Raw genomic sequence first — 113,200 nt, forward strand, 5'->3', positions numbered from 1 at the left:
GCAAACGGGGATCGTAAATTCAGGACGAAGGCAAAGGCTCTCGCCCGTCTCGCTCTGGGTCAGGAAAATGCGACGCCGCAGGTCTTCGCCTGCCATGTCGAGAAAGGGTTCGGCCGGCTGGATCACCGGCGTATCGACGCGCAGGGTCTCCATCCGCTCGAAATCGGCAAGCAGGTCGCCAGCAAAGGCGGGGAGGTTGATCAGAGGCATCGCGTTCAGTTCGCCTTCGTTCGGTCCTCAGCCTGTGCCGCCAGCATCTCCCGCACCTTCTCTACCAGATCGCTCTCCGGCACGGAAATCTGGGCAACACGCGCCTCGCGCCAGGTAACATTGTCCTGGATTTCGCCCGAGAGACGCTTGCCTTCGATCAGGTCCTTGACCTGCACGACCCCCGAAGCGCGTTCATCGCCGCCCTGGATGATCGCCAGCGGGGAACCGCGGCGGTCGGCATATTTCAACTGATCGCCGAAATTCTTCTTGTTGCCCTGGTACATCTCGGCCCGGATGCCGGCGTGGCGCAGCTCCTGGACGAAGCGCTGGTAGCGGCCCATGCTCTCGATGTCACGATCCATGACGCAGACGACCACGGGCGCGATCACGTCCTCGGTCCCAAGCTTGCCAAGGTTTTTCAGCGCCGTCATCAGTCGCGATACACCGATCGAGAAGCCGGTTGCCGGCACCGGCTGCCCCATGAAGCGCGAGACGAGGCCATCATAGCGGCCGCCGCCGCCAACGGAGCCGAAGACGACCTTCTCGCCCTTCTCGTTCGTCACCGCAAACTGCAACTCGGCCTCGAAGACGGGGCCGGTATAGTATTCGAGGCCACGCACGACCGAGGGGTCGATCTTGATGCGGTCCGCTTCATAGCCTGCGCTGAGCACGAGGCTGCGGATCGTATTGAGTTCGTCGACGCCCTCTCCGCCCTTGGCGGTTCCGGCAACGAGTTCGGCGAGCTCGGCGGCGCTCTTCGCATAGTCAGTGATGCCAACGAAAAACAGGATCTTGCGGATCTGCTCGTCATTCAGGCCCGCACCCTTGGTGAAATCGCCGCTCTCATCCTTGCGGCCTTCGCCGAGCAGCAGTCGCACACCTTCGGGGCCGAACTTGTCGAGCTTGTCGATTGCACGCAAAACCGTCAGACGCGCATTCGCATGCTCGTCACCACCAAGACCGATCGCCTCGAGCACACCGTCGAGAACCTTGCGGTTGTTGACACGGATCACATAGTCGCCGCGCTGAATGCCGAGCGCTTCCATGGTGTCGGCCATCATCATGCACATCTCGGCATCGGCCTGGACGCCCGCCGCACCGACCGTGTCGGCGTCGAACTGCATGAACTGGCGGAAGCGTCCCGGTCCCGGCTTCTCGTTGCGGAAGACGTAGCCCGCCCGATAGGTCCGATAGGGAAGCTGGATCTCGTTGAAGTTCTCCGCCACGTGGCGCGCCAGCGGCGCCGTCAGGTCGTAGCGCAGGCTCATCCACTGGTCGTCGTCGTCCGTCAGCGAGAAGACGCCTTCGTTCGGCCGATCGCTGTCGGGAAGGAATTTTCCCAGTGCATCTGTATATTCGAACATCGGCGTTTCCACCGGATCGAAACCGTAGCGCTCGTAGACCTCCTGGATCTTGGCAATCATTTCGTCGACGGCGCGGATATCCGCCGCCGAACGATCGACAAAGCCGCGCGGCAGGCGCGCCTTGAGCTTCTGCGGTTTCTTCTGCTTTTCGTTCATGAAGAGTATTCCGGACTGTCAAATTCGGTCGGTGCATTCCCTACCGGATCACGTCAAGGGCGGCAAGGGCAGCGGGTACAAAGCGCGCGCATACCGGCCCACTGAGAGCCCCTTCGACGCGTGTCCCCGCTCTACGGCGTTCTGTCGCATGGTACGGCCTCCCCAATAACACATCCGTGATTGTACTTGTCGCTATGTTCTCCTATAGGTTAAGCGCTGGTCGGTCGGGTTGTCCGGCACTGCGACGCAAGGGTTTCAGTGGAGATTTTGGCGGCATGCTGAAATTTGTGAATCCCGGTGACGGGGCCGTCAAGCCCGCCCATCTGCAGGCACATGAAGGCTGGACGCGCGATCTGGAGCGCGGGGATTATCTCGTCGAGCCGTGGCGCTGCCACCTTGCCAGCGGCACATTCCTTCTGGGACCGCGAACGCTCGCGCTTCTCGGCGCGTCGCGAAATCCGTGCGGCATCGTCGACCTGTTGCGCGTCCACGACGGAGACGACAGATCGATAATTCTGAACATACTGGAGCAGGCGACCGGGGCAGCCTCCTCCTTCTGCTTCGCCACGCTCGTGCGTGGTCCATCTGGCCAGTCGGCGCCGCTCTGTTGCGTCGGAAATTCGACGCTTGCCAGCGAAGTTGGAGACGGCGCGCTGGAGGGCGTATTTGCTTTTCCTCGGCGCGCGGATGCGTTGGGGGTGTGACGGCGCCCGCCAACACCTCTTCCACTTGCTGCAACTTAACCTATCTTACAGGCATGCTGCGCCGCCTCGCCCTCGTTCTGCTGTTCCTGTCCGCGCCCTTGGTCGGCGCCCTGTCGGCCGCGACACAGGCCCGGGATGTCGCTACCGCGGGCATGGGGCACCATCATCTGGCGGCCGTTGCCGCGGATCATCACGCTTCCGGCCATCACGCTTCGGGCCATGACGTGCGTTGCGCGGCGGGGGAGCGCTGCAACCTTCCAACAAAGCTGCTGCATCCCGTGCTTTGCGCGGCGTGTCTGGCAATCAGCCCCGCACAGTCCAAAGTGACGCCGCCGGAAACCCCGTCCAGTCGCTTTTCCTTGCGCCACTACGCGGCGCCCGACGACGTAAACGCGAGACCGCCGGTCCCGCCGCCCAAGCCCTTCCTTTCAGCCTAGATCACAATGATTTTAGGTCGAATCGACCTAAAATCCATAAACGTGATCGATTCTAATGAGTTAGAGCGGAATGCGGGCGGAAAACCGTCCACACTTTTCCTCATCCCGCTCTAGAACGCCGCGGTTGTTCGACCCCCCCGAGGACGTCTGAAACATCTCTCCGCTTTTCGGCGCCTCCGCCGGGAAACGGACAAACCCGCAAATCGCGGACGAGCATCCGCGAATAACGGATAAGATTTCGAAAGGAAAACATCATGCCCCTGAAAACCATCACCGCCGCCTTGATGTTGACGGCACTTGCCGCCGCTCCTTCGTTCGCACAGGAGAGCGGCCACGTGCATGGCTCAATGGAAGCCCCAAACACGACGGGCGACACGTCACCGTCCAGCAAGGCCTTCGCCATAGCAAACGCCAAGATGCACAAAGACATGGACATTGCCTTCACCGGCAAAACCGACCTCGACTTCGTGCGCGGCATGATTGCCCACCACCAGGGAGCGATCGACATGGCAAAGATCGAATTGGAACACGGCAAGGATGAAGAAATCCGCAAGCTGGCGGAAAACATCATCAAAGCCCAGGAAGCCGAGATCAAGGTGATGAAGGAATGGCTCGCCAAGAACGGCGGCTAAACGAAGAAAGGGGTTTCCCGCCGGCACACTCTGCTCTTGAACAAGGCAAGTACCTGACGGGAGAGGTTGCCGGCGCCTCGGTTTACGCGGACTGGCGCGCCGGCCTTTTGAATTGTTGCCGCATATCCTCGATGTTCGCGCGGCAAAAGCAGCCTTCGATATGGTCGTTGACGAGGCCTATCGCCTGCATGAAGGCATAGATCGTCGTCGGTCCGACAAAGGTCCAGCCGCGTTTCTTCAAATCCTTCGAAATGCGCGTCGACGTGGCGGTCGTCGGATTGGCGATCAAGGCCTCGTAGCTCACGATCTTCGGACGCTCGCTCTGGTCCGGCTCATGGGACCAGAAATAGGAGGCAAGCGATCCGAATTCCGCGCGCAGTTCCTTGGCGCGCCGCGCGTTGTTGATGGTCGAGACGATCTTGCCGCGGTGGCGCACGATGCCGGTGTCGGCGAGGCAACGCTCGATATCGTCCGCGCCGAATTCGGCAACCCGGTCGAAATCGAAGCCGGCGAATGCCGCGCGAAACGCTTCGCGCTTCCGCAGGATCGTCAACCACGATAGCCCGGACTGAAAACCCTCCAGGCAGATCTTCTCGAACAGCCGGTGGTCGTCCGTAACAGGCCGGCCCCACTCCTCGTCGTGATAGCGCCGATAGTCCTCGAGATTGCCGTGCCAGGCGCAACGATCAAGTCCATCATCTCCGGTAATCAAGCCTTTCGCGGCCATTGTCTCTTTCTCGCTTCAGTTGCTCTTTTGTTCTGTTTACCACTCTGAAACCACTTTCATAAAGTGGCCGATAACCCTACCCGGAGCTTTATCTACGCGCCGGCCTTTTAATGAATGGCCGTTTACCTTTCGGTGGCAACGCGGTGCCACGATCCGGCCATTGCCAGGCATCTCGGCAGGTGAAAGCGCCGCTTTCCCGGCCGCGAAGCCGTTGTTGAAGATTTTTGGCGTAATGTAGCGAGTCCGCCTCATGATGGAGAAATCCCTTTTTCTTGCCGTATCCCTCCTCTGTGTCGTTGCCGGTGAGGCCGGAGCGCGCGACCGGTATCACAACCGGCCGCCGGTCATCGTCAGCCCGGACCTGACGGCCCCTTGGTTGACGCAGCTTGGGGTGATGCAGCCCGGTGGCCAGGCGCGTCCGGTCGCTTACCGTCCGCAGATGCCGGCGGCCACCCGAAAACAGTTCGAACAACGCCAGGTAAGCCGCAAGTCCGGTCCGGCATTGGTACAGCCGGTTGCGGCAGTACGTCCGCAAAAGTCGGTAAAGACGAAGTTCGATCCGCAGTTCCTGCCGCAAACCGTGGCCTATGGAGGTCCGGAAAAGCCCGGCACGATCGTGATCGACACCAACAACCGCTTTCTCTATCTCGTCACCGGCAAGGGCGAAGCCCGTCGATATGGTGTCGGGGTCGGCAAGCCGGGCTTCGAGTGGGCCGGCGCCCACCGGATTACGCGGAAGGCAGAATGGCCGAGCTGGACCCCGCCACAGGAAATGATCGCGCGGGAAGCCGCGAAGGGACACTATCTGCCGGCCCGCATGGAGGGCGGCCCCGCAAACCCGCTCGGCGCCCGGGCGATGTATCTCGGCTCGACGCTCTACCGCATCCACGGCACCAACGCGCCCTGGACGATCGGCTATGGCGTTTCGTCCGGCTGCATCCGCATGCGCAACGAGGATGTCGTCGATCTCTATGAACGCGTGAACGTCGGCACCAAGGTTATCGTGATATAAAATCGCATATTATCTCAATAGCCCGCGCACAAGTTGCGTTTGCACTGGGGAACAGTGGTGCAAACGCAACAGCTGTTCCCGGAGATACAAGTTACGCCGATGCCGATGTTCTATCGGATATGGCGTGGGCGAAATCTTGCGGGTAATTTGAGAACCTGCACGCGATTAGGGTTGAGAGGGAATCGTTAATGAGAATTCATGCCAGCAAGGTGGTGGCGTTCGCTGCCGCGGCGACGGTGCTGTTTGCCGTGACGAATGCATCGGCGTTCACGCCGGCGAACGCACCGGAGGCCGCCGCCAAGCGTTCCGACGTTCTGTTGGTCGCCCATCAAAAGCGTCCGCCACAAAAATATTGGCGCACCAAGGTCCGTTTCCGGACGAATGAGGCTCCCGGCACCATTATTGTCGATACCAACAACAAATATCTCTATTACATCGACGGCCCGAACCGTGCGACGCGCTACGGCATTGGCGTCGGCCGCGAAGGCTTCGGCTGGTCCGGCGTCGTCAAGGTCGGCCGCAAGGCCGAGTGGCCAGCCTGGACGCCCCCGGCGGAAATGCGCGTGCGCGAACGGGCGAAGGGCCGCGTCCTGCCGATCACCCAGGAAGGCGGTATCGACAATCCGCTCGGTGCCCGCGCGCTTTATCTCTACCAGGGTGGCCGCGACACCATCTTCCGCATCCATGGAACGAACCAGCCCTGGACGATCGGCCAGAACATGTCGTCGGGATGCATCCGGATGATGAACGAGGACGTCGAGCACCTTTACGATCGCGCCGACGTCGGCACGAAAGTGATCGTCATAGGCCCAGGCAACAAGCACGGCGATGTTACCTACGACGATCGCGGCGTGGACATTTTCCGTCAGATCTTTGGCGGCTGATCGGATCGGCGGGGCAGTTTGTCCCTCACCCCAGCCCCCTCCCCGCTTGCGGGAAGAGGGGGTTTTAAGGGGGCGCCGCCAGTCGCCTTCGCCCCGCTTGCGGGGAGAAGGTGGCCGGCAGGCCGGATAAGGAGCACGCTTCGCCCATTACAGCCCGGCCGGCCTAGGTCCGCCATAGGCCCAGTCCAGCAGCTCAACGGTGTGCACGATCGGAATCGCCGTCCCGGTCGCGATCTGCGTGATGCAACCGATGTTGCCGGTCGCAATCACGTCCGGTTTCGTCGCCTCGATGTTGCGGACTTTGCGCGCCTTGAGCTTCGCCGATATCTCCGGCTGCAGGATGTTGTAGGTGCCGGCCGAGCCGCAGCAGAGATGGCCTTCCGCCGGCTCGCGAACCGTGAATCCCGCTCGCTTCAACAGCTCCTTCGGCACCGTCGTAATCCTCTGGCCATGCTGCATCGAGCAGGCGGAATGATAGGCAACGGCCATTTTCTGCGGCTCCCGCTGCGGCAGCTCGAGCCCGGCCAGATATTCGGTGATGTCTTTTGCCAATGCGGACACTTTCGCGGCCTTTTCCGCATATCCCGGATCCAGCCGCAGCATATGGCCGTAATCCTTGATCGTCGTGCCGCAGCCCGAGGCGGTCACGACGATCGCATCGAGACCGTCTTCTTCGGCGACCTTCAGCCAGATATCGACGTTACGGCGCGCAGCCTCGAGCGCCCGCTCCTCGCGTCCCATGTGGTGCACCAGTGAACCGCAGCAGCCCTCGCCAGCGGCGACGACAACCTCGATCCCCTGCCCGGTCAGCAGCCGGATCGCCGCTTCGTTGATCTCCGGCTTCAAGACCGGCTGCGCGCAGCCGGTCAGGATCGCGACCCGGCCGCGACGCTCGCCCTTCGTCGCGTAAGTGGCGGGTCTTGTCCCTGCGGACGCCGGCGGCACCGCCTTCGGAGCAAGGTCGAGCATGATGCCAAAAGTCTTCAGCCAAGGGACCCGCTTCGCCAGCCCCGCCAGCGGGCGGGCAACGCCGGCCGCGCGGAGCGCGAAACGGAATCGTCCGGGATAAGGCAGCACCGCGGCGAGAGCGGCGCGCGCCAAGCGATCCTTGAACGGCCTTTTGTAGGTCTTCTCGATGTGGATGCGGGCATGGTCGACCAGATGCATATAGTCGACGCCGGACGGACAAGTCGTGAGACACGAAAGACAGGAAAGACAGCGGTCGATATGGGTAACGGTCTCGCGGTCTGCCGCCCGGCCGTTTTCAAGCATATCCTTGATCAGGTAGATCCGCCCGCGGGGACTGTCGAGTTCGTCGCCGAGGACGACATAGGTCGGGCAGGTGGCCGTGCAGAAACCACAGTGCACGCATTTGCGCAGGATCTTCTCGGATTCGGCGACATGCGGATCAGCGAGCTGCGCGGGTGTGAAATTGGTCTGCAACCGAATACTCCAACTGGCAGGCCCTGCGGGCCCACTGCATGTTTCGTTAAATCCTAGCCGATTTAAGGACAAAACATGCAGCAATTCAAAGTGCTACAGCGTCCTTTGCGCGCCTGATAGGACGCGCGGCGCTGTAGACCGCGACGATTCGGATCGGCCGATCCGTAGCCGTCGAACCATTCCTATAATTTAGGGCGGAATGCGGGAAGATCTCAGCGCCTGCTGCATTTCGCCTCCCCAAAGCTAGACGAGCCAGCTCTCGGGATTGGTGATCGCCTCCTCCCGCGCCGCTTTCTGCAGGCCGATCACGCATCTGACGACGATCCACACCGCCGTGGCGACAAAGCCTAGAACGCCAATGACCAAAACCGTGAGCAGGGCCGAGACGATGCAGAAAAGCAAGGCGATCCAGAAGGTACGGATGGCCCAGATATAATGGGTCCTCGCCCATGGCTCCGCCTTGTCGCGGTTGAGATAGGCGAGCACGATCCCGATGAGCGCCGTGATGCCGATGACAAATGCGATCAGGTAAAGCACGTAGATGATCTGAATATTGACCTTGCCCGGTTCCAGCCAGCGATCGGTCTGGCCGGAAAGCGGTGCCTGTGGACCGGTATCGCTCATCGAATTCCCCCTTGGCATCTCTCGAACGGATCGCGGTGGCGCCTACGGCGCCGCGATGCGCCCCGGATTGAAAATCCGCGCTGGATCGAACCGAGCGCGGATGCGCTCCGTCAGCTGAGCGACGGCCGGTGCCTGCGGTTCGAAAGCCGGAATGCGGGCCCGCACGTCGTCGCCAGCCCTCACGAGGCTTGCGTGGCCCCCACCGAGCGCGCCGACATAGCGACGCACGAGTTCCGCCTCGGCATCCGCCTCCATCCGCAGCCAGACGAGCCCGCCCTGCCAATCATAAAAGGCATCGACGCCCGTTTGAAGGCGCAGCGCAGCGACGAGCTGGTGCCCGGCGGACGGCGCGACCGACACCCGCCACAATGGCCGCCTCGTACCGTCGGCGTAGGGTTTCACGTCGCGAATTTCCCCCCACAAGAGACGCGTCGCGTCAGCGTCGAGCCGTGAGACCGGCCCGAAGCGCGAAAGGGCCGCGCTGAGTCTCTCGGCACGCATGTCGACGGAATCCGCCAAGCCTTCGAGCCTCAGCACGGTTGCCGCGCCGTCGGGAAGTGCGCCATCCAGGAAGCGCCCGCGCACGCTCTCGGGCAGATGTGCCGCGCCGGAAGCCTCCACCGGCTGTGCCATCGTCTCGGCCATGGCCGCAGCAGCTTCGGCGTCGTTGAGGGCCGAAACCACCACCGTCGCGGCCGCCGGCGGAATGGGCAGCACCTTGAACGTGACTTCCGTCAGGATCCCGAGTGTGCCGTAGGAGCCCGCCATGAGCTTGACGAGGTCGAGCCCGGTGACGTTCTTCATGACCCGGCCGCCGGCCTTGATCAGGTCACCGGCGCCATTGACGAAGCGCACGCCGAGCAGGCTGTCGCGCGCCGCACCGGCGACGTAGCGCCGCGGACCGGAAACATTGGCGGCGAATACTCCGCCGATCGTCGGTTCGCCGGACGTGGCGAAGATCGGCCTATGATCCATCGGCTCGAATGAAAGCATCTGACCCTTGGCTCGCAGCGCGGCTTCGACCTCGGCAAGCGGCGTTCCGGCGAGCGCACTCATGGTCATTTCCGCCGGATTGTAGCTGACGATGCCGGAGAGGCGACGCGTCGAGAGCGTCCGATCGGTCCGCACCGGATTGCCGAGTCCCGCACGCGTGCCACCGCCGATGATTGCCAAGGTGACGCGTTCTGCTGCTGCGGAGCGCACGACGGAGGCGATGCCCTCCGCGCTGGCCGGTTCGAAGTGGACGATCATGCTGTCGGACGCCCTTCGAGCGGAAAAACCTTCGACGGGTTGAGGATCCACTCGGGATCGAAGGCCGAGCGCGCGGCCATCTGCTGGGCGAGATCGGCCCGGCTGTACTGGTGCAGCATCAGATCACGCTTCTCAATGCCGACGCCATGCTCGCCCGTCAGGCAGCCGCCGGCATCGACGCAAAGCTTGAGGATGTCGTTGCCCGCCGCCTCGGCTCGCGCCGCATCCTCCGGATCGTTTATGTTGTAGAGGATCAGCGGATGCATGTTGCCGTCACCGGCGTGGAAGACGTTTGCCACGCGCAGGCCATAACCGGCGACGATCTCGCCGGTCTTGCGCAACACATGTGAAAGCTGGCTTAGCGGCACGGTGCCATCCATGCAGATATAGTCCGCAATGCGGCCCGTCGCGCCGAAAGCCGATTTCCGACCCTTCCAGATCAGCGCCGCCTCCAATGCGGATTGGCATTCCCGGATCGTGGTGACGCCGTGGCGGCGAGCGACCTCGATGATGCGTTGAAGCATGGCGTCCATCTCCGCCTCGGACCCCTCGACCTCGACGATCAGCAGAGCCTCGACATCGAGCGGGTAACCGGCATGCGCGAAGGCTTCGCAGATCTCGATCGCCGGCTTGTCCATGAATTCGATGGCAACGGGAATGATGCCCGCTCCGATGACGTCGGCAACGCAGGCGCCGGCCGCCTCGGACGAGGCGAATCCGAAGAGCACCGGCCGCGCACCTTCCGGCTTGGCGATCAAGCGCACCGTTGCTTCCGTGACGATGCCGAGCTGGCCTTCCGAACCGCAGACGAGTCCGAGCAGGTCGTATCCGGCCGCGTCCAGCGCCTTGCCTCCGAGTTCGATCACGGTGCCGTCGAAAAGCACCATCTTCACGCCCATGAGGTTGTTGGTGGTGACCCCGTATTTCAGGCAATGGGCGCCGCCGGAGTTCATGCCGATATTGCCGCCGATGGTGCAGGCGAGCTGCGAACTGGGGTCGGGCGCATAGAAGAAGCCGTCCGCCGAGACCGCCTCGGAGATGTTAAGGTTGGTGACGCCCGCCTGAACCGTGGCCGTCCTGTTGAAGAGGTCGATGTCGAGAATGCGCGACATTTTCGAAAGACCGATGACGACGGCATCCTCCTGCGGGATGGCGCCGCCCGAGAGCGACGTGCCGGCGCCGCGCGGCACGACCGGAACGCCGTAGCGGCTGCAATATTTGAGCACGGCAGAAACCTGTTCCGTCGTCTCCGGCAGGGCGACGGCAAGCGGCAACCGCCGATAGGCCAGGAACGCATCGGTCTCGAAGGGCTTCAGCTCGCGCTCCTCGCTGATCAGGCAGCCCTTGGGCAGGAGATCCTTGAGATCGGCAACAATTTCCTGCCGGCGATCCAGAACGGCTTGTTTCGGTTTCAGAAACCCGATCGTCTCCGGCATAGGATCCTCCCAAGCAATACAGCCCACCGAGTGGTATTTTTTCTTTACCACTAGTGCGCCACGCGTTCAAATGAACGCGTAAAGAACGCCGTAGAACTTTGTATCTAGAGCATCTTATTCGCTTTGTGAAAGCGGAATGCACTAGGATCGACACCCGGCAGATGCTAGGGATCTTTTCGTTTTCGGCAATAATGGTCAAGATTGATGACAAATATCGGCGATCTCGAGATCTTTGCGCGGGTCGTCTCATCCGGCAGCATGTCGGCGGCAGGACGCCTGCTCAGTCTATCTCCGGCGGTGATCTCGAAGCGCGTCAAGCGGCTGGAGGACAGGCTCGGCACGCGGCTTCTCCAGCGGACCACGCGGCAAATTTCGCTGACGGAGGCCGGACAAGGTTTTTACGACCGCGTCCTCGGCATTCTCGCCGGTATCGAGGACGCGGAAGCCTACGCCTCCGGGCGCTCGTCGCAGGCGCAGGGAACACTCCGGATCAGCGCGCCGACGTCCTTCGGGCGCATGCATATCGCACCGCATCTGACGGGCTTCATGAAGGATCATCCGGACCTCAAACTCCACATCGTTCTCAGCGACGATTTCGCCGATATCGTCGCTGAGGGTTTCGATCTTGCCGTCAGGATCGGCGAACTCACGGATTCGAGCCTCGTCGCGCGCAAGCTCGCGCCTGTCCGTCGCCTCCTCTGCGCCGCACCGAGCTATGTCGCCCGCCACGGTCTCCCGCGTGAAATCGACGATCTCGCGAATCATGTCTGCCTGCCGGCCCACAATAACGACAACTGGAAGCTGGAAGGGCCCGGCGGCAGCCTCACCTATCGCCCGGAGGGGCCGCTCGTCACCAACTCATCGGAGATCATCCGCGAGGCGGTGATCGCCGGGGCCGGAATCGCGCTGCGCTCCACCTGGGACATCGGCAAGGAACTGCGCTCCGGACAGTTGGTCCAGGTGCTGCCGCAATGGGAAGGTTCCCGCAACCTGGCGCTCTCGGCCGTTTATCCAAGCCGGCAATTCCTGCCCGCCAAGGTCCGTCTCTTTATCGAGTACCTCGCCGCGCTTTACGGGCCGGTGCCCTATTGGGAGCAATAGCCGCGCGGCGTTATTTCTGCGCGCTTTCCTCGTGGTGGCGACGGATGCGGCGGACGACGAGCCAGACGCCGAGGACAGCAAATGGGACGGCAAGGCCGGTCAGAAGGTTGGGATCGACCGGCAGTTCGTGGCTCACGGCCTTGGCGAGATAGCCGAACAGCCCGACCACATAGTAGGAAATGGCGGCAACCGACAGGCCTTCTACGGTCTGCTGGAGGCGCAACTGCAGCTTGGCCCGGCGATCCATCGAGTTCAGCAGGGCGCTGTTCTGTTTTTCGAGTTCGACATCGATCCAGCTTCTGAGAAGCGCCGTGGCACGCGCCAGCTTGCGAGACAGGTTTGCCTGACGCTCCTCGACCGATTGACAGGTCCGCATCGCCGGCGCCAACCGACGTTCGAGAAAGGTGCCGATCGTTTCGTAGCCGGGCACGGCCGTCTCGGCCAGTGTGCGAATGCGCTCCTGCACGATGCCGTAATAGGCGCGGCTGGCACCGAAACGATAGAGGCTGAGGGCGGCACCGGCCTCGACGTCGGCCGCAAGCCGGGTGATTTCGGAGAGCATCTCGTCGGCCTCTTCGCGGACGTTTTCCTTCATCCGCTGGGTGATTCCGGTCAGGCCGTCCTCCGTCCTGCGGATTTCCGGCGACAGCGATTGCGCCAGCGGCAGGCCGAGCATGGCGAGCGTGCGATAGGTCTCGATATCGAGCAGGCGCTGCACCAGCGCGCCCGTACCCGCTTCCGTCAGGCCGCGGTCGATGACGAGAATCTGCGTCAGCCCGTCGCCGTTCTGGCGAAAATCGGTCACGAGTACCGCCTGCCCGTTCTTGGTTTCGCTGTAACAGAGGCTGGTCGGGTCGAAGGCCTTGATCGCCTCGCGCGTCTCCGGCGTGTCCGGCCGGATTTCGAGCCGAATACCGGAAATCAGGGTTCCCGGCGGCGAAAACCCGTCACCGAACGGGTGAATGGGCACCTCGCCGCCGAAATGGTCCGGCGCCGGAGCGTCCCAGAAATAGGTGGAGAATTCCGTGTGCCGTTCCCAGCGCAGCGTGCCCTGCCCCCAAGGCATGGCATGGTGATTGGCATCACGACCGGGCGGCGCGATGCCGCGTGAGCGCGACAGCTCGGACAAGACTGCGTGATCCACGATCGAGCCGCCTTCAGTCATGAAGGCAAGCTGAAAAATGACGCGAGGCGTCGTCACCAGCGCATAGGGGCGCGAGTGAACCTCACCGAGAACCTGCGCACGCAGCGGCGCGGACGGAAATGCAAAACTGCCCTTTGCCATGAAGCGCTTCATCCCCCTCACGCGTTCATCACCACTTTCTTATCAACCAGTCGAGCAAATTGAACAGGACGCATTGACGCAGTTTGACTTTTGTCAGTCGCTACCCGTGACGAAGTGGACAATCAATTTGACCACTTTCCCGAGCCTGCTAGATTGCGGCCGGACATGGAGGAGAAAAGCGGGAAGCGTCTCCCTCCATCGGGAGACATTGCCGTGACCGAAGACCAGCTCGACCTCTATGCACGCATCAGCCACAGCCGGACGGCGGACGAGGTCGTGCAGCAGATCGAGCTTCTGATCCTCGAAGGCGTGTTGCGCGACGGCGACCGGTTGCCGGGTGAGCGGGAGCTGTCGAAGCGTTTCGACGTGTCGAGGCCGATCCTGCGCGAAGCCCTCAAGGAGCTGGAGGCACGCGGACTCGTGGAAAGCCGGCATGGCGGCGGCACGTTCGTCGCCGACGTGGTCGGCCAGATCTTCTCCAAGCCGCTGATCGAGCTTATCGGGCGCCACCACAAGGCGACACAGGACTACCTGGAGTACCGGCGGGAGCTCGAGGGCCTGACTGCGGAGCTTGCAGCAAGCCGCGCCACCGATTTCGACCGCGACATTCTCACGCGCGTCATCGAGCGGATGCGGGCCGCACACCGCAACGGCGATTTCGACGAGGAGCTCTCAGCCGACATCGAGCTGCACAACGCGATCGGCGAAAGCGCGCACAACATCATCCTCCTGCATACGCTGCGCGCCTGCTACCGGCTCCTGACCCAGGGGATATTCTTTCACCGCACGTCGGTGTTCGGCGCTCCGGGCGCGCGCGACCGGCTTCTCGCACAGCATGAGGCGATCTACGATGCCATCATGGCTCGTGACCCGGAGGCCGCCAAGGCGGCGGCGCAAAGCCATATCGACTTCGTCGCCGCCGCGGCATACGAAGCGGAGCGCACCGGCGAATGGGCGCGCATCGCGCGGCTGCGTCTTCAGCAGCGGGATCGTGCCGGGTCCTAATATCGGGCTCGGCCGCCCCCGTGATCTCGATGAAATCCGCCGGATGCGACCCAGGCCGAGCCTCGCTTTTTGGCGAAATTAAAGCGCGTACATATATTTGGCATTGGACGGGGCGATACTGTCGGAACCGCAACGCGGTCTCGCCAGTTTATCGCTGGTCTGAGGTCATTTACAGACAAGATAGGCGCGCCATACTTGTGCAGTGATTGATGTCTATCGATTCGCAGGAGCATCGACCCATTGAACTTCCTGAACCGGTTAGCTGCTGATGTGCATCTGATGCTGCGTCGCCCGGCGCGCATGCAGTATGCTGCGCTCTGCTACCGGATCCGCAAGAAGACGGGTGCGCTGGAGATCCTCCTGATCACCAGCCGCGATACCGGCCGCTGGGTCATTCCCAAGGGCTGGCCGATGCAGGGCAAGCGGGCCCATGAGGTCGCCGAACGCGAGGCCTATGAGGAGGCAGGTGTGAAGGGCAAGGCGCAGAAAGCCGCGATCGGCGCCTATGTCTATCAGAAGCGCATGAACCATGGCCTGAAGGTCTCCTGCAAGGTCCAGGTACACGCGCTCGAAGTCGATGACTTCTGCAAGAACTTCCCTGAAAAGGGTACCCGGCGCCTTGAATGGGTCGACTGCAAGGAGGCGGCGAGCCGCGTTGCCGAACCCTCGCTGAAAAGCCTTATCCTGGCGTTCGGAGAACGGATGGCGGCGGCACCCGCATCCCTGCCCAAGAGCGCGAACGGCTAAACCGCAAAACGTCGGCGGACAACATCAGCCGTGCTTGGAAAGCCGGCATCGATCTAGCTGTCATTCTCCTTTCAATTCCGCTTGAACGCGCTCGCCCGTACCGTTACTGGCGATTATGACAATGGAGATCGATCCGTGGCAAAGCCGCGCCTGGAAAAGCTGACCCTGGACAAGGACCTCGACAAGCTCAGCCTTGCCGAAGAGGCCTCTCATCACGTCATGCGCAGGCTGGCGGCCCCTGGCCTGGCGCTGCTCTTCCTGATTCTCAGCATGGCGTTTGCGGCAATCTACGTTGTCGGCTCGTCGGGTGCTGCAATCGTCGTCGCCGCAGCGGCGATTGCCGGCTACATGGCGATGAACATCGGCGCCAACGACGTGACGAACAACGTCGGCGCCGCCGTCGGCGCAAAGGCGATGACGATGGCGACGGCCCTGGCGATCGCTGCCGTCTTCGAAATCGCCGGCGCGTTGACCGCAGGCCGGAAGGTCACGCTTACAATCGAGGCCGGCATCGTCGACGGAGGGCTCGTCGATCCTCAGACGCTCGTATGGGTGATGATGGCCGCGCTGATCTCGTCCGCAGCCTGGATCAACATCGCCACCTTTTCCCGCGCACCCGTATCCACCACCCATTCGATCATCGGCGGCATCGTCGGCGCCGGCATGACCGCCGCCGGTCTTTCCAGCGTCAAATGGTGGGCGCTCGCCGGCATTACGGCAAGCTGGTCGATATCACCGCTGCTTGGCGGCGCCATCGCAGCGATCTTCCTGGCCGTTCTCAAGGAATTCATCATCTATCGCGAGGACAAGATCGAGGCCGCGCGGCGCTGGATGCCGATCGTCCTGGCTGTGACGGCGGGCGCCTTCACCGCCTATGTGGCGGTTTTTGCGCTCGTTCATGTGGCCATCATTTCCCCTTCGACCGGTCTCCTGGTCGGCCTGTTCATGGGCATCGTCTGTTATGTGGCGAGCAAGCCGTGGATCCACCGCCAGTCGGAGGGGCTCGACAACCGCAACCAGTCGCTGCGCAAGCTGTTCCGCATGCCGCTGATATTCTCAGCGGCGCTGCTTTCCTTTGCCCACGGTGCAAATGACGTTTCCAATGCGATTGGTCCACTGTCGGCGATCGTTTCCGCAGTCAATGGCGCCGTATCGACGGAAAGCGCGAGGGCACCGTTCTGGGTGCTGCTGATCGGCGCGCTCGGCATCTCCATCGGCCTGCTGCTTTACGGGCCGCTCCTGATCCGGGTCGTCGGTGAAGAGATCACGCGCCTCAATCCCATGCGCGCCTTCTGCGTTGCACTTGCGACGGCAGTCACCGTGCTGCTTGCCTCCGCGCTTGGTCTGCCGATCAGTTCCACGCACACGGCGGTCGGTGCGGTCTTCGGCGTCGGCTTCTTCCGCGAATGGTACACGCGCCACTCCAGGCGCCGGCTGGAATATGTGCGCCGAAAGACCGGGCAGGAAGATTTCATGAGCAAGGCGGAAGCCAATTTTGCCGAGGTGCGTCGACGCCGGCTGGTGCGCCGCTCCCATTTCCTGACGATCGTTGCGGCCTGGGTCATCACCGTGCCGGCGTCTGCCCTGCTCTCGGCGTTCGTCTATCTCATCCTTTCCGGCCTTTTCCTCTGAAGGTGACCGAATTGCGTGCCAATTTCCGTATGCAGCGCCTGTTTTTGGAAAGCCCGCTTCATGCTGGGTCGACACACGAGGCCAGCAAGGAGCACTACAATTATCTCGTCAACGTGCTGCGCCTCGACGAGGGTGCGTCGCTGCTGGTCTTCAACGGCCGCGACGGCGAGTGGCGGGCGGAACTCTCGCTTCCGTCCAGGAAACGCCTCCTTCTCACCGCGGTCGAACGGACGCGTCCGCAACCTGCACCGTCAGACCTCGTCTACCTCTTCGCGCCGCTCAAGGTGGGCCGCCTCGATTATCTCGTCCAGAAGGCCGTCGAAATGGGGGCCGGACGACTGCAACCGGTAATTACACAGCATGTTCAGGGCAAGATCGGCAGCCTCGACCGGGTGCGCGCGAATGTGATCGAAGCGGCCGAACAATGCGGCGTGCTCGGCATTCCTCCCGTAGACACCCCGAGAAAACTCGAAGACCTTCTTCAGAGCTGGCCGCGGGACCGCCGTATCATCTTCTGCGACGAGGGCAACGAAAGCCAGAATCCGCTGCCGATCCTGCAAGCAATTGCCGAGCGCAAGCTCGCCCTGCTGATCGGCCCCGAAGGCGGCTTTTCGGAAGCCGAGCGAACGCTGCTGCGCGGCCTGGACTTTGTGACCGCGATCCCGCTCGGACCCCGGATCCTGCGCGCGGATACGGCGGCGGTCGCGGCGATGGCGGTCATCCAGGCGGCAATTGGCGACTGGCGATGATCCGTCGCGCTCGCAAGCGCCCTTGAATGTCCCGCGCCGTATCTGACGCTCAAAGATCGCTGTAGCGCGTTGAATTGCTGCACGATTCGCCCTTAAGTCGGCACTGATTTAGGGAATCCTGGAGCCCGGAGTTTTTTTGAGGAGATCTTGAAAGAAATTCACTTGCACCGCACGTAATTACGGTTCAAGCACCCATCATCGCTCCTGCTGCCCGGCGGGCGCCGCTCAAACAAAGAAGACGCATATGGCCCGAGATACCACCGACCAGACGCCGGTTACCTCTGTCGCTGACCTGACCGCCTATCTGGAGTCGGGATCGAAGCCGAAGGAGAAGTTTCGTATCGGGACGGAGCATGAGAAATTCGCCTTCTTTAAGGCGGACAACAGTCCCGTGCCCTATTTCGGCGAAGCCAGCATTCAGGCGCTTCTGAACGGGATGGCCGAGAAAAGCGGCTGGGAACCGATTCTCGACGAGGGCAATATCATCGGGCTCGCCGAGCATTCCGGCAATGGCGCGATTTCACTGGAGCCGGGCGGACAGTTCGAGCTCTCCGGCGCGCCGCTCGAAAACCTGCATCAGACCTGCAAGGAGTCCAACCAGCACCTGGCCGTTCTTCGGGAAATTGCCGAACCGCTCGGCATTCGTTTCCTCGGCATCGGCGGCAGTCCGAAATGGACATTTTCCGAGACACCGCGCATGCCGAAGTCGCGATACGGCATCATGACGCGCTACATGCCGAAGGTTGGCACCCAAGGCCTCGACATGATGTATCGCACCTGCACCATCCAGGTGAATCTCGACTTTTCCTCCGAGGAGGATATGCGGCGCAAGATGCAGGTGTCGATGAAATTGCAGCCGCTCGCCACCGCTCTCTTCGCAAGCTCTCCCTTTACCGATGGCAAGCCCAATGGACTGCTTTCCTGGCGGGGCGACATCTGGCGCGATACCGATAATCAGCGCGCCGGTCTGCTGCCGGCTGCGTTCAAGCCGGAATTCGGCTTTGCCGATTATGTCGAATGGGCGCTCGATGTGCCGATGTATTTCGTCGTGCGCGATGGGCATTACCATGACTGTACGCATGTCACATTCCGGCAATTCATGGCCGGTGCGCTCAAGGGCGAGATCGCCGAATGGCAGCCCAACATGGGCGACTGGGCCAATCACCTGTCGACGCTCTTTCCCGATGTCCGGCTGAAGCGTTTCCTCGAGATGCGCGGCGCCGATGGCGGCCCCTGGCGCCGGATCTGCGCACTGCCGGCCTTCTGGGTCGGCCTGCTCTACGATGACGAGGCGCTCGCGGCAGCCGAGGCGCTGACCCGCGACTGGAGCTACGAGGCCGTGCAGGCGCTGCGCGATGCGGTGCCCGCCCAGGCACTTTCCGCAAAGCTCGGCACGACGTCGCTCTTTGACATCGCGCGCGAAGTTCTGACTATTTCACGCGCAGGCCTGAAGCGGCGCGATCGACTGAACGGCGATGGCGTGGACGAAAGCCAGTTCCTGGCACCGCTCGACGAAGTGCTGGCGAAGAAGGCGACGCTCGCCGAGGACCTGCTGGCGCTCTACAACGGCCGCTGGAACGGTTCTGTCGAGCCGGTCTTCGCCGAATACCAGTATTAAGCGGCGAGACATTCGCTCGCTTAAAAAGGCGGTTTGCAGTCCCCCAATTCCCGTTATAGTGCAGCGAGATGCGTCGTTCGTCCGGGAAGGAAATGGGGATGGCACCGCTTTTTGATATGTTCGCGCAGGCGCAGAACGGCAAGGCCATCGAGTTGATGGCAAAGCAATTCGGCCTCGCCCAGGAACAGATGACGAAGGCGACGGCGGCGCTTTTGCCCGCCTTCTCAACGGCCTTCAAACGCAACACCGCCAATCCCTATGATTTCGGTGCGTTGCTGGGAGCGCTTTCGACCGGCAACTACGCAAAGTATTTCGAGGACATGAGCCAGGCCTTCACGCCGCAGGGCATGGCCGATGGCAACGGTATCCTCGGTCAGCTCTTCGGCTCCAAGGAGATGTCGCGCGCAATCGCCGCACAGGCCGCGCAGATGACGGGCATTGGCCAGGAGATCTACAAGCAAATGCTGCCGGTCATGGCGAGCACGCTGATGGGGGGTCTCTTCAAACAAACGACCGGCCCGTCCGGAGATGCCTTCGCCAACAATCCCATGATGGCGATGATGCAGCAATGGATGGAGGCGACGGGGCTCGCCAAAAGGCCCGAACCCGCCCCGACCACCTTCGACAATCCCTTCGTTCAGGCGATGCAGGGATTCTTCGGCATGACAAAGACGGAAGAGACGCCGAAGACGCCGGATATCTTCGCCGACAATCCCTTCTTCAAGGCGTTTCAGGACATGATGCAGCGAGGTGCGAGCACACCCGAAAAGGCGCCCGCAGCGAACCGGGCCTTCAAGCAATTTACCGAAATGATGAACACGATGTTCGACAGCGGGCTCGAGATGCAGAAGGAATACCAGAAGAACATCGACGCCCTGTTCGACAGCTACAAGAAAAGTTCGGGCGACAAGGCCTAACCATCGCTTTCAAACGGATTCATCCGACGACAGCACCTTGCAGAAACTGCACATAAAAAAGCCCGGTGCATGTCTTGGTCATGCACCGGGCAAGCGGCAGGGTCTATTGGCTCATACCCTGCGGGGAACGTTTCAGTGCGGGTCGGCGCACCGTGAACCGGATTTCGACGGCATGATCCGCGAAGGCGGCAACCGATCGCGGATCATGCCGTATGGCGCATCCAAGGCGGCGGGATGCGCCAAGGGCTTAGTCGTGGCGAATCCCCCGGTAGAAGAGGTTCGCCCGGTTTCTGGACGCGCGCGTCAGATAGCTGCCCGGATTGTCGAAGAACGAGGAGGTCAAAGCCTCGTGCAGGTCTTCGCGTTTCAATCCCATGTCGAGCAATTGCCGATCATCAAGATCTTGCAGGCGCGCGATCTGGCAGCGGTTGCGGAACAGGCGCCAGACAGCCGTCAGCACGCCGGTCACGCCTGCGGTACGGGATGCAACCGTCTGCTTTCCCGCAACGAGGTCGATATCGAAGGCCTGTTGGGTCGTGCGCATGGCGTTACTCCTTTTTCAGGCACGAAGAAGCCCACACCCTGCGGGGAGGTCATACGCAGGGGCAGGCAGTAATTTTTCGAGGTCAGCGACGAATTTCGCGGACAGGACTTGATGTGAATTGCAGGCTATTAGTCGCAAATGCTTATTGATCAGTCCAACGAATGTTTTTAATGATATTCATCAAACAATCTTATGGGTATTACGGCCATGTCAGCACCGCTCGATATTGACCAGTTGCAAACATTCGTTGCCATCGCAGACACGGGCAGCTTCACCAAGGCCGCCGATCGTGTATTCAAGACCCAGTCCGCTGTCTCGATGCAGATGCGGCGTCTGGAAGAGCGCATCGGCAAGCCGCTTTTCATGAAAGACGGGCGCGGCAACCGGCTGACGGTCGAAGGCGACAGGCTTCTGAATTTCGCCCGCCGGATGATCCGCCTCAACAATGAGGCGATTGCATCCTTCGACGACAACCGCCTTGAGGGCACGCTCAGGATCGGCACGCCGGACGATTACGCCGATCGCTACATGCCGGAAATCATCGTCCGTTTCGCCAAGACCCACCCGAACGTCGAGCTCTACATCGTCTGCGAACCCTCGGTCGACCTTGCCGAGAAGATGGCAAAGGGCGACCTGGACATCGCGCTCGTCACGCACAATCCAAGGGCGCGGGCCTCCGACGTTGTGCGGACGGAGCCGCTTTGCTGGGTGAGCTCGATCAACCATCCGCTGCCGGAAAACGCGCCGATTCCGCTTGCCGTCGGCCGGCGGGATTGTCAGTGGCGGCAGGCCGCCTGCGCGGCGCTCGATGCGACGGGCAAGGAATATCAGATCCTGTTCACAAGCTGGTCGTCGACCGTCGTTGCCGCCGCCGTGCTCGCCGGCATGGCGGTTTCAGTGCTGCCGGAATCGGCGCTGAGACCTGGCATGAAGGTGCTGACGCTGGCCGACGGCTTCCCGGCGCTGGCGCCGGTGCAGATCGGCATCATGAAGCGCCCCGGCCTTTCGCCGTCGCTCTCGAACGCGATCACCAACCATATCACGGCCTGCCTCGACAACATCACGCCGATCACGGTCAACGACGACCTCGACGGAGACTTGAAGGGGTATCCGCGTTACCCGCGGCTGAGGCAGAGCCACATGCTGCCGGGCTGGTAAAACACGGGTCAATTCATCGAAGAGAAGGCCACGCTTCCAGACGGAGGCGTGGCCTTCTCGATTGATGCGGTTGTCAGGCGAGCTTCGCCTTCAGGAACTCGACCGTCCGACCCCAGGCGAGATCGGCGGCCGCCTTGTCGTAGCGGGCGGCAGACGTGTCATTGTTGAAGGCGTGGTTGACGCCGTCGTAGACGTAGATCGTGAAGTCCTTGCCGTTGGCGGTCAGCGCCTTGCGATAGTCTTCGATGCCGGCATTGATACGCTCGTCGAGGCCGGCATAGTGCAGCAACATTGCGGCCTTGATCTTCGGAACGTCCTCGGCCTTCGGTTGAGCACCGTAATAGGCGACCCCTGCCTTGAGGTCCGGAGAGTTAACGGCGAGGCGATTGACGAGCCCGCCGCCCCAGCAAAATCCGATGGCACCGACGTTGCCAGTGCTTTCTTCGTGACCCTTCAGGAAGGTGACGGTCGCAACCGCGTTGTCAGCGGTCGCGCCGGCATCAAGCGCACCGATCATCTCGCGGGCCTTGTCCTCGTCGCTCGGCGTTCCGCCGTCGGGAGAAAGGAAATCGGGCGCAAGGGCGACAAAACCCTCCAGCGCCATACGGCGCGCGACGTCGCGAATATGCGGATTGAGACCGCGGTTTTCATGGATGACAATCACCGCAGGCAGCTTGCCGGAGGCATTGGCAGGCCTGACGAGATATCCTTTCATGTCGCCGTCGGCGCCCGGATAGGTGATGTCCTCGCCCTTGATGCGCGAATCGGTATCGGCAATCATCTCCGCCTTGGCGCTGTTTGCGGCCAGCATCGGGGCGATTGCCGCAGCGGCCGCGGCGGAACCGGCCAGCGTCGTCAGCGTCTCCATGAAACGGCGGCGATCCAGGGTCAGATGCGTATACTCGTCATAGGCATCGATCATCGCTTGGGTGATGACGGGTTCGTTCATGGCGCCCTCCTTCGGCTGTCCTCTCCGTAGGCGGTACCGGAAGGAAAGCCGCCCGGAGACAAGATAGGTCAACCGGCGCGCGCATGCGTACAAAACTGCGTTACCGGCAGAACTGGATCGGGCGGCGCGGAGCGAAGAACCGCCCCGCCCCGTTTCACTGCCTAGTCTAGCCGTTGAGATCGATGACGCAGGCGAGGCCGTCAGACGGCGCCTGGATAGTTCGGGCTCTCGCGGGTGATCGTCACGTCGTGCGCGTGGCTCTCGCGCAGGCCGGCACCAGAGATGCGCACGAAGGTCGCGCGTTCCTGATACTCCTTGATCGTCGCGCCGCCGACATAGCCCATGGAGGCCTTGAGGCCACCGGCGAGCTGATGCAGCACGCCCGCGACCGGCCCCTTGTAGGGGACCTGACCCTCGATGCCTTCCGGAACGAGTTTCAGCGTGTCGCGCACTTCCGCCTGGAAGTAGCGATCAGCCGAGCCGCGCGCCATGGCGCCGACGGACCCCATGCCGCGATAGGCCTTGAAGGAACGGCCTTGATAAAGGAACACTTCACCCGGGCTCTCGTCGGTACCGGCCAGCAGCGAGCCGATCATGACAGCGGAGGCGCCGGCCGCGATGGCCTTCGCCATGTCACCGGAAAATTTGATGCCGCCGTCGGCGATCACCGGGATCCCTGACGCCTGGGCCGCCTCGACAGCCGCCATGATCGCCGCAAGCTGCGGCACGCCGACGCCGGCGACGATACGTGTCGTGCAGATCGAGCCGGGACCGATGCCGACCTTGACGGCATCGGCGCCAGCATCGATCAGCGCCTTGGTGCCATCGGCAGTAGCCACGTTGCCCGCCATGATGCGAACGGAGTTCGTCAGTTTCTTGATCCGCCCGACCGCATCAAGCACGCGCTGCGAATGGCCGTGCGCGGTGTCGACGACGATCAGGTCGACGCCGGCGTCGATCAGCCGCTCGGCGCGCTCGAAACCGTCGTCACCGACGCTGACGGCGGCGGCGGCGCGAAGCCGGCCCTGCGCGTCCTTCGACGCGTTGGGATTGAGCTGCGACTTCTCGATGTCCTTGACCGTAATCAGGCCGACGCAGCGGCCGTCCGGGTCCACCACCAGGAGCTTCTCGATCCGGTGCTTATGGAGGAGACGCTTGGCTTCCTGCTGGTCGACGTTTTCCTTGACCGTGATCAGGTTTTCCCGGGTCATCAGTTCGTAGATCTTTTGAGCCGGGTCGGAGGCAAAGCGTACGTCGCGATTGGTGAGGATGCCGACAAGGCGTCCCTGCTTCTGCCCGCCGGCGCCACCGTTTTCAACGACCGGGATACCGGAAATGCCATGCACCTTCATCAGGCTCAGCGCATCGGCGAGCGTCGCATCCGGACCGATCGTGACCGGGTTGACGACCATGCCGCTCTCGAACTTCTTGACCTGGCGAACCTCTTCGGCCTGTTCGGCCGGGGTCAGGTTGCGGTGAATGACGCCGATGCCGCCGGCCTGAGCCATGGCGATCGCCAGGCGGCCTTCGGTGACGGTATCCATTGCGGAAGACAAAATGGGAAGGTTGAGATCGATATCCTGCGCGATGCGGGTCGAGATGTTGGTCTGGCCCGGCATGACCTCGGAATGTCCCGGCTGAAGCAGAACGTCGTCGAAGGTCAAAGCCTCCAGACCGGTTGCCGTTTCGATGATACGCGCCATGGCCAGTTCCTCTTCAATAAACGAAAATCCCCGGGGACGGTCAGCGATTTGTCCACCGGGTGACTTCAAAGCTTGTCTTGGAAGTTGGCGAGGGCTCGTAACACGGATATGTCGGAATGGGAATAGTCAGGGCCCGGAAATCTCCCGGACCCAGGAAATTGTTGTTGCACAGCAACATTTCTCTGCGCTCAAATATCGAACTGGTAGGTCGCCGGCACGAAGCGGTAGCCGAGATCGCTGCGTTCGACGAAACCGACCGCCGGGAACGGCATGTGATAACCGATGAACGGCAGGCGATCCGTGGCGATCATGTCGAAGACCTTGCGGCGCGTGGCGATCGCAGCCACCTTGTCCATGTCGAAGCGAACCTCCCAATCTGGCCGTTGCAGCGACAGGACATAATGATTGGCCGTGTCGGCCGTCAGCATCAGCGCCTTGTTGCCGGAATCAAGCCGGAACACCATGTGTCCCGGAGAATGGCCGAAGGCCGCGAGCGCCGTGATCCCCGGCACAACTTCGGCGCCATCGGCGATGAAAGTGGTCTTTTCGGCAAGTGGAACGACCTTTTCGAGCACGGCCTTGTGGCCGTTTTCGGCCGGCGTGCCGACTCTCGCCTCGTCCTTCCAGAAGTCGTACTCGACCTGGCCGGCAACATAGCGCGCATTCGAAAAGGTCGGCTTTCCGGCGGTCATGAGACCGCCGATATGGTCGCCATGCATGTGGGTGATCACCACCACCGAGACCTGATCGGGCGTGTAGCCGGCGGCTTGCAGCCCATCGACAAGCTTGCCGGTTCCCATTTCCCGGCCGGCCTCGCCAAAGCCGGTATCGAAAAGTACGACATCGTTTCCGGTGTCGACCAGGGCCGGTGAGAAGCCGTTGACGAAGCCGCCGGCGGGCAGGAAGTTATCCGTCAGCAGCTTCGAAACCGCATCGGCCGGCTGATTGAGCCCGTAGATCTCGTGCGGGTTTCCCATCATGCGCGTGCCGTCGCTGATCACCGTGATCTTGGCTGCGCCGAGTTTGAGCGTTTTGAAAGTCGTGCCGTTCGTCATTCCATGTGGTTCCGTCGCGTCTTGAGCGCTGGCGAAGTCCGTCAACAAAGCCGGAGCCGCCAAGGCGCCCGCTGCTCCCGTTCCGAACAGAGTTCGGCGCGTCAGCGAAAATGCCATTTCCGTCCCTCCTCCACTGCAAGCAAGCCGGCGTCACCGCAAGCGATGAGAGGCAGGAGTTAGGGCTCCGAAGGGAAAGGACAGGCGGGATCACAGGCTTTTGATCTGCAATCGCTGGTTTGGTTTGCGCTTCGACGACTTTCGTGTTTTTAGACGCCCAAAAGTTTGCGGTAGCACTTAGCCGACTCGTGATTCCTGAAATCGAGTCCGCTTTTACGCGAACTATGCTATAGGCCATCACCGTCGCGCCGCCCGCGCCACTCACGCCCAGGGCATTTCAGCATGAATCGTATCGTCCCGTTGATCCTTGCCATAGCTCTCTTCATGGAGCAGATGGATTCCACGGTTATTTCGACTTCACTGCCAGCAATCGCCCACGACATCGGTGTCGGGCCGATCACCCTGAAACTGGCGCTGACGTCCTATATGGTGGCGCTCGCGATCTTCATACCGCTGAGCGGCTGGATGGCCGACCGCTTCGGCGCAAAGCGCATTTTTCGCGCGGCGATCCTCGTCTTCATCGTCGGCTCGGTGCTCTGCGCCATCTCGAACAGCCTCATTGCCTTCGTCCTCTCGCGCTTCCTGCAGGGTATGGGCGGCGCAATGATGACGCCGGTCGCGCGCCTCGTTCTCGTCCGCGGCGCGCCGCGCAGCGAGCTCGTCTCGGCCATGGCGTTGCTGACCATTCCGGCGCTCGTCGGACCGCTCGCCGGCCCGCCGCTCGGCGGCTTCATCACCACCTATTTCTCCTGGCACTGGATCTTCCTGATCAACGTGCCGGTCGGCATTGCCGGTTACGTGCTTTCCGGCATCTACCTGCCCGAGATGGAGCGGCGAAACCCGCCGCCGGTCGACATTCTCGGCTTCCTGCTTGGCGGCATCGCCGCCTCGGGCATCGTCTTCGGCCTGTCGGTCATCAGCCTGCCAGCGCTGCCGACGTCGGTCGGCATTGCATCCGTTTCAGCCGGCATCGCCGCGACGTTCCTCTATATCGTCCATGCCCGGCGGCATCCGGCACCGGTGCTCGATCTGAAGCTATTCAGAAATAGCGCCTTCCGCGCGGCCACGATCGGCGGCACGATCTTCCGCATCTCGGTCGGCGCGATCCCCTTCCTGATGCCGCTGATGCTGCAGATCGGGTTCGGCCTCAATCCGTTCGAGTCCGGCCTCATCACCTTCGTCGGCGCGATTGGGGCGATCACCACGAAATTCCTCGCGCGCCGCGTTCTCGCCTTTGCCGGCTTTCGCACTACGCTGATCGCAGCGGCCGTCGTCGGCGGGGTGATGACCTTCGCCAATAGCTTCTTCACGCCAGCGACCCCCTACCTGTTGATGATCTCCATCCTGCTGATTGCAGGCTTCGCCCGGTCTTTCTTCTTCACCAGCATCAACGCTCTTTCCTTCGCCGAGATCGACGATGCGGACGCCAGCAAGGCGACCTCGATGAGCGCCGTGCTGCAGCAGATCAGCCTCGCGCTTGGGGTTGCCGTCGCCGGCGCTATCCTCGAAATCCAAACGTCGATCAGCGGCGGCCCGCTGAATCTGGAAGACTTCCACATCGCCTTCATGATCATTGCCGGCGCCAACCTGCTGGCAGCGATCCCCTTCCTGACGATGGCGAAGAATGCCGGCGCTTCCGTTTCCGGTCACCGCCTGCAGATGCGCGAAGTCGAAACGACGGCTGGCAAGTAAGGAGGGCCCTGCAGCGCCGCGCGTCTTATCAGACGCGCAAAGGACGCTGTAGTACTTTGAATTGCTGCATGTTTTTATCCTTAGATCGGATACGATTTAAGGAAACATGCAGTAGAGCCCGTTTATTCCGGCCGCTCGCAGACGGCCGACAGCTTGTTGCCGTCCGGATCGCGGACGTAAGCCGCATAGAAATTCGGATGGAACGGCCTTAGGCCGGGTGCGCCCTCGTCCGTGCCGCCATTGGCGAGAGCGGCAGCGTAGAAGGCGTCGACGGCAGCACGGTTTTCGGCCTCGAGCGCGACCATCGAACCGTTACCGATCGTCGCCGCCTTGCGGTTGAAGGGCGTAACCACCCAGAGGCGGCAGCGGACATCGCTTTCGGCGCCGTAGCCGATCTCGACTTCGTCCTGCTTGCGGCGCTTCAGCCCAAGCGTCGCGAGCGTCCTGTCATAAAAGATGCCTGCGCGATCGAGGTCGTTCGTGCCGAGCGTCACGTAAAGCAGCATGTTCTACTCCGTTGCGGCGTCTTCCGCCGGCGCTCCTGGCTCTGTCGCCCGCCGTCCCTTGAAGCCCTTGGCGAGCAGGAACATCTCGACCGATTCGGCGCGAGACGAGGCCGGCTTGACATGGATCACCTGGCGGAAATTCTGCTTCAGCATGTTGAGGAGCTCACGTTCCGTGCCGCCCTGGAACGTCTTTGCCAGGAAATGGCCGCCCTCGGCGAGCACATCGACGGCAAAGTGAGCCGCGACCTCGCAAAGATGCATCGTGCGCAGATGGTCGGTCTGGCGATGGCCGGTCGTCGGCGCCGCCATGTCGGAGATCACGAGATCGGGCGTTCCACCGATCGCTTCCTTCAGCCTGTCGGGCGCCTCAGGATCGAGAAAATCCATCTGCAGGAAGCGGACGCCGGGGATCGGGTCCATCTCAAGAAAGTCGATTGCGGCCACACGCGGGTCGGCATCGGTCGAATTCGTCACCTTGGCGGCGATCTGCGACCAGCTTCCGGGCGCGGCGCCAAGGTCGATGATGCGCCGGGCACCGGCAAGGATCTTGTGCTTTTCGTCGATTTCGAGAAGTTTGAAGGCCGCGCGGGCGCGATAGCCCTCAAGCTGAGCCCGCTGGACGTAGGGATCGTTGATGTGGCGCTCCAGCCAGCGGCGCGAAGAAGCCTTGAGCTTGCCCTTCTTCACCTTCTGGCCGAGCTTACGGCCGCTGCGGTTGCCGCCGATCGGCGATTTCGTCATATCTTGTTCCCCTCGTGGGCCTTGTTCCCCTCGTGGGTCCTGTTCCCTTCGTGGGCCTTGTTTCCTTCCAGGTTCGCCGATCCGCCATTGAAGCTGCGCTGGTGCCGGCGCGGGCGCGCACGGCGCCAGGCGCCGTCGTCAGCCATCATATCGGTCAACAGGCCCTCGCGCAGGCCGCGGTCGGCCACGCGCATGCGCGTCGACGGCCAGCGACGGCGGATCGCCTCGAGGATCGCGCAGCCGGCGAGCACCAGATCGGCGCGGTCCGGACCGATGCAGGGATTTGCGGCGCGAGCCGCGAAATCCCAGGAAAGCAGGCGAGATTGCATCGCCGAAACTTCGTCGTCGGACAGCCACAACCCATCGACCTTGCGCCGGTCGTAACGCGGCAGATCGAGATGGACGCCGGCAAGCGTCGTCACCGTTCCCGAGGTTCCGATCAGGTGAAAGCCGTCGCCGCCATTCGCAAGGGCTTCGACCGGAGGGCTGTCGAAGCGGGCAAGCATGCCCTCGACCTCGCGCACCATCGCCTCGAAGCTCTGTGGCGTCACGTGCTCGCCGCCATGGCGTTCCGAAAGGGTGACGACCCCGACGGGGAGCGACGTCCAATGGGTGATGTGGTTGGCAAGCCGGCTCGACCGGTTGTCGCCGATGCGGATGATGGCGATCTCGGACGAGCCGCCGCCTATATCGAAGAGGACGACGGATCTCGTCTCGCGATCGACCAGCGACGAGCAGCCGGAAACCGCCAGCCGCGCCTCGGTCTCGCGATCGATGATCTCGAGCTCCAGCCCGGTTTCCTCCGCCACGCGCTTCAGAAAGGTTTCGCCGTTGGCGGCCGAACGCGCCGCCTCCGTCGCGATCAGCCGGCGGCGGCGGATCGAACGGGCATTGAGTTTCGCGGCACAAATCTTGAGTGCCTCGACGGACCGCTCCATCGCGTCGTCGGACAGGCGCCCGCTCGCGCCGAGCCCCTCGCCGAGCCGAACGATGCGCGAGAACGCGTCGACCACGCGAAACTGGCCTGGCCGGGTCGGCTGCGCAACCAAGAGGCGGCAATTGTTGGTGCCGAGGTCGAGCGCCGCATAAAGCGGTGCCGGTGCCTCGCTCGCCGCAACAAAGGGTGCGCGCAGATTTTGCGGCCGAGGTGCCTGTGCCGGCTGCGCAGCCGCGGCGGCTTCGGCCCCGCGTGGATCGCCCGGCCGGTCGGCAGCATGCGATTTGCCGTTCGACGCAAGCGGCCGTCCCTGAAGCCCGCGCCGATGGCGCGCCTTCTTGCTGCGTTTGTGGCCCTTCTTGTCGGTGATCGCCGCTTCGAAAAGCTCGACGTTTCCGCCGGAAACGGCGGCTACGACCTGGCCCTGCGGTTTGGCTACTTTCGTGCGCCGGCGCCGTTTGCGCTTGCGCGCTGGCTCCGCCACATCTACTCCTGCGGGACGCCCTGCTTCTCCGGCCTGGCCGAATTGGCTGGCAACTGCAGACGGCGAGCCGGACGGTCTGCGCCGCCTCCGCTTGCCCTTTCCGCCGCGCGGCACGACCTTGCGCGCCTCGCCACGACCTGCTGCCGACGCCCCGGATTCAGACGGCTTTTCGCCGTGATCGGGGTCTCTCACTTGTCTCAACCATGGCGCCGCGCGAAGCCTGACGGCCGCTCAAGGCGCTCTCTCGATTTTGCGTTGGCGCGACTGTACCAGCGCCGCCCCTTTTCGCCAAACTTTTTTTGACGTCGCGGCTGCTGCATGGCTCGTTCAATCGAAATCGCCTTAAGGATAAAAACATGCAGCGATTTCAAGTGCTACGGCGTCCTTTGCGCGACTGATGAGAAGCACGGCGCTGTGGGCCGGCGAGCCGAGCCACTACCAGGCTTACCGGCGGACAGCTCACCGCCGGTTCCCTTTTTCGCCTCCTGCCCGTCGTCGGCGCGTCGAAAAGAGTGGCTGGCCACAGGCCAGTCGCATTTTTTTGCCAAAAGGTATTTGCATCGGCCGTTCTTTTGTTTATAAGCCCGCCACACCGACGCGGCGGCCACGCTTCGCCAGCGAGCCTTGGGGAATAGGTTAACGGTAGACCAGCGGACTCTGACTCCGTTAGTCCTGGTTCGAATCCAGGTTCCCCAGCCAATCTCCAAGATCACCGTTTGACGACAATCTGCAACTCACAACGCAGTTTGCGGCATTGCGTGACAGCCCCGCTACTCCGCCGACCTGAACTGCAGCGTGAACACGTTCCCGGCGATCTCGTCGGCGAGTGCCTTTGAAAACTCCAGCGGCATGCAGCCCTGCAGCGCCTCGGTCGCTGCTGCCACGAAGGCTTTGCGTTGCGTTTCATCTCCGGTGACGCGGATCGCGGTCGGTTGCGGGGGGCCCATCAGCGTTCCGTTGCCCTTGAAGCCGAACTTCAAGGTGACGAAGGAATCCTTGATGCCGGATGGCGGGGTCCAGCATTTGCCAAGCGCGTTGCCCACATCCTCGACGGTCTGCAGCGGCTCCGCCCAGGACGGACCCCTCGCGGTGACGAGGAATAAGCTCGCCAGAATCCACACGGCAGCGACTTTCATTGCGATCCCAACCCCACTTCGAACGAACCGATCATTCGGCACGCGCAAGATTGCGCGTAACCGGGCGCTCACGCAAGCCGCCCGGCATCTTCGCAAACAGCGAATGTTTTCCGTGCCTCCAGCAATCTGCGTTTCGACAGATTGCTGATCAGCGCCGTTGTGTGGAATGCCATGGCGGGCATTCGATTGATATGCAGCAGCCACTTCCCAGCTCCCGATGCATGCAGCGTTTTCGCGGCATTCAAACGAGCCTTTCGCAGTTACACCACGTATCGGTAAAGCACCTTTGCGAGGCAAATTGTAGCTCTGGCCGCCGGTATCGGAACTTAGCAAGATCTGGAACGTTTTAATATTTTACCGTGGCTCTGACCGGCCGAGGCGAAGTCGCGATTATACTTGCGATGGTACGGAGTCACTCCTTAGGTCTCTGCAGATTTAGGGAGCACATGCCTGCAACTGCTTTGCTTGGCGCCGGCAATGAATGACGTCCAGAAAGGATGTGAATGCGATGAATCAGCATGAAGAACTGAAGGACAAGCCACTCATCGATCCCGTGACCGGCCAGCCGACGCCCCGGGAACCCGAGATGCGCGGCAAAACGTCAGGCCGCAGCAGTTGGCCCTTGCTGATCATTCTGCTCGCGGGGCTGGTGCTGGCGCTGATCGCCTGGCTGCCCGCAGAATTGACCAGGGACACGGAAGAGGCGACGCCGCCACCGGCAACGGGCCAGGCAACGCCTCCGGCCGGACAAACGACGCCGCCAACGGCACCACAGCCGCAGACCACGCCGGCGCAACCGGCACAACCGGCACAATAAGATCTGGCTAAGGATTATCATAAACGAGGAGGACCGGTTCTCCTCGTCGCGGGGACCGGGTTAGGAGAGGGGCAAATATTGACTGCAGCGCCGTGCGTCTAATCAGACGCGCAAGGGACACTGGAGCACTGAATCGCTGCTCATGGAACAGATCCTCGCCGATATGCTTGCTCCGACGCAGGTTCCCTATCCGGTGATATTTGCGCGGCTCTGCGGCGCCATCCTGTTTGGTGCGCTGATCGGCGTCGAGCGGGAAAGGCGGCAGAGGCCAGCCGGCCTGAGGACGCACATTCTGGTCAGCCTCGCCTCCGCGATCTTCGCCGTGATCGCAGTTGAAAGCGTGCATATGGCGAGCCTCTCGGGACCTGAAGTGCGGATCGACCCGATACGCGTCGTCGAAGCCGTCACCGCGGGCGTGGCCTTTCTCGCGGCCGGCTTGATCGTGTTTTCCAAGGGCGAGGTCAAAGGGCTGACCACGGGGGCCGGGATGTGGCTCGCGGGCGCGGCAGGCCTAGCCGTCGGCTTCGGATTCTGGCCTATCGCCGCATTTGCTTCCTGCGCCAGCCTCGCCGTGCTTTTCATCCTCTGGCGGTTGGAGGTCGCTCTCCACTGGAAGTCGCCGGAGCCGTCCGAAGGCGGACAGCGCGTTTCGAAGCAGAACTAGATCACGATGACTCCAGGTCTAATCGACCTCAACGTGACCCAGAACGCGGGCGGAAAACCGCACACACCTCATGCTGCTCCAGCTCTTCCCCCGAAAAGCCGTTGCGCGCTACTCATGGCGTTTGGCCTACAGCGCCGGGAAAGGCATATGGAACTTCCGGCTCGGGACGGCCGGCAACGGGTGCTGGGCCTGCGCGCGGATTCCTCCGCACGGCCGGCCCTCTCTGTCGGTGTGCCTGCAGCATGGCGACCGCCCGGCGGGCATCTTCGGGCGTTTGGAATACCTGGCCGTCCAGCGGCCACACACTGTATTTGACAGCGACAAAACGCAATTGTCCGTTGTCAGGCATCAGTGCGCCGACCGCCTCGCCAGCGAATTCTATCGTCTGCTTACTCATAGGTGTGAAACTCCCTCCCGGCGGCTCGTGGAGCGACGGGTAAATTTTCGCTGGGCAGGCGCCAACGAACCGAACCCTCGCCTTCAGCCACCGATGAAACACCTGAGCGGCCGTTTGGTTCCACATCGCGAGAATAAATCGGCAGGACGATGCCGCCATCGGCGAGGAAAATTATCGTCGGCGGCAGGGAGGCGCGCTTCCCCTGGAATTGCCTCATGCATGTCGCCCAAAAGTGTGCAGCGGTTTGGGACAACGACATGCAAAAAGGCAAGGACCTGAAGCGCGTCGCATGAGTGCGATTGAACGCGCCCCGCTTTAGGCGAGGAAGCGCTCAGGCCGATAGGGAGCGATGTCGATTACGGTCTTTTCGCCGGTCATCGCCTCGGCCAGCGCCCGGCCGGTGACCGGGCCGAGGGTCATGCCGTGATGCGCATGGCCGAAGGCGAACCAGAGGCCCTCGTGCCGCGGTGCCTTGCCGATGATCGGCATCATATCGGGCGTGCAGGGCCGCGCCCCCATCCAGGGCTCCTCGTCGCGCCGTTCAGCCAGCGGGAAGAACTCGCGCGCGACCCTTTCGGCCCGGGTCAACTGTACCGGCGTTTTCGGCGCATCGCGCAGTGCGAATTCTGCGCCTGTCGTCAAGCGGATCCCACGCAGCATCGGCGCCAGGAAATAGCCCTTTTCGGCGTCGAGCACCCAGTTGTTGAGCATTGCCCCTTCCTGGGCGCCATAATGCATATGGTAGCCGCGCTTGACCGCGAGCGGAAAATGATAGCCGAGCTTGCGCGTCACCGTATCCGCCCAGGGGCCGAGCGCCACCACCACCTCGCGGGTTTCGAGCGGACCTTCCGGTGTCGCGACCCGCCAGCCGGCGCCCTCCAGAATGTGCTCCAATGTCGCGGCATCGCCCGAGACGAGCCGGCCGCCCAGCGATTGGAAATAGGTAAGATAGGCCTTGTTGAGGCTGTGCGGATCGCGGATCGACCAGGGGTCGGTCCAGCGCAGCCCGCCGGCGAGTTCGACGCGGATGGATGGTTCGATGGTCTTGAGTTCGCTCGTCGAAAGCTTCTGGTGGTTGACGCCAAAACCGGCGGAGAGTTTTTCCGCATCCTTGTAGGCGGAGTCGCGCTCCTTTTCCGTGCGAAACACCTTCATCCAGCCGTCCTTGCGGATGAGGTCCCCGGCACCGGAGGCCTCGATCAGGTCCTGGTGCTCGGCGATCGAGTTTTCGATCAGCGGCGCATAGAGATGCGCGATCCTCTGGTGCTGGGTGAAGCCGGAGTGCCACCAATAGCGCGCCAAAAACGGCACCAGCCCCGGCAGCGCGCGAAAGTGATAGCTGGCGTCGATGGTGTTGTTCAGCGCGTAGCGGAAGAGCGCGCCGAAATCATGCGGAAAGCCGTAGGGAAAGACGCCTTCGCGCTGGATAAGGCCGGCGTTGCCGTAGGAGGTCTCTTCCCCGGGACCGCGCCGATCGAGAAGCACCACCGACTTCCCGCGCCGCGCCAGGTGGATGGCGGCGGAAATGCCGACAATGCCGGCGCCCAGAACCACTACGTCAGTCTTCATGTGCCACTGCCCCTACTCGCTCACAAATCCGCCGCAGGTGCCGGAGGCTCGCTGCAGCAGTTGCGCCTTTACTTTTTCAACTTGCTCATGATCTGCTCCAGCGAACCGAGGAGCACGGCGGAAACGACAAAAGCCAGATGCATGATCGTCGCCCACATCAGCTTCTCGCTGGTGAACTGCTGGGCATTAAGGAAGATCTGCAGAAGATGGATCGACGAGATCGCCACGATGGAGGAGGCGACCTTGATCTTCAGGCTGCCGGAATCAAGCTTGCCCAGGAATGAGACCTCGCCTTCCCCCTCGTCGAAGCGGCTGACGAAATTTTCGTATCCGGAAATCATCACCATGACGATCAGGCTTGCGACGAGCGCGGCGTCGATCAGCCCGAGCATTGCCAAGATCATCTGGGCATCGTCGTAAACGAAGACCAAGCCCGCAACCTTCAGGAACTTGTAGATGAAGGAAATGCCGTAGAGAGCAAGCGCCGCAACCAGCCCGAGATAAAAGAGAACCAATAGCCAACGGCTCGACAGGATGATGCGCTCGACGATGAGTTCCAGGGACTTCATGAGTTTGTTCTGTTCCTGACCAGTGGCGGGTACCCGCATGAATAGCCAAGCGCATTGGCCAGAGCAAGGGAACTGAACACGGCTTACAACGGAAAGGGGCGAAGCATCGCGCTTCGCCCCTTTTTCGTTCATGAGCCCACGGACTTGTCGCGTCAGGTCCTGCGCATGAGTCCGGCAATAAGAGAAATCACCAAGAATACGAGGAACAGGAAGAACAAGACCTGGGCAATGCCCGCCGAAGCTCCGGCAATACCACCAAAGCCGAGAATGCCGGCGATGATGGCAACGATCAGAAAGACGAGTGCATAGTAGAGCATGGATATCTCCAATGTCTGCGTTGGTGAAATTGTAACGCGCGGCTCGTCGCCTTTGTTCCGGGCTCCATATTGCTCACGCCGAGACCGCGAAAGACCTGTGAGGCGAAAGAAAACCTTTCGTTAACCAAGAAACGGCAAACGCACCAGGATCGGCACGAGGGGACAAAATTCGCCAGGAACCTTCGATAGGGCTTGGCGTTGTTCCGGTAACGAACGCTCTTGGGAACGCGATGAAGATTCCGTCTCGACATATATGGAAATCGGTAACGGAGGTCGCCCGGCACAACGCAGCCGTGCGCAGCCATAATCTGCATATTGGCAGGACGATCCGCGATCTTCACATCCACACGGAAGAGAAGCGCAACCAACGTCTCCAGGCTCTTCTCGAGGCTCTGGAAAAAGCCGAACGCGATATCCACTGATGACGGGCGACGCCCGTCGTCACCAGACGCACGTGCGTCGCGTTAGACGCGTTTCGCCAGCCCGGTAGAGCATTCTGCAGTCAGGTGGAATCACCTGACGCCGCACAAATGCGGCAAAAACAAACAGATAGAGCAGCGGCGCGAACGCACGTAAACGCATCCCGCTCTAATGGCGTGATGCCCATTCGTCGATCTGGCGCTCCGCCTCGTCCTTGGCAATTCCGTAGCGCGCCTGAATGCGCCCGGCGAGCTCCTTCCGATTGCCGTTGATGATGTCGAGATCATCCTTGGTAAGCTTTCCCCACTGCACCTGGGCCTTGCCCTTGAATTCTTTCCACCGGCCTTCGATGATGTCCCAGTTCATGAATGCGCTCCTTTCAATTCTTGATGCGGAAAGTCACTCATCGCCAGCCGAAGGACGGGCACGGCCTGCAACCGCATAAGGTTCTTCATCGGGCGTCACGCTCACTTCAAGCTTGCCCGCTGGTGTGATCGCCCATTCGATCACCGCACTTTCGACGATGAGCGCAGGATCAACCTCGGCGCACTTGCCGTATGCCGACTTGAAAACCTTGCCCACTTCCCCCATCGCGGGAGGAAGCAAGGCCTGGCATTCCTCCATGGTTTCGAAGGCAACGACCGGCGACGGCACCTCCCGGCACGCTGTCGTATTCTGCATGCAACCGACAAGAACCATGATGGCGGCAACATGTTCCATTTTCCGCGCTCCTTCGACACGCAGAACAAACGGCGGAGGCCCCTAGGCGGTTCCATGGCTGGGCCATCGCCTTCCGCCGACCGGCATCAATCTTGAGCGCAGAGCAACCATCACGCGCGTTGGCGGTGCATAGGCGGAACAAAAAGGCGGCAATCAGCGTTTGCGCAACAACTAACGAGCGTCGTGGCAGTGGCGATATTTTAGGAGATACGAATGAGAGGGCCGACAGTGATTGGTGTGACCAGCCCCAAGACGGCCGAAACGCCCGGTGATCGCCGGCATCCCGAGAGGTTGGGACGAGAGCCCTTCTCATGACATCTTAAAGGCTGTGTCCGGTCGCACGACACGGCTTGCTTCATCCCGCAGTTCAGCAACCAAACCTCGGATAGGAACGCATCATGAAGAAGATACTTCTCGTCGCCAGCCTGATCCTTCCCCTTGCAGCCTGCACGGCAACGGAAAGGGGCGCCGGCATCGGTGCCGCATCTGGCGCGATCATCGGCGGGGCAGCCACTGGAAATGTTCGCGGAGCAGCCGTTGGCGCCGGCATCGGTGGTGTGGCCGGCGCCCTTATCGGTCGTGCGAACGAGCCCGGCTATTGTTACTATCGCGACCAATACGGCCGCCGCTACACTGCGCGTTGCTGATCGGGATAGCCAGCGCGAAACCCGGCCGGCTGCCGCATGATCCGTTAAATCGGAATCGATTCAAGGTAAGATCATGCAGCAATTCGGAGTGCTACAGCGACCTTGCGCGTCCGATTGGACGCGCAGCGCTGGAGTCATGCCGCCGAGTTGGCACGCAATTGGCACGCACGCTCCCTGCAAGCTCGCGCCTATCTGACGTTCCCGTGCGAAGCCCTCAATCGAACGGCGGGATCAGCGCCGTGACTGCGCGCTCTCGGCCGCGTCAAGCCGCTCAAGCAAATCAATAAACTGCCGCGGAATTGGTTCGTTTTCCAAGGCTTGGTAAAGCGCCTTCAATTTCGATGCGATCTGTGCGCTCGGATCGTTCATCGAGGCAGCGCCCGGCGCCTTGCGCCGTCCGGAAGGCCCGTTCATTTTCCGCTTCCGCGCGCCGAAGGCCGTATCCCCCTGTTCCGGCCATTCCTGTCCCATATGCCCGTCATCTGTCTACTCTAGGCTTTCCATTATCCGAAAGACGTGCTCAAAACATTGACGTATCCTGCTGCACGCCCATTGTCCGCAAGACCGGGACCATACCGGCACAATAGTTTAGGAAACCCTAAATGTCACTTTCGACCAGGATTGCGCCACATCTTCCCTATCTGCGACGCTATGCCCGCGCCGTCACGGGCTCGCAAGCCGCAGGAGACGCCTATGTTGCCGCCGTGCTCGAGGCGCTGATCGAGGACGTCAGCCTGTTTCCGACCGCCTCCGACGACCGAATCGCTCTCTACAAGCTGTTCTGCAGCCTGTTCGACAGGCTCGAAATCGATCGCACGCAATTGACATCACCCTTCGCCTGGGAGCGCCAGGCCGCAGCCAATCTGTCGCTGATCGCACCGGCACCGCGCCAGGCATTCCTGCTGATCGCGGTCGAAGGCTTTTCCACGAGCGAGGCGGCCGAAATCATGAACCTTGACCCGGGCGCCTTGACCACTCTGCTCGCCGGGGCGTCACAGGACATTTCCCGTCAGGTGGCGACCGAGGTCATGATTATCGAAGACGAACCGCTGATCGCCATGGATATCGAGGACATGGTGACAAGCCTCGGACATCGCGTCACCGGGATTGCTCGAACGTATCGCGAGGCGCTCGAACTCTATCGGACGACTTCGCCGAAAATGGTTCTTGCCGATATCCAGCTCGCCGACGGCAGTTCGGGTATCGACGCCGTCAACGATATCCTGGCGGAAACCACCGTGCCGGTGATCTTCATTACGGCCTTCCCCGAGCGGCTCCTGACAGGCAAGAAGCCTGAGCCGGCTTTTCTGGTAACGAAGCCCTTCAATCCGGAAATGGTGAAGGCGCTGATCAGCCAAGCCCTGTTCTTCGACGAGCAGGCGCGCACCGGGCGCCCCTAAGCCACTGCATGCTTGCTTAAATCGCAGCCGATTCAAGGGTAAAGGCATGCGGCAATTCAAAGTGCCACAGCGAGCTTTGCGCGTCTGAAAGACGCGCGGTGCCGTAGCGGCCCGCGCCGCCAGCTACCCGGTATCGGATCCGACCTCACTCCGGCAACTGCCGCTCGGCAGGCGGTTCGCGCACCTGCTCGAAAACGGTCATGGCGATAAGTGACAGGGGTAGCGCCAGAAGCGCGCCAACGGCGCCCCACATCCAGGTCCAGAAAATGATCGCGATGAAAATCAGGAATGGATTGACCGCGAAGCGGTGCCCCACGACCGCTGGGACGACGAGATTTTCCATGAGCAGATGCACGACGAAGAAGGCAACAGCGGGCGCAATCCCGAGCAGCAGCGCGTCGTGCGTCATCAATCCGCCGACGAGAAGCGACAGCGTCATGAAAGTCACACCCAGATAGGGGATGAAACTCGAGACGAAGGCAAACAACCCCCACAGCGGCGCCATGGTCAACCCGCCGACAAACGCGATCACCATCGTCATCACGCCGAGCACCAGATAGATGAGGCTCGCAGTCGAAAAATACTGGGCGAGGGCATCCTCGGTTGCGTTCATGATCCGGATCGCGTTCAAGCGACGATCCCTGCTGGCAAAGGCAAGGATAATGCTGTTGCGCAGTTGTAGGCGGCCGAGAAGGAAAAGCACAAGGGCTGCCAGAAAGATCAGTGTCTGGATGAGTGCCGGCGTCAAGCCTGCTGCAACGGTTCCAAGCATGGGGCCGGCGTTCTTTACGAGCGCGTCGGCAAGTGCATTCGGGTCGGCATTGCGTATCAGTGCCATTCTCAACCAGGTGAACCGCTCGATGAACGGCAATATCCGATCCACGACGCCCTCGGCCAGCCGGGGTGCCTCACGCGCGATGTCGGTGATGGGGCCGAGAAGTGCATTCACCAGCGAAGACAGCCCGAGCACGAAGACAAGCGCCAGCAAAAGGCCGCCGAAGATCGGCGGCAGGCCGAATCTCTCCAATTCGTCGGCCGCCCTGCCAAGCACGATGCCAACGATAATCGCCAGCGTGATCGGCATGAGGATTGCTTCCATGGAATAGACGGCCGCCGAGCAGGCGATGACGAAGAGGCCCACCGTGCTTAGCGCGACCAAAGCCTCAATCCCGTTGCGCTTTCGCACGACGACCGTCGGCGATTCGGCCAGGGCGATATTCTTGCCCACGCTGCGTTCCGGTTTGCGGTCAGTCGTAATTTGCATCGCATCCTTCTTTTCAGACTGCAATCCGGAACATTCCGCCCCCGCTCCCGCACCCGACACATTCGCATTTCACAAAGGCGTCGCTCAGCGTTGTCCGGGTGGGAATAGATGGAGCGTCAGGGAGAGCAGGCCCAACCCCAGAACGATTATCAGCAGCATGCGCGCCACTTCATCCGTTGTCTGCGGGAGGAGGCCGAAACCGATTACGATCCCTGCGAGCGCCAGCACGAAAAAGCGGGGCAGCCAGTAGAGCATTGGTCATTTCCTTCCGTTAGGAATGACCGATAAACGCCCGAGCGAGTGCTTGGTTCCTACTACAGGTTCCCTTAAATCGTCGCCGATTCAGGGATAAAACATGTAAAAATTCAAAGTGCTACAGTGTCCTTTGCGCCCGATAGGACGCGCGCCCCCGTAAGGCGGTAAGTCCGCCCGGCCGAAGCGAAACGCCGCCGTGCACAAGGCACGACGGCGCGCATTCATTCAGCCGAAAAAGGAAGGACTTACGCGGCAGCAGTGACAATGACTTCGACGAGGTATTCCGGTGTTGCGAGCTTGGCTTCGCCTGTCGCACGGGCGGGCGTATGGCCCTGCGGCACCCAGGCGTCCCAAACGGAATTCATCTTGGCGAAGTCGGCCATGTCCGCGAGCCAGATCGTTGCCGACAGGATGCGCGTCTTGTCCGTGCCTGCGAGGGCGAGAAGACGATCGACTTCGGCGAGCGCCTGCTTCGTCTGGGTGACGACGTCGTCACCGGCGTTGCCGACCTGGCCGGCCAGGTAAACCGTGTTGTTATAGACCACGGCCTGGCTCATACGCGGGCCGGTTTCAAAGCGCTTGATTTCCATTGTCATCATCCTGAAGTTTGGGCCGGCGCTCTTCCGGCCGGCCGATAGCGTCCGCCCGCCGCCTGAAGGCGAGTCGGTGGCGGCGCAGAAGCTCTACACCAAAGGCAGATCGAGGCCAAGGAGCCGCCCTTGTCCCCCACATCGAATATCCCTGATCGAACGGCAGATTCCGTCCTGACCCGAGCAGGCTTCAAGCCGCTTTCTTTGCAAGACGCGCCTTGATGCTGGCAATGTCTGCGCGCGGTGTGGCGGCAAACAGGGTCTTGGTATAGCTGTGCTTGGGATCCGCGAAGACCTCGTCGCGGCCGCCGTATTCCACCGCTTCGCCGTAATACATCACCATCACGTCGTCGGCGATGTAGCGCACCACCGAGAGATCATGGCTGATGAAGACATAGGTTAAGTGGAACTCGTCCTGCAGGTCCGCGAGCAGGTTGAGCACCTGCGCCTGAACCGACAGATCGAGCGCGGAGACCGGCTCATCCAACACGAGCAGGCTGGGATTGAGCATCAAGGCGCGCGCAATGGCGATGCGCTGGCGCTGGCCGCCCGAGAACATGTGCGGATAGCGATTATAGTGTTTCTCGTCGAGACCCACTTTTTTCAGCATCGTCATGGCACGGTCACGGCGCTCGTCGGCCGGCGCCTTGGTGTTGATGACGAGCGGCTCCGCCAGGATGTCGCCGATCTTCTGGCGAGGATTGAGCGAGCCATAAGGATTCTGGAAAACGATCTGCACCTTGCGGCGCATTTCCGATGTCAGGCCGTCTCTCGCGATGTCGACCTTCTTTCCGTCGATCAGCAACTCGCCCGATGTCGCGGGATCGATCAGCGTGATGATGCGGCCAAGCGTTGACTTTCCGCAGCCGCTTTCGCCAACGATCGCCAGCGTCTTTCCCTCGTCCACGGTGAAGCTTACGCCTTTAAGCGCATGGACAGTGCGCGCCTTACGCAGCAGGTTGCCGGGAATGTGATAGTCGCGCACCAGGTTGCGGGCTTCGAGAACATGGGTCATCGAGTGGCTCCCTCCAGCATCTGCTGGTCGTTGAAGAGTTCGGAGATCGTCGGCAGGCGGTCGCCCGTCGCGTTCTCCGGCAGGGCAGCAAGAAGCGCGCGCGTGTAGTTGCTCTTCGGCGACTCGAACAGCGACAGCACATCTGCCTCCTCGATCTTGCGACCCTTGTATTGAACGACGACACGATCCGCCGTTTCCGCCACCACGCCCATGTTGTGGGTGATCATGATGAGGCCCATGCGGTATTCCTGCTGCAGTCTCATCAGAAGATCGAGGATCTGCTTCTGGATCGTCACGTCGAGAGCGGTCGTCGGCTCATCCGCGATGAGGAGCTTCGGGTTGCAGGCAAGTGCAATCGCGATCATGACGCGCTGGCACTGTCCGCCCGACATCTGATGCGGAAAATGGCCGAGGCGCTCGGCCGGTTCAGGAATACCGACGGCCTCGAAAAGTTCGATCGCGCGCTTGCGTCGCGCCTTGCGGTCGAGCCCCATATGGATGCGCAGCACTTCCTCGATCTGGAAGCCGACCGTGAAGCACGGATTGAGGCTGGCGATCGGCTCCTGGAAGATCATGGCGATGTCCTTGCCGACAATCTTGCGACGGTCAGCCGCGGACATCTTCAGAAGGTCCCGTCCATTGAAGGCAAGCTTGTTCGCCGTCACCTTCGCGGTCCAAGGCAAAAGCCCCATCGCGGCAAGCATCGACACCGACTTGCCTGAGCCCGATTCCCCGACGATCGCCAGGACCTCGCCCTCATGCACCTTGAGCGAAACGCCGTCGACGGCCCGAAAAGGCCCGGAGGACGTCTGGAATTCAACGACGAGATTTTCAATTTCGAGAAGCGCCATGTCAGGACCTCTTCAGCTTGGGGTCGAGAGCATCACGCAGGCCATCGCCCATGAGATTGATTGCGAGAACGGTCGCGAGAATCGCAAGGCCGGGAAGCGTCACGACCCACCAGGCACGCAGAATGAATTCGCGCGCTTCAGCAAGCATCGTTCCCCATTCCGGCGTTGGCGGCTGCGCACCCATGCCGAGAAAGCCGAGCGCCGCCGCATCGAGGATCGCACTCGAAAAGGAGAGCGTCGCCTGAACGATAAGGGGCGCCATGCAGTTCGGCAGGATGGTCTTGAACATCAGCCTCAGGTGGCCCGCGCCAGCGACCTTGGCCGCCACGACATAGTCCCGGGTCTTCTCCGTCATCACCGCTGCCCTGGTCAGCCGCACGAAATGCGGCTGGAACACCAGCGCGATCGCGATCATCGCATTGGTAAGACCGGGACCGAGCACGGCGACCAGAACCAGCGCCAACAGCAGCGACGGAAACGCCAGGATAATGTCCATGATCCGCATGATGACAGTATCGACCCATCCCCGGAAATAGCCGGCAATGACGCCGATGAGGATGCCGCCGATCAGCGACAATGTGGTCACGATGACGCCGACGAACAGCGAAAACCGCGTACCGTAGATCAGGCGGGAGAGCATGTCGCGGCCGACGGCATCGGTTCCGAGAAGGAATGCCGCGCGACCGCCCTCCTCCCAGAACGGCGGAAGCAGGACGGCTTCGCGGTACTGAATGGTCGGGTCATGCGGCGCAATAAGCGGAGCGCATACGGCAAGCAGTACCAGGAACAGGAAGAAGACCAAACCGATGACGGCGCCACGGTTCTCCGAAAAATAGTACCAGAATTCGGCGAGCCTCGCCCGGCGGGACGGATCGGTCGATATGGGGCTTGTTGCGGTAACTTCGGTCATATCGCCCTCCTCAATGCCGGATACGGGGGTTGATCAATCCGTAGAGCAAGTCTACGGCGAGGTTCACCAGCATGATGACGCCGGCGATGATGAGGAGTCCGCCCTGAATAACGGCGTAGTCCCGGCGGAAAACCGAATCGACCATCCATTTGCCGATGCCCGGCCAGGAGAAGATTGTCTCTGTCAGAATGGCGCCCGCCAGCATGACACCGATCTGGAGACCGATGGTGGTCACGACCGGAATCATCGCGTTGCGCAAGGCGTGGATACCGACAACGCGGAACGTCGGAAGCCCCTTTGCACGGGCCGTGCGCACATAATCCTCCGACAGCACCTCGAGCATCGCCGAGCGGGTCTGCCGCGCGATGACGGCAAGCGGAATGGTGCCGAGCACGATCGTCGGCAGAATGAGATGACTGAACGCGGACTGGAACGCCCCCTCCTGCCCCGACAACAGCGAATCGACCAGCATGAAGCCGGTGACGGACGGAAAGAAGAACATCAGCGAGATACGTCCGGACACCGGCGTCCACTGCAACATGCCGGAGACGACGATGATCAAAAGCAGGCCCCACCAGAAAATCGGCATCGAGAAGCCGACGAGCGCTGTGCCCATGATGATCTGGTCGAAGATGGAGCCGCGCTTGATTGCCGCAACGACACCCGCGGGGATGCCGACAACGACGGCGAAGATGATCGCGCAAAGCGAGAGTTCGACCGTCGCCGGGAAGAGCTCCAGGAATTGATCGATCACGGGCCTCTTGGTGACGATCGACAGCCCGAAATCACCGTGAAGAACGCCCCAGAGATAATCGAGGTACTGCACGACAATCGGGCGATCGAAGCCCAACTGGTGTGAAATTTCCGCGTGGCGCTCCGGCGACATCACCCGTTCGCCGGAAAGCAGCGCGACAGGGTCACCAGGAAGCAGGCGGATGAAGGAAAAGGCGATGATCGAAACCCCGATGAAAGTCGGGATCAGCACCGCCAAGCGCCCCAGAAGAAATCGAAACATAGTCAAACCTCATGCCGTCGGCGCCGCGAATTGGTGAGCGGCAGCACTGGCAAAAAGGAAGAGGGGCGCTCGCCCAACGGCAAACGCCCCCTTCGGGTCAGTCGGTAAGATTACTCTACAATGTCAACGCCGTCGAAAGCAAAGTCGCCGAGCGGGCTCTGCACGAAGCCTTCGACGTTCTTGCGCATCGGGACGATGGAGAGCGAGTGGTCGAGCGTTGCCCACGGCGCTTCCCTCTTGAAGACGGCCTGAGCCTGCTGGTAGAGCTTTGTGCGCTCCGCAACGTCAGTCGCCTCCTTGGCCTTGGTCACCAGATCGTCGAACTCCTTGTTGCACCACTGGGCGCGGTTGTTGCCGCCGACAGCATCGCAACCAAGCAGCGTGTCGAGGAAGTTGTCCGGATCACCGTTGTCACCCGTCCATCCGAGGATCACGGCACCGTCGCGATCCTTCGCCTTCGACTTTTCGAGATACTCGGCCCACTCATAGGAGACGATCTCGACCTTGACGCCGATCTTGGCGAAGTCGGCCTGCATCAGTTCGGCAGTGCGACGTGCGTTCAGCATGTACGGCCGCGCAACCGGCATCGCCCAGATCTTCATCGAGAGATCCTTGACGCCGGCATCCTCGAGCATCTTCTTGGCGACTTCCGGCTCGTAGGTATCGTCCGCGATGGTGTCGTCATAGGACCACATCGTCGGCGGAATCGGGTTCGACGCCGTGGTAGCCTGGCCCTGGAAGACGGCATCGACGATTGCCTGCTTGTTGATCGCCTTGTTCAGCGCCTTGCGAACTTCGAGCTTGTCGAAGGGGGGCTGCGTCGTATTGTAGGCCAGATAGGCAACATTGAGACCGGCCTGCTCCATCACCTTGAGGTTCGGATCCGCCTTCATGGCTTCGACGTCGGCCGCATTCGGATAGGGCATCAGGTGGCATTCGCCGGCTTGCAGCTTCTGGTAACGGACGGCGGCGTCAGTGGTGATCGAGAAGACCAGATCGTCGATTTTCTGTTTTCCACCCCAATAGTCCGGGTTGGCCTTGTAACGAATGACCGCGTCCTGCTGGTAGCCGACAAAGGCGAACGGACCGGTGCCGAGCGGCATCTGGTTGAGCTGGTTCATCTTGCCGTCTGCCTGCAGCTTATCGGCATATTCTTTCGACATGATCGATGCGAAGGGCATGGCAAGGTTGGCGAGGAACGGTGCTTCCTTGCGCTTCAGCTTGATCTTCACCGTCATGTCGTCGACCTTCTCGATCGACTCGAGCACATCCGGCAAACCCATGCCGGCGAAGTATTCCCAGGAACCACCCGTCACGTAACCATGCCACGGATGGTCGGGCTTCCACTGCCGCTCGAGCGAGAAGATCACGTCGTCGGCGTTCAGCTCACGGGTCGGGGTGAAGAACTCGGTCGTCTGGAATTTGACACCCGGACGGAGCTTGAAGGTGTATTCGAGGCCATCGTCAGAGATCGTCCAGCTTTCAGCAAGCCCCGGCTCGGTCTCGGTCGTGCCCTTCTTGAATTCGAGCAGGCGGTTGTAAACGGTGTGCGCGGAAGCGTCGAAGGTCGTACCGGCCGTGTAGAGGCCCGGATCAAAGCCCTCCGGCGAACCTTCAGAGCAGTAGACGAACGTCTTCGACCAGGCAGAGCCGGCCATCAGCGTGGCAAGCGCCGTCGCTGCAAAGAGAGTAGTTAGCTTTTTCATGAGCTTGCTTCCCAGATTTGTTTTTTGTTCTCGCATTTTTCCTGACGCGGAATGACGTTTACACCCGGTCAAGGGCGGATGGAACGACATTTGGCGTCGCAATGCAATAAGTCACTGCAGAAATTTGTCTATGCGAAAAATTCTTCCTTAAGTAGAGCTTGCGCGAGTATCCACGATTTCCAACAGGAACCCGGTACATCCGTTTCGGCGGATGTCCGTCTTCAAGGGCGCGTTTACCGCCTGGACAACGAAATTGACAGCGCTTTCGCGCCTGACGCGCCAGAAAGACGCATCATGGGCGAGTCAAATCGTGCGAGTTGGGTCGCTTGGCCATCCCGTGAAATCCCCCAAATAGTGCAGTAGAAACACAACGTCTGTCGTGCAATAGAATGCATACGGATTTCGGGGGGAACATTCGGCGTGGGTGATATCCATGTGAAGGATCTGGCCGGCGACGTGGAGCTCGTGTCCATGTCAGGTTGGCCGGCAAACTGCCGCGCGGATATAGGGAGATAGCCGCGGCGTGGCAGTCTTGCAGGAAAATCACAGGCGCTACGACCTTCACGAGGAGCTGGAGAAGGCGCTCAACCGCGTGGATTTCTTCCGCATCTTTCACACATTGGCGCTGCGTTTCGGCTTCGGGCATTTCGGCATCCTGCAACTCGGCAACGAGAATGACGCCTGCATGCTTTCCAGTCGTCTGGTCCTCCACGACCTCCCCTCCGGCCTCACCGAGGAATACGACAAGCGTCACCGTTTCGGCGACTCCATCGTCTACAAGGCATTGCATGCCTCGAACATCTCGTCGGTATGGCGCGCGAATGATCCGGCGCTGAGAGGTCAGAGCCTCGTTTCCCAACTCGGCTTCGAGCTCTTGCTTTGCGTGCCAGTCAACGCGGCAACGACGGGAGCGCGCTATGCCGTGCTCTTTCTCGGCGATGGCGAGGACATCGAACAGGGCGAGCACTACGAGCTGTGCTACAGCGCGGCATCGGCCTTCGATTATTTCTATCGGGCAATGCTCGCCAACAAGGCTGGCATGGGGCTGACGCCGAGGGAAACCGAAATACTCAAGTGGATTTCGCACGGAAAGACAGCCAGTGAGATCGCCCTGATCGTCTCAGTCTCGGAACACACCGTGAATTCCCATACCGCAACGATCCTCAAGAAGCTCGATGTGGTCAACCGGACGCAAATGGTCGCGAAAGCGATACGAGAACAGATTATCGAGTGAAGTTGCCGGAGCGGCCGGCAAAGCCACGCGAGCGGCATGCTTCCCGCATGGGCCGCCGATCAATCAGGGATGTGAACGGTCATGACACGGAAAGCCCACATCTTGCTCGTTGACGACAACCCGGCGGAAAACCTGATCCTCAGCGGGCTGATCAGGAAAGTGGACAGCATCGACATAGAATTGCACTACTGCCGGACGATGGACAGCGCGATCGCCTTTCTTCTTTCCGGCAAACCGGTCTCGATGGTCCTGCTGGACAATCTCGTACATCCTCTCGGCGATTTTCGCGAGACCGTTCCCGCACTGAGGCATCAGGGCTTCATTGGCCCGATCGGCGTCATATCGTCCTCGCCGGGCGACCCCTATTTCCAGAACCTGGAAGAATACGGCGCCGATTTTCGCATCGACAAATCGGAAATCGACCCGACGGCGATCGAATTCATCCTGAGGGAATATTTGCCGGAGGAGTAACGGCGGCCGAAAAAGTACGGCCGCCACGAGGGGCGGACAATCAAGCCGCCGAGGTGCGCACCTGTGCCGTTCCGTCAAGGCCGAGAAGGAAGTTGATCTGCGGCCGGGCCTTGACCAGATCGTCGATCGAATAACCCTGAAGCACTTCGAAGAAGGCATTCAACGCCTTCCGCAAGGCCGCGTTGAGGCCGCAGCTATCCACCAGCGGACAGTCGATCTCACCAGCCTCAAAGCATTCCGCCATGGCAAAACTGTCTTCGGTGACCTTCACGACGTCGAAGAGGCTGATCTCCGACGCCGGCTTCGGCAATCGTACACCGCCATTGCGGCCGCGGACGGTTTCCACCAGGCCCGCTTTGGTCAGCGGCTGCAATATCTTGAAAAGAAACAACTCGGAGACGCCGTAGGCCTTGGCGATCTCAGGGATGCGGCTGAGCTTCTCGCCGTTCGCTGCACAGTACATCAGCATGCGAACCGCGTAGTTCGTTTGCTTCGTCAGACGCATAATTCACTCCGGAATCGAGAAATTCATGTTTTCATCATATAGGACGGATCGCAGTTTGGAACAATTCCAAAAAACAGCAAAAATCACTTCTGATGGATGGCCACCTATTTCGCAGTTGACTGTCCGTGCGCGCGGCGTCAAAAGATGACTGATTTTGTTAAGTTACAAGCAAAGCGAAAATGGAGGGCACCATGCGCATGTCAACGACGATGATCGGGGCGCTGTCGATCACCGCGACGCTGTTTGCTTCGACGGCACCGGTCTGGGCGGACGGCGAGGTCAACATCTATTCCTATCGCCAGCCGGATCTGATTCAGCCGCTGCTGGACGCCTTTACCAAGAAGACCGGCATCACCACCAATGTGCTCTTCCTTGACAAGGGTCTCGTCGAGCGTATCCAGGCGGAAGGCGCAAACTCCCCTGCCGACGTCATCCTGACCGTCGATATCAGCCGCCTCACGGAGGCGAAGGACGCCGGCGTCACGCAGCCGGTCGCCAACGAGACGATCAACAAGGATATCCCGGCGCATTTCCGCGATCCTGACGGCAACTGGTTCGGCCTGACCACGCGCGGCCGTGTCGTCTACGCCTCGAAGGAGCGCGTGGCCGAGAACGACATCACCTATGAAGAGCTCGCTGACCCGAAGTGGAAGGGCAAGATCTGCACGCGCGACGGCCAGCACTCCTACAATATCGGTCTCTTCGCCTCGATGGTTGCCCATCATGGCGAAGCCGAAACGGAGAAGTGGCTGACGGGTCTCAGAAACAACCTCGCCAAGAAGCCCGACGGCGGCGACCGCGACCAGGCGAAGGCCATTCTTGCCGGTGAATGCGACCTCGCCCTTGGCAACACCTATTACGTCGGCCTCATGATGACCAATGAAAGGGAGCCGGAGCAGAAGGAATGGGCGGCGGCCATCAAGGTCCTCTTCCCGAACAGCAAGGACCGCGGCACCCATGTCAACATCTCCGGCATGGCGCTCGCCAAGAACGCGCCGAACAAGGACAACGCCATCAAGCTGATGGAGTTCCTGTCCGAAGGCGAAGCGCAGAAGATCTATGCCGAGCAGGTTTTCGAATACCCGGTACTTCCGGGCGCCGAGCCTTCCGAAATCGTCAAGTCCTTCGGCACGATCAAGCCGGATACGCTGCCGCTTGCCGATATCGCGGCCAACCGCAAGAAGGCTTCGGAACTGGTCGACAAGGTCGGTTTCAACGACGGCCCGCAGGATTAGGCGGAGTAATTATGGACGATAGAAGCAGCGGGCCCGAACGCCCGCTGTTTTCATTTGCGCGACGATCACGGCTGCGCCCGCAGTTCGGCTGCCAGATCCAGGATCGCCTTACGCCGCTCGGGCGTACCGGGATGCGTTGAAAATAGGCTTGTCTCGGAGTGATCCTCGAGCTTCATCTCGATAAGTTGGAAGAAGCGCGCGATCGCGGTCGGATCTCGGCCGGCTTTCGACATCAGCTCGACCGAATGCCGGTCAGCCGCCGCCTCTGCCGAGCGTGAGTAGGAAAGCGACAGGAGACCGCCGCCCTGGACAAGCACGTCCTCAGCGCCGGAGCCGATGTCACCGGCGATCAGCATGATGAGCGCGGCAACGCCGGCGGCGCGATAGATCTGCCGGAGACTGTGCTTAAGTTCGACATGCCCTATTTCATGGGCGAGCACGCCGACGATCATCTCCGTATCGTTGCCGGCCAGTTCGACCAGCTCATCGGTTAGGATCAGGGTGCCGTCCGGCAGGGCAAAGGCGTTGGGACCGATCGCGCCACCCTTGCGGAAGTTGAGCGTAAAGTCCTCCTTCCCTCGGCCTGAGAACGCCGCGATGGCCCGGAAGCCCTCGAGAATCCTGCCGCGCCGCGCCTCGTCGAGCTCGGAGTCGCCGAGCACTGTCCGGTCCAGGGCCTCGAGCGTGCTCGACGACATGATCCGCGGCACGACGGGCGGGGTCACGGCAACGGCGACTTCGACGAGGGCGGGCAAGGCCAGGCGATAGATCAGAGTGCCCAAAAGGATGGCAGCGGCGACGAAGGCGATAAGGCGCGGATGAAATCGCTCCATCCGGTGGATGATCCCTTCCCTGCCCCGGCCTTTTCGCGTGAGGAACCGATCGATCGCGGCGTTGTCGCTTGTCTCGAAAAGCGATCCATCGGGGAAAGTGATCCGACGTGGGACAGCGCCGACTCGCGGCGAAATCTCGACAGCCGACAGCTTGCCGTTGCTGAGTTCAGCGCCTGCATCGTCGTGTACCGTCAGGCGCTCTCCGGCCTCGGCGAGGCGCGAGGGCACCGAGCGGCTCGAACCGGCCGGATGCCACTCCCCAAGCGCAATGATCGGATTGTCAGAAGCCAAAGTCGAAACCTTCAATATCCATGAACTCCGCCCCGACAGCAGACCCCTCCTGCTCGATCGCCGAGAAGATCTCTCCGACTTCGCCCTCGAAACGGACAGCCGTGTGCTCGTTGACGTAAGTGGCCATGCGAACCGCCGCCCATGGCCGCATCAGGCCGAGGGTGACCAGTGTGACGACGAAGTTCGACACGGCAATCCATGTGTAGCGAAACCGGGAGAGATCACTCAACAAGCGATGCTTGCCGTCGAAGGTCGTGGCGGACCAGGCGACGTTCCGCACCCCCGCACGGTAAAACAGGGATGCTGTCCCGAAGACGGCGAAGATCAGAACATAGATGAACACCGTCAGCACCCCGATCGAGGCTTGAAGCTCGTCCGAAATTGCGTCGGGGTCGTCCATCAATGGCGCCATTGCGGTAATATTGATCGCGATGATAACTCCGATGATCAGCAATCCAAGAAGGATCATCGCCGCTGACGGCAGCCAGGTCTTGTAGATCGCGCCAAGGGATGGATCGGTTGCGAAGGGCTTGCGCCCGTAGCGGAGGTTGTTGCCGATGTAGCGGTACGACCAGCGACTGGCCAGTGGCGCAAGGATGCCGAGCGTCAGCGCTGCAAGCACCGGACCGACGATGAACGCCAAGAACGCGCCACCGGTCCGCCCGACAAAGTCGAAGCGCACGTTGCGGTAGCTTGTGACCCGGGCGCTGAAACGCAAGCCACGGGTAAGGAGCCACGGCACGAAGAAGAAGAACAACAGGCCGATTACCAAGCCGGCGAGCGGCATGACGGTGAGCACGACGTTGTAGAAGATCAGATAGGCGAACACGATCAGCCGGCCGATGAGGATCTGGCCACCCTTGGCGTGATACTCGAAGCCACGGCCAAGCAGCACGGTGTTGCCGTAGAAGTAGCGGTTGCGGCGAACCTTCGCCCATGCCGAATAAATGCCGAACGTGACAATCGTCAGCAGGATATTGACGATCCAGATCCCGAAATATTCAGTGGCGCTGCCGGCAAAGGACAAGCGCTGGAAGCCGCCTGCCGGCGAGCGGCCGAAATTGTTGCGACGATCAAGATATGCCGGCATCGCTGCCGGCTCGCTCAATGCCATGATTTCCCCCTCGCGCTGAGTTCCAAACGCCAGGCGAAGAGATGTCCGCCCGGCGCACTCGAAATGCATCCATGCGGAAACCGCCGCTATCCCCCGATATCGCGAATCTCCGATCGATGCAGCGACGTTAGTTGTACCGCCACACCCGATGCAACAAAAAAGGGCCTCCCGAAGGAGGCCCAGATGGGAGGACCCGAGATTGGGCGATCTTTGTGTTCCTCACCTCATCGTCGGGATGGAGAACTCGGCGCCATCCTTGATACCGGACGGCCAACGGGACGTGATGGTTTTCGTCTTGGTCCAGAACTTGAACGAGTCCGTTCCGTGCTGGTTGAGATCGCCGAAGGAAGAGGACTTCCAGCCACCGAAGGAGTGGTAGGCGAGCGGAACCGGGATCGGCACGTTGACGCCGACCATGCCGATGTTGATACGAGAGGCGAAGTCGCGCGCTGCATCGCCGTCTCGAGTGTAGATAGCGACACCGTTGCCGTACTCGTGCTTCATCGGCAGCGACAGCGCTTCCTCGTAGTTCTTTGCACGCACGACCGAGAGAACCGGTCCGAAGATCTCCGTCTTGTAGATGTCCATGTCCGGGGTCACGTGGTCGAACAGGCAGCCGCCGATGAAATGGCCGTTCTCATAGCCCTGCAGCTTGAAGTCGCGGCCGTCGACGACGAGCTTCGCGCCCTGCTCGATGCCGCTGTCGATCAGGCTCCTGATACGCTGTTCGGCCTCCTTGGTGACGACCGGCCCCATATCGGCCTTCTCGTCGGTATAGGGGCCGATGCGCAGGCTCTCGACCATCGGCACCAGCTTGTCGATCAGCCGGTTTGCGGTTTCTTCGCCCACCGGGACGGCGACCGAGATCGCCATGCAGCGCTCGCCGGCGGAGCCGTAACCGGCGCCGATCAGCGCATTGGCAGCCTGGTCGAGATCGGCGTCCGGCATGATGACCATGTGGTTCTTGGCGCCGCCGAAGCACTGGGCGCGCTTGCCGTTCATCGCCGCGGTGCCGTAGACATAACGGGCAATCGGGGTCGAGCCGACGAAGGAAACGGCGGAAATATCCGGATGCGTCAGGATCGCGTCGACCGCGCCCTTGTCGCCATTGACCACGTTGAGCACACCGGCAGGCAGACCAGCCTCGATCATCAGTTCGGCAAGGCGGATCGGCACGGACGGGTCACGCTCCGACGGCTTCAGGATGAAGGCGTTGCCGCAGGCGATCGCCGGGGCGAACATCCACATCGGGATCATCGCCGGGAAGTTGAACGGGGTAATGCCGGCACCGATGCCGACAGCCTGGCGGATCGAATACATGTCGATGCCCGGGCCGGCGCCCTCGGTGAACTCGCTCTTCTGGAGATGCGGAACGCCGATGACGAATTCGCAAACCTCAAGACCGCGAACGATGTCGCCCTTGGCATCTTCGATCGTCTTGCCATGCTCGCGCGAGAGCGTCTCGGCCAGCTCGTTCATGTTTTCGTTGAGGAGCTGGACGAACTTCATGAAAACGCGAGCGCGGCGCTGCGGATTGGTGGCAGCCCACTTCGGCTGCGCGGCCTTCGCGCTTTCGACCGCCGCGGCAAGCTCCGCGTCGCTTGCAAGCGCCACGGTCCCCTGAACCTCACCGGTCGCGGGGTTGAAGATGTTGCTTACGCGACCGCTTTTGCCGGCAACACGCTCGCCGTTAATGAAATGTCCGATTTCGTACATTGAGTGCTCCTCCTGATCTTGATTGTGGTCCCATGATCGCACTACGATTTGAACAATTCAATTTCCGATATTCAGGAACCGTTGTGCAAAAATTAAAGCCCATGGAGCTGCAGCGTGGATTGGGACGATGTCAGAGTGTTTCTCGCGGTGGCGCGAACGGGCCAAATTCTCGCTGCCTCGAAGCGGCTCGGCATCAATCACGCCACCCTCAGCCGCCGGGTGACGGCGCTTGAGGAAACACTGAAGACGAGGCTTCTCGTCCGGCGTCCGAACGGCTGCGAACTGACGGCCGAGGGGGAAGTCTTCCTTGCCGCCGCCGAACGCATGGAAACCGAAATGCTCGCGGCTCAATCGCAGATCGGCCGGATCGACACGGCGATTGCCGGCACCGTGCGCATCGGCGCACCGGACGGTTTCGGCGTCTCCTTCCTGGCGCCACGCCTCGGGCGGCTTACGGCGCGCTATCCGGAACTCAAGCTGCAGCTCGTTCCCGTTCCGCGCTCCTTCTCGCTGTCGCAGCGCGAGGCCGATATCGCGATCACCATCGAGCGCCCGGAACAGGGACGTCTCGTTTCATCCAAGCTGACCGATTATACACTGGGGCTTTACGCATCGGCAGATTATCTTGCCCTCTATGGTACACCTCGAACGATCGACGATCTCAAGGACCATCGCCGGATCGGCTATGTCGAGGACCTGATCTTCACGCCCTCACTCAATTTCTCCGCCGAGATCATGCGCAGTTGGGACGCTTCCTTCGAGATTTCGAGCGCCACGGGACAGACGGAAGCGGTCCGCTCCAGTGCCGGGATCGGCATTCTGCACAACTACATTGCCCGCCAGGTCCCCGAGCTCAAACGCATCCTGCCGGAAACAACCATCCGGCGCGCCTATTGGACGACCTATCACGAAAGCGCACGCGATCTCGTGCGCGTGCGCACCGTCGTCTCGTTTCTGCAGGAACTGGTGGCGGCGGAGCATCAGATTTTCATCTGATCTCTACGCCAGGTGCCGTATTGAAGTTCGCCGGCAGCGTGGCCGGGGCGGGCGCATAATCTTCGAAATGCAAGGAAGGAGAAATGGTACGGTTGGGTGGTCTCGAACCACCGACCTCAGGTGCCACAAACCTGCGCTCTAACCAACTGAGCTACAACCGCACTCGGGCAAGCGACATGTGTCGCTTGGCGGCTCACATACGGGCACTGCCGCTGATTTGCAAGCCTTAACTTCAGATTATTCAGCAAAAAGACCGGATGGCAAGCCACCCGGTCTCTGCATCGATTCCGATGGATACGGCGCGGCCGGATCAGGCCTTCTTGAAGTTCGACATTGCCTTTTCGGCAGCGTCCTTGCCAGGCTTGGCAACGTTTTCGGCGACCTTCTTCGTCGCTTCCTGCATGGTCTTCGCCTGCTCGACGGCAAGCTCGGCCTGCTTGCGGATGAAGGTCGTCTGGAGCTCGACCAGCTCCGAAAGCGACTTCACGCCGAGCAGAGCTTCCATGTGCGAAAGGGAATTTTCGGCATTTGTGCGGAGCGCATCGATGGCCTTGAGACCGAGTTCGACGGTGCCGGTCTGAGCGCTTTCAAGCGTCGCTTCCACGGTCTTGGTCGCTTCTTCGGCAGCGGTCTTCATCTTGGCATAAGCGTCCTTCGACTGCGCGGCGCCCTTTTCGGCGAACTCGCGGAAGCTGTCGGCAAACTTGGAAGGATCGAAGGAAGAAAGGGAAAATGCGTCGTCGGTCTTCTTGGTAGCCATGATATGCGCTCCTTGGTGTGGCCCTCTTCAGAGGCGCCGGTTGGTTGCTGCCCATCATATAAGCGATTTCGTTGTGCATTGCAATATAAATTGTGCAATGCACAAATCCAGAGCTATTAACCTTGCGCCGCAAAAGGCGTTGCCGATGCCGTGCCCTTGCTGGACCCCCGCAGATCGGCCGGGTATTAATAGACTGTTAACGCGCAAGCGATCCGTCAATAGGCCTGCCCATGCCCGAGAGACAGTATCCCTTCATCGACATTGCCGTGCATGCACGGGTGCGCGATCATTTTGCCAAGGGGGACGCGTCTGTCCTGTTTTCCAGGGATCTCGGGCGCGTATTGTGGGCCAACGACCAGGGCGCGAGCCTGTTTGGCATCGCATCCGTCTACGATTTCATCGATGCCGCGCTCGATCCAAACGATCTCTCGCTTCGCCAGTTGCGTGCGGCAGCAACGCAGCTCTCGGCCGTCGGCGACCGCCGGCAATTGCTGGTTCGTATAGCCTCCGGCTTCCGGCGCTTACCCTTGAATGCGTCCGTGGAACTGATCCGCATCCGCCCGGGCGAGGACGCGGTGCTGTTCACCACGCCTCATAACGGGAAGGCTTTGACGACCGAGGAGCGGGCCGCCCGGATGATCGCAGGGCTCGACGGACCGGACACGCATATGGCCGTGCTCGACGGCGACGGCGTGATTCTTGCGCAGTCTTCCGGCTTCGATGAACTGGGTCTGTCAGAGGACGTTCGCCGCACTCTCGTCTCGGATGTCGCGCGCGATAGAGATCGGCTGATCAAGCGCCCGGTCGCGACGCAGAAAGGCGAACTCCCCGCCGCCATCGGCAAAATATCCGACCACCCGGCCCTGCACCTTCTGTTCGCCGTGGAAGCCCTCTTTGAGGATGTCGATTCCGAAGCTGCACCGGAAGGGGCAGACGTCGATCTGCCGACGCCGACAGAAAACGTCGACCAACCTGCCGACGACCACCTGCCCGCGCTGGAAGAACTCCCTCATTCAGAACTGCCGGACACCGCGTCAGCGGATAGAGAGCTGGATGCTACCGACGGTGCGGGCGCGCCGGATGATCAAGGTGAACTGGCGCTTGAGCCCGACGAAATGACATCGACGCCCGCGGCGGCCACCAATCCCGATGAGCCTGCCCTAGCAGCCGAGCCAGCTGTGACAGCCGCAAACCAAAGCGATGCTGGTGAGACCGGTGACCGCGGCTTTGCCTTTATGCCCGGCGGCCGTGCCGTCCGCTTCGTGTGGAAAATAGACGCGGAGGGGCGTTTCAGCGAGATTTCGGAGGAGTTTGCCGCGGCCGTCGGTCCCAAGGCTGCCGATGTGATCGGCGAGACATTTGCCGATCTAGCCCAGCGCTACGGTCTCGACCCCGACAATCGGATCAGCGAGCTCCTGCGTCGGCGCGACACCTGGTCGGGCAAGACGATTCTTTGGCCGGTCGAGGGGACGAGCCTGAAGGTGCCCGTCGATCTCGCCGCGCTTCCCACCTATTCGCGGTCTCGAGAATTCGATGGCTTTCGCGGCTTCGGGATCGTTCGGGTCGCAGACGCGGTCATCGACGAGAAGGCCAGCGGAATGCAGCTCGGCCGCACCGCCGAATCTCGGCCGACTGCCATCCCCTCCGAGGGCGAGAACGAGACCACCACTCACGGAGAGCGGACGGAGACCGGAGCAGAACCTGGTTCCGACGTCGCGGCCGCAGAACAGTCGCCCGATCGCGACAGGGAATGGGTGGACTTTGACGCGGCGCCAGAGGAGCCGGCCGAGCCAGAGGATGTCTTCCACGGCGAGCGTCCGGCACTGCGCGTCGCCGAGACCGCCGAGCGCCCATCCTCCGGCAAAATTGTGGAACTCGATCAGCGCAGGCCGGGGACGGCCGGGACGCTGACGCGGGGCGAACAGGCCGCCTTTCGCGAAATTGCGAGACAACTCGGCGAACATTTCGGAACACGCGCGGAAGACGAAGACATCGAGGAACCGGCCTCCGCATCCACACCGACCACGGAGACACCCCCGAGGGTATCCGATGCCGAAGAGGCCGACGAAGCGACGGCAACCGTCGAGCAGGGTAAAGCGGCGCCTTCAGGCGACGATGAAGCGCTGCCTGCCTCGCGCCCGGCCATCGGCATGAGCAGCGAGATCCTCGACCGCCTGCCTGTCGGTCTTCTCGTCCATTACGGCGACGAGCTGCTGCATGCCAATCCGGAATTCCTGCGACTGACGGGGTATCGCGATCTCGAGAGTTTCTCGCGGGAAGGCGGCCTTGACGCGCTCTTCGCCCATGCCGATGACACCGTCGACGAGCGGCCGGACGGAACGATGACGCTGATCCGCCAGAACGGCCAGCTTGCATCGGTAAACGCGCATCTTCACTCGATCCGATGGGAGGGAAAAAGCGCGCTCATGCTCGCGCTCGCCCCGGTAGGCGGCAACGACGGCGCGCAAGCGGCACGTGACGGCGATGGAACGGCGGGCGAGGCAAGCCGCCTGCGGATGGAGATCGCAGAACTTCGCTCCATTCTGGAGACTGCGACCGACGGGGTCGTCATCCTTGGACAAGAAGGCGACGTGCGGACGATGAACGGCTCGGCAAGCGCGCTCTTCAACTACGACGAGGACGAGATCCGCGGGAAGCCCTTCGCGGCACTCTTTGCGCATGAGAGCCAGAGGGCGGTGCTCGACTATCTGCAGGGTCTTTCCGGCCATGGCGTCGCGAGCGTGCTGAACGACGGCCGCGAAGTGATCGGCCGAGAGGCGAACGGAGGCTTCATCCCGCTGTTCATGACCATCGGGCGGCTTTCCTCATCCAACGGCTACTGTGCCGTCATCCGCGACATCACCCAGTGGAAGAGGACGGAGGAGGAACTGCGGAATGCCAAGCGCGCCGCGGAAACCGCCAACGCCCACAAGACGGAGTTCCTGGCGAGGGTGAGCCACGAGATCCGCACGCCGCTGAACGCCATCATCGGCTTTTCCGACATGATGGCGAGCGAGCATTTCGGTCCGGTCGGGCACCCCCGTTATATCGAATATGCCGGGGATATCGGCCGCTCGGGCAGGCACGTGCTCGACATTGTCAACGATCTGCTCGACATCTCGAAGATCGAAGCCGGCGAGATGGACCTCGATTTCAGTGCCGTCGATATCAACGACGCGGTTTCCGAGGCGGTGTCGCTGGTGCAGCCGCAGGCCAACAGCCAGCGCGTGATCATCCGCACCTCGCTCTCGGCATCCGTTCCGGCGGTCGTCGCGGACGGCCGGTCCATCAAGCAGATCGCGCTCAATATTCTCGCGAACGCCATCCGCTTCACTCCATCCGGCGGCCAGATCGTCGTGTCGACGTCCTACGAGGCAAACGGAGGCGTCATCCTGCGGATCCGCGACACCGGGATCGGCATGACACGCGGCGAGCTCGATCAGGCGATGAAGCCCTTCCGCCAGGTCACGACCGGCGGGCGCAAGCGAGGCGACGGTACCGGCCTCGGCCTGCCGCTGACCAAGGCCATGACCGAGGCGAACCGCGCGCAGTTCTCGATCACCTCCACGCCGAACGAAGGCACGCTCGTCGAAATCTCCTTCCCGTCGCAACGCGTCTTGGCGAACTGAGGACGAATGCTGTAAGGAAATGTTGACCCGCGGGAACCAGTTTGTTGGTTCCGGCCAGTCGTTACTTGCCGCTTCGCCTCGGAACCGATCGCTTGCAGTCCACATCCAAAAGCCTCAGAAGACGCTATGTCCGTTCCGGGACGGGCCTTGCTCATCCGTTGCTCGCGATCTGGGCTGTGCTCGCCTCGGCTATCGTGCTTATGCCGATGCTCGCCATCGGCTGGCTTGCCGTTTCCGGCGGCAGCGCCGATTGGCCGCATCTCATTGAGAACGTCATCCCGCGCGCTACGGGACGAACGCTGCTGCTCGTCGCGCTCACGGGTGCGGTAACAGCTTTTGTCGGGATCCTGACCGCATGGCTGGTGGCGAGTTGCGAATTTCCGTTGCGTCGTTTTCTTTCTGCCGCACTCGTGCTGCCGCTTGCGATACCCGCCTACCTCGCGGCCTATGCCTTCGGCGAACTCCTCACCTTTACCGGGCCGGTCCAGGGGCTGATCCGGCTCATCTTCGGATTCCAGACGAGCCGGGACTACTGGTTCCCGGACGTACGCTCGCTCGGCGGCGCGGTGCTTGTGCTGAGCTCGGTGCTTTATCCTTATATCTATCTCGCCTGCCGCTCGATGTTCCTGATGCAGGGCCGCGCGGCCGCGGATGTGGCGCGCACGCTCGGCGCCGGCCCCCTCAAGGTGTTTTTCCGGATCCAGATCCCGATGGCGCGGCCTGCGATCATGATCGGCCTGACGCTTGTCGCCATGGAAACGCTGAACGACATCGGTGCGGTCGAGTTCCTGGGCGTCCAGACTCTGACCTTCTCGATTTTTGACACTTGGCTCAACCGCGGCAGCCTGGCCGGCGCCGCCCAGATTGCCTGTATCATGCTGCTCTTCGTCGTCGCCCTGATGATGGTCGAGCGCGCCGCCCGCCGCAGGCAGCGTTTCTCCAGCCAGAAGACGACGGCAGCCGTCCACGATCTTGCCAGACTTACTCTGTCGGGCTGGAAAAAATGGGCGGCAACGATCGCCTGCCTGCTGCCGGTGCTCTCCGGGTTCGGCGTTCCATTCTTCATTCTCGGTAATTACGCGCTGAAACGCCTGGATCAATTTCTGGCGCCGCGCCTCCTGAATGCGCTTTTGCACAGCATCCTGGTTTCCGGCCTGACAGCGCTCGTCGCGGTGCTCCTGGGATTTGTGCTTGCCTATGCGGCGCGCACCGGACGTTCGCGGACCACGGAAGCGGCGGGCCGATTGGCCTCCTTCGGCTATGGCGTGCCCGGTACCGTCCTTGCGATCGGCGTGCTCTTTCCGCTGGCAGCGCTCGACAACGCCGTCGATGCGCAGATGAGAGATACGCTCGGAATTTCGACCGGCCTCCTGATGAGCGGCACGGGCTTTGCCATCGTTTATGCCTGCACGGTCCGCTTCCTGACGATGGCGGAAGGCACGCTCGAAGCCGGTTTCCAGAAGCTGTCGCCGCATCTCGACATGGCGGCGCGCGCGCTCGGACGCACGAGCGGCCAGACGCTGCGCACGGTCCTGCTGCCGATGATGCGACCGGCCGTGCTGACGGCGGCACTGCTCGTTTTCATCGAGACGATGAAGGAACTCTCGGCAACCATCATGCTGAGACCCTTCAACTTCAACACGCTCGCTACGCTCGTCTACGAGGACGCCTCGCGCGCCAAGGTCGAAGACGCCTCCGTCGCGGCGATGATCATCGTCATTGCCGGCATGGTTCCGGTGATCCTGGTGTCGAGATCGCTGGAACGCCGTCCCTGACGTTCACCAAACAAGGCGGCCCACAAACACAGCAAAAGTAAACACAAAAAAAGAGGCAGCCGAAAGCCGCCTCTGAAGTCAATGCTAACCAACAAATGCTCGAGAAAAGGTGACATCATGTCTGCGGCAACATCGCTGCTGCGGCACCGGCCCTTGACTGGTCGGCCTCAAGTTGGCTCGACCATGCACCCTCAAATGTAAACAAGATCTTACTTTTTGATCCAACAATCTTACGCAGTCGCGCGCAACTCCGACGATTTGGTTAATTCACGGCGCCCGAACTGGTTAACGCGACGGCGGATTGGAACAGCAAGGAGGGCGGCGGGATGGCGAGGAAGCCGTCCCGCCCGAATAGTCAGCTTTTCAATGCATCGAGACCGGCAAATAGGTCGAGCGCTTCCGGGTTCGCTAGCGCCTCCTTGTTCTTGACCGGCCGGCCATGCACGACGTCGCGAACCGCAAGCTCGACGATCTTGCCCGATTTGGTTCGCGGAATATCGGCAACGGCAATGACCTTCGCCGGCACGTGACGCGGCGAAGCGCCGGTGCGGATGCGGTTCTTGATGGCTTTCGTCAGGTCGTCGGTCAATTCGACACCCGGCGCCAGCCGGACGAAGAGGATTACCCGGACGTCATCCTCCCAATCCTGGCCGATGCACAGCGCCTCGGCAACCTCTTCCATCTGCTCGACCTGATTATAGATCTCCGCCGTGCCGATCCGCACTCCACCTGGATTGAGCGTCGCGTCGGAACGGCCGTGAATGATGATGCCGCCATGCGGCGTCCATTCGGCAAAATCGCCATGGCACCAAACGTTGTCGAAACGCTCGAAATAAGCCGCGCGGTATTTGGCACCCTCGGGATCGTTCCAGAACATGATCGGCATCGACGGAAAGGCCTTGGTGCAAACGAGCTCGCCTTTCTCACCGTGCACGGATTGGCCCTCGTCGTTCCAGACGTCCATGGCAAGCCCGAGGCCGGGCCCCTGGATTTCGCCGCGCCAGACCGGCTTCAGCGGATTGCCGAGCACGAAGCAGGACACGATGTCGGTGCCGCCGGAGATCGAGGCGAGTTGCACGTCCGATTTGATGCCCTCGTAGACGAACGAAAAACCTTCCGGAGAAAGCGGCGAACCGGTCGACGTCAACAGACGGAGCGTGGAGAGGTCATGCGTGCTGATCGGCGTGAAGCCACCCTTGCGCACGGCGTCGATATATTTTGCCGACGTGCCGAAAATCGCGAACCGTTCCTCTGCCGCATAGTCGAAGAGGACATTACCGTCCGGATAGAAGGGCGAGCCATCGAAAAGGCAAAGCGTGGCACCTGCGGCAAGACCCGATGCCAGCCAGTTCCACATCATCCAGCCGCAGGTGGTGAAGTAAAAGAGCTTCTCGCCTTCCTTCAGGCCGCAGTGGAAACGGTGTTCCTTCAGATGCTGCAGCAAGGTCCCGCCTGCCGAATGCACGATGCATTTCGGCACGCCGGTGGTACCGGAGGAAAACAGAATGTAGAGCGGATGGCTGAACGGCAGCCGCTCGAACACCAGCGGTCTCACCTCGAAGGGGGCAATGAAATCGGCCAGGGTGACGCCGCCGTCGACCGCCGCTGCCAGCGAACCGCTGTCGCCCGCATAAGGAATAATGACGGTCGGCACAGCCAGCGTGGCGGCGACCGTGCGCACCTTGCCGGCGACGTCCTGCCGCTTGCCGTTGTACCAATAGCCGTCGCAGACGATAAACAGCTTCGGGCCGATCTGGCCGAAGCGGTCGAGAACACCCTGCTCGCCGAAATCGGGCGAGCAGGACGACCAGATGGCCCCGATCGAAGCGGTCGCCAGCATCAGCGCTACCGTCTCGGGCATGTTCGGCATCATCGCGGCGACGCGGTCACCCTTGCCGATACTCTTGGCCCTCATTGCCTGCTGCAGGCGCGACACGAGGGCGCGCAAATCGTCCCAGGAAAGCCGGTAGCCGGCCTTGTCCTCACCGCGAAAGACCAGCGCGTCGTCGCCGCCGCTCTTGCGCAGCAGGTTCTCGGCGAAATTCAGCGTTGCATCAGGAAAGAAGCGGGCGTCAAGCATCCGCTCTCCATTGATGAGCGCCCGCTCCCCACGGTCGCCGACGACACCGCAATACTCCCAGACCGCGGTCCAGAAATCGCCCCGCTCGGCCACGGACCAATCATGGAAAGCGTCGTAGTCGGCAAAATCCCGGTCGAAACGTTGCCCGCACCACGCCATGAATTGCGCCATCGGGCTTCGCTCGAGAATCTCGGAACCAGGAACCCACAAAGGTCGATCTGCTTGCATGCTCTCCTCCCACTCCTCTGCGAGTTTCTATACCATGCTGCAACGCAAAATAAACAGCATGCAGCCTGGTTCGGCATCGCGATGACGACATTTCCATGCCAGTCGCATTTGCTTTCTCCAACCCGAAGGCCTATCCAGACGGCTTGACCCGAGAGGCAACCGCAATCCGACCGAAATGACGAGACAATTCCTGCAGATATTGCGCAGTTCCGGCCTCCGGTCGCGGATCGGCCGCCGCCACCTCGTCTGGTCCGCCGCAATCGGCGTCGGCCTCGCCGTCGCCTACAACGCCGCGTTGCCGCTGGTCATTTCGACGAGCGATGCCCGCGCAACGATGGAACGAATGCTCGATGCCTGGTCAGGCGGCAAGAGCAGGATTGACGGCGAACCCCAAGTCCGGTTCTGGCCGGAGCCGGAACTGATTCTGCCCTCGGCAACGATCGAGACGAGCGAGGCAAACCCGCGCCCGCTTGCGCATGTTGGCCGTATTACCGCATCCTTCAGTTTGCTTGCCGCCCTTCGCGGCGAGCCGGCGCTGGACGATATCCGCTTCATCGATCCGGTCGTCACCATCGAGCGCGCCGCCGACGGAACGGTCAACTGGAAACGGCCGCACTGGCTGAGCCTCGTCGAAACGACGACCGAGGGGGATACACCCTTCGGCGACATAACGATCGAAAACGGGCGGCTTCGGATCCTCGACCGAACGGCGGGCGGCGGCCTGGACCTCGACATTCCGGCCATTTCCGGAACCGTCAAATGGCCGTCCTTCGCCGAGCGCATCAGCGCACAGCTTTCGACGACGATCGGCGGCGAGGCGATCGACTGGGCGTTGATCTGCGACCAACCGCTGGCCCTCTTTGCCGGCGGCAATGCGTCGCTTCGGACGTCACTGACATCTACCCCGTTGACCTTCTCCTTCGAAGGCATCGGTAATTTCTCAATGTATCCCTTTGCCTCCGGCCATCTGCAGGCATCCGCCCCTTCGCTGTCAGCGCTTCTTGCCTGGTATCGGGGCGGCTCGTCGGGAATGCTACCTGCAGGCGCTTTCAGCATCGATGCCATGGTGGCGACTGGCGAAAAGACGCTCAAACTCGATGAACTGCAACTTGCGGTGGGCGGCGCCACCGCAACCGGTGTCCTGGACGTCGCGTTTCCCACCAGCGACACGCCGCGTGTCGAAGGAACACTTGCCTTCGACAGTATCGATCTCAACGGCCTCAACTTCCCGACAGTGAAGCCAGCGGAAGCAAGCGATCCTTTATGGCGGATGGTGGAAAACCTGACCGGCGCCTGGCGGGCAGATGTGCGGCTTTCTTCGCAGGAGGTGTTCGTCGGTCCGCTGCACCTCACCGACGTCGCGGCCGGTGTCATGGTCAATGGCAACCGGGCATCGCTCGATATCGGCGACAGTACCTATGCAAACGGTGTTCTCAGCGGCCGCGTCGTGCTCTCGGACAAGGGGCTGGAACATGGCGGCAGGCTGCAGATGAGCCTGAAGGATGCTGACTTTGCCGCCGTACTCAACAGTTTTGGCTTGAATGGGCCGACGCCGAGCGGCAAGGGCACGCTCAATCTCGATCTTGCGACGGACCGTGCCGTCTGGGCGACCAGCGCCGCCGATCTTTCGGGCGGCCTGACCTTCTCGCTGGCAAACGGCCGCCTTTCCGGATTCGATGCGAACGCCTTCGTCGACCTCATCCAAAGAGGGGAATTCTTTTCTCTCTCGCAGGCGAGTGCCGGGTCATTCGACTTCCAGACGGCAGAGATCGACGCCATCTTCGGCGGCGGCGTAGCCCGGCTGAACCGGGCGAATTTTGCCGGACCATCGGGCAGCCTGTCGGTTACCGGCGTCATCCCCAACCGCACGGGAAGCCTTGCGCTTGCCGGCATGCTGGAAAACACGGAGACGATCAACCAACCGCTGCGTTTCTTCGTCGGCGGGTCCTGGCCGAATGCGGTCATCTCGCCGCTCTCCGTCCTCGTCGAGCCGCAATAAGCCCCTACAGCGTCGCGCGTCTTATCAGACGCGTAAAGGACGCTGCAGCACTTTGAGTTGCTGCATGTGTTTATCCTCAAATCGGCGACGATTTGAGGATAAACACATGCAGTAGCGTTCAGACCGCTTCCCTCGGCGGTCAGCCTATCGCGGCAAATGCAGCGCGCTCGTCCCTCTCGCGCTGCACCTCCCGACGCTTCGTCACGATCGAGGCGATGAGCACGCCGAGCGCGACGACGCCGATCAGGATCGTGCAGATCGCGTTGATTTCCGGAGTCACGCCGAGGCGCACCTGGCTATAGATCTTCATCGGCAGGGTGGTTGCACCGGGCCCCGTCGTGAAGCTCGAAATCACCAGATCGTCGAGCGACAGGGTGAAGGCAAGCACCCAGCCGGAAAACACTGCGGGCGAAATCACCGGCAGCGTAATTGCAAAGAACGTTCTGACCGGCGTCGCGCCGAGATCAAGCGCCGCCTCCTCGATCGACTGGTCGAAGCTCAGGAGGCGCGACTGAACCACGACCGCGACGAAGCACATCGTGAAGGTGATGTGGGCGAGCGTGATCGTCCAGAAGCCGCGATCGAGTCCAACGGCGACGAAGAGCAACAGCAGCGACAGGCCGGTGATCACCTCAGGCATGACTAGCGGCGCGTAGACCATGCCGGAGAACAGCACCCGGCCGCGAAACCGCGTGTAGCGCACGAGTGCCAGCGCCGCCAGAGTCCCAAGCACCGTCGCGCAGGTCGCCGACAGAAGCCCGACGCGAATGGTGACCCAGGCCGCATCGAGCAGGGCCTGGTTGTGCCAGAGCTGGCCATACCATCGCGTCGAAAAGCCGGCCCAGACGGTCACGAGTTTCGACTCGTTGAACGAAAAGATCACCAGAAGCACGATCGGCAGGTAGAGGAAGCCGAAGCCGAGGACGACGGAGACGATGTTAAAGCGGGACCATTTTGCCATAGTCTATCTCCCCTCGCTGTCGGCTTTCGCCTGCATATTCTGGAAATAGACGATCGGGAGCACCAGGATGAGCAGGAGGACCGTGGCGACCGCCGAAGAGACGGGCCAGTCGCGGTTGGAATTGAATTCGTTCCACAGCGTCTTGCCGATCATGAGGGTTTCCGATCCGCCGAGCAGGTCCGGGATGACGAACTCGCCAACCGCCGGAATGAAGACCAGCAGGCAGCCGGCCACGACACCGGCGAACGACAGCGGGAACGTCACGCGCCAGAACGCGGTGATCGGCGTGCAGCCGAGGTCCTGGGCCGCCTCGGTCAGCGTGTGATCCATCTTCTCGAGTGCCGAATAGATCGGCAATACCATGAAGGGCAGATAGGAATAGACGATGCCTATGTAGATCGCCCAGTTTGTGTTGAGGATGATGAGTGGCTGATCGATGACGCCGATGGCAATCAGGAACTGATTGAGCAGGCCTTCCGGCTTCAGGATCGCGATCCAGGCGTAGACGCGGATGAGGAAGCTCGTCCAGAAGGGCAGGATCACCAGCATCAACAGTGTCGGACGGATGGAACGCGGCGCCTGCGCCATTCCGTAGGCGATCGGATAGCCGATCAAGAGCGTCAGGAAGGTGGAAACGGCCGCGATAACCAAGCTCGAAACATAGGCGTTGAAATAGAGCACGTCCTCGGTCAGCCAGACATAGTTGTCGAGGGAAAACTCGCGCACTCCCTCGAGGATGCCCGAAAGGCCGCCGACCAGATCGAAGACCGGCGTGTAGGGCGGCATGGCAATCGCTGTCTGCGAAAGCGAGATGCGGAAGACGATGAAAAAGGGAATGAGAAAGAAGAAGAGCAGCCAGGCATAGGGAATGATGATGACCAGGCGGCTGACGAAGGCTGACGCAATTCTTGCCATGACTTCAATCCTTCAACACCACGCCCGCGTCTTCGCTGAACGAGACCCAGACCTGCTGGTCATAGCCAAGCGGATCCTCGACGGCGCGCACGGCATTCAGCGACGATGCCTTGATGACCTTGCCGTCCTTCAGGCGAATGTGGAAGACCGTCATGTCACCCAGATAGCCGATGTCCCAGATCTCGCCTTCGGCTGCGTTGAGCGGCGCGTGTTGCGGCGCCCGCCGGGTGACCCGGATCTTTTCCGGCCGAATGGCAACGGCGGCCCTAGCCCCCGTCGGCAGCTTGTCGGGCGAGGCCATCCGGATCGGAACGCCGCCCGCTGTCTCGACACGGACGCGGCCGTCGTCCGCAGCGGCGACCGTGCCGTCGAAAATGTTCACGTCGCCGATGAAGTCCGCGACGAAGCGCGAATTCGGCGCCTCGTAGATTTCCGCCGGCGTCGCCACCTGAATGACCTTGCCATGGCTCATGACGGCGATGCGGTCGGCCATGGTCATGGCTTCTTCCTGGTCATGGGTGACGACGACGAAGGTCAGGCCCAATTGCTGCTGCAGGTCCATCAGCTCGAACTGGGTTTCCTCGCGCAGCTTCTTGTCGAGCGCGCCGAGCGGCTCGTCGAGCAACAGCACCTTGGGGCGCTTGGCGAGCGAACGGGCAAGCGCCACGCGCTGGCGTTGACCGCCGGAAAGCTGGTGCGGCTTGCGCTTGGCGAATTTCTCGAGCTTGACGAGCTTCAGCATCTGCGCGACGCGCTCGGCAATGTCCTGCTTCGGCATGCCGTCCTGCTTCAGCCCGAAGGCAACGTTGCTCTCGACGGTCATATGCGGAAACAGCGCGTAGGACTGAAACATCATGTTGACGGGTCGCCGATACGGCGGGATGCCGGCGAGATTCTGGCCATCGAGAATGATCTCGCCCGACGTCGGCTGCTCGAAGCCGGCAAGCATGCGCAGCAAGGTCGATTTCCCACAGCCGGAGGCACCCAGGAGGGCGAAGAACTCCCGGGTGTAGATGTTTAACGAAAGGTCGTCGACGGCGGTGAAGTCTCCGAACTTCTTGGTGACGTTCTTGAAGGAAATGAATGGTTTGGAGGCCGGGTCCGCCCATGGCGCGAAGGACCGCCGGATACTGCCGAAAGACTTCATTATCTATCCCCAAATGACACAGCCGATGGGCGCCCCATCCTGACGCTGCAGCGCCGCGCGTCCTGTCAGACGCGCAAAGGACGCTGTAGCTCTTCGGATTGCTGCATGTCTTATCCTTAAAGCGCCCATTGCAATCTTACGGTGACCGGAAAGACAGGCGAAAAATAACGTCGCGTCTTTCCTCGTCCCGCTCCAAAAAAATTGCCCGGATTTCGGGGCCGGGCAATTCGCTTCCGCTCTTACTGGCCGGTCACGACCTTGGTCCAGAGCCGGGTCAAGGCCCGCTGCTCCTTGGGCTCGAACGGCGTGACGGTGAACAGCTTCTGCATCACCTCGTCTGACGGATAGATAGCCGTGTCTTCCAAGACTTCCTTGTCCAGGAACTGCTGGGAAGCTTTGTTGCCATTGGCGTAGAAGACATAGTTCGAGGCCTTGGCAATGACCTCCGGCTTCATCATGTAGTTGATGAACTCATGCGCTTCGGCGACATGCGGCGCGTCGGCGGGAATTGCGAGCATGTCGAACCACATCTGCGCGCCTTGCGCCGGGATCGAATAATCGACCGTGACACCGGCTTTCGCCTCCGCAGCCCGGTCCCGCGCCTGGAAGATATCGCCGGAGAAGCCGACGGCCAGGCAGATGTCGCCGTTTGCGAGCGCGTTGATGTATTCCGACGAATGGAACTTGCGGACATAGGGGCGGATGGTCGTCAGCAGTTCGCCCGCCTTTTCAAGGTCGGCCGTGTCGTGGCTGTCGGGATTGAGGCCCAGATAGGCAAGTGCGGAAGGAACGATGTCGGTCGGAGAATCGAGGATATGGATGCCGCAATCCTTAAACTTCGCGGCCAGTTCGGGCTTGAAGATGACGTCCCAGTTCGGCTTCTCGTCGGTGCCCAGGATCTCCTTCATCTTGTCGACATTGTAGCCGATGCCGGTCGTACCCCACATGTAGTCGACGGCATATTCGTTGCCGGGATCGTACTGCGCCGTACGCTCCATGATGACGTTCCACATGTTCGACAGGTTCGGGAGCTTCGACTTGTCGAGCTTCTGGAAGACCCCAGCCGCGATCTGGCGCTGCAGGAAATAAGCCGTCGGCACCACGACGTCGTAGCCGGAGCCGCCGGCAAGCAGTTTGGTCTCCAGGATTTCGTTGGAATCGAAGACGTCGTAGACCACCTTGATGCCGGTCTCTTTGGTGAAGTCCTCGAGGATGCTGCTGTCGATATAGTCGGACCAGTTGTAGACGTTGACGACGCGCTCCTGCGCGGAGGCGAGCATGGTCGATCCCGCAAGTGTCGCGGCTGCAAGTGTTGCGATTATGATTTTGGACATCAGTTCCCTCATTATTATCGGTTTCGGCCGGAGCCGCTAACCCGTGCGGTCAAGCCCGATCCCAGTCGACCCGACGGCGAGGTTAGGCATCTTTCTCACCAACCTCAAGCGCTTTCGCTCGGGTTTCAGGCACGATCCCGTGTCCGATCGCATTTTGGCAAGCGTAAGCAAAAACCGGTACTTATGGCGCGTTGATCAGGGCCCCTGTATCAAGCGGAAACAGCCACCCTTGTTAACCATGGCGCAAACATGCCGACTAGCGGGCCGCGTTTACGATTGATTAACCTTAGTGGAAATGCGAGTTTGCCGGCGGTTGTGTAGAAGCGTCCGGACCACGTCATGAGCGAGCGAAACCGCAGGATCGATCCGAGGGAACTGAAACGCCTCTCGGTTCTGCAGCCGAGAAAATCACTAACGGCAATCGCCACGGACTGGGCAACCATAGCGGCAGCGATCGCCGTCAGTGAATATGCCGACAATATCCTGGTCTACGTGATCGCCATCGCCGTGATCGCCGGGCGAATGCACGCCTTCGGCTGCATGGTGCATGAGGCTGCCCATTACCGCATCATCCGCGACCGCAAGCTCAGCGACTGGATGAGCGACATTCTGCTAGCCTGGCCGGTGCTGGCAACCGTCGACGGCTATCGCCAGAACCATCTTGCCCATCACCAGCACGCCAATACCGATGACGACCCGGACTGGATCGCAAAGCGTGGCCTGGCACAGTTTACCTTCCCGCAGAAACTGGCGCGCGGCATAACGCAACTGCTCGGCTATCTCGTTGCGGTGAATTCGATCCGCGACCTCATCCACATGGCCAAGAGGATCTCGAAGACCGATCGCTCGACTTCGGCCTACAAGGCGCTGCGGCTTGGCTTCTACCTATCGGCAGCAGTCCTTTTCACGGTCCTCGGCATCTGGCGCGAATTCGTTCTCTACTGGCTCGTGCCCTTTTTCACCTTCTTCTGCCTGTTTCTTTACGTGCGCAGCGTCGCCGAACATTTCGGCAGCATGGATTACAGCGACGAGCTGACGAGCTCACGCACTGTCTATCCTCATGCCTGGGAGAAGCTTTTCTTCGCGCCCCACAACATCAACTACCACCTCGAGCACCACCTCTATCCCGGTGTGCCCTACTATAACCTGCCGGAACTGCACGCGATCCTGATGCGAAACAAGGCCTATGCGGAGAAGGCCCACATCACCCGCGGCTATACCACCGGTCTCACTGCGGAGTGCTTTGCGCCCGAGGCGCCGCTGTTGCCCAATCAGCACCCGGCCAGCTACTGAAACCTGACTACTGAAAATCGAAAACGCTGAGGCCCGTCGCCATCTCATCAAGGCCGAGCGGGCGGGTGACGGGCGGTTCGGCGCGCGCCAGACAGCCTTGCCGCTCGCAGAGGCGGCAGGCCGCACCGACGGGTACTGCCACCATCTTCGAAGCACCATAGACGACTTCCTCCGCGAATCCGGCGTCACAGCCGATGAGCAGCGCCGTACGTCTCACCCTTTCCTCAAAGCCCGCTTGCGGTCCGTCGAGTGTCCGCGAAACGACAAGGAATTCACTACCTTCCGGCATTTCGACGCGGTCGACGAGAACCTGGCCCGGCACGGCGAAGGCGGCATGGATATTGAGCTTGGGACAGGCGCCGCCGAAGCGCGCAGCAGGAAAGCCAAGCGCGCCTGCACGGCGCAGCCGGTGGCCGGCATTATCGATCTCCATGAGGAAAAACGGGATGCCCGTTGCACCGGGACGCTGCAGCATCGTCAGTCGATTGGCTGCCTGTTCGAAGGACACCTGAAAGCGGGATCGCAATAGATCGATGTCGTATTTCGCGCGCTGTGCGGCGGCGAGAAACGTTTGATAGGGCATCATCAAGGCGTGAGCGGCATATCGTGCGAGTTCGAAGCGACCGATGCGGCGCGCCTCGGCAGTCGAGAAGCGGATTTGCTCCAGCTCTGCGTCGATCGCCTCGTGACAGGCGATCGACGCCACTTCCATGGCGATTTCCCGCGTCTGGTCGAAGGGTGACAGGCGTTCGGAAATAAAGAGCCGCATCGAGTGCCGGTCGAAACGCCGGCGCAGGTTCGGCATGGCGTGCACCGGCAGCGTTCTGACGACGAGGCCATGCTCCTTCTTGAGCCAGGCCTTCAGCGCTCCGGAGAGATCGTCGCCGGGGGAAAGCGCCGCATGGAACGCCTCCATGGCCTCCTCGATCCGCGCGAAATGATTGGGCCGCGCCTCGAACGCCTCGCGCACCTCGTCGATCGGCAGCCGCGTGCCCGAAAGCGCCGCCATGTGCCCCTGTCCCGCAAGGAGATCGGCAAGATCCTTGAGGCGTGACGCCTGCTCGCGATAGGCGCGATAAAGCTTGACGATGCCGCCGGAGGCATTGGGCGCCGCTTCGGCGATTTCGATCAGTTCCTGGTCGCCCGGGAGTTCCCCGGCTAGAAGCGGGTCCGCGAAAACCTCGCGCAGCTGCGCCAGACCGCCGCCGGTTTCTCCCTGCAACTCGTCGAGGTCCACCTTGTAGACCGAGGAAAGCTTGAGGAGAAGCTGCACCGTCAGCGGCCGCTGATTGCGCTCGATAAGGTTCAGGTAGGAGGGGGAGATGCCGAGCGCCTCCGCCATCGCCGTCTGCGTCAACTGAAGGCCGTTGCGGATGCGTCTGACGCGCGGCCCGGCGAAGATCTTGTTTTCAGCCATTTGTAACTCCCTTTACAAAATCGGCGCCGCGGCAGCTTTGACATCTTTTACAGATTTACAGATTCCCACTGTCAAACACAAGACAAGATAACCCTTTTGAATCGGCTATTCCTGCGATTTCCATGGCGCTCACGTGCACTGCAATGTAAAAAATGTCACATGAGCTTGCGGCCAAGAATGGGCGTAAGACCAAAGTCAAAGAGCTATCGGTTTTTACAAGGAGGCAAGAATGACTGATTTTTACAACCTCGTTCCCAGCGCGCCGCAGGGACGTTTCGACGGTGTCCAGCGACCCTATACCGCCGAAGACGTGAAGCGGCTGCGGGGATCGGTGGAAATCCGTTATTCTCTTGCCGAGATGGGTGCCAATCGTCTGTGGAAGCTCATCCACGACGAAGATTTCGTCAACGCGCTCGGCGCGCTCTCGGGCAACCAGGCCATGCAGATGGTCCGCGCCGGCCTGAAGGCGATCTATCTCTCCGGCTGGCAGGTTGCCGCGGACGCCAACACGGCTTCGGCGATGTATCCGGACCAGTCGCTCTATCCGGCCAATGCGGCGCCGGAACTGGCGAAGCGCATCAACCGCACGCTGCAGCGTGCCGATCAGATCGAAACCGCGGAGGGCAAAGGGCTTTCCGTCGAGACCTGGTTTGCGCCGATCGTTGCCGACGCGGAAGCGGGTTTCGGCGGGCCATTGAACGCCTTCGAGATCATGAAGGCCTTCATTGAGGCGGGCGCCGCCGGTGTCCACTATGAGGATCAGCTCGCGTCGGAAAAGAAATGCGGCCATCTCGGCGGCAAGGTGCTGATCCCGACCGCGGCGCACATCCGTAACCTGAACGCCGCGCGGCTCGCCGCCGACGTCATGGGAACGCCGACGCTCGTCATCGCCCGCACCGATGCGGAAGCGGCGAAGCTGCTCACCTCGGACATCGATGAGCGCGACCGGCCCTTTGTCGACTACGATGCCGGCCGCACCGTGGAGGGTTTCTATCAGGTAAGGAACGGCATCGAGCCCTGCATCGCCCGCGCGGTCGCCTATGCGCCGCATTGCGACCTTATCTGGTGCGAAACCTCGAAGCCGGACCTGGAGCAGGCGCGCAAATTTGCCGAAGGCGTGCACAAGGTTCATCCGGGCAAGCTGCTCGCCTATAATTGCTCGCCGTCGTTCAACTGGAAGAAGAACCTCGACGACGCGACGATCGCCAAGTTCCAGCGCGAGTTGGGCGCGATGGGCTACAAGTTCCAGTTCATCACGCTCGCCGGCTTCCATCAGCTGAACTATGGCATGTTCGAGCTGGCGCGCGGCTACAAGGATCGGCAGATGGCCGCCTATTCGGAACTGCAGGAAGCGGAATTCGCAGCCGAGGCCAACGGCTACACCGCGACCAAGCACCAGCGCGAAGTCGGCACCGGCTATTTCGATGCGGTGTCGCTGGCAATCACCGGCGGCCAGTCGTCTACCACCGCCATGAAGGAATCGACCGAGCACGACCAGTTCCGCCCGGCGGCAGAATGAACGAAAGGCCGGGGCGCGCGGCATCCCTGCCCGTCGCGCGCCTCGGAAAACAACAGAACCTCGAACGGAAAGCGGAACCAATATCCCGCATCCGGCTCTTACCTTTGAAGGAGCAACACCAATGACAGTACAGACACGCGTCAAGGAACGGGCCGAGGAACAGTCGTCGGCCATGACCCCGGAACAGCAGGCAGCGATCCGCATGGTCGCGAACGACCTGCATCGCCTCAACCAGTCGGTCATGAAGGCCGTCGACGCCGGCGTTTCGGTCGAGCTCGTGCGCTCGGCGCGCCATCATGGCGGCGAAGGCAACTGGGGCGACCTGCTCATTCCGGTCATCGTCACACAAGGGCGGTCGTGATGTTCGGTCTCGCGGCTGTCGTGCTCGTCCTAACGCTCTCTGGCATGTACTGGCGCGACACCCTGTCACGCAAGCGTCGGATTCCCGTGGCCGTCACTCGCGACAGGGGCTGAAAGATAGCCTTCCATCCAGAGGAGGTCATCGGCCGACCGCAAATCGGCCGGTGACCGTTTCGGTCCTATGCAGAGGAGGTCCGCCGCGGGCGCTTGCCGGCAAATACATCCACGTGGCTGCGCAGCAGCCGTGTCATTCGGTCAACGACGGTGCGGATTTCCCGCCTGTGGCGGTCATCGTTGTTCATGACGATCCATTGCCGATGTCGAAGCGGTTCGATTTCCTCGCCGGCGCGCTCGAGCAGCGGATCGAGGTCGCCGACGAAGCAGGGCAATACCGCCCTTCCCGCCCCGGCGCGCGCGAGATCGAGCAAGGAGCGCGGGCGACCAACCGTCGCAACAATGCGGCCGGCCGCCTGCTCGTGCGGCCAGCGCAGATAGGCCGAGATCGCCTCTTCCTCGGCAACCGCAACCCAGCGATCCGGCCCACCGTCCGGCGCATTTTTCCGCCGGTAGGCGGCATAGGCCACTTCGCCGATCAACCGCGAGGCCAGATAGGCCTCTTCCGGCTCGAAGGCGCGGATGCCGATATCGCTCTCCCGATAGGCAAGATTCGCCCGCGCCTCCCCGATCGAAAGCGATATGGCAAAGGCATCGCGCTCGGTGCAGATCGCCGGAAAATTTTCCGCGATCAGCCATGCGTTCCACGTTCCGGCCGCGATGCGCACGACCGGCATCCCCTCGCCTTCCTTTTGCCAGTTCTCAACCTTGCGAGCCGCCGCCTCCATTTCCTGCAATTGCTCGAACAGGAGACGTCCGTCGGCGGTGAGCACGTATCCGGTCTGGCTGCGCACGAAGAGCGAGCGCCCGGTACGCTCCTCGATCTCCAGCATCCGGCGGCCGATGGTTGCCGGACTAAGGCCAGTTACCTGCGCCGCACCAGTCAGGCCGCCGGCGCGCGCCACGGTCATGAAACAGCGGTAGATGTCCCAGTCCATGTTTTTCATGGGTGAAAGACATATGGGGAAATGGGATGTATGTAAAACAGTTTTGAATGCATAAAAAGGAGATGCCCAAAAACGAGGAGCATCACCATGGACATGATGGCAATGGCCGTTCTATTCGATATGGCCTCAAGAAATCGCCGCTGGGACGAACCGTTCGAGCCCCGACGGCCAAGCCGCACGAAGGACTTCACGAAGGAGCTATTTGCGGCGTTCTTCCGCAGGCGACGGCCCGCCGAGACGCACGAGGACACGGCCGACACCTGTCCGGCCCTTTGCGCAAGCAGCATGAAATGAGAACGCCGCGCATCCCTGATGCGCGGCGTTCAGTTCTTCGGCGCCACGCGGCGTGCCCGCAGGACCTTTAACGTTGGCGTCCGCTACGCTGCGCGATAGACCTGACCGGAACCGGTCTCCGGCTCCAGCCGGAATTGCTCGACGAGCATCATCAGCGTATCTGCCTGGCTTGCGAGTGCGCGGCTGGTGGCCGTCGCTTCCTCGACCATCGAGGCATTCTGCTGGGTCATCTGATCCATCTGGTTGACGGAGCCGTTGACCTCGTTCAGCGCCGCCGCCTGGTCGCGGCTGGCCGTCGCGATCATGTCCACATGCTGGCTGACGGAAACGATCTGAGCGCTGATCGAAGCGAGCACCGCGCCGGTCTCCTTGACGAGATGCGAGCCGGAATTGACCTCCTCGGTCGACTTGTTGATGAGCCCCTTGATTTCCCGAGCCGCCTCGGCGGAACGCTGCGCCAGTTCCCGGACCTCCTGCGCGACGACGGCAAAGCCCTTGCCCGCCTCACCGGCTCGTGCAGCCTCAATGCCGGCGTTCAAGGCCAGCAGATTGGTCTGGAAGGCGATGTCGTCGATGACCTCGATGATCTGCTCGATCTGGCGTGAAGCCTCTTCGATGCGTCCCATCGCGGCGATGGCATTGGTAACGACGGTCGCAGAGCTGTCGGCGCTCTTCTTGGTCTGCGAAACGGCGAGGTTCGCCTCGTGCGCACGCTCGGCCGAGGAACGCACGGTCACCGTGATCTGGTCGACCGCGGCCGCGGTCTCCTCGAGCGAAGCCGCCTGGGCTTCGGTGCGCTTGGAGAGCGAGTCGGCCGAATGATGCATGTCCGCACCGCTCTGCTGGATTGCCTGGGCGTTCGTTCGGATCTGAGCGAGCGTATCCTGAAGCCGGATGAGCGACCCATTGAAATCCGTCCGCAACTGCTCGAGCCGGCCGTGGAAGGGCACCTCGATCTGGCGCGATAGGTCGCCTTGCGCCAGACGTCCTAGGCCAGCGGCGAGTTCGCTGACGGCAAGATCGATCTGCCGGTCGAGTTCACGCTTCTCGGCGTCGTTGCGGCTGCGCTCCGCTTCGGCACGAGACCGCTGCTCTTCGCTTTCTGCCTCGATGCGCACCTTGGAAAGGGCGTTTTCCTTGAACACGCCGAGGGCACGCGCCATGTCGCCGATTTCGTCGCGCCGTGCGTCGCCGTCGATCGCCGTATCGAGCGCACCGTCGGCAAGGCGGCGCATCGCGGCGGTAATCTGCCCGATCGGTTTCTTCAGCGTCAGCGTCAGCGCGATTCCGGCGAGCAACGCGATGATGACGCCGGCGACGGTCGCAGCAACGGAGATCTGGTTCGCTTCGTCGCGTTCGGTACCGGCGGCGACTTTCTGCTGCTCGGCGAACTCGGTCAGATCGCCCCAGATCTGATTGATCGATTCACCCGCCGCATTGAACTCGGAATTGCGCTTATCGGAACTCGCGACCAGCGCAACACCATCCTTCTTCATGACGTCGATGATCGGAAGGAGCGTGTCCGACGTGGTGCCGAAGAAGCTCATCCCGTTCGCGACTCCGCGCAGCGTCGTCAAATTTGCCTGAACGGCAAGGAACTTATCCAGGAGCTTTTTGCGATTTTCCTCGGTCGTGCTGCCAAGGAAGGCGGCTGCGGCGATCTGGATGTCGGTGATCGACGTGGATAGCCGGCGCGTCGCCGTCAGCACCGATTCGGTGCTCGCGATCTTTTCATCGAGTTCACTGAAGATCTGCGTGGCTTCGCGCATCTTGCCAACGGAGGCGGCTTCGAGGCGGAAGCTCGCCGTGCGGAAGCTATCGACATACTTCGAAATGCTGCCGAGTGTTTCGGGTCCGACCGGTGCCTTGATCAGCGAGCCGATCTCGCTCGAGGCTGAATTCACGGTGTCGGCAAGGGACTTTTCGCCCTTCGGCAACAAGGTAAAGATCTCGCGCTGCGTGCGGCCGATCATCGGGAAGCGGTCCCTGACCTGCTTCAGCTTCTCCTCGACAGTGGTCGCCTTGGCGACCTCGGTGCCGAACTCAGCGAAGAAGCGGCTGGCGCGCAGGAGCTTTTCGGCGTTCCGGAGCATCGTCTTGGCCGCGTTCTCGTCCTTGCGCACGGCATATTGCAGCCGGTTCGTCTCTTCATTGATCTTCGACTGCTCGGCCACCAGACGTTCCAGATTGGCCGTCGTGGCCGCACGCAGTTCCTGCTCGCCGACATGCAGCGTCCAAAGTCCCTCGATACGCGCCTCGATATCGCTGGTCGCAGCGATCGCAGCGGTCAGCTCTTCCTGTCCATTCTGGCCGGCAACCTGTTCGGCGGTTTCAGCGAGGACGTCCTTCTGGGCGGCGATCGTAGAGCGAACGGCATCGCGGCTTTCCTCGGTCGTCTTGTAGAGGAAGTTGTTCATGCCCGCATAGACGTCCTTGAAGCCGCTCAGCGTTTGCAGGACGCTATTTGAAATCTCCATGCGCCCCTGCAGCAGACCCGATGCGTAGAGGCCAGTGATGCCGACAGCCGAGATGCTGACGACAAACGGCAGGATGAAGAAAAGAACCTTCGTCTGAATCTTGAAACGGGCAAGAATTCTATCGATGAACATTGAAAACACCTTGGCTCGCAGCTCGCGTTTCGCTTCCCCCGATGGCCCTCACGCCCCAAGCAATTGCTGGGGGAGAAACAGGCCACCCGATGCGCAAACAGGCTGATGTTTTTCGGGAGATCATGCGGCGCACGCCGCCAGTTCGCCGGCAATCATTGCGGGGCCAAGCTGCCTCTTACTGCCTGGTTTCTTAAATCGCAGCCGACTTAAGGACAAAAACATGCAGCAATTCAAAGTGCTACAGCGTCCCTTGCGCGTCGGGTAGGACGCGCGGCGCTGCAAGGCAGCGAGGCCCTGACGGAACTCACTTGGGCGCAATAGTCGATTTGAACGATTAAGATTTGTATAAGCGGCCGGCGGTTTTTAAGGCGGCGATAGCGGCCCGGATGACTTTGTGACAACGGCCACGCGGTTTCGGCCGTATCACAGGCACCGCAAATGTAGATCAGGTGAGCTTGGCTTCACCTGGAAGGCGCTTCCGCCTTCCTGACTTGCACTCAGATTCAGAAAGTGGCGAACGTCGCGACGGTCACAACGAGAAAGAGAGCGATAACCGCACCGAAAGCAATCAGCTCATGGTGCGAGCGGCTCTGCTCAGTGCGGGCAATCGCAACAGCGCGGGGACGGCGGCGTGAGTGAATCATGGCATCCTATCCTTGTCCTACAGCGCCGCGCGTTTTTCCGACGCGCACAGGACGCTGTAACCTTGAATCGCTGGCAGCCAACCTCGCTACCATGCCCATCATGGTGCCTTCATCCTGCGGCCGAGGAAAGTCCATGAAATGGAAACAGTGTGGTTTCCGTTTAGGGACCGCCCCCAGTCCTGTGCAGGCCGTGCAGCCATAAGTTCAGGTTGAGCCATTTCCATTAACAATGGCTGAAAAGGCAAATCACCAATTCTTCCGCATGGTCACACCTCTTGACCGGCGGCGAAGCCGGAAGCCCAGGCCCATTGAAAATTATAGCCGCCGAGCCAGCCGGTGACATCGATACATTCACCGATGAAATAAAGCCCTGGATTTTGCCTCGCCTGCATCGTGCGGGAATCGAGCGCACGGGTGTCGACGCCGCCGAGCGTAACCTCTGCGGTCCTGTAACCCTCCGACCCGGCGGGCTTCAGCGTCCAGTTCTGGATGGAAGCCGACAGCGCATCGATGGCCTTGTCGGAGAGGTCGGCGAGCATCCGCCCGGCCAGTTTTGCTTCGTCGGTAAAGAACTGCGCCAGCCGTCGCGGCAGGATGTCGGCCAGGGCCGTGTGCGCAGCCTGCCGGCCGTTTGTCCGGCGCATCCCCTTGAGAATGGATGCGATATCGATATCGGGCATGAGCCGCAGGACGACCTCCGCGCCTTCCCGCCAATAGGAGGAAATCTGCAGAATGGCGGGGCCGCTCAGGCCGCGATGAGTGAGTAACAGCGCTTCGCGGAAGGCGGCCTTGCCGCAGCGCGCTTCGACATCGGCCGCAACGCCTGCCAGTTGCCCTATCTTTTCAAGTTGTGCCGGATCGAGGGTCAACGGCACGAGCGCCGGCCGCGTTTCGACGATCGGCAGACCAAACTGTTCCGCGATCCTGTAGGCAAAGCCCGTCGCGCCCATTTTCGGGGTCGACTTGCCACCGCTCGCAACCACCAGTGACGCAGCCTCGACAGGACCATCATCGGTCGTCACACGGAATCCGGATGCGGCTTTCTCGATCGCCGAGATCGCCGTTGCGAGCCGGAGCACGACGCCCGCCTGCTGCATCTCGGCGAGCAGCATGCGGATGATGTCCTTCGCCGAATGATCGCAGAAGAGCTGGCCAAGCGTCTTCTCGTGCCATGTGATGCCGTGCCGCTCGACGAGCGCGACGAAGTCCTGCGGCCGGTAGCGTGCCAGCGCCGACTTGCAGAAATGCGGATTCTCGGAGAGGAAGTTCTTCGGGCCGGCATGAATATTGGTGAAGTTACAGCGGCCGCCGCCGGAGATGCGGATCTTTTCGCCCGGTGCCTTGGCGTGGTCGAGCACGAGCACGCGGCGTCCGCGTTTTCCCGCCTCGATCGCGCACATCATGCCGGCCGCACCTGCACCAATGATCACCACATCGTGTTTTTCTGCCACGGAAGACCCTTTTTCACGTTTCAGCCTTCCTTTCCGATGGCCGAACCAAAAGTCAATCGCGATCCGCTGAAGCCGCTCTAGCCAATCGCCAAACTCCGGCTATGATGCGCTATCCGAAGCCAAACCCGGTGATTTATGCCCTCCAAGAGAAGTGTCGCCCAGCAAGCAGCAAAGATCAGCAAGAGTTCGAAAATTCCCGCCGCCCTGCACTCGTCCCGAGGCGTGAAGACTTGGAAGGAGGCAGTCGACTGGCTCAAGATTCGCGGTATCGAAGATATCGAATGCATCACGCCTGACCTTGCCGGCGTACCGCGCGGCAAGATGATGCCGACCTCCAAGTTCACATCGAACACCTCGCTTGCCCTTCCTTCGGCGATCTACCGTCACACGATTTCCGGCGAATATCCCGACGAAACCGACCAGTTCCGCTATGACTCGCGCGACAGCGACATCAAGCTGCTGCCCGATCTTTCGACCCTTTCGATCGTTCCCTGGGAGACCGACCCGACGGCGCAGGTGATCTGCGACATCGTCGGCTCGCAAGGCGAGCAGATCAATTACACGCCGCGCAACGTCTTGAAGCGCGTGGTCGACCTCTATCGCCAGAAGGGATGGAAGCCGGTCGTAGCACCCGAGATCGAGTTCTATCTGGTCGCCCAGAATGATGATCCGGACTATCCGCTGCGTCCGCCGAAGGGCCGCTCCGGCCGCTCGATTCTCGGCGGCCAAGGCTATTCCATCGCCGGCATCAACGAGTTCGACGAACTGATCGACGACATCTACCACTTCTCCGAAAAACAGGGCTTGGAGATCGACACCCTCATTCACGAAGAGGGGCCGGCGCAACTCGAAATCAACCTCAGGCACGGCGACCCGATCGAGCTTGCCGATCAGGTTTTCCTGTTCAAGCGCACGATTCGTGAAGCGGCGCTGAAGCACGGCATCTATGCGACCTTCATGGCGAAGCCGATGCAGGGCCAGCCCGGCTCGGCGATGCACATTCACCAGTCGGTCGTCGAGATCAATACCGGCCGCAACCTCTTCTCGAATGTGGACGGGTCGCCATCGAAGGAATTCTTCTCCTTCATCGGCGGGATGCAGCATTACGTGCCGAGGACGCTGGCGATGATGGCGCCTTATGTGAACTCCTACCGGCGGCTGACACCCGACATGTCTGCACCGGTGAACACCGCCTGGGGTTACGACAACCGGACGACGGCGTTCCGCATCCCCGTCTCGGACGCGGCGGCTCGGCGCATCGAGAACCGCCTGCCGAGTTCGGATGCCAATCCCTATCTGGCGCTTGCGGCCTCGCTCGGCTGCGGCTATCTCGGCATCATCGAGGGCTTGCAGCCTACACCGCCGACCGAGGACACCGCCAACGAAGGCGAAATCGATCTGCCGCGCGGCCTGCTCGAGGCCGTTTCGCTGCTCGAATCGGCACCTTCGCTCGCCGACGTCTTCACGCCCGAGTTCATCGCCATCTATGCCGGCGTGAAGCGTGGTGAATTCGAGACCTTCATGCAGGTCATCAGTCCGTGGGAACGGGAATTCCTGCTTCTGAACGTCTGACCGAAAGGCGCCCTCATGCCCTGGCAAAGCCCGATCTCGCCCGGAATTTCCTGGTATGAGGCGACGATCCCGAAGCGTCCGGCCTATCCGGTGCTGACAGGCGCGCGGAAAACCGACGTTGCTATCATCGGCGGCGGCTACACGGGCCTTCAAGCCGCCTACAATCTCGCGAAAAGCGGAACAGACGTCACCTTGATCGACGCCTGCCGTTTCGGCGATGGCGCCTCGGGCCGCAACGGCGGCCAGTTCGGCACCGGGCAGCGCGCCTGGGCGGAGGATACGGAGGAAGTGCTCGGCCACGAGCGTGCCAAGCTCCTGTTCGAGATGGCGGAGAATGCCAAGCGCTATCTGCTGGACTTCGCCGCCGAACACGGAATCGACATCGAGTTCGTGCCCGGGCAGCTTTCTGTCGGACACAAGAACAGTCTTGAGAAAGACTACCGCCGTCATGTCGAGGCGATGGTGGAGCGTTTCGGATATCCGCACCTTACCTTCATGGAACGGGACGAGACGGCAAGCCGACTTGGATCGCATCATTATCAGTTCGGCATACGCGACACCGGCACCGGGCACATCCACCCGATGAAACTGCTCGTCGGTCTTGCAGAGCAAGCGGCCCGTGCCGGCGCCAGCCTGCACGAACAGACGAAGGCGCTGAAGATCGACAAAAAGGGCGCCGCGATCGTCATCGACACCGATCGCGGCACGATCACCGCCGACCGGGTGCTGATCGCATGCAACGCCCATATCGGCAACCTTGAGCCTGTAACCGCCAGCCACGTCATGCCGATCCGCTCGTTCATCGGCGCGACGGAGATCCTGTCCGACCATCCGGATGTACTGCCCGGCGGCGAATCGGTCGATGATTCGCGCTTCGTCGTGCGCTATTTCCGCAAATCGAAAGACGGACGGCTGCTCTTCGGCGGGCGCGAAGCCTATACGGCCGACAATCCACGCGACATTTCCAGCCACATCCGCCGCCAGATCAGCGAAATCTATCCGGCACTCGCCAATGTCGAGATCACCCACGCCTGGGGCGGTTCGGTCGGCATCACCATGCCGCGCCAGCCTTTCTGCCGCGAGGTCATGCCGGGAGTCACGAGCATCGGTGGCTATTCCGGTCACGGCGTCATGCTGTCCAACTATTGCGGCAAGCTCTATGCTGACTTGGTCTTGGGCAAACAGACGGAGCTGGATCTTCTCAAGGCCTTGAAAATACCGGCTTTCCCAGGCGGAATGCGATTCCGCTCGGCACTCCTGTTCCTCGCGCTCAGCTGGTATGCTTTGCGCGACCGGCTCTAAAAAGCCGCGCGCAGACGCATTTTGTTGCGTCGCACCCTAGCGTAATTAAATCGATTAGATTATACGTGCCCCTGACCTGAACGAGATCGAGATATCCCATGAGCAGCCAGATCATTCCCGTCGACCCGTTTGATTATGTGGTGTTCGGGGGCACCGGCGATCTTGCGGAGCGCAAGCTTCTGCCCGCGCTCTATCACCGGCAGATCGAAGGTCAATTCAGCGAACCGACGCGGATCATCGGCGCATCACGTGCGGCACTGACCCATGAAGAATACCGCACGTTCGCGACCGACGCCTTGAGAGAGCATCTGAAACAGGGCGAATTCAACGAAGCGGAAGTGGCGAAATTCACAGCCCGACTCTACTACGTCTCGGTCGACGCCAAGTCCGACCAGGGCTGGGACGATCTGAAGAAGATCCTCGAAGAAGGAAAGGATCGCATCCGCGCCTTCTATCTCGCCGTGGGCCCGGCGATCTTCGGCGACATTTCGGAAAAGATCCGCGACAACAAGCTCATCACCAAGAACACCCGGATCGTCGTCGAAAAACCGATCGGCCGCGACCTCGCCACGGCGACGGAACTCAACGACACGATCGGCAAGGTGTTCCGCGAAGAGCAGATCTTCCGTATCGATCACTACCTCGGCAAGGAGACGGTGCAGAACCTCATGGCCCTGCGCTTTGCCAACGCGCTTTACGAGCCGCTGTGGAACTCGGCGCATATCGACCACGTGCAGATCACCGTTTCGGAGTCCGTCGGCCTCGAAAATCGCGCAGGCTACTACGACAAGGCGGGTGCGCTGCGCGACATGGTGCAGAACCACATTCTGCAACTCGTCTGTTTCGTCGCCATGGAAGCGCCGACCTCCATGGACGCGGAGGCCGTGCGCGACGAAAAGCTCAAGGTGCTTCGCGCGCTGAAGCCGATCACCGCCGCCAATGTCGAGCAGGTGACGGTTCGCGGCCAGTATCGTGCCGGCGCATCCGCCGGCGGTCCGGTCAAGGGCTATCTCGAGGAACTGGAAGGCGGCGTTTCCAACACCGAAACCTTCGTCGCGATCAAGGCCGAGGTCAGCAACTGGCGCTGGGCTGGCGTGCCCTTCTATATTCGCACCGGCAAGCGCATGGCGGGCCGCATGTCGGAGATCGTCATTACCTTCAAGCAGATCCCGCACTCGATCTTCGATCACAGTGCCGGACGCATTTCGGCCAACCAGTTGATGATCCGTCTGCAGCCGAACGAAGGCGTCAAGCAGTCGCTGATGATCAAGGACCCGGGACCGGGCGGGATGCGGTTGCGCAATGTTTCGCTCGACATGAGCTTCGCGGAGGCCTTCGCCGTGCGCAACGCCGATGCTTATGAACGGCTACTGCTCGATGTCGTCCGCAACAACCAGACGCTGTTCGTGCGCCGCGACGAGGTGGAAGCCGCATGGCAATGGATCGATCCGATCCTGAAGGCATGGGAAACGACCGGGCAGCAGGTGCAGGGCTACACGGCCGGCACCTGGGGGCCGAGCCAGTCCATCGCGCTCATTGAGCGCGATGGACGCACCTGGAATGATACGATCTAGGATCGACCGATGAGCGCTTCCCTGCACATATTCGAAAACGGAACGGCATTGGCGGAGGGCCTTGCGGATGCGGTCAGCGCCAAGCTCGCCGCGGCGATTGAGGCCCGCGGCGCTGCGAGCATCGCGGTCTCCGGCGGAACGACGCCGAAGGCATTCTTCCAGGCACTGTCGCGGCGCGAGATCGACTGGACCAAGGTGACCGTCACCCTTGTCGACGAGCGGTTGGTGCCGCCGGAAAACGAGCGCTCCAACCATGGGCTGGTCGCCGCCAACCTGCTGCAGAACAAGGCGGCAGCAGCAAGATTCCTGCCGCTTTACCACGCAGCAGCCACGGCCGAGGACGCCGCAGCGACGGCAAGCCGTTCGATGGCGGCGATCGGCACGCCCTTCGATGTGGTTATCCTCGGGATGGGAACGGATGGACACACCGCCTCGTTCTTTCCGGGAGGTACGCGTCTCAAAGAGGCGATCGATCCGGCGACGCCACGCGGCGTGATCACGATGGAAGCGGACGGCGCGGGCGAGACGCGCCTGACATTCACCTTTTCCAGTCTTGAGGATGCCGGGCTACTCGTCCTGCATATCGAAGGCGACGGCAAGAAGGAGGTTCTTGCCCGAGCGGAGGCGCCCGGCGACGAGGCAGAGATGCCGATCCGCGCGATGTTGCGGCGCGCAACATCGCCGCTGCAGATCTACTGGGCGCCGTAACAGGGGCGAGTGCCCTTCGGGGAACCGCCGAGGTAGATGCGCCCAGAACCAGAGCTTTCCTTGCGCGTTCTCCCGAGTGCGCAGGTCGTGTTGAGTGATTTATCCTCGCGATCGAACTGAGGCTAGATTACACAACAATTCAAACTGTTACAGCCGCCGATGCGGTGTCGCACGGCCGCTGTAGACCGATGACAGGATGAAGACAGGGGCCCTCCTCACGGCTCCGGAACAGGATGTATCATGTCCGCCGATTCCCGCGTTGCCGCCATCACCGCCCGCATTGTCGAGCGTTCCAAACCCCAGCGCGAAGCCTATCTCGATCGCATCCGTAGTGCTGCGGCAAACGGGCCACATCGCAGCGTTCTCGGCTGCGGCAACCTTGCACATGGCTTTGCTGTCTGTTCGCCCGCCGAGAAGACGGCGCTCGCGGGTGACCGTGTCCCGAATCTCGGCATCATCACCTCCTACAACGACATGCTCTCGGCGCATCAGCCCTTTGAGACCTATCCGGCGCTGATCCGCGAGGCCGCCCGCGAGGCTGGCGGCGTGGCGCAAGTTGCCGGCGGCGTGCCGGCGATGTGCGACGGCGTCACCCAAGGCCAGCCCGGCATGGAGCTGTCGCTTTTCTCACGCGACCTCATCGCGATGGCCGCGGGCGTCGGGCTGTCGCACAACATGTTCGACGCCGCTGTCTATCTCGGCGTCTGCGACAAGATCGTGCCTGGCCTCGTGATCGCCGCATTGACATTCGGCCACCTGCCCGCGGTCTTCGTCCCCGCCGGGCCGATGACCTCGGGCCTGCCGAATGACGAGAAGGCCAAGGTCCGCCAGCTCTTTGCCGAGGGCAAGGTCGGTCGCGACGAATTGCTCGAGGCTGAATCCAAGTCGTATCACGGCCCCGGCACCTGTACCTTCTACGGCACCGCCAACTCCAACCAGATGCTGATGGAGATCATGGGCTTCCACCTGCCTGGCGCCTCCTTCATCAATCCCGGCACGCCGCTGCGCGACGCGCTGACGAAGGAAGCAGCCAAACGGGCGCTCGCCATCACCGCCATGGGTAACGAATTCACCCCCGCCGGCGAGATGATCGATGAACGATCGATCGTCAACGGCGTCGTTGGCCTGCACGCTACGGGCGGCTCGACCAACCACACCATGCACCTCGTTGCCATGGCGCGGGCTGCGGGCATCCTGCTCACCTGGCAGGACATTTCCGAACTTTCCGACATCGTGCCGCTTCTGGCCCGCGTCTATCCGAACGGGCTCGCGGACGTGAACCATTTCCACGCCGCCGGCGGCATGGGCTTCCTGATCGGCCAGTTGCTCAAGAACGGATTGCTGCACGACGACGTCCGGACGGTGTTCGGCCAGGGTCTCGACGCCTATGCCATCGACGTCAAGCTCGGCGCCAACGGCGGCGTTCACCGCGAGCCGGCGCCGCAACAGAGCGCCGATCCGAAGGTGCTGGCGACGATCGATCAACCGTTCCAGCACACCGGCGGGCTCAAGATGCTCGCCGGCAATCTCGGCAAGGCGGTCATCAAGATTTCGGCCGTCAAGCCGGATCGCCATGTCATCGAAGCGCCCGCGAAGATCTTCCACGACCAGGCGGAGCTCAACGCCGCCTTCAAGGCGGGCAAGCTTGAGGGCGATTTTGTCGCCGTGGTCCGCTTTCAGGGTCCGAAGGCCAATGGCATGCCGGAACTGCACAAGCTGACGACCGTGCTCGGCATCCTGCAGGACCGTGGCCAGAAGGTGGCCATCCTGACCGACGGCCGCATGTCAGGCGCGTCCGGCAAGGTCCCGGCCGCCATCCATGTCACCCCGGAAGCAAAGGACGGCGGACCGATCGCGCGCATTCAGGAAGGTGACATCATCCGTATCGACGCGATTGCCGGAACGATCGAGGTACTGGTCGAAGACATTGCGCTGAAGACGCGCGTGCCGGCCCATATCGACCTCTCCGACAACGAATTCGGCATGGGCCGCGAGCTTTTCGCGCCGTTCCGCCGCATCGCTGGCGCGGCCGATCATGGGGCTAGCGTCCTCTTCTAGAGCGCCGTGCGTTCAAATGAACGCACCAAGGACGCTCTAGCACTTTGATTCGAGAGCATCTTATCCGCTTTCCATTTGAAAGCGGGATGCTCTACTGCATGATTCCCTAAATCGGAATCGATTTAAGGATAAAATCATGCAGCAATTCAACGTGCTACAGCGACCTTTGCGCGTCCAATTGGACGCGCGGCGCTGTAGTGACTCGGCGAACGTCCGGACTTGCCCACCAAATAATGGCCGCCCTCGCTACGGGAGCGGCCCGGGAGGCATGTCGTTTTGGCCGTCGTAACGCTCGATCTCGAGTGTGAACACGTCCACCCCCTCGATGCAGCGGGCGTTGAGCGAAACGCGGTCGCCCGGATAGCCGCTTCGCATGATCGCGGTGCCACAGGTGGGGCAGAAGTGATGGCCTCCGTTGACATCGCGCCAGATGTAGCTCGACAGGCGGCGCTTTTCGGTGATCAGCCTGACAGCGGCGGCATCCACCTTCCAATGAAGGAAACCGGAACGCCGGCACGTCGAGCAGTTGCATTCGACCAATCGCGATAACTCAGCGTCGACCTCGAGAGAGATGTCGCCGCAATGACAGGAAAGGCGATAGGGTCGCTGCATGGCGGTTCTCTGACCTGATCTACAGTCGTCACAGCTTGAGTCTCGACGACGCAGGCAACCCCGTCAAGACGGAGCGCAAATGCAGGCAAGAACGCCGGACGTGGCGCGCTTTCACTTTTCAGCGGTAGATATCGAGCGTGCGGTTGCGGTGGTTCGGATGCGTGCTGTAGACGAAAATCCGGTTCAGGTCGCGATCGGTCAAAAGCCGCAGGAAGCGGGCTTCAATGATATTGTTGGCATGCACGCGCTTGAGCAGGCAGCCGATCAAGGGGATGCGTGCGCTCGGGATATCGAGATAGAAGTTCCGCGGCAGCTGGAACTGCGTCATGATGCCTATGAGGGCGCTGCTTTTGGAAAGCTTGATGATCTCGCAGCGGCGAGACGAGAGGTGCTGCATTCCTTTCTCGGTGAATTCGATGCGCGCCTCGTTGCGAGTGTCCTCCATTGGGAAGTTCGCTTCCCGATCATACATAAAGGATTCTTCCTTGTTGAGGAAGTGCTGGGCCGCGCCGCTCATAGAATTCGCCTTTCGCATTTCAATCTGCGGCGACGCTAGCCCATGAAATTTAACAGAGAGTTTGACTTGCCAAACACCTGTGGAAAACTCGCCCGGCAACGCCGGAGCGGTGCAATATGGTTAAATCCATCTAACCGAAGCGGAGGAGAAAGCGCAGCCATTTGTCCGCTTGCGCCGATCGCCGGTGACTCCTTGAACTTGCGCATTCCGGACGGAAAACCGCGCACACTTTTCCTCATCCCGCTCTAGGCGCGATAGCTGCGTCCTTCGGCATCGAAGAGGTGAAGCTTTGCCTTGTCGGCGGTAAAGCGCACCTTGTCTCCACGTTTGACCTGCGGGATGCCGGGCATCTTCGCGATGAGCGGCTCGTTCTCGACCAGTCCCTCGATATAGAGCAGCGTCACTTCACCGAGCGCCTCGACGATCGAAACCGTTCCTTCGAACAGGAAATCTTCGGACTGCGTCGCCTGCAGGTCTTCCGGACGCACGCCGAAACTCGCCGTCTTTCCTTTCTCGGATGCGTCCGTGGCCATGTCGAGCGTCACCGACTTGCCGCCCGCGAGCGTCACGGTCGTCTGCGCGCCGGTGGCCGAGATCGTCGAAGGGATGATGTTCATCGCCGGCGAGCCGATGAAGCGGGCGACGAAGAGGTTCGCCGGGCGCTCATAAAGTTCGAGCGGCGCACCGACCTGCTCGATATGGCCTGCCGAAAGCACGACGATGCGGTCAGCAAGTGTCATCGCCTCCACCTGGTCGTGCGTGACATAGATCATTGTTGTATCGGCCATCTGCTCATTGAGCTTGGCGATCTCGATCCGCGTGGCGACGCGCAGGGCCGCATCGAGGTTGGAAAGCGGCTCGTCGAAGAGGAAGACCTTGGGATTTCGGCAAATCGCCCGTCCGATCGCCACGCGCTGACGCTGCCCGCCGGAGAGCGCCTTTGGCAGGCGGTCGAGATATTGGGTTAGTTGGAGGATTTCCGCCGCCGAGCGCACGCGGCGGTCGATCTCCTCCTTCGACTCCTTGGCGATCCGCATGCCGAAAGCCATGTTGTCGTAGACCGTCATGTGCGGATAGAGCGCGTAGGACTGGAACACCATGGCGATGCCGCGCTTCGATGGCGGCACGTCGTTGACCCGGTCGCCATCGATGAACATGTCACCGCCGGTTATCTGCTCAAGGCCGGCGATCATCCTGAGCAGCGTCGATTTCCCGCAGCCCGATGGCCCGACGAAGACGATGAACTCACCCTGTTTGATGTCGAGGTTGATGCCATGAATGACATCAACGGCCCCATAGGACTTGCGGATATCTTTAAGCAGCAGGCCTGTCATCGCACCCTCCCCTCGCTGTTTCTTCATCATCCATTTTCTTCAAACGAACCGGCGTCCGCTTCGCTTGAAGATGCTCAGACCACACGCGCGAAGAACGCGCCCCAGGCCGGAAGATTGATTGTATTGCCTTTTATCTCTGCGACGAAACCGTGTCCTTCGAGCGGCTCCAGCGGTTCGGTCGGCAAGTTCGCCGTCGCCACCCCTTCGCTCATGTTGAACAGGCAAAGCAGTTTCTCATTGCCATGAGTGCGAAGGAAACCAAGAAGCGGCGCCTCAGTCTCGAAAAATTCGATCTCGCCCTTTGCAAAGGCGGGATACGCCTTCCTGAACTGCAGGAAGCGGCGGTAATGCTGCATGACAGAGGCCGGGTCGGCCTCCTGAACAGAGACGGCCTGAGCCAGATGGTTCTCGGGGACTGGCAGCCACGGTGTGTTGTCGCTGAACCCGCCGTCGGGCATGCTCTCCCATACCATGGGCGTGCGGCAGCCGTCGCGGCCCTTGAAGTCGGGCCAGAACTGGATGCCGTAAGGATCCTGGAGATCCTCGTAGGCGAGCTCCGCTTCGGGCAGCGCCAGTTCCTCGCCCTGATAGATGCAGACCGAACCTCTGATCGACATCAAAAGGCTTGCCAGCAACTTGGCGTGAGCGCCGTAATCGCTGACGCCGTCGGCCCAGCGGCTGGCGTGGCGGACGACGTCATGATTGGAGAAGGCCCAGCAGGCCCAGCCTTCGGGCGCCGCCCTCTGGAAATCACGCAGTACGTCGGCCACGCGGCCCGGCGTCAAGGGATCCGGCGCCAGAAACTCGAAGGCATAGCACATATGCATCTTGTCGCCGCCGGAGGTGTATTCACCGGCGATCTCAAGGCCGCGCTGGCTGTCGCCAACCTCGCCAACGGCGGCGATCGCCGGATACTCGTCCATCACCGCCCGGAAGCGCCTGAGGAATTCGAGGTTTTCCGGCTGGTTCTTGTCGTAGAGGTGCTCCTGGTAATTGTACGGATTGACGGCCGGCGCCGTCGAAGCATTGCGCCGCTCCGGCACCAATGCCGGGTTGTCGCGCAACTGCTTGTCGTGGAAATAGAAGTTGATGGTGTCGAGGCGGAAGCCGTCGACGCCGCGCTCGAGCCAGAAGCGCTCGACGGCAAGCAGGGCCTCCTGAACCTCAGGATTATGCAGGTTGAGGTCCGGCTGCGAGGTCAGAAAGTTGTGCAGGTAATATTGCAGCCGCGTCGGATCCCAGGCCCAGGCGGAGCCGCCGAAGATCGACAGCCAGTTGTTGGGCGGGGTTCCGTCGGGCTTGGAATCTGCCCAGACATACCAGTCCGCCTTGGCGTTGCTGCGGCTCGACCGGCTTTCGACGAACCATGGATGCCGATCAGACGTGTGCGACAGGACCAGATCGATCATGACCCGCAGGCCGAGGCGGTGCGCCTCAGCGATCAGCGCATCGAAATCCTCGAGCTTGCCGAAGATCGGATCGACATCCCTGTAGTTGGAGACGTCATAACCGAAGTCCCTCATCGGCGAGGTGAAGAAGGGCGAAATCCAGATCGCATCGACGCCGAGCGCCGCGACATGCGGCAGCCGGGCGGTGATACCATTCAGGTCGCCGATGCCATCGCCGTTCGTGTCCTGAAAGGAGCGCGGATAGATCTGGTAGATCACCGCCCCACGCCACCAATCCCTGTCGGGCTTGAGAATGGAGCCGGTTATTTCGGTCTGGTTCATTCGTGTAAAAGGTCCTTGTCCTGAAATCTGTCAGCCGCCCTTGACCGATCCAGCGAGCAGACCGCGCACGAGATAGCGCTGCAGGGCGAAGAAGACGATCAGGGGAACGACGATGGTGATGAAGGCGGAGGCAGTCAGGATTTCCCAGTTGCCGCCGCGAGAGCCGAGCAGGTTGACCAGCCGCCCCGTCAGCACGAGTTGGTCCTGGCCGGTGCCGAGGAAGACGATCGCGACCAGGAGATCGTTCCAGGTCCACAGGAACTGGAAGATCGCGAAGGAGGCGAGCGCCGGGAAAGACAATGGCAGGATGATCTTGACGAAAATGTCAAAATCGCTAGCGCCGTCGACGCGCGCGGATTCCATGATCTCGCGCGGCAGGCCCGCCATGTAATTGCGCAAGAGATAGATCGCGAGCGGCAGGCCGAAGCCGGTGTGCGCAAGCCAGATGCCCATATAGGTCTTGGCCGGGACGCCGAAAAATGCGCCGACGCCGTTGTAGAGCTTCAGGAGCGGAATGAGCGACATCTGCAGCGGCACGACCAGCAGCCCGACGACCACGGCGATCAGGATCGCACGCCCCGGAAAGGGCATCCAGGCCAGGGCATAGGCTGCAAAGGCCGCGATCAGAATCGGGATGACCGTCGATGGAACGGCAACCGTCAGCGAGTTGATGAAGGACGCACCGATGCCCTCCGCACCCAGCACCTCCCGATAGTTATCGAGGGTGAAGCGCGGTGGTGCTGCGGCGGTGAAGAAGATGCGCTGGCCGCGCGAGCCTTCCATCTTCGTATCGGAAACGATCTCGAAGCTGCCGTCTGCCTGCACGGTCAGCTTCTCGCCGTCGTTCAGTTCCGCGGTTTCTCCGGCCTTGAACGCTGCCGGTTCGCGGCTGGAGAAGCCGAAGGCCGAAATCTGTCCGGCCTGACCGTCAAGAATGTTACCGGAGATGACGAACTTGCCGTCCCGTTCAACCTGGCTGTCGGCCGCCGGAGCACGCGCGACGTCATTGCGCGACGAAGTGGCAAGGGCGGTCCACCATCCGGAAACGGCGAGTTGATCCTTGTCGCGCAGCGACGAGATCAACAGGCCCGCGGTCGGCATCGTCCAGAGAGCGACGATGAGAAGCACCGAGAGATGGACGGCCCACATCAGCGGGGAGCGCGTGGCTGGGGTCATCTCAGTGGCTCCTCATTTCCTTGGCCGCATTGCGGATGTTCCATATCATGATCGGGACGACGAGAATCATGATCACCACTGCGATCGATGCGCCGCGGCCAAAGTCCCCGCCGCCGCGGAACATCCAGTCGAACATGAGGTTGGCGAGCACCTGGCTCTGCCATTGCCCGTTCGTCATCGCCAGAACGATGTCGAAAACCTTGAGCACCAGGATCGTGATGGTGGTCCAGACGACGGCGATCGTGCCCCAGATCTGCGGCACCATGATCTTGAAGAAGATCTGCCAGCCATTGGCGCCGTCGATCACCGCGGCCTCGATGGTCTCCTCCGGTATGCCGCGCAGCGCCGCGGAGAGAATGACCATCGCAAATCCTGTCTGGATCCAGATGAGGATGACCATGAGGAAGAAATTGTTCCAGAAGGGCAGCGTGATCCAGGCCTGCGGTACGCCGCCGAGGGCGACGACGATGGCGTTCAAGAGCCCGATCTGTTCGGCCCCCTCCGCACGGTAATCGTAGATGAACTTCCAGATGACGGCGGCGCCGACGAAGGAGATCGCCATCGGCATGAAGATCAGCGTTTTGGCGATGTTGCCCCACCAGATACGGTCCGTCAGCGCCGCGATGACGAGCCCGAAGAAGGTCGACAGTGCCGGAACGACCAGCAGCCAGAGGAAATTGTTGAAGATCGACTGCCGGAATTCACCGTCATTGATCATCCAGCCGTAATTGCGTGCGCCGACGAAATTCTGACCGCCGCGATCATGAAAGCTCAGCCACACGGACTCGATGACCGGGTAAATGAGATAGATCGACAGGGCGAACAATGCCGGCGCCAGAAACAGCCAAGGCCGGATGGCGTTGGTGATACGCAGGTTGCGGGAGGCCGCCTTACCGGAGAGGCCCTTCGATGGGAAAATCCGATCGAGAATGAAATTCGTGCCCCAGAAATAGGCTGCGCAAGCCAGGACACCGGCAATCATGGTCACAATGGCAGTAAGTAGCTGCTGCATGACACATCCCTCCCCTTAAACGCCCTCTGGAGCAGGGATGCTCCGAGCGCATCGTGTGATTGCGGCTGCCGCTCTTGATTGGGACTGCCCCGATTGCTGAGGCGATCCGGAAATGAAGGAGTGGCGGACGAGATTAGCATCGTCCGCCGTCATTATTTGAGTCTTACTTGATGGCGTCCCACGCCTTCTGCACGCCGGCCGCGACGTCGGCAGACGATTTACCGCCTACGAAATCGACCATGCCTGTCCAGAAGGCGCCTGCGCCGATCTTGCCCGGCATCAGGTCGGACCCGTCAAAACGGAAAGTGGTCGCGTTGAGCAGGATCTCGCCCTGTTTCTTCAGCGGCGGATTGCCATAGGTCTCCACGTTGACGCTCTTGTAGGGCGTCAGGAAACTCGTCTGGGCCATCCAGACCTCATGCGCAATCGGCGTCTTCAGGAACTCGATGAAGGCGCGCGCGGCTGGCGTGTCCTTGGTGATCAACGCGAGCGTGCCTGCGCCGAGCACCGGATTGCCAAGCTCCTTCTTGCTCTCATAGGGAGGCATGTAGAAGAAATCGGCATCTTCGCCGATCACCGTGCCTTCCGGGAAGAAGGACGGAATGAACGACGCCTGATGGTGCAGGTAGCACTTCGGCGGCGAGGCGAAGAGGCCCTTCGGGCTGTCGCGGAAGTCGGTTGAGGCGACGGCCGCAGCCCCGCCGTCGACGAACTTGTCGTTGCGCGCAAACCAACCGAACTCGTCCAATGCGCCGGTGACCGCCGGATCGGTGAACGGGATCTCGTTCTTGACCCACTTGTCGTAGACGTCGGCTGACTGCGTGCGCAGCATCAGGTCCTCGACCCAGTCGGTTGCCGGCCAGCCGGTCGCGCCACCCGAACCGAGGCCGATGCACCACGGCTTTTCACCATCGGCAGCGATCTTTTCGGTCAGCGCCTTCAGCTCTTCCATGGTCTTCGGCACTTCGTAGCCGGCGTCCTCGAAGTTTTCCGGCACGTACCAGACCAGCGACTTCACGTCGATCTTGTAGGGGAATGCATAAAGCGCCGCCTTGCCGTCCTTGCCGGTGTAGGTGGAAAGATCGACCCAGGATTGACCGGCGGCGTAGTTGTCGAGCAGCCACTGTTTGGTTTCATCGCCGAGCGGCGTCAGGTAGCCCTTCGAGGCAAGGTCTGCGATGAGGCCCGGCTGCGGCAGGATCGCGACGTCCGGCGGGCTCCCGGCTTGCGTGTCGATGACGATCTGCTGTTCGTAGTTCTCGGAGGACGAGTACTTGAGGTCAACGCCGGTCGCTTCGACGAAGTAAGCATAGACGCTCTTGAAGAGTGCCTCGTCCTCGCCGCGCCAGGGGCCGAAGATCGTCAGCGTCTGGCCCTTGAGGTCGTGGCCTTTCTTGAACTCTTCGAAGCTCGCCCAGTTGAACTTGGAGTCTTCGCCGGGCTTGAACTTCAGCTCGGCAGCATCGGCAGTCCCCACTACCAGTGCGAGCGCAGCCACGCCCATCAGGAATGATCTCTTCACGTCATCGTCCTCCCAACATGAACCCGGACGTTGCGTCGCGGGCGGATCATAAATGCGCATTCAAAGCGCTTTGAGTTCGCTAAGAAATCATCGCGGCAGACGAAGAGTCAAGGGCTTTCCTTCCGACCGTCTCAATGGAACGTGGATATTGCCATGCATCAACATTTTGCGGCGCGAAAACGCGGTTTTCCGCTTTTTCCGATGCGGAACGGGTGGTAGAGGACAGTGGGGGCGCTGACCGGAACATCCTAAATGAAAGGAGCATCCAAAGCGCTTTGGGAGGAGGCCAATGCCGGTCAAACTTAAGCAGCTAGCGGAGCTGCTCGGCCTGTCGCAGACGACGGTCAGCCGAGCGCTCAACGGCTACCCGGAAGTAAACGCCAAGACGCGACAGCGGGTCCTGAAAGCGGTACGCGAGACCGGCTACAGGCCGAACCGCGCAGCGCAGCGGCTCGCAACAGGCAAGGCCTACTCCATCGGCCTCGTGATGCCGATCGCCTCCGGCATCGTATCGGACATTCATTTCGGCGAATTCCTCGCAGGTCTCGCCGAAGAGGCGGTCAAGCATGACTTTCACTTCGTGCTGAACCCCAGCGCACCGGATGACGAGGAAGCGACGTTCCGGCGGCTGGCGGCAAGCGGCAATGTCGACGCGGTCTTTCTTGCCCATATGCGCGCCAACGACCCGCGCATCGCCATGCTGAAGTCTCTGTCTATCCCCTTTGTCGTGCATGGCCGATCGATCGGCGGCCCGAAAGACTATCCGTTCGTCGACATAGACAACACCGCCGCCTTCTATGAGGCGACGCGGCTTCTCATCCAGCTCGGCCACCGGCGGATCGCGCTAATCAACGGACAGGAACATCTCGCCTTCGCCATTCGCCGGAAAAAGGGCGCGACGCGCGCACTCAAGGAGTGGGGTCTCGATCTCGACGAAACATTGGTCCACCACTCGGTCATGACCGATGAATTCGGCTATCGCAGCATGCAGCGCTTCCTGACGCAGCCGGATCCGCCAACCGCCGTTCTCTGCTCGAGTACGGTTCTGGCGCTCGGCGCCGTGCGCGCCATCAATCAGGCCGGCCTCACGGTCGGCACGGATATTTCGATCATCGCCCACGACGATGTGTTGCCTATGCTGAAGCCGGAAAATTTCAGCGTACCGCTGACGACGACGCGCTCGTCCTTGAGGGCGGCCGGCGCACGCGTCGCCAGCCGGCTGATTGGCGGCATTCTGGAACGCGGCACCTACCCCGATCAGGAACTATGGCACCCGGAGCTGATCGTTCGTGCCTCGACGGGACCGGCACGGGACAAATAGCAACTGACGCGTGCGACGGTTTTCCGTCCGAACACTCACGAAACGGCGAAGCGGACGGCAGAAAGCCGCCCCCCCAATATTGTCTCAGAACTTCGGCGGCTTGCGACCGGCCTTGCGGCAGGCGGCAATGATCGTGTTCGCCATGAGCATGGCGATGGTCATCGGCCCGACACCGCCGGGGACCGGCGTGATGACGCTTGCGAGCTTTGCGCATTCCTCGAAGGCAACGTCGCCGACGAGCTTTGTCTTGCCGTCGCCACGTTCCGGCGCCGGGACGCGATTGATACCGACGTCGATCACCGTCGCACCGGGCTTCACCCAATCGGCCTTGACCATCTCCGGACGACCCACGGCGGCAACCAGAATGTCGGCATTTCGGCAGACGGCAGGCAGATCCTTCGTGCGCGAATGCGCCGTCGTTACCGTCGCATTGGCGGCCAGAAGCAACGCCGACATCGGCTTGCCAAAAAGGTTGGAACGGCCGATGACGACGGCGTTTAATCCAGAAAGATCCTCGCCATGCGTGCGGCGCACGAACACCATGGCCCCGGCGGGCGTGCACGACACGAGCCCGCCATCGAGATCCCCGGTCGCGACCTTGCCGGCATTGACGACGTGCAGCCCGTCGACATCCTTCTCAGGGAGGATGGACTGAATGATCGGCTCCGACCGAAGATGCTTCGGCAGCGGCAGCTGCACGAGAATGCCGTGGATGGACGTATCCGCGTTGAGTTCGGCGATGAGCGCCGCGAGCTCCTCCTGCGATGTCTCCTGCGGCAGCGTGTGCTGGACCGAAAGGAAACCGCATTCCTTGGCCATCTTGCTCTTTGCCGATACATAGGTATGGCTTGCCGGATCGTCTCCGACGATCACCACCGCGAGTCCGGCGCGCACGCCGGTTTCCGCCTCCAGCGCCTTTGTGGCGGATTTCACGGTTTCGATGACCGAAGCGGCAACGGCCTTGCCATCAATCACAGTCGTCACGGCGTTTCTCCCGGTTTGTCCTTCTCGCGGCACACTCTAGTGGGCAGGGTATCAAGCGATTGCCTGCATGCGCCCTATGCTGTTCCAAATGCATAAATGCAAGAGCTGACACGCCCGGAAGCAGCAATGCGGCGAAGGACTACCGCATTTTCCTTGCATCGCTGAAAGATCGGATCCGCCCGCCTGCAAAGTCTTGAGGGAGCAAACCGCACCGCGAGAGCAATTTTCGGCAAGCGTCGATCATCCGGCAGTGCTCGAAATCATTCGCCCGAGATGCGGCGGCTGCCGCGAAACGCCTCCGGTGAGTGTCCGAAATGTTTCGGCCGGGAAGCACTGGCAAGATCACGCTCCATCGGTCTCCACCGAAAGGCATGATAGCTGCGCTGCCGGCCGGCCTCGGCCACGAGCCGATAGAGCCGCTCGAGCCAGCGCAAGAGAACGGGCGTGCGGGAAAATTCCCGTACGACAAAATCGCCAACGGTGACGACGAGCCGCCCATGCTCGGGAGCAATATTCCGGTCGACCCATTTCTCCTGATCGAAACTCTCGATCGCCACGAGAAGAATATCGGGCCGGAGGGCACGCACTTCATCGAGGGCCTTCGTCTCGTCGGAAAAGCCCCCGATAGCGATGAACTGGTGCCAGGGCGCGTGGCTGCGGAAATTCTCGGCAGCCTGCTCCGCCGCGTGACGGTGCGATCCGATCAGCGCGACACGCATCGGCTTTTCGATATAGGTCAGGAGCGCGGGCACGAACGCCACCGCATCCCGACTGGTCGGAAACATGCGGTCGGTCACGATCGCGTGCCATTTGGGCCGGGAGACGACCGTGTCGGCGAAAGCCAAGGCATCGGCCCAGCCGAAATCGGGAGGCGGCGCGCTGGCTGCGATCCGCCTGGATGCCACTGCCGCAATCCGCGAAACGGCGCTCATCGTGATTTGCCTCCGATCGTGCCGATCGAAGCTGCGGCGAACCATTGCCATATGCGCTCCGCCATATCGAATCCCGAGGCCGAATTTGGCATCAGCGCGATAGGAAGGACCGGTATCGAAAACATGTTGCCACACGGGGATGAGAGACTATTCTTTTCACTTTAGCCGCTTGCAGTGAAAGGGCGTTTAAGGCTCTCATTCAAAAGCCGTTTGCCGGATTCAACATCTGTTTAGGAAGTTTTGCTGTAGTGCTTGCCAGCTATCTGCGCGCACGGGTCTCAAGATGACGCCGAACGGTCAGGACATCACCGTCTATTTCCAGACCGAGCGGGAAGATGCGGCGGATATCGAACTTGTGGTCGTCGTGCCGACCTTCCGCCGGCCCGATCACATCGTCAAAACGCTGAAAACCATTGTTTCGCAACGGCCTGACGTGCCTTTGGCGACGGTCGTCGTCGAGAGCGACGCGGAGGGGCTGGCTGGGGCCGAGGCGGCGAAAAGCTTCTTTGTCGGGCACCCGTCCGATTCCGCCATTGTCGTCGTTCGCCACCGCGGACACGCTCATGCGTGCAATGCCGGATGGGCGACGGCACTCGATCTCTATCCCAACCTCCGCGCGCTCGCCGTCATTTATGATGATGAAGTTGCCGCTCCGGAATGGCTCGATTGCCTCGTCGCCGTCCAGGAAACCCATGGGGCGGATATCGTCGGTGGGCCGCAGCTTCCCGTCTTCCAGGATCCACATGAACAGAAGTGGAAGCGACACCCCGTTTTCACGCCTCCTTACAGCGAGAGCGGACCGGTACCGATGCTCTATTCGGCAGGCAACGTCCTTGTAACCCGGCCGGCGCTCGACGGGATGGGCCGGCCATTTCTGGATCCGACGCTCAACGTCGTCGGCGTCGGCGACGCGGACTTCTTCGATCGCTGCAAGGCGAAGGGATTCACGTTTGCCTGGGCAACGGAAGCCTGGGTCGCGGAAACGGTTCCGTTCTATCACACCACGAGGTCGTGGATCCGCGCCCGCAGTCTCGAGAACGGTGCGATCTCGGCACTCCTGGAGCATCAGCGCGATCCGACATTCTCCAGTCGGTTGAGAGCGCTCGGCAAGTCCCTTGCGCTCATCGCCACCTCTCTGCCGGTAGGCCTCAAGCTTTGGGCGGAGACCGGGCTTGCTGCTGCAAGCCTCTATCCGCTCTATGTCGCTGTCGGAAGGCTGACGGCGAAGATCGGCTCCGCCGAGGCGCAAGACCGGACGCCCGCTGCATGATTCCTTAAATCGGAGTCCGATTACAGCGCCGCGCGTCCAATCGGACGCGCAAAGGTCGCTGTAGCACTTTGAATTGCTGCATGATTTTGTCCATAAATCGATTCCGATTTAAGGAATCACGCAGTAGGCGCGCGGCGCTGTAGGACCGGTCAATGGCCGCTGGAAGTGGCCTTCACGGCGCCTTCGGGAATCTTGTCCGCAGCGACGTTTCCGTTTCTGTCGACCACGGGAACCGGCTTTTGATATGGCCTGTTCTGGCTGTTGGCGACCCGCTCGACATCGTCCTTGGTGAGATATTCGAGCTGTTCCACCAGCACCTCGGTGATCACCTCATTGCCGAGCTTCTTGTTCAGCCTCTCCTTTACCGCGACCTTGAAGCTCGGCAGATCGAACGATCCGGTATCGGCAAGATCGACGAACTTCGAGCCGACGAGCATGTCATAAAGCTCGTCCGTCACGAGCTGCCGAAGCGGAGCATGCAGCTTCGCAATGCCTTCCTTGGTGGCCGAGAAGGACAGCTTGGCGAGGAAATATCCCTGCACGCCCCCTTCCTTGATGACCGGGACCGTGATGATTTCCCCCGGTATGTATTCCTCGGATGCGCGTCTGTCCGCGTCGGCCTCCGACACGACGGGCGCGGAAGCATATTGCATCGAGAAATAGACGGATCCGAGCGTAACGGCACAGACCCAGACCCCGGTGAGAACGAGCTTCAGCATCAGAAATCGCTGTAGCGGAACTGCGCTTCGGTGTAGATGCCGTCCGCATCGGCATCCTGGGCAGCCGTTTTGAGAAGATCGACCACGGAACGCACCGCCTCCAGATGCGCCTCGACCTTCTGGGAGTTGATCCGCAGCTTGTTGCGCAGATGGCGCGTCTGCGAAACGAAGGCCGGCGAGATTTCGCCGGGAATGGCATCGCGATGGAGCATCGTCAGTTCGTAGAGGCAGCGGCTCTTGTGTGCGTTCGACGTCTTGATATCGAAATCGGGGTCCACGCCGATTCGGCTGTTCTCGTTGTCGATGATCATTTCCAGGCGGCCGAGAACATTGCGAATCCGTACATCATTCGATGCCACAGCTTCCATAACTAAACTCCCAAAATAATCTAAAGCGCGATGCAGGCGAAAACCGCCGGATATGCTCGTCCGCTCCAGAGCAATTCCAGGAAAAGTGCGTAGCGGTTTTCCGTCCGGAATTGCGTAGTTTCAAAGGATTAGAGCATTTCACTGTTTCAATGAAAAACAGCGAATGCTCTAGGCTTGCTTCTTCTTTTCATCGTTGGTCAAAAAGCCGGAGAGAGCCTTGCGCTCGTATTCCTGGACCATGCTCGTCGCGAGGTTGTGGCTGTTGCCGTCGACCGAAGCATTCACCCGATCGGTCGCATCGCCCCCGACCATCCGGTCGGCAATGCCGATACCGCCGCCTGCGGCAAGTACGTCGCCGATCTGCTCGGCCATCATGCTCTTCCAGACGTCGCCGGATGTGCCCTTGCCGTAGACGTTTTCGCTTTCGCTGGGCAGCATGGATTTCACGAAATTCTGCAGCACCATCGCCTCGAATTTCCGATAGGTCTCGGGAATCTTCTTCTGCTCGACGCGGTTGTTGATGTCGCCCAGTCCGGTCGATCCCTCGGAGGGGTCGACAACGGAAACTGCCGCGGCAAAACCGTTGCCGTTCTCCGCAAGGCTCCTTGCCTGGAAAGCGGCGCGATTGGCCTTGAGCCTTGCCTGAGCCTCCTGAATTTCCGCCGGATCGGCCGCACGGACGACGTCCATCACAAGGTCGCTGGGCGGGGAAATAGCCATGTCAGATCCTCTCGAACCGAAGCGCCCGCAATCCTGCGCGGCCGCAAATGTCCCGAACCGGCTTGCCCATCGTTGGCAGGCCAACCCGATGGCCCACTATCGCCCTTCAACCTTACCGGAAGCTGGCGGAGCGAGGTGCTGGTCGATCAGATCGAGGATCGCATTGTCGGCCGCCTCGCGGTCCTCGACGAGGCGGGCATCTTTCATGTGCTCTTCGAAGCGGTCGCCTTTTGCGCGTTCCCTCAGCATGCGCGCCTCGTGAACCTGCTGGATGCCGAGCAGCATCTGATCCTTCTGTACCAGGCGCCCGAGCTGGGAGGCGTAATGGCCCGAGAAGACACGATGCATCGGGTGAGCCGAACCCATTGCATCGACGACCACGTCGATCGTTTCGGCAAGAACGGCCCGCTGACGCGTGGTCTCGGTGAACTCGCTTTCCGCCATCCGCTCGAGGTGCCGCTGGACGGCGACCAGGCGCTTCAACTTTTCCGACCGCGCCTTCACGCCTAGCCTCCCTGCATTACCGGCGCGAAGCCGTCAGCAAAGAGGCGCAGCATTGCTGCGATCCCGAGATACAGCAGGAACATGCCGCCCATGATGAGATAGGGCTGGGAGATGAAATAGACGGGAATCTGCGGGGCGAGCTTGTTCACCATGCCGATCGCGACGTTGAAGAGGAGGCCATAGATCAGGAAGGGGCTCGCGAGCCTCAACATGATCATGAAGGTCTGCCCCAGCGAATTGGCGAGCGTGATCAGCACACCTTGCGGGTCAAAGCCGCTGCCGATCGGCATCACACGATAGGATTGCGCGACCGCCTCGATGATCACGTGGTGAAAGTCCAGCATGAACAGGATCATCAGCCCGGCGAAGCTGATGAGGCTGGTGAGCTGGTTTTCGGCCGTATCTTCAAGCACGTCCGCCGTTGGCGGCGGACTGAATCCGATCAGCATGGTCGCGGCCGTGCCGGCGAACTGGAGGCCAAGCACATAATAACGGGCGACGAGGCCAATGACGGCGCCGACGATCGCCTCGGTCGTGATGAGATAGATGTAAGTGTGGCCCTTTCCGGTGACCTGCGGGTAGATGTCATCCCACATGATCGGCAGGATTGCCATCGAGATCGCCACGGCGATGAACAGCCGGACCTGGACCGGAATCCGCGCGGCTGAAAATCCCGGCATGATCATGACGCAGGCGCCGATCCGGCAGAAGGCCGCAAACAGCGCCAGTACCGTGCCCTCCGGGTCGGTAATCATGAAATCGAGCCGATGATCTTGATCTCAAGGCCCTTGGCAAGCTCGACGTGGGAGAGCACGGGCAGCGTGGCGAAGAGGCGTTCGATGATCATGCGCACATAAGAGCGGGATTCGGGCGAACTTACCAGCACGAAAGGCATGCCGCGATCGAGATGTTCACGGATAACTTTGGTCGCCTGTTCGCTGAATTCCTCCAGGTGACGGGGATCGATGTCGAACTCGACGATTTCGCCCTTAGCATCGCGCTTGAGTGCCTGATGGAAGACCATGTCCCATTTGTTGCCGAGCCGGAGAACGCGGAGAACGCCGTTGTCGGCAAGGTCGCCGCAGAGCTGTTGCGACATGCGCACGCGCACATGCTCGACAATCTGCTCGGTCTTGCGCACATGCGGCGCAAGCTCCGCTACGGCTTCGAGGATTAGGTGCAGGTTGCGGATCGACACTCGCTCCGCGAGCAGCAGCTTCAACACCGCCTGCAGGCCCGAATAGGACATGTGCGACGTGCAGATCTCGTCGGCGAGCTTTCGGTATTCCGGATCGAGCCGCTCGATCAGCACTTTCACATCCTTGTAGGAAAGGAGATGCGGAAGATTGTTGCGGATGACCTCGCTCAAATGGGTCAGCACGACCGAGACGTTGTCGATCGGATGGAAACCCTCGCGCTTCAAGTCTTCCGTGAAGGTCTCCAGGATGGAGACGGCTGGCATGCCGAAGGCCGGTTCCCTGATCTCGTCGCCCGGCACGCTGGGTCGGCGGCCGCCGCCGGTCACGACCAGCACTTCGCCGACCCGCACCGTGTTGGACGCGATCGTCGTGCCGTGAATGCGGATATGATAGGCCTTGTCCGGGATCGAGATATCGTCGGAGACCTTGATTTCCGGAACAACGAGGCCGTACTGGCCAGCAAATTTGCGGCGCATCTTGCCAACGCGAAAAGCGAGTTCCTGATGTGCGCCGAGCAGTCGCGTGGAAACCTGCTTGCCGAGCAGTAGTTCGATCTCCGCCGTCTTCAACACTGACTTGACGGAATCCTTGTCGCTCTCCGTCGCCTGCTGTGCCTTCATGGCCTCCTCAGCCCGCTTCTCCGCATTGGCGGCCTCGAGCTGCTTCGGAATGAGCCAGCCGAGGAAGGCCATGCCGCCGCCGAGCGCGGCAAAGGGCAGGAAGGGCAGCCCCGGCATGACCGAAAGCAGGATGATAAGGCCGGCGGCGACCGTCAGTGCCCGCGGATAACCGCTGAGCTGGCCGACGACGGCCTGATCGGTGGAGCCGGCGGTTCCGCCTCGCGAGACGAGCAGGCCGGCGGCGAGCGAGACGATCAGCGCCGGGATCTGCGAGACCAGACCGTCGCCGACGGAGAGCTTGACGAAAACGTCGGCCGCCTCACCGATCGGCATGTCGTGGCGGAGATAGCCGATGATGATGCCGCCGAAGATGTTGATCGCGGTAATGATCAGGCCGGCGATCGCGTCACCGCGGACGAATTTCGACGCGCCGTCCATGGCGCCGTAGAAAGAGCTTTCCTCTTCCAGCTCGCGGCGGCGGCGTTGCGCCTCCTTCTCGTCGATCAGACCGGCCGAAAGGTCGGCGTCGATCGACATCTGCTTGCCGGGGATCGCGTCGAGGGTAAAGCGGGCGCCGACTTCGGCGATACGGGTCGCACCCTTGGTAATGACGATGAAGTTCACCGTGATCAGGATCAGGAAGACGATCAGACCGATGACGAAATCGCCGGACATGACGAGGCTGGCGAAGCCGGAAATGACCCCACCCGCAGCGTCATGGCCTTCATGCCCGTGCGAAAGGATGACACGCGTCGTCGCGATATTCAGCGACAGGCGCGTCATCGTGGAAATCAGCAGGATGGTCGGAAAGGACGAGAACTCCAACGGCCGCTGGATCCACAGCGCGACCATCAGGATCAGCACAGAGAAGGCGATCGAGAACGCCAAGCCGAGGTCGATCAGGAACGGGGGGATCGGCAGGAAGAGAACCGACAGGATCGTCACGATCCCGAGCGCAAAGCCGATGTCCCGGCTCTTGGGTGCGAGTTTCGGGATGGTCAGCGTCGCCTGTTGTGCCATGTCTCTTCCGTCTCTTCATGAGAGGCGGGCAGCGGTCGCAGGCGCTGCCCAAGCTATAACGGAAGACCTAAAGGCCCAAGCTTGCGCGAGGGTGGTATAGAAAATGGTGCTGATGTTGATACCCCTTGTGGGGGAGATGCCCGACAGGGCGGAGGGGGGTGCTTCGCCAAGCGCTCGAAGTGAAAGCGCGCGGGGCAAAGCCGCAGCGACTAACTCGGAGCGATCCTTGCTCTAGAATCCGGACTGGATCCGGGAGAAGATGATGTCGGTGAAGATGGATATCTGCGCACCGACGAAGGGTGCGGAAACGGCGACGGTGATCATGACGGCCAGGATCTTCGGCACGAAGGTCAGCGTCATTTCCTGGACTTGGGTCAGGGCCTGAATGAACGCGATGACGACGCCGACCACCATGGCGGCGAGGACGGCGGGACCGGAGGCCACGATCACCGTCCAGATCGCAGCCTGCACAATATCAAGGGCGTCCGCCTCGTTCATACGGAAATCACTTCACTTTGACGCCGGGACCGATGACAAGCTCCTTGCCCGTATCCAAAACGGCGATGATTCCATCGGAGTATAGTTTCACCTCCTTGACGACGCCAGTCGTCTTGCCGTCGGCGCTGGTAACGGTCCTGCCGATCACGGCGTCCGCTTCGCTGAGCGAGGTACGCTGAAGCAGGCTTTCAAGATTCTTGTTGGTCTTGATCGTCTGCTCGACCTGCGAGAAGGTCGCGAGCTGCGCAATTTGCTGCGTCGCGTCCATCGGCTCGGTCGGATCCTGGTTCTTCATCTGCGCCACGAGCAGCTTCAGGAAACTCTCGTAGTTCAGCGTCGCGGCGCTCGCGTCGCCCGTCGAATCCGTGGCCGAGACCGTCGGCGTATAGCCTGTCGAAGTCGAGCCGACGCCACTTACCGCCATGGTGCAATCTCCTTGCGAATCTGCTCGACCGTTGCCGGCGTGATTTCCTGCGCGTTGAGAATACGATCTTCGATCGGATAGAGTGCCCGGATCGCCTTCAGCGCCTCGAAGGCGCGCCCTTGAGTGACGAGACCGTCGATGCGCTTAAGCTCGGCCAGAACCTCTTCGTTCTTGAAGCAGTTGAGCAGCATGACGATCGATTTGCGGAACATCGCTGTCGACTGTTCGGCGCCTTCCGGGTTGATCAGGATCATCTGGGCAATGAAGTAGAGCTGCTTCAGCGGCGTCGTCGCGTCTTCCGGCTGCAGCACGTGGTTTTCCAGCAGGAAGGTGACGTCGTTCAGGAACTCGACCGCGACCTTGCGGTCAACGCGAAGCACCGCGCCGTTTACAAAAATCCTTTCGCCCGATTTCAGCGAGATACGCAGTGTGCTCTTCATTTCAGTCCATCCCTGATGATGGTGGTAATGTCTATGATGCCCTGGAAGTTGGAAGACTCGCGTTTGCGGATCTTCTCCGTCTCGTTCAAGATCCAGATGGCGATCGAAATCAGATTGGCGCGCAGCTCTTCGTTGAGCTGGTTATCCGGCGTGCGCAAATCCTCGATGAAGCGGATCCAGACGCGCCGGGTAAAATAGATCGCCTCGATTGCCTCCCTCGAATACCCTTTCTGCTGTTTCGCCGCCTCCAAGAGCGCGATCGAGCGATCGAGTACCTGCCGTTCGCGATCCTTGGAATCGGCGACGCCGTCCTCCATGATCTCGGCATACGAAAATTGATACATTCAGACATCCTTCATGTTTGTCCGGTTCCTCCCGATCAGAGGAAATTGAGCAAGCTCAACTGCTGAATCCGCGATGTGAGCGTGTAAGATGTCTCAAGTTGCGTTTTCAGAAGGTTTATCCGCGTCGACGCCGCCTCCTCGTCGATGCCTTCGATGTCGCCGATATGCGTGGTGACGAGTTTGATCTGCGCCGCAAGCGAGTCGTTTGCCTTCTTCACGCGAGCCTCGGCGACGCCAAGTGCGCTGCGCTCGGCGTCGATGCCGGTGATCCCCTTTTCGACGTAATCAAGGGCCGCTTCGCCGATTGCGCTGCGGACTTCCGAAGTGACGCCCTTGTCCATCAGCTCCGAGGCGAGAACGCTTGCAATCGCGAACATCCGGACCCCGGTCGTGTTGACGTTCGTCGAGCTTTCGATCACCTCGGACGTGCTGATGCGGCTCGTCATATTCTGGTTCGATGCATCGGACCAATCGGCGTCCCATTGGGCGCCGGTATACATCGGCTCCACGACCGTCGTGATGAAATCCTGCATCTGCGTGACAGAGAACTGGTCCATCGACGTCAGAGGCGGAACCTGGGCGGCCATATATGTCGACAGCGCCGTGTTGAACGCAGTCTTGGCGGCCGAGGTCACCGTCGAATTGTAGTCCGCGAGCGGCTTCGCGTCGGAATTGATGCCGGAAAACAGAAACTCGCCATTGAACGAGGTATTCGCCGCTGCCGTGAACAGCGAAAGCGCGCTGTCGATTTCGGTCTTCTGAATAGCCAATTTGTCGGCGGAATCGTTGCCTTTGAAGGTCACCAGCGTATCGCGGACCTTTTGTGCCGCGCTCGCCATCGTCTCGAGCGCCTCCTGGGAGGCAGAGAGCCGCTGGTTGACGATCGAATTCGTGCTTGTCAGCGCGTTCATGCGCGCCAGCTCGCGTTGCAGGTTGAGCGAGCGCGAGGTCGTTGCTCCGAGCGTGAGCCCGACATCGGCGTGGCGGCCCGTCGTCAGTTCCTTTTGAAGGTTGAGCATCTCCGCCTGTTGCTGCTGAATCGTCAGCCGCATGGCGTTTTGCACCGCCAGGTTCGAAACGAAGGACGTCTTCATAATTACCTCACAGCTTCGAGAAGGGCCGCCATCATGGCGTCCACGGTGCTGACCAGCTTGGCCGATGCTTTGTAGGATTGCTCCAGGTCGAGCAGCAGGGACAATTCCTCATCGATGCTGACACCCGTTTCCTTGCTGAGCGCCTCCTGCGTGCGGGCGAGAAGCGCCGATTTGTTGTCGCTAGCGGTTGAAGCGGTGCTGCGCAGCTGCTCCAGCCAGCCGATCGACGATGTCGCGAAATCGAGGATCGAGCTGCTTCCGTCGAGGCCCGTTGCGGGATCGAAGGCCATGTCCTTACCCATGGCATCGATGAAGCCTTCGAGCAGGGCGGTGTAGCCCGCATCGGGCGTTGCAGCGCCGCCCGGATTGGACACGACGCCGTTGAAGCCACCGTCGCGCAGCAGCATCGGATTGGCTTTCGCCAAGGGATTGACGGCAAGCGTCGCCGCAAGACCGGGAACGACCGTGCCCGCCGGCGGGACCGTACCGCCTGCCCAGGTGAAGAGCCCGGGTGCATAGGGCATCGGCGGCACGCCGGACGGATTGCCCTCCTGGAAGAGGGTCACCAGACCACGGGCAATTTCGTCGAGCTGCGACTGAAATTTTGGCGCGACGTCGTCGCGCAATTGAAGCAGGCTCGCCAGCTTGCCTTCGGCCGTCGTGTTGGCACCGGAACCCGCGGCAACCGGTACACCGTCGACATAGATCTTGTTGCCGGTGATCGTCGCATCATAGGCTGCCTTCGGAGCAAAGGTGACGGACCGCGGCATGGTCTCGAAGAGCACCGTGCCATCTGCCGTGTAGATCACCGTGTCGTTATTGGCTCTCGTCACGGTCGAGATGCCGATGATCTCAGACACCTGCTTCAAGATCTTGTCGCGTTGGTCGAGGGCTTCGCTCGCGTCCTGCCCCTGAGCCGTCGCCGATTTCACCGCATTGTTCGCCTTTTCAAAATCGGCAAGCAGGCTGTTCAGCTTCTCGACCTCGATCGCGATCTCCTTGTCGGCGTCGGCGCGCAGGCTCTGAACGGCATTCGCCGTCGTGCTGATCGCGTTGGCCAAATCGCCAGCGTCCGACACCGCGGAAGCGGCCATCGAGGGGTTTCCGGGCGTCGACGCGAAAGTCTGCAGGCTGTCCCGGAACGTCGCCAGGTATGTCGCCGGCGACGTTTCGTAGTCGTTGCCGCCGAGTGACGATTTCAGGAGCTCCAAACCGGAAAGCAGACGAGCCTGGCCGGACGACTGGCCGATGCTCGATATGGTCTGCTTAAGCAGTGCCTCGTTCTGCGCCCGATAGATCGAGACGACCTGCGCTCCGTTCGGCGTCGAGCCCAGCAGCGCCATGCGGCGCGAATAATCCGCGTTGCCCGCGTTCGCGACGTTCTTCGATACGATGGCCGTCTGAGCCGCCGTGTTGTTGAAAGCCGATTGCGCGATTGTGATTGCGGTGGACAGCGACATAACGCGGACCGTCTCTCTTTTCGATTACCGTTTCAGGTTGACCAGCACGTCGAGCAGTTCGGAGCCAGTCTGGAAGACCTTGGAGTTAGCCGTGTAGTTGCGCTGGGATTCGATCATCGCCGTCAGTTCTTCAGCGATGTCGACATTGGAGCTTTCGAGCGCCCCGGAAAGGATTTCGCCGAAGTTACCGGCACCGGCGAAGCCGGTGATGATGACGCCGGAGTCGACGCCCTGCGAATAGACGTTGCCGGACTCAGGCAGCAGCTTGTCTGGGCTCTGCACGTTGGCAAGAGCGATGCGATAACGTGGGTCGAGCTTGCCGTTTTCGTACTTGACGTAGACGATGCCGTCGGAGTCGATCTGGAAACCGGCGACCTTGCTCGGCGCGTTGCCGTCGATCGTACCGCCATCGGAGTTGAAGGCGTAGCCAAGTTGGGTGGTCTTGGTGAGGTCGATGGTGATCGCGGCAAGGTTCGCGCCAGTGCCGGGCAGACCGGTCATCGCCGTGGTCGTGAGCGTTGCCGGAGAGGTTGTGAGCGCCCCGCTTGCATCAAAGGCCAAGGCCGCGGTGCCGAGTACACCGGTGGCCGGCGGACCGGCGGTATAGGTCGCACGATCGCGGATTTCGACTGACCAATTGTTTGCTGCGGTTTTCGTGTACACAAAATCGAGAATGCGTGTGTTGCCCTGGCTGTCATAGACGACGAGCGACGTGGTGGACGCATCGCCTACGGCGGCGCCTGAAGGAAGATTGGCGCCCATCGACCCCTTCGTCGACCCCTGCGCGACCAAGCCTTCCGAGCTGAGATTCACCTTAGTCAGACCGTCGAAGCCGTTGACGACAACCGTCGGATCCGCGCCAGCCTGGTACTCGTAGCCCATCAGCGTGAAGCCGGCGGCGTTGACGAGATTGCCTTCCTTGTCCGGGACGAAGGCGCCGGCGCGCGTCAGATATTCCTGACCGTTTGCGCCTTCAACGATGAAGAAGCCACCGCCGTCGATGGCGAGATCGCTGCCGGACGTGGTGTAGGTCGTCGCACCCTGCTCGGAGATGCTGTAACGGACCTGGGTCTGCACGCCGCCGGAATTGTAGGCACCGTTGCTCGACGGCAGGATCATCGACGAGAATTCCGTCGACGCCCGCTTATAGCCGGTCGTATTGGCGTTCGCGATGTTCTCTGCGACCGTGCTGAGCCGGTTCGATTGGGCGTTCATACCTGAAACGCCGGTTCTCATGGTACCGTAGAGACTCATGTCGGATCCTCAATTCCTCGTTGCGGCGACACTAGGAGCCGGGCCTTGCGTGAACCTGTCTTGAGCTGCCCGGCTCGGTGCCGGCACTCAATTCCAGTCGATGCAGTAGCCAAGGAAACGCTTGGAATCGATCGGGTCGAAACCGAGCTTCTTGCGCAGCTTCTTGCGCAGTTTGCTGATGTGGCTTTCGACGACGTTCTCCTCGACGTCCTCGTCGAAGATGCCGTAGATCGCGTTGAAGATCTGCGACTTCGACACGCGGCGGCCGCGGTTCGCGACCAAGTATTCGAGAATGCGCCGCTCGCGCCGCGGCAGGGCGAAGACCTCGCCGTTGATTTCCGGATCGCGGCCGTCGGCGAAAACGCGGATCGGGCCGATATCGGTGTAGTTGGTGATGGCCTTGAGGCGCCGGCGGATCGCGGCAACCCGAGCGAGGATCTCGCGCGGGTGCACCGGCTTGCGCACGACGTCGTCGACCCCGCAGTCGAACAGCGCCAGGGTGTTTTCGAGCGAAGGTGTGTCGCTCATCGCGATGACCGGTGCCATGGAGCGGTCACGGATCGCGCGCGGCAGGCTGAATGCGCTGTCGCCCTGCCCGATCAGAAACGCTTCGACCGCGTCGATATCCGAGTCCGCAGCCGTGTTTACCCACTCGCCGAATTCCCTCGGATCAAACCCCGTCGAGGGAATACCTTCGCGCCCGAACAAGGACGTGTAGCCATCCTTTACGAGCTCTCTATCATCAACCACCACGATCATTCGTCCGCCTCCGAATCAATATGGGTGCCTCGTTGGATAAAGAGGTACGAATCGAGGGATTCATGAACAACTAGAGGAAGTTAATGGGAGATTTTAATAATTGATTAGGGATTGCGTGCCGATTTGATCTATATCTAGTAGGTGGTTGTTAATCATGACACTAAAATCGTGTGGAAAAGTTAACGGCGTGCAACAAATCCACTTGCCATCACAATCCGCCCGCATTGTCGCCACAATGCGGCAGCGGCTCTAAAATTACAACCTCAGGTTGATTATTGACAGAACTGCGTGGCGTTCGGCGTCCACTTGCCGTAGCCGGTCGCGACGAGATTCGCGATCACCCGGCAAACGTATTTCTTCTGCGCCGGATCGTTATTCGGACCGGCATGATAACGCGCGACAGCCATCGTCCAGCTCTCGTGCTTGGCGCGCAGATTGGAGAGGAAGCGGGCGGCATATTCGACATTCTTGCGCGGATCAAGCATTTCCTCCGGCGAACGGAAATTCTCGCCGTGGAAGTAGTAGTTGATCTGCATGCAGCCGAGATCGATCAGCTTGGCCCCTTGCGCGCGGGCCGTACCGAAGCGTGCCAAAACGTCTTGCACGCTGGTGCCGAAATAGGCCTGGCCCTCGATGTTCATCGCGTAAGGCTGGAGGGATCCCTTGCGGCCGGTCTCGGTCAAGCCGACGGAATAGAGAATTCCCGTCGGAATGCCGTATTTCGAGGCGGCTGAAACTATCTCGCGTTCGCAGACCCCGGCGCTTGCCCAAGCGCTACATGTAGACGTAGCCAGCACGATTGCGCTCAGCGTCAACCGGCGCATCATCCAGTCCGTCATTGCCCGTCCACCTTTCCGCCATGGGTGCTTGCGCACCGTCCTGTCTCTGGCGTCCCTGCCCGCCCCCCTCGCCGGCGTGCTCGCGCCCCTGCTGACCGGGGGCGGTTTGCGCCTGCTGCTGCGCACTGCCGCCGGAAGCAGCATCACCGCCGGCATTGAACACGATATTGACCTGGTCGACCGCGAAGCCCTGCGCGCGCAAGGCTTTCACCATCTCACCCTGATCGTCACGCAACTGGCGGAACGCCTCGCCGGACTCGACCTTCAGATCGACCTGCAGTTCGTCGTCCTTCAACCGCAAGGTCGCCGTCACGGTGCCGAGCTCGATCGGATGCATCTGGATCTTGAGGGTGTTGAGCGTCTTGCCGACTTGGCCTGAGGGGTCGGATTGCGCCAAGGCTGCGCTCGATTGCATCAACTGCGCCCATCCGCTATCGCCCGCAATCGCACCGGCCACCGACGCGGTGTTGGTGTTCATGGCCAAGCCGAGATAACGGCGCGCCTCCAGGACAGTGACGTTTTCCACTTTGGATATGGTGGCCGGCTTGCCGTTATCGACGACCGTCTTCTCTCCGTCCTTCGAAATGTTCATCGTCACTGCCTGACCCTTGCCATCGGCACGTGCAAACCGGAACAAGTGGTCGGGTTCGGACACGTCCTTCTCGCCATGCAGGCCCTCATCCGGACCAATGTCGGTCACGCCTTCGCCTTTAATTCGGACCGTATTGCCCGCAACGTCGCGCTCGCCGGATACGCGGTCCGGCTTGCCTTCCGGCTGCTGCAGAGCGGCGGTTACCGCGGCGGCCGTACCGAGCATCGTCAGCAAGTCGTCAACGCTTCCTTTCGGGGACTCGGCCGAACCGGAAGCATCCTTCTCACCGGCGCCTGCCTGCGGCTCGGCCAAGGCCGCGCCTTCCGCCACCACCTGCCCATGTGTAAGGGCAGCAATTTTTTGCGCGAGCGCATCGGTGTCCTTCTCGCCCCCAGCGGCCCGATGACTGCCCAATGACGCGCGTTCCCTCCCCGCGAGGCCCAGGCGCTGGAGCCTTTTCATGGCGTGCTCGCGAACGGAGAGGGAGTCGGATGGCGCTCGGTTGCCTGCCGGAATCATATCTTCCGATCCACCGTTGCCGGGATCCTGCAACGACCCCGCGCGCCAGTTATCCCCTAACCCGTTGTGCCCGGTCGTGGCGCGACCTTCGCGGCCGCCTGCTGCTCTGATTTCATCGGACGACCGCTGCGGACCGTTCGACCCGTCTGTCGACTGCTTGGCATCGCCGGGGCCGGCGCTTTGTCCCTGCGCCTTCTGACGACCGGCGTCGGCAACGGCGTCTTCGAAAGCGCGCGGCGCGTCGCCGACC

106 protein-coding genes and 2 tRNA genes (1 of these 108 running past the window's edge) are annotated in these 113,200 nt (G+C 61.3%); 35 read left to right on the forward strand and 73 right to left on the reverse strand.

Annotated features, from left to right (window positions below; genetic code table 11):
* Positions 1-210, reverse strand: partial view of an ATP phosphoribosyltransferase regulatory subunit gene (locus tag GHK62_RS08925; protein WP_153438221.1) — the start only. It extends 933 nt beyond the left edge of the window; 210 of the gene's 1,143 nt are visible here — the first part of the coding sequence; the start codon lies at positions 208-210; the stop codon falls past the left edge of the window.
* A gap of 5 nt (positions 211-215) precedes the next feature.
* Entirely contained in the window at positions 216-1,730 is a 1,515-nt protein-coding gene (gene hisS, locus GHK62_RS08930; protein ID WP_153438223.1) for a histidine--tRNA ligase, read from the reverse strand.
* A 275-nt stretch (positions 1,731-2,005) separates the two neighbouring features.
* Here hisS and GHK62_RS08935 point away from each other — a divergent pair, with 275 nt between their 5' ends.
* The gene (locus GHK62_RS08935) at positions 2,006-2,434 is read left to right on the forward strand and encodes a hypothetical protein (RefSeq protein WP_153438225.1); all 429 of its coding nucleotides are present in this window, start codon (positions 2,006-2,008) and stop codon (positions 2,432-2,434) included.
* 35 nt (positions 2,435-2,469) lie between these two features.
* On the opposite strand, the gene GHK62_RS08940 is transcribed toward GHK62_RS08935, so the two are convergent.
* A complete protein-coding gene (locus GHK62_RS08940) occupies positions 2,470-2,655 on the reverse strand; it encodes a hypothetical protein (protein ID WP_153438227.1) in 186 nt (61 codons plus the stop codon).
* Positions 2,656-3,125: 470 nt separating this feature from the next.
* On the opposite strand from GHK62_RS08940, the gene copM reads away from it, so the two are divergent.
* Positions 3,126-3,503 (forward strand): CopM family metallochaperone, encoded by a 378-nt coding sequence (gene copM, locus GHK62_RS08945; RefSeq protein WP_153438229.1) that lies wholly within the window; start codon positions 3,126-3,128, stop codon positions 3,501-3,503.
* Positions 3,504-3,585: 82 nt separating this feature from the next.
* On the opposite strand, the gene GHK62_RS08950 is transcribed toward copM, so the two are convergent.
* The gene (locus tag GHK62_RS08950) at positions 3,586-4,230 is read right to left on the reverse strand and encodes a DNA-3-methyladenine glycosylase I (RefSeq protein WP_153438231.1); all 645 of its coding nucleotides are present in this window, start codon (positions 4,228-4,230) and stop codon (positions 3,586-3,588) included.
* A 250-nt stretch (positions 4,231-4,480) separates the two neighbouring features.
* On the opposite strand from GHK62_RS08950, the gene GHK62_RS08955 reads away from it, so the two are divergent.
* Complete coding sequence (locus tag GHK62_RS08955) at positions 4,481-5,242, forward strand: L,D-transpeptidase (RefSeq protein WP_153438233.1); 762 nt, start codon at positions 4,481-4,483, stop codon at positions 5,240-5,242.
* Positions 5,243-5,430: 188 nt separating this feature from the next.
* Positions 5,431-6,126, forward strand: a complete 696-nt coding sequence (locus GHK62_RS08960; RefSeq protein WP_153438235.1) for a L,D-transpeptidase — start codon at positions 5,431-5,433, stop codon at positions 6,124-6,126.
* 147 nt (positions 6,127-6,273) lie between these two features.
* Here GHK62_RS08960 and glcF read toward each other — a convergent pair whose 3' ends face one another.
* From glcF to GHK62_RS08980, 4 genes are all read right to left on the reverse strand, one after another.
* A complete protein-coding gene (gene glcF / locus GHK62_RS08965; protein WP_153438238.1) occupies positions 6,274-7,569 on the reverse strand; it encodes a glycolate oxidase subunit GlcF in 1,296 nt (431 codons plus the stop codon).
* Positions 7,570-7,812: 243 nt separating this feature from the next.
* Positions 7,813-8,193 (reverse strand): DUF4870 family protein, encoded by a 381-nt coding sequence (locus GHK62_RS08970; RefSeq protein ID WP_153438240.1) that lies wholly within the window; start codon positions 8,191-8,193, stop codon positions 7,813-7,815.
* Between the two features lie 42 nt (positions 8,194-8,235).
* Positions 8,236-9,444: a glycolate oxidase subunit GlcE gene (gene glcE / locus GHK62_RS08975; RefSeq protein ID WP_153438248.1), complete on the reverse strand. Its 1,209-nt coding sequence runs from the start codon at positions 9,442-9,444 to the stop codon at positions 8,236-8,238.
* Positions 9,441-10,880, reverse strand: a complete 1,440-nt coding sequence (locus GHK62_RS08980; RefSeq protein WP_153438250.1) for an FAD-linked oxidase C-terminal domain-containing protein — start codon at positions 10,878-10,880, stop codon at positions 9,441-9,443. The genes glcE and GHK62_RS08980 overlap by 4 nt, the downstream gene beginning before the upstream one ends.
* A 204-nt stretch (positions 10,881-11,084) precedes the next feature.
* On the opposite strand from GHK62_RS08980, the gene GHK62_RS08985 reads away from it, so the two are divergent.
* On the forward strand, positions 11,085-11,981 hold the full coding sequence (locus GHK62_RS08985; protein WP_153438252.1) for a LysR family transcriptional regulator: 897 nt from the start codon (positions 11,085-11,087) through the stop codon (positions 11,979-11,981).
* A 10-nt stretch (positions 11,982-11,991) separates the two neighbouring features.
* Here GHK62_RS08985 and GHK62_RS08990 read toward each other — a convergent pair whose 3' ends face one another.
* The gene (locus tag GHK62_RS08990) at positions 11,992-13,266 is read right to left on the reverse strand and encodes a DUF3422 family protein (RefSeq protein WP_153438254.1); all 1,275 of its coding nucleotides are present in this window, start codon (positions 13,264-13,266) and stop codon (positions 11,992-11,994) included.
* Between the two features lie 213 nt (positions 13,267-13,479).
* Between GHK62_RS08990 and GHK62_RS08995 the strand changes: the two genes are divergently transcribed.
* The 6 genes from GHK62_RS08995 to GHK62_RS09020 all read left to right on the forward strand — a co-directional run bounded on the left by GHK62_RS08995 (position 13,480) and on the right by GHK62_RS09020 (position 19,934).
* A complete protein-coding gene (locus tag GHK62_RS08995; protein ID WP_283063090.1) occupies positions 13,480-14,271 on the forward strand; it encodes a FadR/GntR family transcriptional regulator in 792 nt (263 codons plus the stop codon).
* Between the two features lie 240 nt (positions 14,272-14,511).
* Complete coding sequence (locus GHK62_RS09000; protein ID WP_153438258.1) at positions 14,512-15,018, forward strand: NUDIX hydrolase; 507 nt, start codon at positions 14,512-14,514, stop codon at positions 15,016-15,018.
* A 135-nt stretch (positions 15,019-15,153) separates the two neighbouring features.
* The gene (locus tag GHK62_RS09005; RefSeq protein ID WP_184108439.1) at positions 15,154-16,650 is read left to right on the forward strand and encodes an inorganic phosphate transporter; all 1,497 of its coding nucleotides are present in this window, start codon (positions 15,154-15,156) and stop codon (positions 16,648-16,650) included.
* A gap of 11 nt (positions 16,651-16,661) precedes the next feature.
* On the forward strand, positions 16,662-17,399 hold the full coding sequence (locus GHK62_RS09010) for a 16S rRNA (uracil(1498)-N(3))-methyltransferase (RefSeq protein ID WP_153438262.1): 738 nt from the start codon (positions 16,662-16,664) through the stop codon (positions 17,397-17,399).
* A 244-nt stretch (positions 17,400-17,643) separates the two neighbouring features.
* A complete protein-coding gene (locus tag GHK62_RS09015) occupies positions 17,644-19,017 on the forward strand; it encodes a glutamate--cysteine ligase (RefSeq protein ID WP_153438264.1) in 1,374 nt (457 codons plus the stop codon).
* A 98-nt stretch (positions 19,018-19,115) separates the two neighbouring features.
* Positions 19,116-19,934 carry a DUF937 domain-containing protein gene (locus GHK62_RS09020; protein ID WP_153438266.1) on the forward strand — a complete coding sequence of 273 codons (819 nt, stop codon included), beginning with the start codon at positions 19,116-19,118 and terminating at the stop codon, positions 19,932-19,934.
* A gap of 247 nt (positions 19,935-20,181) precedes the next feature.
* Here the strand turns inward: GHK62_RS09020 and GHK62_RS09025 are convergent, their stop codons facing one another.
* Positions 20,182-20,478 (reverse strand): DUF1127 domain-containing protein, encoded by a 297-nt coding sequence (locus tag GHK62_RS09025; protein WP_153438268.1) that lies wholly within the window; start codon positions 20,476-20,478, stop codon positions 20,182-20,184.
* A 207-nt stretch (positions 20,479-20,685) separates the two neighbouring features.
* Between GHK62_RS09025 and GHK62_RS09030 the strand changes: the two genes are divergently transcribed.
* Complete coding sequence (locus GHK62_RS09030; RefSeq protein ID WP_136508485.1) at positions 20,686-21,636, forward strand: LysR substrate-binding domain-containing protein; 951 nt, start codon at positions 20,686-20,688, stop codon at positions 21,634-21,636.
* Between the two features lie 73 nt (positions 21,637-21,709).
* Here the strand turns inward: GHK62_RS09030 and GHK62_RS09035 are convergent, their stop codons facing one another.
* The 3 genes from GHK62_RS09035 to GHK62_RS09045 form a co-directional block, all read right to left on the reverse strand.
* Positions 21,710-22,585 carry a dienelactone hydrolase family protein gene (locus tag GHK62_RS09035; RefSeq protein WP_153438270.1) on the reverse strand — a complete coding sequence of 292 codons (876 nt, stop codon included), beginning with the start codon at positions 22,583-22,585 and terminating at the stop codon, positions 21,710-21,712.
* Positions 22,586-22,785: 200 nt separating this feature from the next.
* On the reverse strand, positions 22,786-24,288 hold the full coding sequence (gene guaB / locus GHK62_RS09040; RefSeq protein ID WP_153438272.1) for an IMP dehydrogenase: 1,503 nt from the start codon (positions 24,286-24,288) through the stop codon (positions 22,786-22,788).
* Between the two features lie 188 nt (positions 24,289-24,476).
* Positions 24,477-25,460: an MBL fold metallo-hydrolase gene (locus GHK62_RS09045; RefSeq protein WP_153438274.1), complete on the reverse strand. Its 984-nt coding sequence runs from the start codon at positions 25,458-25,460 to the stop codon at positions 24,477-24,479.
* 282 nt (positions 25,461-25,742) lie between these two features.
* On the opposite strand from GHK62_RS09045, the gene GHK62_RS09050 reads away from it, so the two are divergent.
* Positions 25,743-27,152, forward strand: coding sequence for a DHA2 family efflux MFS transporter permease subunit (locus GHK62_RS09050; RefSeq protein ID WP_153438276.1), 1,410 nt, complete (start codon positions 25,743-25,745; stop codon positions 27,150-27,152).
* A 122-nt stretch (positions 27,153-27,274) separates the two neighbouring features.
* On the opposite strand, the gene GHK62_RS09060 is transcribed toward GHK62_RS09050, so the two are convergent.
* Genes GHK62_RS09060 through GHK62_RS09070 form a run of 3 tightly spaced genes read right to left on the reverse strand, consistent with a single transcriptional unit; the run spans position 27,275 to position 30,012 of the window.
* Positions 27,275-27,658, reverse strand: a complete 384-nt coding sequence (locus GHK62_RS09060; protein WP_153438280.1) for a VOC family protein — start codon at positions 27,656-27,658, stop codon at positions 27,275-27,277.
* Between the two features lie 3 nt (positions 27,659-27,661).
* Entirely contained in the window at positions 27,662-28,399 is a 738-nt protein-coding gene (locus tag GHK62_RS09065) for an RlmE family RNA methyltransferase (protein WP_153438282.1), read from the reverse strand.
* Positions 28,396-30,012, reverse strand: a complete 1,617-nt coding sequence (locus GHK62_RS09070; RefSeq protein WP_184108452.1) for a Ppx/GppA phosphatase family protein — start codon at positions 30,010-30,012, stop codon at positions 28,396-28,398. Before GHK62_RS09070 ends, GHK62_RS09065 begins: the two co-directional genes overlap by 4 nt.
* 433 nt (positions 30,013-30,445) lie before the next feature.
* On the opposite strand from GHK62_RS09070, the gene GHK62_RS09075 reads away from it, so the two are divergent.
* A tRNA-Gln gene (locus GHK62_RS09075) sits at positions 30,446-30,519 on the forward strand.
* Positions 30,520-30,590: 71 nt separating this feature from the next.
* On the opposite strand, the gene GHK62_RS09080 is transcribed toward GHK62_RS09075, so the two are convergent.
* A complete protein-coding gene (locus GHK62_RS09080; RefSeq protein WP_153438286.1) occupies positions 30,591-30,956 on the reverse strand; it encodes a hypothetical protein in 366 nt (121 codons plus the stop codon).
* Positions 30,957-31,455: 499 nt separating this feature from the next.
* Between GHK62_RS09080 and GHK62_RS09085 the strand changes: the two genes are divergently transcribed.
* Both GHK62_RS09085 and GHK62_RS09090 read left to right on the forward strand, forming a co-directional pair.
* Positions 31,456-31,773 (forward strand): hypothetical protein, encoded by a 318-nt coding sequence (locus GHK62_RS09085; protein WP_184108451.1) that lies wholly within the window; start codon positions 31,456-31,458, stop codon positions 31,771-31,773.
* A 142-nt stretch (positions 31,774-31,915) separates the two neighbouring features.
* Positions 31,916-32,437: an MgtC/SapB family protein gene (locus tag GHK62_RS09090; protein WP_153438290.1), complete on the forward strand. Its 522-nt coding sequence runs from the start codon at positions 31,916-31,918 to the stop codon at positions 32,435-32,437.
* Between the two features lie 112 nt (positions 32,438-32,549).
* Here GHK62_RS09090 and GHK62_RS34185 read toward each other — a convergent pair whose 3' ends face one another.
* The 6 genes from GHK62_RS34185 to GHK62_RS09120 form a co-directional block, all read right to left on the reverse strand.
* A complete protein-coding gene (locus tag GHK62_RS34185) occupies positions 32,550-32,834 on the reverse strand; it encodes a hypothetical protein (protein WP_234886833.1) in 285 nt (94 codons plus the stop codon).
* Positions 32,835-33,149: 315 nt separating this feature from the next.
* Positions 33,150-34,403, reverse strand: coding sequence for an NAD(P)/FAD-dependent oxidoreductase (locus GHK62_RS09100; protein WP_153438292.1), 1,254 nt, complete (start codon positions 34,401-34,403; stop codon positions 33,150-33,152).
* Between the two features lie 68 nt (positions 34,404-34,471).
* Positions 34,472-34,972 (reverse strand): TIGR00645 family protein, encoded by a 501-nt coding sequence (locus GHK62_RS09105; RefSeq protein WP_153438294.1) that lies wholly within the window; start codon positions 34,970-34,972, stop codon positions 34,472-34,474.
* A 152-nt stretch (positions 34,973-35,124) separates the two neighbouring features.
* Positions 35,125-35,289: a DUF1328 domain-containing protein gene (locus GHK62_RS09110; protein ID WP_153438296.1), complete on the reverse strand. Its 165-nt coding sequence runs from the start codon at positions 35,287-35,289 to the stop codon at positions 35,125-35,127.
* A 588-nt stretch (positions 35,290-35,877) separates the two neighbouring features.
* Positions 35,878-36,075, reverse strand: a complete 198-nt coding sequence (locus GHK62_RS09115; RefSeq protein WP_153438298.1) for a CsbD family protein — start codon at positions 36,073-36,075, stop codon at positions 35,878-35,880.
* 33 nt (positions 36,076-36,108) lie between these two features.
* Positions 36,109-36,429: a hypothetical protein gene (locus GHK62_RS09120; RefSeq protein ID WP_153438300.1), complete on the reverse strand. Its 321-nt coding sequence runs from the start codon at positions 36,427-36,429 to the stop codon at positions 36,109-36,111.
* Between the two features lie 398 nt (positions 36,430-36,827).
* On the opposite strand from GHK62_RS09120, the gene GHK62_RS09125 reads away from it, so the two are divergent.
* Complete coding sequence (locus GHK62_RS09125) at positions 36,828-37,076, forward strand: glycine zipper domain-containing protein (protein WP_153438302.1); 249 nt, start codon at positions 36,828-36,830, stop codon at positions 37,074-37,076.
* A 231-nt stretch (positions 37,077-37,307) separates the two neighbouring features.
* Here the strand turns inward: GHK62_RS09125 and GHK62_RS09130 are convergent, their stop codons facing one another.
* On the reverse strand, positions 37,308-37,445 hold the full coding sequence (locus tag GHK62_RS09130) for a NepR family anti-sigma factor (RefSeq protein ID WP_167528197.1): 138 nt from the start codon (positions 37,443-37,445) through the stop codon (positions 37,308-37,310).
* Positions 37,446-37,678: 233 nt separating this feature from the next.
* Here GHK62_RS09130 and GHK62_RS09135 point away from each other — a divergent pair, with 233 nt between their 5' ends.
* Complete coding sequence (locus GHK62_RS09135) at positions 37,679-38,476, forward strand: response regulator (RefSeq protein ID WP_153438305.1); 798 nt, start codon at positions 37,679-37,681, stop codon at positions 38,474-38,476.
* Positions 38,477-38,621: 145 nt separating this feature from the next.
* On the opposite strand, the gene GHK62_RS09140 is transcribed toward GHK62_RS09135, so the two are convergent.
* From GHK62_RS09140 to GHK62_RS09170, 8 genes are all read right to left on the reverse strand, one after another.
* Entirely contained in the window at positions 38,622-39,740 is a 1,119-nt protein-coding gene (locus GHK62_RS09140; RefSeq protein ID WP_153438306.1) for an AI-2E family transporter, read from the reverse strand.
* Between the two features lie 84 nt (positions 39,741-39,824).
* On the reverse strand, positions 39,825-39,995 hold the full coding sequence (locus GHK62_RS33520; protein WP_167528198.1) for a hypothetical protein: 171 nt from the start codon (positions 39,993-39,995) through the stop codon (positions 39,825-39,827).
* A gap of 245 nt (positions 39,996-40,240) precedes the next feature.
* Positions 40,241-40,585: a RidA family protein gene (locus GHK62_RS09145; protein WP_153438308.1), complete on the reverse strand. Its 345-nt coding sequence runs from the start codon at positions 40,583-40,585 to the stop codon at positions 40,241-40,243.
* A gap of 190 nt (positions 40,586-40,775) precedes the next feature.
* Positions 40,776-41,600: an ABC transporter ATP-binding protein gene (locus tag GHK62_RS09150; protein ID WP_153438311.1), complete on the reverse strand. Its 825-nt coding sequence runs from the start codon at positions 41,598-41,600 to the stop codon at positions 40,776-40,778.
* Positions 41,597-42,451, reverse strand: a complete 855-nt coding sequence (locus GHK62_RS09155) for an ABC transporter ATP-binding protein (RefSeq protein ID WP_153438313.1) — start codon at positions 42,449-42,451, stop codon at positions 41,597-41,599. The genes GHK62_RS09150 and GHK62_RS09155 overlap by 4 nt, the downstream gene beginning before the upstream one ends.
* 1 nt (position 42,452) lies before the next feature.
* The gene (locus tag GHK62_RS09160) at positions 42,453-43,361 is read right to left on the reverse strand and encodes an ABC transporter permease subunit (protein WP_153438315.1); all 909 of its coding nucleotides are present in this window, start codon (positions 43,359-43,361) and stop codon (positions 42,453-42,455) included.
* Between the two features lie 10 nt (positions 43,362-43,371).
* Positions 43,372-44,376: an ABC transporter permease subunit gene (locus tag GHK62_RS09165; RefSeq protein ID WP_153438317.1), complete on the reverse strand. Its 1,005-nt coding sequence runs from the start codon at positions 44,374-44,376 to the stop codon at positions 43,372-43,374.
* Positions 44,377-44,486: 110 nt separating this feature from the next.
* On the reverse strand, positions 44,487-46,082 hold the full coding sequence (locus GHK62_RS09170; protein WP_153438319.1) for an ABC transporter substrate-binding protein: 1,596 nt from the start codon (positions 46,080-46,082) through the stop codon (positions 44,487-44,489).
* 523 nt (positions 46,083-46,605) lie between these two features.
* Between GHK62_RS09170 and GHK62_RS09175 the strand changes: the two genes are divergently transcribed.
* A complete protein-coding gene (locus tag GHK62_RS09175) occupies positions 46,606-47,316 on the forward strand; it encodes a helix-turn-helix transcriptional regulator (protein WP_153438321.1) in 711 nt (236 codons plus the stop codon).
* A gap of 81 nt (positions 47,317-47,397) precedes the next feature.
* Positions 47,398-47,787 carry a response regulator gene (locus GHK62_RS09180; protein ID WP_153438323.1) on the forward strand — a complete coding sequence of 130 codons (390 nt, stop codon included), beginning with the start codon at positions 47,398-47,400 and terminating at the stop codon, positions 47,785-47,787.
* 40 nt (positions 47,788-47,827) lie between these two features.
* Here GHK62_RS09180 and rirA read toward each other — a convergent pair whose 3' ends face one another.
* A complete protein-coding gene (gene rirA / locus GHK62_RS09185) occupies positions 47,828-48,292 on the reverse strand; it encodes an iron-responsive transcriptional regulator RirA (protein WP_153438325.1) in 465 nt (154 codons plus the stop codon).
* Between the two features lie 209 nt (positions 48,293-48,501).
* Between rirA and GHK62_RS09190 the strand changes: the two genes are divergently transcribed.
* The gene (locus tag GHK62_RS09190) at positions 48,502-49,527 is read left to right on the forward strand and encodes a Fe(3+) ABC transporter substrate-binding protein (RefSeq protein ID WP_380785567.1); all 1,026 of its coding nucleotides are present in this window, start codon (positions 48,502-48,504) and stop codon (positions 49,525-49,527) included.
* 65 nt (positions 49,528-49,592) lie between these two features.
* Here GHK62_RS09190 and GHK62_RS09195 read toward each other — a convergent pair whose 3' ends face one another.
* The 3 genes from GHK62_RS09195 to GHK62_RS09205 all read right to left on the reverse strand — a co-directional run bounded on the left by GHK62_RS09195 (position 49,593) and on the right by GHK62_RS09205 (position 53,481).
* Positions 49,593-50,651, reverse strand: a complete 1,059-nt coding sequence (locus GHK62_RS09195; RefSeq protein WP_153438329.1) for a M48 family metallopeptidase — start codon at positions 50,649-50,651, stop codon at positions 49,593-49,595.
* Positions 50,641-51,741, reverse strand: a complete 1,101-nt coding sequence (locus GHK62_RS09200; protein ID WP_380785569.1) for a YjgN family protein — start codon at positions 51,739-51,741, stop codon at positions 50,641-50,643. Before GHK62_RS09200 ends, GHK62_RS09195 begins: the two co-directional genes overlap by 11 nt.
* A 243-nt stretch (positions 51,742-51,984) precedes the next feature.
* The gene (locus GHK62_RS09205; protein ID WP_153438333.1) at positions 51,985-53,481 is read right to left on the reverse strand and encodes a CoA-acylating methylmalonate-semialdehyde dehydrogenase; all 1,497 of its coding nucleotides are present in this window, start codon (positions 53,479-53,481) and stop codon (positions 51,985-51,987) included.
* Positions 53,482-53,595: 114 nt separating this feature from the next.
* Between GHK62_RS09205 and GHK62_RS09210 the strand changes: the two genes are divergently transcribed.
* Positions 53,596-54,477 carry a LysR family transcriptional regulator gene (locus GHK62_RS09210; protein ID WP_184108437.1) on the forward strand — a complete coding sequence of 294 codons (882 nt, stop codon included), beginning with the start codon at positions 53,596-53,598 and terminating at the stop codon, positions 54,475-54,477.
* Between the two features lie 84 nt (positions 54,478-54,561).
* On the opposite strand, the gene GHK62_RS09215 is transcribed toward GHK62_RS09210, so the two are convergent.
* A tRNA-His gene (locus GHK62_RS09215) sits at positions 54,562-54,638 on the reverse strand.
* 149 nt (positions 54,639-54,787) lie between these two features.
* Positions 54,788-55,237, reverse strand: a complete 450-nt coding sequence (locus tag GHK62_RS09220) for a phasin (RefSeq protein WP_153438335.1) — start codon at positions 55,235-55,237, stop codon at positions 54,788-54,790.
* Between the two features lie 230 nt (positions 55,238-55,467).
* Between GHK62_RS09220 and GHK62_RS09225 the strand changes: the two genes are divergently transcribed.
* Both GHK62_RS09225 and GHK62_RS09230 read left to right on the forward strand, forming a co-directional pair.
* A complete protein-coding gene (locus GHK62_RS09225) occupies positions 55,468-58,866 on the forward strand; it encodes an ATP-binding protein (RefSeq protein ID WP_153438337.1) in 3,399 nt (1,132 codons plus the stop codon).
* A gap of 92 nt (positions 58,867-58,958) precedes the next feature.
* A complete protein-coding gene (locus GHK62_RS09230) occupies positions 58,959-60,641 on the forward strand; it encodes an ABC transporter permease (protein ID WP_153438339.1) in 1,683 nt (560 codons plus the stop codon).
* 355 nt (positions 60,642-60,996) lie between these two features.
* Here GHK62_RS09230 and GHK62_RS09235 read toward each other — a convergent pair whose 3' ends face one another.
* A complete protein-coding gene (locus GHK62_RS09235) occupies positions 60,997-62,949 on the reverse strand; it encodes an acetoacetate--CoA ligase (RefSeq protein ID WP_153438341.1) in 1,953 nt (650 codons plus the stop codon).
* A gap of 175 nt (positions 62,950-63,124) precedes the next feature.
* Here GHK62_RS09235 and GHK62_RS09240 point away from each other — a divergent pair, with 175 nt between their 5' ends.
* On the forward strand, positions 63,125-64,948 hold the full coding sequence (locus GHK62_RS09240; RefSeq protein ID WP_153438342.1) for an AsmA family protein: 1,824 nt from the start codon (positions 63,125-63,127) through the stop codon (positions 64,946-64,948).
* Positions 64,949-65,087: 139 nt separating this feature from the next.
* On the opposite strand, the gene GHK62_RS09245 is transcribed toward GHK62_RS09240, so the two are convergent.
* The 4 genes from GHK62_RS09245 to GHK62_RS09260 all read right to left on the reverse strand — a co-directional run bounded on the left by GHK62_RS09245 (position 65,088) and on the right by GHK62_RS09260 (position 69,305).
* Entirely contained in the window at positions 65,088-65,909 is an 822-nt protein-coding gene (locus GHK62_RS09245) for an ABC transporter permease subunit (protein ID WP_153438344.1), read from the reverse strand.
* Between the two features lie 3 nt (positions 65,910-65,912).
* Positions 65,913-66,824 carry an ABC transporter permease subunit gene (locus GHK62_RS09250; RefSeq protein ID WP_153438346.1) on the reverse strand — a complete coding sequence of 304 codons (912 nt, stop codon included), beginning with the start codon at positions 66,822-66,824 and terminating at the stop codon, positions 65,913-65,915.
* Positions 66,825-66,828: 4 nt separating this feature from the next.
* Positions 66,829-67,971 (reverse strand): ABC transporter ATP-binding protein, encoded by a 1,143-nt coding sequence (locus GHK62_RS09255; RefSeq protein WP_153438348.1) that lies wholly within the window; start codon positions 67,969-67,971, stop codon positions 66,829-66,831.
* 239 nt (positions 67,972-68,210) lie between these two features.
* Positions 68,211-69,305, reverse strand: coding sequence for a polyamine ABC transporter substrate-binding protein (locus GHK62_RS09260; RefSeq protein WP_153438350.1), 1,095 nt, complete (start codon positions 69,303-69,305; stop codon positions 68,211-68,213).
* A gap of 339 nt (positions 69,306-69,644) precedes the next feature.
* On the opposite strand from GHK62_RS09260, the gene GHK62_RS09265 reads away from it, so the two are divergent.
* The gene (locus GHK62_RS09265) at positions 69,645-70,598 is read left to right on the forward strand and encodes a fatty acid desaturase family protein (protein ID WP_153438352.1); all 954 of its coding nucleotides are present in this window, start codon (positions 69,645-69,647) and stop codon (positions 70,596-70,598) included.
* A gap of 7 nt (positions 70,599-70,605) precedes the next feature.
* On the opposite strand, the gene GHK62_RS09270 is transcribed toward GHK62_RS09265, so the two are convergent.
* On the reverse strand, positions 70,606-72,015 hold the full coding sequence (locus GHK62_RS09270; RefSeq protein WP_153438354.1) for a helix-turn-helix domain-containing protein: 1,410 nt from the start codon (positions 72,013-72,015) through the stop codon (positions 70,606-70,608).
* Positions 72,016-72,244: 229 nt separating this feature from the next.
* Here GHK62_RS09270 and aceA point away from each other — a divergent pair, with 229 nt between their 5' ends.
* A complete protein-coding gene (gene aceA / locus GHK62_RS09275; RefSeq protein WP_153438356.1) occupies positions 72,245-73,534 on the forward strand; it encodes an isocitrate lyase in 1,290 nt (429 codons plus the stop codon).
* Between the two features lie 121 nt (positions 73,535-73,655).
* Positions 73,656-73,895 (forward strand): SMc00767 family acetate metabolism repressor, encoded by a 240-nt coding sequence (locus GHK62_RS09280; protein ID WP_136506038.1) that lies wholly within the window; start codon positions 73,656-73,658, stop codon positions 73,893-73,895.
* 178 nt (positions 73,896-74,073) lie between these two features.
* Here the strand turns inward: GHK62_RS09280 and GHK62_RS09285 are convergent, their stop codons facing one another.
* The 4 genes from GHK62_RS09285 to GHK62_RS09295 form a co-directional block, all read right to left on the reverse strand.
* Positions 74,074-74,955 (reverse strand): LysR family transcriptional regulator, encoded by an 882-nt coding sequence (locus tag GHK62_RS09285; RefSeq protein ID WP_153438358.1) that lies wholly within the window; start codon positions 74,953-74,955, stop codon positions 74,074-74,076.
* Positions 74,956-75,332: 377 nt separating this feature from the next.
* Positions 75,333-77,858 (reverse strand): methyl-accepting chemotaxis protein, encoded by a 2,526-nt coding sequence (locus GHK62_RS09290; RefSeq protein WP_153438360.1) that lies wholly within the window; start codon positions 77,856-77,858, stop codon positions 75,333-75,335.
* A 503-nt stretch (positions 77,859-78,361) separates the two neighbouring features.
* A complete protein-coding gene (locus tag GHK62_RS33525) occupies positions 78,362-78,502 on the reverse strand; it encodes a hypothetical protein (RefSeq protein WP_167528199.1) in 141 nt (46 codons plus the stop codon).
* A gap of 266 nt (positions 78,503-78,768) precedes the next feature.
* Entirely contained in the window at positions 78,769-79,953 is a 1,185-nt protein-coding gene (locus GHK62_RS09295) for a BaiN/RdsA family NAD(P)/FAD-dependent oxidoreductase (RefSeq protein WP_184108436.1), read from the reverse strand.
* 135 nt (positions 79,954-80,088) lie between these two features.
* Here GHK62_RS09295 and GHK62_RS09300 point away from each other — a divergent pair, with 135 nt between their 5' ends.
* The 5 genes from GHK62_RS09300 to edd all read left to right on the forward strand — a co-directional run bounded on the left by GHK62_RS09300 (position 80,089) and on the right by edd (position 87,167).
* Positions 80,089-81,525, forward strand: coding sequence for a glutamine synthetase family protein (locus tag GHK62_RS09300; protein ID WP_153438362.1), 1,437 nt, complete (start codon positions 80,089-80,091; stop codon positions 81,523-81,525).
* 15 nt (positions 81,526-81,540) lie between these two features.
* Positions 81,541-82,827 (forward strand): NAD(P)/FAD-dependent oxidoreductase, encoded by a 1,287-nt coding sequence (locus GHK62_RS09305; RefSeq protein ID WP_153438364.1) that lies wholly within the window; start codon positions 81,541-81,543, stop codon positions 82,825-82,827.
* A 98-nt stretch (positions 82,828-82,925) separates the two neighbouring features.
* Positions 82,926-84,401 (forward strand): glucose-6-phosphate dehydrogenase, encoded by a 1,476-nt coding sequence (gene zwf / locus GHK62_RS09310; RefSeq protein WP_153438366.1) that lies wholly within the window; start codon positions 82,926-82,928, stop codon positions 84,399-84,401.
* Between the two features lie 9 nt (positions 84,402-84,410).
* A complete protein-coding gene (gene pgl, locus GHK62_RS09315; protein WP_153438367.1) occupies positions 84,411-85,109 on the forward strand; it encodes a 6-phosphogluconolactonase in 699 nt (232 codons plus the stop codon).
* Positions 85,110-85,349: 240 nt separating this feature from the next.
* Complete coding sequence (edd, locus tag GHK62_RS09320; protein ID WP_153438369.1) at positions 85,350-87,167, forward strand: phosphogluconate dehydratase; 1,818 nt, start codon at positions 85,350-85,352, stop codon at positions 87,165-87,167.
* A gap of 246 nt (positions 87,168-87,413) precedes the next feature.
* Here the strand turns inward: edd and GHK62_RS09325 are convergent, their stop codons facing one another.
* The 7 genes from GHK62_RS09325 to GHK62_RS09355 all read right to left on the reverse strand — a co-directional run bounded on the left by GHK62_RS09325 (position 87,414) and on the right by GHK62_RS09355 (position 95,070).
* Positions 87,414-87,779, reverse strand: coding sequence for a GFA family protein (locus GHK62_RS09325; RefSeq protein WP_153438371.1), 366 nt, complete (start codon positions 87,777-87,779; stop codon positions 87,414-87,416).
* A 118-nt stretch (positions 87,780-87,897) separates the two neighbouring features.
* Positions 87,898-88,314 carry a hypothetical protein gene (locus GHK62_RS09330; protein WP_380785571.1) on the reverse strand — a complete coding sequence of 139 codons (417 nt, stop codon included), beginning with the start codon at positions 88,312-88,314 and terminating at the stop codon, positions 87,898-87,900.
* A gap of 227 nt (positions 88,315-88,541) precedes the next feature.
* Positions 88,542-89,630, reverse strand: a complete 1,089-nt coding sequence (locus GHK62_RS09335) for an ABC transporter ATP-binding protein (RefSeq protein WP_153438372.1) — start codon at positions 89,628-89,630, stop codon at positions 88,542-88,544.
* Between the two features lie 74 nt (positions 89,631-89,704).
* Positions 89,705-91,360, reverse strand: a complete 1,656-nt coding sequence (gene bglA / locus GHK62_RS09340; RefSeq protein WP_153438373.1) for a beta-galactosidase BglA — start codon at positions 91,358-91,360, stop codon at positions 89,705-89,707.
* A gap of 30 nt (positions 91,361-91,390) precedes the next feature.
* Positions 91,391-92,536 carry a carbohydrate ABC transporter permease gene (locus tag GHK62_RS09345; RefSeq protein ID WP_153438374.1) on the reverse strand — a complete coding sequence of 382 codons (1,146 nt, stop codon included), beginning with the start codon at positions 92,534-92,536 and terminating at the stop codon, positions 91,391-91,393.
* Between the two features lies 1 nt (position 92,537).
* Entirely contained in the window at positions 92,538-93,548 is a 1,011-nt protein-coding gene (locus GHK62_RS09350; protein ID WP_153438376.1) for a carbohydrate ABC transporter permease, read from the reverse strand.
* Positions 93,549-93,711: 163 nt separating this feature from the next.
* Positions 93,712-95,070, reverse strand: a complete 1,359-nt coding sequence (locus GHK62_RS09355; protein WP_184108435.1) for an ABC transporter substrate-binding protein — start codon at positions 95,068-95,070, stop codon at positions 93,712-93,714.
* Positions 95,071-95,359: 289 nt separating this feature from the next.
* Here GHK62_RS09355 and GHK62_RS09360 point away from each other — a divergent pair, with 289 nt between their 5' ends.
* A complete protein-coding gene (locus tag GHK62_RS09360) occupies positions 95,360-96,391 on the forward strand; it encodes a substrate-binding domain-containing protein (RefSeq protein ID WP_153438379.1) in 1,032 nt (343 codons plus the stop codon).
* 84 nt (positions 96,392-96,475) lie between these two features.
* Here GHK62_RS09360 and folD read toward each other — a convergent pair whose 3' ends face one another.
* The gene (gene folD, locus GHK62_RS09365) at positions 96,476-97,375 is read right to left on the reverse strand and encodes a bifunctional methylenetetrahydrofolate dehydrogenase/methenyltetrahydrofolate cyclohydrolase FolD (RefSeq protein ID WP_184108434.1); all 900 of its coding nucleotides are present in this window, start codon (positions 97,373-97,375) and stop codon (positions 96,476-96,478) included.
* A gap of 260 nt (positions 97,376-97,635) precedes the next feature.
* Entirely contained in the window at positions 97,636-98,307 is a 672-nt protein-coding gene (locus GHK62_RS09370) for a WecB/TagA/CpsF family glycosyltransferase (RefSeq protein WP_167528200.1), read from the reverse strand.
* A 283-nt stretch (positions 98,308-98,590) separates the two neighbouring features.
* On the opposite strand from GHK62_RS09370, the gene GHK62_RS09375 reads away from it, so the two are divergent.
* Entirely contained in the window at positions 98,591-99,577 is a 987-nt protein-coding gene (locus GHK62_RS09375) for a glycosyltransferase family 2 protein (protein ID WP_153438382.1), read from the forward strand.
* 149 nt (positions 99,578-99,726) lie between these two features.
* Here the strand turns inward: GHK62_RS09375 and GHK62_RS09380 are convergent, their stop codons facing one another.
* The 16 genes from GHK62_RS09380 to fliK all read right to left on the reverse strand — a co-directional run bounded on the left by GHK62_RS09380 (position 99,727) and on the right by fliK (position 112,950).
* Complete coding sequence (locus GHK62_RS09380) at positions 99,727-100,296, reverse strand: hypothetical protein (RefSeq protein WP_153438383.1); 570 nt, start codon at positions 100,294-100,296, stop codon at positions 99,727-99,729.
* Positions 100,296-100,664 carry a hypothetical protein gene (locus GHK62_RS09385; RefSeq protein ID WP_153438385.1) on the reverse strand — a complete coding sequence of 123 codons (369 nt, stop codon included), beginning with the start codon at positions 100,662-100,664 and terminating at the stop codon, positions 100,296-100,298. The genes GHK62_RS09380 and GHK62_RS09385 overlap by 1 nt, the downstream gene beginning before the upstream one ends.
* Before the next feature lie 168 nt (positions 100,665-100,832).
* Positions 100,833-101,384, reverse strand: a complete 552-nt coding sequence (locus tag GHK62_RS09390) for a rod-binding protein (protein ID WP_153438387.1) — start codon at positions 101,382-101,384, stop codon at positions 100,833-100,835.
* 96 nt (positions 101,385-101,480) lie between these two features.
* The gene (locus GHK62_RS09395) at positions 101,481-101,888 is read right to left on the reverse strand and encodes a hypothetical protein (RefSeq protein ID WP_184108433.1); all 408 of its coding nucleotides are present in this window, start codon (positions 101,886-101,888) and stop codon (positions 101,481-101,483) included.
* A 2-nt stretch (positions 101,889-101,890) separates the two neighbouring features.
* Positions 101,891-102,643 carry a flagellar biosynthetic protein FliR gene (gene fliR / locus GHK62_RS09400; protein WP_153438389.1) on the reverse strand — a complete coding sequence of 251 codons (753 nt, stop codon included), beginning with the start codon at positions 102,641-102,643 and terminating at the stop codon, positions 101,891-101,893.
* The gene (flhA, locus tag GHK62_RS09405; protein WP_153438391.1) at positions 102,640-104,727 is read right to left on the reverse strand and encodes a flagellar biosynthesis protein FlhA; all 2,088 of its coding nucleotides are present in this window, start codon (positions 104,725-104,727) and stop codon (positions 102,640-102,642) included. Before flhA ends, fliR begins: the two co-directional genes overlap by 4 nt.
* Before the next feature lie 231 nt (positions 104,728-104,958).
* Positions 104,959-105,225: a flagellar biosynthesis protein FliQ gene (gene fliQ, locus GHK62_RS09410; protein ID WP_136506065.1), complete on the reverse strand. Its 267-nt coding sequence runs from the start codon at positions 105,223-105,225 to the stop codon at positions 104,959-104,961.
* A gap of 7 nt (positions 105,226-105,232) precedes the next feature.
* Positions 105,233-105,649, reverse strand: coding sequence for a flagellar hook assembly protein FlgD (gene flgD / locus GHK62_RS09415; RefSeq protein ID WP_153438393.1), 417 nt, complete (start codon positions 105,647-105,649; stop codon positions 105,233-105,235).
* Positions 105,640-106,089 carry a flagellar biosynthesis repressor FlbT gene (flbT, locus tag GHK62_RS09420; RefSeq protein ID WP_153438395.1) on the reverse strand — a complete coding sequence of 150 codons (450 nt, stop codon included), beginning with the start codon at positions 106,087-106,089 and terminating at the stop codon, positions 105,640-105,642. The genes flgD and flbT overlap by 10 nt, the downstream gene beginning before the upstream one ends.
* Positions 106,086-106,433, reverse strand: a complete 348-nt coding sequence (flaF, locus tag GHK62_RS09425) for a flagellar biosynthesis regulator FlaF (RefSeq protein WP_153438396.1) — start codon at positions 106,431-106,433, stop codon at positions 106,086-106,088. The genes flbT and flaF overlap by 4 nt, the downstream gene beginning before the upstream one ends.
* Positions 106,434-106,468: 35 nt before the next feature.
* Positions 106,469-107,527: a flagellar hook-associated family protein gene (locus tag GHK62_RS09430; protein ID WP_153438398.1), complete on the reverse strand. Its 1,059-nt coding sequence runs from the start codon at positions 107,525-107,527 to the stop codon at positions 106,469-106,471.
* Positions 107,528-107,529: 2 nt separating this feature from the next.
* Positions 107,530-108,987: a flagellar hook-associated protein FlgK gene (gene flgK / locus GHK62_RS09435; RefSeq protein ID WP_153438400.1), complete on the reverse strand. Its 1,458-nt coding sequence runs from the start codon at positions 108,985-108,987 to the stop codon at positions 107,530-107,532.
* Positions 108,988-109,011: 24 nt separating this feature from the next.
* A complete protein-coding gene (locus GHK62_RS09440) occupies positions 109,012-110,241 on the reverse strand; it encodes a flagellar hook protein FlgE (protein ID WP_153438402.1) in 1,230 nt (409 codons plus the stop codon).
* Positions 110,242-110,328: 87 nt separating this feature from the next.
* The gene (gene rem / locus GHK62_RS09445; protein ID WP_136506072.1) at positions 110,329-111,000 is read right to left on the reverse strand and encodes a transcriptional activator Rem; all 672 of its coding nucleotides are present in this window, start codon (positions 110,998-111,000) and stop codon (positions 110,329-110,331) included.
* A gap of 272 nt (positions 111,001-111,272) precedes the next feature.
* Entirely contained in the window at positions 111,273-111,839 is a 567-nt protein-coding gene (locus GHK62_RS09450; RefSeq protein WP_380784988.1) for a transglycosylase SLT domain-containing protein, read from the reverse strand.
* Positions 111,775-112,950, reverse strand: a complete 1,176-nt coding sequence (gene fliK / locus GHK62_RS09455) for a flagellar hook-length control protein FliK (RefSeq protein ID WP_380784990.1) — start codon at positions 112,948-112,950, stop codon at positions 111,775-111,777. Before fliK ends, GHK62_RS09450 begins: the two co-directional genes overlap by 65 nt.
* Between the last annotated feature and the right edge of the window lie 250 nt (positions 112,951-113,200).

The organism is Sinorhizobium terangae (genome assembly GCF_009601505.1).
In the GTDB taxonomy this organism is placed as follows: Bacteria; Pseudomonadota; Alphaproteobacteria; order Rhizobiales; family Rhizobiaceae; genus Sinorhizobium; species Sinorhizobium terangae.

What these genes read in the sequence shown, in the direction of transcription:
- hisS (WP_153438223.1), bottom strand. Translation starts at nt 1,730, where the DNA reads ATGAACGAAAAGCAGAAGAAACCGCAGAAGCTCAAGGCGCGCCTGCCG.
- GHK62_RS09030 (WP_136508485.1), top strand. Translation starts at nt 20,686, where the DNA reads ATGTCAGCACCGCTCGATATTGACCAGTTGCAAACATTCGTTGCCATC.
- GHK62_RS09220 (WP_153438335.1), bottom strand. Translation starts at nt 55,237, where the DNA reads ATGGCTACCAAGAAGACCGACGACGCATTTTCCCTTTCTTCCTTCGAT.
- GHK62_RS09285 (WP_153438358.1), bottom strand. Translation starts at nt 74,955, where the DNA reads ATGAAAAACATGGACTGGGACATCTACCGCTGTTTCATGACCGTGGCG.
- GHK62_RS09330 (WP_380785571.1), bottom strand. Translation starts at nt 88,314, where the DNA reads ATGCGAAAGGCGAATTCTATGAGCGGCGCGGCCCAGCACTTCCTCAAC.
- flaF (WP_153438396.1), bottom strand. Translation starts at nt 106,433, where the DNA reads ATGTATCAATTTTCGTATGCCGAGATCATGGAGGACGGCGTCGCCGAT.
- GHK62_RS09205 (WP_153438333.1), bottom strand. Translation starts at nt 53,481, where the DNA reads ATGTACGAAATCGGACATTTCATTAACGGCGAGCGTGTTGCCGGCAAA.
- GHK62_RS09305 (WP_153438364.1), top strand. Translation starts at nt 81,541, where the DNA reads ATGCCCTGGCAAAGCCCGATCTCGCCCGGAATTTCCTGGTATGAGGCG.
- GHK62_RS09050 (WP_153438276.1), top strand. Translation starts at nt 25,743, where the DNA reads ATGAATCGTATCGTCCCGTTGATCCTTGCCATAGCTCTCTTCATGGAG.
- GHK62_RS09360 (WP_153438379.1), top strand. Translation starts at nt 95,360, where the DNA reads ATGCCGGTCAAACTTAAGCAGCTAGCGGAGCTGCTCGGCCTGTCGCAG.
- GHK62_RS09160 (WP_153438315.1), bottom strand. Translation starts at nt 43,361, where the DNA reads ATGACCGAAGTTACCGCAACAAGCCCCATATCGACCGATCCGTCCCGC.
- GHK62_RS09290 (WP_153438360.1), bottom strand. Translation starts at nt 77,858, where the DNA reads ATGTTCATCGATAGAATTCTTGCCCGTTTCAAGATTCAGACGAAGGTT.
- GHK62_RS09250 (WP_153438346.1), bottom strand. Translation starts at nt 66,824, where the DNA reads ATGGCAAGAATTGCGTCAGCCTTCGTCAGCCGCCTGGTCATCATCATT.
- flgD (WP_153438393.1), bottom strand. Translation starts at nt 105,649, where the DNA reads ATGGCGGTAAGTGGCGTCGGCTCGACTTCGACAGGCTATACGCCGACG.
- bglA (WP_153438373.1), bottom strand. Translation starts at nt 91,360, where the DNA reads ATGAACCAGACCGAAATAACCGGCTCCATTCTCAAGCCCGACAGGGAT.
- GHK62_RS08985 (WP_153438252.1), top strand. Translation starts at nt 11,085, where the DNA reads ATGACAAATATCGGCGATCTCGAGATCTTTGCGCGGGTCGTCTCATCC.
- GHK62_RS34185 (WP_234886833.1), bottom strand. Translation starts at nt 32,834, where the DNA reads ATGAGTAAGCAGACGATAGAATTCGCTGGCGAGGCGGTCGGCGCACTG.
- glcE (WP_153438248.1), bottom strand. Translation starts at nt 9,444, where the DNA reads ATGATCGTCCACTTCGAACCGGCCAGCGCGGAGGGCATCGCCTCCGTC.
- GHK62_RS09375 (WP_153438382.1), top strand. Translation starts at nt 98,591, where the DNA reads ATGACGCCGAACGGTCAGGACATCACCGTCTATTTCCAGACCGAGCGG.
- rirA (WP_153438325.1), bottom strand. Translation starts at nt 48,292, where the DNA reads ATGCGTCTGACGAAGCAAACGAACTACGCGGTTCGCATGCTGATGTAC.
- flgK (WP_153438400.1), bottom strand. Translation starts at nt 108,987, where the DNA reads ATGTCGCTGTCCACCGCAATCACAATCGCGCAATCGGCTTTCAACAAC.
- fliR (WP_153438389.1), bottom strand. Translation starts at nt 102,643, where the DNA reads ATGATTACCGACCCGGAGGGCACGGTACTGGCGCTGTTTGCGGCCTTC.
- GHK62_RS09020 (WP_153438266.1), top strand. Translation starts at nt 19,116, where the DNA reads ATGGCACCGCTTTTTGATATGTTCGCGCAGGCGCAGAACGGCAAGGCC.
- GHK62_RS09260 (WP_153438350.1), bottom strand. Translation starts at nt 69,305, where the DNA reads ATGTCCAAAATCATAATCGCAACACTTGCAGCCGCGACACTTGCGGGA.
- GHK62_RS09080 (WP_153438286.1), bottom strand. Translation starts at nt 30,956, where the DNA reads ATGAAAGTCGCTGCCGTGTGGATTCTGGCGAGCTTATTCCTCGTCACC.
- pgl (WP_153438367.1), top strand. Translation starts at nt 84,411, where the DNA reads ATGAGCGCTTCCCTGCACATATTCGAAAACGGAACGGCATTGGCGGAG.
- guaB (WP_153438272.1), bottom strand. Translation starts at nt 24,288, where the DNA reads ATGGCGCGTATCATCGAAACGGCAACCGGTCTGGAGGCTTTGACCTTC.
- GHK62_RS09190 (WP_380785567.1), top strand. Translation starts at nt 48,502, where the DNA reads ATGATCGGGGCGCTGTCGATCACCGCGACGCTGTTTGCTTCGACGGCA.
- GHK62_RS09265 (WP_153438352.1), top strand. Translation starts at nt 69,645, where the DNA reads ATGAGCGAGCGAAACCGCAGGATCGATCCGAGGGAACTGAAACGCCTC.
- fliQ (WP_136506065.1), bottom strand. Translation starts at nt 105,225, where the DNA reads ATGAACGAGGCGGACGCCCTTGATATTGTGCAGGCTGCGATCTGGACG.
- GHK62_RS08990 (WP_153438254.1), bottom strand. Translation starts at nt 13,266, where the DNA reads ATGGCAAAGGGCAGTTTTGCATTTCCGTCCGCGCCGCTGCGTGCGCAG.
- GHK62_RS09045 (WP_153438274.1), bottom strand. Translation starts at nt 25,460, where the DNA reads ATGGCATTTTCGCTGACGCGCCGAACTCTGTTCGGAACGGGAGCAGCG.
- GHK62_RS09130 (WP_167528197.1), bottom strand. Translation starts at nt 37,445, where the DNA reads ATGAACGATCCGAGCGCACAGATCGCATCGAAATTGAAGGCGCTTTAC.
- GHK62_RS09370 (WP_167528200.1), bottom strand. Translation starts at nt 98,307, where the DNA reads ATGAGCGCCGTTTCGCGGATTGCGGCAGTGGCATCCAGGCGGATCGCA.
- GHK62_RS09325 (WP_153438371.1), bottom strand. Translation starts at nt 87,779, where the DNA reads ATGCAGCGACCCTATCGCCTTTCCTGTCATTGCGGCGACATCTCTCTC.
- GHK62_RS09335 (WP_153438372.1), bottom strand. Translation starts at nt 89,630, where the DNA reads ATGACAGGCCTGCTGCTTAAAGATATCCGCAAGTCCTATGGGGCCGTT.
- GHK62_RS09300 (WP_153438362.1), top strand. Translation starts at nt 80,089, where the DNA reads ATGCCCTCCAAGAGAAGTGTCGCCCAGCAAGCAGCAAAGATCAGCAAG.
- GHK62_RS09245 (WP_153438344.1), bottom strand. Translation starts at nt 65,909, where the DNA reads ATGGCAAAATGGTCCCGCTTTAACATCGTCTCCGTCGTCCTCGGCTTC.
- GHK62_RS08940 (WP_153438227.1), bottom strand. Translation starts at nt 2,655, where the DNA reads ATGGCCCGAAGCGTGATGGCCGGAAGCGTGATGATCCGCGGCAACGGC.
- GHK62_RS09090 (WP_153438290.1), top strand. Translation starts at nt 31,916, where the DNA reads ATGGAACAGATCCTCGCCGATATGCTTGCTCCGACGCAGGTTCCCTAT.
- GHK62_RS08935 (WP_153438225.1), top strand. Translation starts at nt 2,006, where the DNA reads ATGCTGAAATTTGTGAATCCCGGTGACGGGGCCGTCAAGCCCGCCCAT.
- GHK62_RS09380 (WP_153438383.1), bottom strand. Translation starts at nt 100,296, where the DNA reads ATGCTGAAGCTCGTTCTCACCGGGGTCTGGGTCTGTGCCGTTACGCTC.
- GHK62_RS09155 (WP_153438313.1), bottom strand. Translation starts at nt 42,451, where the DNA reads ATGGCGCTTCTCGAAATTGAAAATCTCGTCGTTGAATTCCAGACGTCC.
- GHK62_RS08960 (WP_153438235.1), top strand. Translation starts at nt 5,431, where the DNA reads ATGAGAATTCATGCCAGCAAGGTGGTGGCGTTCGCTGCCGCGGCGACG.
- GHK62_RS09385 (WP_153438385.1), bottom strand. Translation starts at nt 100,664, where the DNA reads ATGGAAGCTGTGGCATCGAATGATGTACGGATTCGCAATGTTCTCGGC.
- GHK62_RS09065 (WP_153438282.1), bottom strand. Translation starts at nt 28,399, where the DNA reads ATGACGAAATCGCCGATCGGCGGCAACCGCAGCGGCCGTAAGCTCGGC.
- GHK62_RS09180 (WP_153438323.1), top strand. Translation starts at nt 47,398, where the DNA reads ATGACACGGAAAGCCCACATCTTGCTCGTTGACGACAACCCGGCGGAA.
- GHK62_RS09150 (WP_153438311.1), bottom strand. Translation starts at nt 41,600, where the DNA reads ATGACCCATGTTCTCGAAGCCCGCAACCTGGTGCGCGACTATCACATT.
- GHK62_RS09015 (WP_153438264.1), top strand. Translation starts at nt 17,644, where the DNA reads ATGGCCCGAGATACCACCGACCAGACGCCGGTTACCTCTGTCGCTGAC.
- GHK62_RS08970 (WP_153438240.1), bottom strand. Translation starts at nt 8,193, where the DNA reads ATGAGCGATACCGGTCCACAGGCACCGCTTTCCGGCCAGACCGATCGC.
- GHK62_RS09225 (WP_153438337.1), top strand. Translation starts at nt 55,468, where the DNA reads ATGCCCGAGAGACAGTATCCCTTCATCGACATTGCCGTGCATGCACGG.
- GHK62_RS09450 (WP_380784988.1), bottom strand. Translation starts at nt 111,839, where the DNA reads ATGACGGACTGGATGATGCGCCGGTTGACGCTGAGCGCAATCGTGCTG.
- flhA (WP_153438391.1), bottom strand. Translation starts at nt 104,727, where the DNA reads ATGGCACAACAGGCGACGCTGACCATCCCGAAACTCGCACCCAAGAGC.
- GHK62_RS09235 (WP_153438341.1), bottom strand. Translation starts at nt 62,949, where the DNA reads ATGCAAGCAGATCGACCTTTGTGGGTTCCTGGTTCCGAGATTCTCGAG.
- GHK62_RS09170 (WP_153438319.1), bottom strand. Translation starts at nt 46,082, where the DNA reads ATGAAAAAGCTAACTACTCTCTTTGCAGCGACGGCGCTTGCCACGCTG.
- GHK62_RS09025 (WP_153438268.1), bottom strand. Translation starts at nt 20,478, where the DNA reads ATGCGCACGACCCAACAGGCCTTCGATATCGACCTCGTTGCGGGAAAG.
- GHK62_RS09345 (WP_153438374.1), bottom strand. Translation starts at nt 92,536, where the DNA reads ATGACCCCAGCCACGCGCTCCCCGCTGATGTGGGCCGTCCATCTCTCG.
- rem (WP_136506072.1), bottom strand. Translation starts at nt 111,000, where the DNA reads ATGATCGTGGTGGTTGATGATAGAGAGCTCGTAAAGGATGGCTACACG.
- edd (WP_153438369.1), top strand. Translation starts at nt 85,350, where the DNA reads ATGTCCGCCGATTCCCGCGTTGCCGCCATCACCGCCCGCATTGTCGAG.
- GHK62_RS09430 (WP_153438398.1), bottom strand. Translation starts at nt 107,527, where the DNA reads ATGAAGACGTCCTTCGTTTCGAACCTGGCGGTGCAAAACGCCATGCGG.
- flbT (WP_153438395.1), bottom strand. Translation starts at nt 106,089, where the DNA reads ATGAAGAGCACACTGCGTATCTCGCTGAAATCGGGCGAAAGGATTTTT.
- GHK62_RS09105 (WP_153438294.1), bottom strand. Translation starts at nt 34,972, where the DNA reads ATGAAGTCCCTGGAACTCATCGTCGAGCGCATCATCCTGTCGAGCCGT.
- GHK62_RS33525 (WP_167528199.1), bottom strand. Translation starts at nt 78,502, where the DNA reads ATGATTCACTCACGCCGCCGTCCCCGCGCTGTTGCGATTGCCCGCACT.
- aceA (WP_153438356.1), top strand. Translation starts at nt 72,245, where the DNA reads ATGACTGATTTTTACAACCTCGTTCCCAGCGCGCCGCAGGGACGTTTC.
- GHK62_RS09115 (WP_153438298.1), bottom strand. Translation starts at nt 36,075, where the DNA reads ATGAACTGGGACATCATCGAAGGCCGGTGGAAAGAATTCAAGGGCAAG.
- GHK62_RS09110 (WP_153438296.1), bottom strand. Translation starts at nt 35,289, where the DNA reads ATGCTCTACTATGCACTCGTCTTTCTGATCGTTGCCATCATCGCCGGC.
- zwf (WP_153438366.1), top strand. Translation starts at nt 82,926, where the DNA reads ATGAGCAGCCAGATCATTCCCGTCGACCCGTTTGATTATGTGGTGTTC.
- GHK62_RS09140 (WP_153438306.1), bottom strand. Translation starts at nt 39,740, where the DNA reads ATGCAAATTACGACTGACCGCAAACCGGAACGCAGCGTGGGCAAGAAT.
- GHK62_RS09100 (WP_153438292.1), bottom strand. Translation starts at nt 34,403, where the DNA reads ATGAAGACTGACGTAGTGGTTCTGGGCGCCGGCATTGTCGGCATTTCC.
- GHK62_RS09240 (WP_153438342.1), top strand. Translation starts at nt 63,125, where the DNA reads ATGACGAGACAATTCCTGCAGATATTGCGCAGTTCCGGCCTCCGGTCG.
- GHK62_RS09120 (WP_153438300.1), bottom strand. Translation starts at nt 36,429, where the DNA reads ATGGAACATGTTGCCGCCATCATGGTTCTTGTCGGTTGCATGCAGAAT.
- GHK62_RS08955 (WP_153438233.1), top strand. Translation starts at nt 4,481, where the DNA reads ATGATGGAGAAATCCCTTTTTCTTGCCGTATCCCTCCTCTGTGTCGTT.
- GHK62_RS09165 (WP_153438317.1), bottom strand. Translation starts at nt 44,376, where the DNA reads ATGTTTCGATTTCTTCTGGGGCGCTTGGCGGTGCTGATCCCGACTTTC.
- GHK62_RS09255 (WP_153438348.1), bottom strand. Translation starts at nt 67,971, where the DNA reads ATGAAGTCTTTCGGCAGTATCCGGCGGTCCTTCGCGCCATGGGCGGAC.
- GHK62_RS09035 (WP_153438270.1), bottom strand. Translation starts at nt 22,585, where the DNA reads ATGAACGAACCCGTCATCACCCAAGCGATGATCGATGCCTATGACGAG.
- GHK62_RS33520 (WP_167528198.1), bottom strand. Translation starts at nt 39,995, where the DNA reads ATGCTCTACTGGCTGCCCCGCTTTTTCGTGCTGGCGCTCGCAGGGATC.
- GHK62_RS08980 (WP_153438250.1), bottom strand. Translation starts at nt 10,880, where the DNA reads ATGCCGGAGACGATCGGGTTTCTGAAACCGAAACAAGCCGTTCTGGAT.
- GHK62_RS09440 (WP_153438402.1), bottom strand. Translation starts at nt 110,241, where the DNA reads ATGAGTCTCTACGGTACCATGAGAACCGGCGTTTCAGGTATGAACGCC.
- GHK62_RS09135 (WP_153438305.1), top strand. Translation starts at nt 37,679, where the DNA reads ATGTCACTTTCGACCAGGATTGCGCCACATCTTCCCTATCTGCGACGC.
- GHK62_RS09060 (WP_153438280.1), bottom strand. Translation starts at nt 27,658, where the DNA reads ATGCTGCTTTACGTGACGCTCGGCACGAACGACCTCGATCGCGCAGGC.
- GHK62_RS09270 (WP_153438354.1), bottom strand. Translation starts at nt 72,015, where the DNA reads ATGGCTGAAAACAAGATCTTCGCCGGGCCGCGCGTCAGACGCATCCGC.
- GHK62_RS09390 (WP_153438387.1), bottom strand. Translation starts at nt 101,384, where the DNA reads ATGGCTATTTCCCCGCCCAGCGACCTTGTGATGGACGTCGTCCGTGCG.
- GHK62_RS09280 (WP_136506038.1), top strand. Translation starts at nt 73,656, where the DNA reads ATGACAGTACAGACACGCGTCAAGGAACGGGCCGAGGAACAGTCGTCG.
- GHK62_RS09350 (WP_153438376.1), bottom strand. Translation starts at nt 93,548, where the DNA reads ATGCAGCAGCTACTTACTGCCATTGTGACCATGATTGCCGGTGTCCTG.
- GHK62_RS08950 (WP_153438231.1), bottom strand. Translation starts at nt 4,230, where the DNA reads ATGGCCGCGAAAGGCTTGATTACCGGAGATGATGGACTTGATCGTTGC.
- fliK (WP_380784990.1), bottom strand. Translation starts at nt 112,950, where the DNA reads ATGATTCCGGCAGGCAACCGAGCGCCATCCGACTCCCTCTCCGTTCGC.
- copM (WP_153438229.1), top strand. Translation starts at nt 3,126, where the DNA reads ATGCCCCTGAAAACCATCACCGCCGCCTTGATGTTGACGGCACTTGCC.
- GHK62_RS09145 (WP_153438308.1), bottom strand. Translation starts at nt 40,585, where the DNA reads ATGGAAATCAAGCGCTTTGAAACCGGCCCGCGTATGAGCCAGGCCGTG.
- GHK62_RS09200 (WP_380785569.1), bottom strand. Translation starts at nt 51,741, where the DNA reads ATGCCGGCATATCTTGATCGTCGCAACAATTTCGGCCGCTCGCCGGCA.
- GHK62_RS09125 (WP_153438302.1), top strand. Translation starts at nt 36,828, where the DNA reads ATGAAGAAGATACTTCTCGTCGCCAGCCTGATCCTTCCCCTTGCAGCC.